Annotated in this window: 100 protein-coding genes and 2 riboswitches (1 of these 102 running past the window's edge); of the genes, 35 read left to right on the forward strand and 65 right to left on the reverse strand. The window is 33.9% G+C overall.

Annotated features, from left to right (window positions below; translation table 11 throughout):
* Positions 1 to 348: 348 nt before the first annotated feature.
* On the reverse strand, positions 349 to 1,584 hold the full coding sequence (locus C4S35_RS00005) for an ABC transporter permease (RefSeq protein WP_103998211.1): 1,236 nt from the start codon (positions 1,582 to 1,584) through the stop codon (positions 349 to 351).
* A 203-nt stretch (positions 1,585 to 1,787) separates the two neighbouring features.
* On the opposite strand from C4S35_RS00005, the gene C4S35_RS00010 reads away from it, so the two are divergent.
* Positions 1,788 to 2,963, forward strand: coding sequence for an exo-beta-N-acetylmuramidase NamZ family protein (locus C4S35_RS00010; RefSeq protein WP_103998757.1), 1,176 nt, complete (start codon positions 1,788 to 1,790; stop codon positions 2,961 to 2,963).
* An 87-nt stretch (positions 2,964 to 3,050) separates the two neighbouring features.
* Here C4S35_RS00010 and C4S35_RS00015 read toward each other — a convergent pair whose 3' ends face one another.
* Positions 3,051 to 3,545, reverse strand: coding sequence for a YkgJ family cysteine cluster protein (locus tag C4S35_RS00015; protein ID WP_103998212.1), 495 nt, complete (start codon positions 3,543 to 3,545; stop codon positions 3,051 to 3,053).
* Between the two features lie 92 nt (positions 3,546 to 3,637).
* Here C4S35_RS00015 and C4S35_RS00020 point away from each other — a divergent pair, with 92 nt between their 5' ends.
* Positions 3,638 to 4,345, forward strand: coding sequence for a class I SAM-dependent methyltransferase (locus C4S35_RS00020; protein ID WP_103998213.1), 708 nt, complete (start codon positions 3,638 to 3,640; stop codon positions 4,343 to 4,345).
* Positions 4,346 to 4,384: 39 nt separating this feature from the next.
* Positions 4,385 to 4,927 carry a YfiT family bacillithiol transferase gene (locus C4S35_RS00025; RefSeq protein ID WP_103998214.1) on the forward strand — a complete coding sequence of 181 codons (543 nt, stop codon included), beginning with the start codon at positions 4,385 to 4,387 and terminating at the stop codon, positions 4,925 to 4,927.
* 80 nt (positions 4,928 to 5,007) lie between these two features.
* Here C4S35_RS00025 and C4S35_RS00030 read toward each other — a convergent pair whose 3' ends face one another.
* From C4S35_RS00030 to C4S35_RS00080, 9 genes are all read right to left on the reverse strand, one after another.
* Positions 5,008 to 5,640 (reverse strand): 7-carboxy-7-deazaguanine synthase QueE, encoded by a 633-nt coding sequence (locus tag C4S35_RS00030; RefSeq protein ID WP_103998215.1) that lies wholly within the window; start codon positions 5,638 to 5,640, stop codon positions 5,008 to 5,010.
* Positions 5,641 to 5,926: 286 nt separating this feature from the next.
* Positions 5,927 to 7,594 (reverse strand): tetratricopeptide repeat protein, encoded by a 1,668-nt coding sequence (locus C4S35_RS00035; protein ID WP_103998758.1) that lies wholly within the window; start codon positions 7,592 to 7,594, stop codon positions 5,927 to 5,929.
* Between the two features lie 16 nt (positions 7,595 to 7,610).
* The gene (locus C4S35_RS00040) at positions 7,611 to 8,534 is read right to left on the reverse strand and encodes a PstS family phosphate ABC transporter substrate-binding protein (protein ID WP_103998216.1); all 924 of its coding nucleotides are present in this window, start codon (positions 8,532 to 8,534) and stop codon (positions 7,611 to 7,613) included.
* Positions 8,535 to 8,767: 233 nt separating this feature from the next.
* On the reverse strand, positions 8,768 to 9,562 hold the full coding sequence (locus C4S35_RS00050) for an energy transducer TonB (RefSeq protein WP_103998217.1): 795 nt from the start codon (positions 9,560 to 9,562) through the stop codon (positions 8,768 to 8,770).
* A 39-nt stretch (positions 9,563 to 9,601) separates the two neighbouring features.
* Positions 9,602 to 10,150 (reverse strand): ExbD/TolR family protein, encoded by a 549-nt coding sequence (locus tag C4S35_RS00055; protein ID WP_103998218.1) that lies wholly within the window; start codon positions 10,148 to 10,150, stop codon positions 9,602 to 9,604.
* Between the two features lie 15 nt (positions 10,151 to 10,165).
* On the reverse strand, positions 10,166 to 10,780 hold the full coding sequence (locus C4S35_RS00060; RefSeq protein WP_103998219.1) for an ExbD/TolR family protein: 615 nt from the start codon (positions 10,778 to 10,780) through the stop codon (positions 10,166 to 10,168).
* Between the two features lie 76 nt (positions 10,781 to 10,856).
* A complete protein-coding gene (locus tag C4S35_RS00065) occupies positions 10,857 to 11,675 on the reverse strand; it encodes a MotA/TolQ/ExbB proton channel family protein (RefSeq protein WP_103998220.1) in 819 nt (272 codons plus the stop codon).
* Positions 11,676 to 13,340: 1,665 nt separating this feature from the next.
* Positions 13,341 to 14,678: an FAD-dependent oxidoreductase gene (locus C4S35_RS00075; RefSeq protein ID WP_103998221.1), complete on the reverse strand. Its 1,338-nt coding sequence runs from the start codon at positions 14,676 to 14,678 to the stop codon at positions 13,341 to 13,343.
* Positions 14,679 to 14,917: 239 nt separating this feature from the next.
* Positions 14,918 to 17,302 (reverse strand): penicillin acylase family protein, encoded by a 2,385-nt coding sequence (locus C4S35_RS00080; protein ID WP_103998222.1) that lies wholly within the window; start codon positions 17,300 to 17,302, stop codon positions 14,918 to 14,920.
* Positions 17,303 to 17,471: 169 nt separating this feature from the next.
* On the opposite strand from C4S35_RS00080, the gene C4S35_RS00085 reads away from it, so the two are divergent.
* Positions 17,472 to 18,113, forward strand: a complete 642-nt coding sequence (locus C4S35_RS00085; RefSeq protein WP_103998223.1) for a flavin reductase family protein — start codon at positions 17,472 to 17,474, stop codon at positions 18,111 to 18,113.
* A gap of 3 nt (positions 18,114 to 18,116) precedes the next feature.
* Positions 18,117 to 19,649, forward strand: coding sequence for a cryptochrome/photolyase family protein (locus C4S35_RS00090; protein ID WP_103998224.1), 1,533 nt, complete (start codon positions 18,117 to 18,119; stop codon positions 19,647 to 19,649).
* Between the two features lie 80 nt (positions 19,650 to 19,729).
* Here the strand turns inward: C4S35_RS00090 and C4S35_RS00095 are convergent, their stop codons facing one another.
* Both C4S35_RS00095 and kynU read right to left on the reverse strand, forming a co-directional pair.
* Complete coding sequence (locus C4S35_RS00095; RefSeq protein WP_103998225.1) at positions 19,730 to 20,179, reverse strand: glycine zipper family protein; 450 nt, start codon at positions 20,177 to 20,179, stop codon at positions 19,730 to 19,732.
* Between the two features lie 100 nt (positions 20,180 to 20,279).
* A complete protein-coding gene (kynU, locus tag C4S35_RS00100; RefSeq protein WP_103998226.1) occupies positions 20,280 to 21,554 on the reverse strand; it encodes a kynureninase in 1,275 nt (424 codons plus the stop codon).
* Positions 21,555 to 21,741: 187 nt separating this feature from the next.
* Between kynU and C4S35_RS00105 the strand changes: the two genes are divergently transcribed.
* A complete protein-coding gene (locus C4S35_RS00105) occupies positions 21,742 to 22,476 on the forward strand; it encodes an SIMPL domain-containing protein (RefSeq protein ID WP_103998227.1) in 735 nt (244 codons plus the stop codon).
* Positions 22,477 to 22,729: 253 nt separating this feature from the next.
* Here C4S35_RS00105 and queA read toward each other — a convergent pair whose 3' ends face one another.
* From queA to C4S35_RS00185, 16 genes are all read right to left on the reverse strand, one after another.
* A complete protein-coding gene (queA, locus tag C4S35_RS00110) occupies positions 22,730 to 23,779 on the reverse strand; it encodes a tRNA preQ1(34) S-adenosylmethionine ribosyltransferase-isomerase QueA (RefSeq protein ID WP_103998228.1) in 1,050 nt (349 codons plus the stop codon).
* A 160-nt stretch (positions 23,780 to 23,939) separates the two neighbouring features.
* Positions 23,940 to 25,169: a 3-phosphoshikimate 1-carboxyvinyltransferase gene (aroA, locus tag C4S35_RS00115; RefSeq protein ID WP_103998229.1), complete on the reverse strand. Its 1,230-nt coding sequence runs from the start codon at positions 25,167 to 25,169 to the stop codon at positions 23,940 to 23,942.
* Between the two features lie 100 nt (positions 25,170 to 25,269).
* Positions 25,270 to 25,596: a nucleotide pyrophosphohydrolase gene (locus C4S35_RS00120; RefSeq protein WP_103998230.1), complete on the reverse strand. Its 327-nt coding sequence runs from the start codon at positions 25,594 to 25,596 to the stop codon at positions 25,270 to 25,272.
* The gene (locus C4S35_RS00125; RefSeq protein ID WP_103998231.1) at positions 25,593 to 26,591 is read right to left on the reverse strand and encodes a virulence RhuM family protein; all 999 of its coding nucleotides are present in this window, start codon (positions 26,589 to 26,591) and stop codon (positions 25,593 to 25,595) included. Before C4S35_RS00125 ends, C4S35_RS00120 begins: the two co-directional genes overlap by 4 nt.
* A gap of 2 nt (positions 26,592 to 26,593) precedes the next feature.
* Entirely contained in the window at positions 26,594 to 29,869 is a 3,276-nt protein-coding gene (locus tag C4S35_RS00130) for a type ISP restriction/modification enzyme (RefSeq protein WP_103998232.1), read from the reverse strand.
* Between the two features lie 65 nt (positions 29,870 to 29,934).
* Complete coding sequence (locus C4S35_RS00135) at positions 29,935 to 30,369, reverse strand: hypothetical protein (protein ID WP_103998233.1); 435 nt, start codon at positions 30,367 to 30,369, stop codon at positions 29,935 to 29,937.
* 1 nt (position 30,370) lies between these two features.
* Positions 30,371 to 30,964 carry a Panacea domain-containing protein gene (locus tag C4S35_RS00140; protein ID WP_103998234.1) on the reverse strand — a complete coding sequence of 198 codons (594 nt, stop codon included), beginning with the start codon at positions 30,962 to 30,964 and terminating at the stop codon, positions 30,371 to 30,373.
* Between the two features lie 125 nt (positions 30,965 to 31,089).
* Positions 31,090 to 31,542: a D-aminoacyl-tRNA deacylase gene (gene dtd / locus C4S35_RS00145; protein WP_103998235.1), complete on the reverse strand. Its 453-nt coding sequence runs from the start codon at positions 31,540 to 31,542 to the stop codon at positions 31,090 to 31,092.
* Between the two features lie 49 nt (positions 31,543 to 31,591).
* On the reverse strand, positions 31,592 to 31,951 hold the full coding sequence (locus C4S35_RS00150; RefSeq protein ID WP_091204209.1) for a four helix bundle protein: 360 nt from the start codon (positions 31,949 to 31,951) through the stop codon (positions 31,592 to 31,594).
* 30 nt (positions 31,952 to 31,981) lie between these two features.
* Positions 31,982 to 32,959, reverse strand: coding sequence for a ribosome small subunit-dependent GTPase A (rsgA, locus tag C4S35_RS00155; protein WP_103998236.1), 978 nt, complete (start codon positions 32,957 to 32,959; stop codon positions 31,982 to 31,984).
* Between the two features lie 153 nt (positions 32,960 to 33,112).
* Positions 33,113 to 33,763: a hypothetical protein gene (locus C4S35_RS00160; RefSeq protein ID WP_103998237.1), complete on the reverse strand. Its 651-nt coding sequence runs from the start codon at positions 33,761 to 33,763 to the stop codon at positions 33,113 to 33,115.
* A 92-nt stretch (positions 33,764 to 33,855) separates the two neighbouring features.
* Positions 33,856 to 34,938 (reverse strand): bifunctional 3-deoxy-7-phosphoheptulonate synthase/chorismate mutase type II, encoded by a 1,083-nt coding sequence (locus C4S35_RS00165; protein ID WP_103998238.1) that lies wholly within the window; start codon positions 34,936 to 34,938, stop codon positions 33,856 to 33,858.
* Between the two features lie 60 nt (positions 34,939 to 34,998).
* Positions 34,999 to 35,856 carry a prephenate dehydrogenase gene (locus tag C4S35_RS00170; RefSeq protein WP_103998239.1) on the reverse strand — a complete coding sequence of 286 codons (858 nt, stop codon included), beginning with the start codon at positions 35,854 to 35,856 and terminating at the stop codon, positions 34,999 to 35,001.
* A 138-nt stretch (positions 35,857 to 35,994) separates the two neighbouring features.
* Positions 35,995 to 37,143, reverse strand: coding sequence for a pyridoxal phosphate-dependent aminotransferase (locus C4S35_RS00175; protein WP_103998240.1), 1,149 nt, complete (start codon positions 37,141 to 37,143; stop codon positions 35,995 to 35,997).
* A complete protein-coding gene (locus tag C4S35_RS00180) occupies positions 37,140 to 37,967 on the reverse strand; it encodes a prephenate dehydratase (RefSeq protein ID WP_103998759.1) in 828 nt (275 codons plus the stop codon). The genes C4S35_RS00175 and C4S35_RS00180 overlap by 4 nt, the downstream gene beginning before the upstream one ends.
* A gap of 394 nt (positions 37,968 to 38,361) precedes the next feature.
* The gene (locus C4S35_RS00185) at positions 38,362 to 39,597 is read right to left on the reverse strand and encodes a dicarboxylate/amino acid:cation symporter (protein ID WP_103998241.1); all 1,236 of its coding nucleotides are present in this window, start codon (positions 39,595 to 39,597) and stop codon (positions 38,362 to 38,364) included.
* A 154-nt stretch (positions 39,598 to 39,751) separates the two neighbouring features.
* Here C4S35_RS00185 and gldA point away from each other — a divergent pair, with 154 nt between their 5' ends.
* Complete coding sequence (gene gldA, locus C4S35_RS00190; protein WP_103998242.1) at positions 39,752 to 40,651, forward strand: gliding motility-associated ABC transporter ATP-binding subunit GldA; 900 nt, start codon at positions 39,752 to 39,754, stop codon at positions 40,649 to 40,651.
* Between the two features lie 260 nt (positions 40,652 to 40,911).
* On the opposite strand, the gene metF is transcribed toward gldA, so the two are convergent.
* From metF to C4S35_RS00280, 19 genes are all read right to left on the reverse strand, one after another.
* A complete protein-coding gene (gene metF, locus C4S35_RS00195) occupies positions 40,912 to 41,868 on the reverse strand; it encodes a methylenetetrahydrofolate reductase [NAD(P)H] (RefSeq protein ID WP_103998243.1) in 957 nt (318 codons plus the stop codon).
* Positions 41,869 to 42,068: 200 nt separating this feature from the next.
* Entirely contained in the window at positions 42,069 to 45,170 is a 3,102-nt protein-coding gene (locus tag C4S35_RS00200; RefSeq protein ID WP_103998244.1) for a vitamin B12 dependent-methionine synthase activation domain-containing protein, read from the reverse strand.
* Positions 45,171 to 45,519: 349 nt separating this feature from the next.
* Complete coding sequence (locus tag C4S35_RS00205; protein ID WP_103998245.1) at positions 45,520 to 46,569, reverse strand: homocysteine S-methyltransferase family protein; 1,050 nt, start codon at positions 46,567 to 46,569, stop codon at positions 45,520 to 45,522.
* A gap of 260 nt (positions 46,570 to 46,829) precedes the next feature.
* Positions 46,830 to 46,949: riboswitch (SAM riboswitch) on the reverse strand.
* Positions 46,950 to 47,041: 92 nt separating this feature from the next.
* Positions 47,042 to 48,094, reverse strand: coding sequence for an NAD(P)/FAD-dependent oxidoreductase (locus C4S35_RS00210; protein ID WP_103998246.1), 1,053 nt, complete (start codon positions 48,092 to 48,094; stop codon positions 47,042 to 47,044).
* A 106-nt stretch (positions 48,095 to 48,200) separates the two neighbouring features.
* A complete protein-coding gene (locus C4S35_RS00215) occupies positions 48,201 to 48,782 on the reverse strand; it encodes a precorrin-2 dehydrogenase/sirohydrochlorin ferrochelatase family protein (protein WP_103998247.1) in 582 nt (193 codons plus the stop codon).
* A gap of 2 nt (positions 48,783 to 48,784) precedes the next feature.
* Entirely contained in the window at positions 48,785 to 49,558 is a 774-nt protein-coding gene (cobA, locus tag C4S35_RS00220; RefSeq protein WP_103998248.1) for a uroporphyrinogen-III C-methyltransferase, read from the reverse strand.
* Positions 49,551 to 51,641 carry a HEPN domain-containing protein gene (locus C4S35_RS00225; RefSeq protein ID WP_103998249.1) on the reverse strand — a complete coding sequence of 697 codons (2,091 nt, stop codon included), beginning with the start codon at positions 51,639 to 51,641 and terminating at the stop codon, positions 49,551 to 49,553. Before C4S35_RS00225 ends, cobA begins: the two co-directional genes overlap by 8 nt.
* 29 nt (positions 51,642 to 51,670) lie before the next feature.
* A complete protein-coding gene (locus tag C4S35_RS00230) occupies positions 51,671 to 52,915 on the reverse strand; it encodes a sulfate adenylyltransferase subunit 1 (protein WP_103998250.1) in 1,245 nt (414 codons plus the stop codon).
* A gap of 140 nt (positions 52,916 to 53,055) precedes the next feature.
* Positions 53,056 to 53,955: a sulfate adenylyltransferase subunit CysD gene (gene cysD / locus C4S35_RS00235; protein ID WP_103998251.1), complete on the reverse strand. Its 900-nt coding sequence runs from the start codon at positions 53,953 to 53,955 to the stop codon at positions 53,056 to 53,058.
* A gap of 74 nt (positions 53,956 to 54,029) precedes the next feature.
* Positions 54,030 to 54,731 carry a phosphoadenylyl-sulfate reductase gene (locus C4S35_RS00240; protein ID WP_103998252.1) on the reverse strand — a complete coding sequence of 234 codons (702 nt, stop codon included), beginning with the start codon at positions 54,729 to 54,731 and terminating at the stop codon, positions 54,030 to 54,032.
* Between the two features lie 15 nt (positions 54,732 to 54,746).
* Positions 54,747 to 55,649, reverse strand: a complete 903-nt coding sequence (locus tag C4S35_RS00245; protein WP_103998253.1) for a sulfite exporter TauE/SafE family protein — start codon at positions 55,647 to 55,649, stop codon at positions 54,747 to 54,749.
* A 108-nt stretch (positions 55,650 to 55,757) separates the two neighbouring features.
* On the reverse strand, positions 55,758 to 56,168 hold the full coding sequence (locus C4S35_RS00250) for an RrF2 family transcriptional regulator (RefSeq protein ID WP_103998254.1): 411 nt from the start codon (positions 56,166 to 56,168) through the stop codon (positions 55,758 to 55,760).
* A gap of 185 nt (positions 56,169 to 56,353) precedes the next feature.
* Positions 56,354 to 57,535: a trans-sulfuration enzyme family protein gene (locus C4S35_RS00255; protein WP_103998255.1), complete on the reverse strand. Its 1,182-nt coding sequence runs from the start codon at positions 57,533 to 57,535 to the stop codon at positions 56,354 to 56,356.
* An 83-nt stretch (positions 57,536 to 57,618) separates the two neighbouring features.
* Positions 57,619 to 58,068, reverse strand: coding sequence for an OsmC family protein (locus C4S35_RS00260; protein WP_103998256.1), 450 nt, complete (start codon positions 58,066 to 58,068; stop codon positions 57,619 to 57,621).
* Between the two features lie 116 nt (positions 58,069 to 58,184).
* Entirely contained in the window at positions 58,185 to 60,599 is a 2,415-nt protein-coding gene (gene thrA, locus C4S35_RS00265) for a bifunctional aspartate kinase/homoserine dehydrogenase I (protein WP_244175163.1), read from the reverse strand.
* A 15-nt stretch (positions 60,600 to 60,614) separates the two neighbouring features.
* Positions 60,615 to 61,583 (reverse strand): alpha/beta fold hydrolase, encoded by a 969-nt coding sequence (locus C4S35_RS15875; protein WP_244175164.1) that lies wholly within the window; start codon positions 61,581 to 61,583, stop codon positions 60,615 to 60,617.
* 79 nt (positions 61,584 to 61,662) lie between these two features.
* Positions 61,663 to 61,770, reverse strand: a riboswitch (SAM riboswitch).
* Positions 61,771 to 62,026: 256 nt separating this feature from the next.
* Positions 62,027 to 62,221, reverse strand: coding sequence for a hypothetical protein (locus tag C4S35_RS00270; RefSeq protein WP_103998257.1), 195 nt, complete (start codon positions 62,219 to 62,221; stop codon positions 62,027 to 62,029).
* Between the two features lie 217 nt (positions 62,222 to 62,438).
* Positions 62,439 to 62,729: a hypothetical protein gene (locus tag C4S35_RS00275; protein WP_103998258.1), complete on the reverse strand. Its 291-nt coding sequence runs from the start codon at positions 62,727 to 62,729 to the stop codon at positions 62,439 to 62,441.
* A 501-nt stretch (positions 62,730 to 63,230) separates the two neighbouring features.
* Positions 63,231 to 64,523 (reverse strand): O-acetylhomoserine aminocarboxypropyltransferase/cysteine synthase family protein, encoded by a 1,293-nt coding sequence (locus C4S35_RS00280; RefSeq protein WP_103998259.1) that lies wholly within the window; start codon positions 64,521 to 64,523, stop codon positions 63,231 to 63,233.
* Positions 64,524 to 65,247: 724 nt separating this feature from the next.
* Between C4S35_RS00280 and metK the strand changes: the two genes are divergently transcribed.
* Positions 65,248 to 66,498 (forward strand): methionine adenosyltransferase, encoded by a 1,251-nt coding sequence (metK, locus tag C4S35_RS00285; RefSeq protein ID WP_103998260.1) that lies wholly within the window; start codon positions 65,248 to 65,250, stop codon positions 66,496 to 66,498.
* A gap of 194 nt (positions 66,499 to 66,692) precedes the next feature.
* On the opposite strand, the gene C4S35_RS00290 is transcribed toward metK, so the two are convergent.
* Positions 66,693 to 69,395, reverse strand: coding sequence for a carboxypeptidase regulatory-like domain-containing protein (locus C4S35_RS00290; RefSeq protein WP_103998261.1), 2,703 nt, complete (start codon positions 69,393 to 69,395; stop codon positions 66,693 to 66,695).
* 59 nt (positions 69,396 to 69,454) lie between these two features.
* Complete coding sequence (locus tag C4S35_RS00295) at positions 69,455 to 70,345, reverse strand: GLPGLI family protein (RefSeq protein WP_103998262.1); 891 nt, start codon at positions 70,343 to 70,345, stop codon at positions 69,455 to 69,457.
* A 117-nt stretch (positions 70,346 to 70,462) separates the two neighbouring features.
* On the opposite strand from C4S35_RS00295, the gene C4S35_RS00300 reads away from it, so the two are divergent.
* Positions 70,463 to 71,254, forward strand: a complete 792-nt coding sequence (locus tag C4S35_RS00300; protein WP_103998263.1) for a hypothetical protein — start codon at positions 70,463 to 70,465, stop codon at positions 71,252 to 71,254.
* Entirely contained in the window at positions 71,254 to 71,868 is a 615-nt protein-coding gene (locus C4S35_RS00305; protein WP_103998264.1) for a deoxynucleoside kinase, read from the forward strand. Before C4S35_RS00300 ends, C4S35_RS00305 begins: the two co-directional genes overlap by 1 nt.
* 166 nt (positions 71,869 to 72,034) lie before the next feature.
* Here the strand turns inward: C4S35_RS00305 and C4S35_RS00310 are convergent, their stop codons facing one another.
* Entirely contained in the window at positions 72,035 to 72,292 is a 258-nt protein-coding gene (locus C4S35_RS00310; protein ID WP_208618852.1) for a hypothetical protein, read from the reverse strand.
* A 151-nt stretch (positions 72,293 to 72,443) separates the two neighbouring features.
* Positions 72,444 to 72,725, reverse strand: a complete 282-nt coding sequence (locus C4S35_RS00315) for a DNA methyltransferase (protein WP_208618853.1) — start codon at positions 72,723 to 72,725, stop codon at positions 72,444 to 72,446.
* A 293-nt stretch (positions 72,726 to 73,018) separates the two neighbouring features.
* On the opposite strand from C4S35_RS00315, the gene C4S35_RS00320 reads away from it, so the two are divergent.
* From C4S35_RS00320 to C4S35_RS00330, 3 genes are all read left to right on the forward strand, one after another.
* Positions 73,019 to 73,207, forward strand: coding sequence for an XRE family transcriptional regulator (locus C4S35_RS00320; RefSeq protein ID WP_103998265.1), 189 nt, complete (start codon positions 73,019 to 73,021; stop codon positions 73,205 to 73,207).
* Between the two features lie 64 nt (positions 73,208 to 73,271).
* Positions 73,272 to 73,568, forward strand: coding sequence for a type II toxin-antitoxin system HigB family toxin (locus C4S35_RS00325; protein ID WP_103998266.1), 297 nt, complete (start codon positions 73,272 to 73,274; stop codon positions 73,566 to 73,568).
* Positions 73,569 to 73,571: 3 nt separating this feature from the next.
* Positions 73,572 to 73,940 (forward strand): helix-turn-helix domain-containing protein, encoded by a 369-nt coding sequence (locus tag C4S35_RS00330; protein WP_103998267.1) that lies wholly within the window; start codon positions 73,572 to 73,574, stop codon positions 73,938 to 73,940.
* 66 nt (positions 73,941 to 74,006) lie between these two features.
* Here the strand turns inward: C4S35_RS00330 and C4S35_RS00335 are convergent, their stop codons facing one another.
* From C4S35_RS00335 to C4S35_RS00355, 5 genes are all read right to left on the reverse strand, one after another.
* On the reverse strand, positions 74,007 to 76,466 hold the full coding sequence (locus C4S35_RS00335; RefSeq protein WP_103998268.1) for a sodium-translocating pyrophosphatase: 2,460 nt from the start codon (positions 76,464 to 76,466) through the stop codon (positions 74,007 to 74,009).
* Between the two features lie 114 nt (positions 76,467 to 76,580).
* Positions 76,581 to 77,111: an inorganic diphosphatase gene (locus tag C4S35_RS00340; RefSeq protein ID WP_103998269.1), complete on the reverse strand. Its 531-nt coding sequence runs from the start codon at positions 77,109 to 77,111 to the stop codon at positions 76,581 to 76,583.
* A gap of 101 nt (positions 77,112 to 77,212) precedes the next feature.
* Positions 77,213 to 77,821: a DNA-3-methyladenine glycosylase family protein gene (locus C4S35_RS00345; protein ID WP_103998270.1), complete on the reverse strand. Its 609-nt coding sequence runs from the start codon at positions 77,819 to 77,821 to the stop codon at positions 77,213 to 77,215.
* A 133-nt stretch (positions 77,822 to 77,954) separates the two neighbouring features.
* Positions 77,955 to 80,441 carry a DUF5686 and carboxypeptidase-like regulatory domain-containing protein gene (locus C4S35_RS00350; protein WP_103998760.1) on the reverse strand — a complete coding sequence of 829 codons (2,487 nt, stop codon included), beginning with the start codon at positions 80,439 to 80,441 and terminating at the stop codon, positions 77,955 to 77,957.
* A gap of 131 nt (positions 80,442 to 80,572) precedes the next feature.
* The gene (locus C4S35_RS00355) at positions 80,573 to 81,553 is read right to left on the reverse strand and encodes a pyruvate dehydrogenase complex E1 component subunit beta (RefSeq protein ID WP_103998271.1); all 981 of its coding nucleotides are present in this window, start codon (positions 81,551 to 81,553) and stop codon (positions 80,573 to 80,575) included.
* A 481-nt stretch (positions 81,554 to 82,034) separates the two neighbouring features.
* Between C4S35_RS00355 and C4S35_RS00360 the strand changes: the two genes are divergently transcribed.
* From C4S35_RS00360 to C4S35_RS00375, 4 genes are all read left to right on the forward strand, one after another.
* A complete protein-coding gene (locus C4S35_RS00360) occupies positions 82,035 to 82,781 on the forward strand; it encodes an electron transfer flavoprotein subunit beta/FixA family protein (protein WP_103998272.1) in 747 nt (248 codons plus the stop codon).
* Between the two features lie 91 nt (positions 82,782 to 82,872).
* The gene (locus tag C4S35_RS00365; protein ID WP_103998273.1) at positions 82,873 to 83,838 is read left to right on the forward strand and encodes an electron transfer flavoprotein subunit alpha/FixB family protein; all 966 of its coding nucleotides are present in this window, start codon (positions 82,873 to 82,875) and stop codon (positions 83,836 to 83,838) included.
* Between the two features lie 129 nt (positions 83,839 to 83,967).
* A complete protein-coding gene (locus tag C4S35_RS00370; protein WP_103998274.1) occupies positions 83,968 to 84,597 on the forward strand; it encodes a bifunctional nuclease family protein in 630 nt (209 codons plus the stop codon).
* Positions 84,598 to 84,654: 57 nt separating this feature from the next.
* Positions 84,655 to 85,479 (forward strand): thymidylate synthase, encoded by an 825-nt coding sequence (locus tag C4S35_RS00375; RefSeq protein ID WP_103998275.1) that lies wholly within the window; start codon positions 84,655 to 84,657, stop codon positions 85,477 to 85,479.
* A 69-nt stretch (positions 85,480 to 85,548) separates the two neighbouring features.
* Here the strand turns inward: C4S35_RS00375 and C4S35_RS00380 are convergent, their stop codons facing one another.
* Positions 85,549 to 85,845: an isoamylase early set domain-containing protein gene (locus tag C4S35_RS00380; RefSeq protein WP_103998276.1), complete on the reverse strand. Its 297-nt coding sequence runs from the start codon at positions 85,843 to 85,845 to the stop codon at positions 85,549 to 85,551.
* Between the two features lie 236 nt (positions 85,846 to 86,081).
* Here C4S35_RS00380 and C4S35_RS00385 point away from each other — a divergent pair, with 236 nt between their 5' ends.
* The 4 genes from C4S35_RS00385 (at position 86,082) to porT (ending at position 88,938) form a co-directional block, all read left to right on the forward strand.
* Positions 86,082 to 86,414: a 2TM domain-containing protein gene (locus tag C4S35_RS00385; protein WP_103998277.1), complete on the forward strand. Its 333-nt coding sequence runs from the start codon at positions 86,082 to 86,084 to the stop codon at positions 86,412 to 86,414.
* Between the two features lie 12 nt (positions 86,415 to 86,426).
* Positions 86,427 to 86,909, forward strand: coding sequence for a dihydrofolate reductase (locus C4S35_RS00390; RefSeq protein WP_103998278.1), 483 nt, complete (start codon positions 86,427 to 86,429; stop codon positions 86,907 to 86,909).
* Between the two features lie 568 nt (positions 86,910 to 87,477).
* On the forward strand, positions 87,478 to 88,209 hold the full coding sequence (gene ubiE, locus C4S35_RS00400; RefSeq protein ID WP_103998279.1) for a bifunctional demethylmenaquinone methyltransferase/2-methoxy-6-polyprenyl-1,4-benzoquinol methylase UbiE: 732 nt from the start codon (positions 87,478 to 87,480) through the stop codon (positions 88,207 to 88,209).
* Between the two features lie 24 nt (positions 88,210 to 88,233).
* Positions 88,234 to 88,938: a type IX secretion/gliding motility protein PorT/SprT gene (gene porT / locus C4S35_RS00405; RefSeq protein WP_167386497.1), complete on the forward strand. Its 705-nt coding sequence runs from the start codon at positions 88,234 to 88,236 to the stop codon at positions 88,936 to 88,938.
* A 77-nt stretch (positions 88,939 to 89,015) separates the two neighbouring features.
* On the opposite strand, the gene C4S35_RS00410 is transcribed toward porT, so the two are convergent.
* A complete protein-coding gene (locus tag C4S35_RS00410) occupies positions 89,016 to 89,741 on the reverse strand; it encodes a TrmH family RNA methyltransferase (RefSeq protein ID WP_103998280.1) in 726 nt (241 codons plus the stop codon).
* A 36-nt stretch (positions 89,742 to 89,777) separates the two neighbouring features.
* Here C4S35_RS00410 and tamL point away from each other — a divergent pair, with 36 nt between their 5' ends.
* The 3 genes from tamL (at position 89,778) to accD (ending at position 94,432) form a co-directional block, all read left to right on the forward strand.
* Entirely contained in the window at positions 89,778 to 92,336 is a 2,559-nt protein-coding gene (gene tamL, locus C4S35_RS00415; RefSeq protein WP_103998281.1) for a translocation and assembly module lipoprotein TamL, read from the forward strand.
* Between the two features lie 58 nt (positions 92,337 to 92,394).
* The gene (gene fbaA / locus C4S35_RS00420; RefSeq protein ID WP_103998282.1) at positions 92,395 to 93,462 is read left to right on the forward strand and encodes a class II fructose-bisphosphate aldolase; all 1,068 of its coding nucleotides are present in this window, start codon (positions 92,395 to 92,397) and stop codon (positions 93,460 to 93,462) included.
* Between the two features lie 115 nt (positions 93,463 to 93,577).
* On the forward strand, positions 93,578 to 94,432 hold the full coding sequence (accD, locus tag C4S35_RS00425) for an acetyl-CoA carboxylase, carboxyltransferase subunit beta (RefSeq protein ID WP_103998283.1): 855 nt from the start codon (positions 93,578 to 93,580) through the stop codon (positions 94,430 to 94,432).
* A 122-nt stretch (positions 94,433 to 94,554) separates the two neighbouring features.
* On the opposite strand, the gene C4S35_RS00430 is transcribed toward accD, so the two are convergent.
* The gene (locus C4S35_RS00430; RefSeq protein ID WP_103998284.1) at positions 94,555 to 95,805 is read right to left on the reverse strand and encodes an ABC transporter permease; all 1,251 of its coding nucleotides are present in this window, start codon (positions 95,803 to 95,805) and stop codon (positions 94,555 to 94,557) included.
* A gap of 164 nt (positions 95,806 to 95,969) precedes the next feature.
* Between C4S35_RS00430 and purH the strand changes: the two genes are divergently transcribed.
* From purH to rodA, 6 genes are all read left to right on the forward strand, one after another.
* Positions 95,970 to 97,496, forward strand: coding sequence for a bifunctional phosphoribosylaminoimidazolecarboxamide formyltransferase/IMP cyclohydrolase (gene purH / locus C4S35_RS00435; protein WP_103998285.1), 1,527 nt, complete (start codon positions 95,970 to 95,972; stop codon positions 97,494 to 97,496).
* Between the two features lie 54 nt (positions 97,497 to 97,550).
* Positions 97,551 to 98,579: a rod shape-determining protein gene (locus C4S35_RS00440; RefSeq protein ID WP_073205523.1), complete on the forward strand. Its 1,029-nt coding sequence runs from the start codon at positions 97,551 to 97,553 to the stop codon at positions 98,577 to 98,579.
* Positions 98,580 to 98,663: 84 nt separating this feature from the next.
* Complete coding sequence (gene mreC, locus C4S35_RS00445) at positions 98,664 to 99,488, forward strand: rod shape-determining protein MreC (RefSeq protein WP_103998286.1); 825 nt, start codon at positions 98,664 to 98,666, stop codon at positions 99,486 to 99,488.
* Positions 99,481 to 99,987 carry a rod shape-determining protein MreD gene (locus tag C4S35_RS15880; RefSeq protein ID WP_103998287.1) on the forward strand — a complete coding sequence of 169 codons (507 nt, stop codon included), beginning with the start codon at positions 99,481 to 99,483 and terminating at the stop codon, positions 99,985 to 99,987. The genes mreC and C4S35_RS15880 overlap by 8 nt, the downstream gene beginning before the upstream one ends.
* Complete coding sequence (gene mrdA / locus C4S35_RS00455; protein ID WP_103998288.1) at positions 99,984 to 101,921, forward strand: penicillin-binding protein 2; 1,938 nt, start codon at positions 99,984 to 99,986, stop codon at positions 101,919 to 101,921. The genes C4S35_RS15880 and mrdA overlap by 4 nt, the downstream gene beginning before the upstream one ends.
* An 18-nt stretch (positions 101,922 to 101,939) precedes the next feature.
* Positions 101,940 to 103,175, forward strand: coding sequence for a rod shape-determining protein RodA (gene rodA, locus C4S35_RS00460; RefSeq protein WP_103998289.1), 1,236 nt, complete (start codon positions 101,940 to 101,942; stop codon positions 103,173 to 103,175).
* A 541-nt stretch (positions 103,176 to 103,716) separates the two neighbouring features.
* Here the strand turns inward: rodA and C4S35_RS00465 are convergent.
* The gene (locus tag C4S35_RS00465) at positions 103,717 to 105,990 is read right to left on the reverse strand and encodes a carboxy terminal-processing peptidase (protein WP_103998290.1); all 2,274 of its coding nucleotides are present in this window, start codon (positions 105,988 to 105,990) and stop codon (positions 103,717 to 103,719) included.
* A gap of 209 nt (positions 105,991 to 106,199) precedes the next feature.
* Between C4S35_RS00465 and surE the strand changes: the two genes are divergently transcribed.
* The 5 genes from surE (at position 106,200) to C4S35_RS00490 (ending at position 111,146) form a co-directional block, all read left to right on the forward strand.
* The gene (gene surE / locus C4S35_RS00470) at positions 106,200 to 106,982 is read left to right on the forward strand and encodes a 5'/3'-nucleotidase SurE (RefSeq protein ID WP_103998291.1); all 783 of its coding nucleotides are present in this window, start codon (positions 106,200 to 106,202) and stop codon (positions 106,980 to 106,982) included.
* Complete coding sequence (locus C4S35_RS00475; protein ID WP_103998292.1) at positions 106,975 to 107,247, forward strand: hypothetical protein; 273 nt, start codon at positions 106,975 to 106,977, stop codon at positions 107,245 to 107,247. Before surE ends, C4S35_RS00475 begins: the two co-directional genes overlap by 8 nt.
* A 104-nt stretch (positions 107,248 to 107,351) precedes the next feature.
* Complete coding sequence (gene lpxB, locus C4S35_RS00480) at positions 107,352 to 108,464, forward strand: lipid-A-disaccharide synthase (protein ID WP_103998293.1); 1,113 nt, start codon at positions 107,352 to 107,354, stop codon at positions 108,462 to 108,464.
* Between the two features lie 45 nt (positions 108,465 to 108,509).
* The gene (locus tag C4S35_RS00485) at positions 108,510 to 109,016 is read left to right on the forward strand and encodes a C40 family peptidase (RefSeq protein WP_103998763.1); all 507 of its coding nucleotides are present in this window, start codon (positions 108,510 to 108,512) and stop codon (positions 109,014 to 109,016) included.
* A 372-nt stretch (positions 109,017 to 109,388) separates the two neighbouring features.
* The gene (locus tag C4S35_RS00490; RefSeq protein ID WP_425269133.1) at positions 109,389 to 111,146 is read left to right on the forward strand and encodes a ComEC/Rec2 family competence protein; all 1,758 of its coding nucleotides are present in this window, start codon (positions 109,389 to 109,391) and stop codon (positions 111,144 to 111,146) included.
* Positions 111,147 to 111,149: 3 nt separating this feature from the next.
* Here the strand turns inward: C4S35_RS00490 and C4S35_RS00495 are convergent, their stop codons facing one another.
* The 4 genes from C4S35_RS00495 to C4S35_RS00510 all read right to left on the reverse strand — a co-directional run.
* Complete coding sequence (locus tag C4S35_RS00495) at positions 111,150 to 111,611, reverse strand: thioredoxin family protein (RefSeq protein WP_103998294.1); 462 nt, start codon at positions 111,609 to 111,611, stop codon at positions 111,150 to 111,152.
* 51 nt (positions 111,612 to 111,662) lie between these two features.
* Positions 111,663 to 113,174, reverse strand: coding sequence for a peptide MFS transporter (locus C4S35_RS00500; RefSeq protein ID WP_103998295.1), 1,512 nt, complete (start codon positions 113,172 to 113,174; stop codon positions 111,663 to 111,665).
* A gap of 74 nt (positions 113,175 to 113,248) precedes the next feature.
* Positions 113,249 to 114,940 (reverse strand): peptide MFS transporter, encoded by a 1,692-nt coding sequence (locus C4S35_RS00505; RefSeq protein ID WP_103998296.1) that lies wholly within the window; start codon positions 114,938 to 114,940, stop codon positions 113,249 to 113,251.
* A 45-nt stretch (positions 114,941 to 114,985) separates the two neighbouring features.
* On the reverse strand, positions 114,986 to 115,343 hold the final stretch of the coding sequence (locus C4S35_RS00510) for a S9 family peptidase (RefSeq protein WP_103998297.1). It continues 1,811 nt past the right edge of the window; 358 of the gene's 2,169 nt are visible here — the last part of the coding sequence; the start codon falls outside the window, past its right edge; it ends in the stop codon at positions 114,986 to 114,988.

Raw genomic sequence — 115,343 nt, forward strand, 5'->3', positions numbered from 1 at the left:
TATTTTACCCTCCCCGGCCCTCTCCTAAGGAAAGGGTGACAAAATGGATAGATTGATGCTAATCATTATACAATTGGTCGCAGAAAAATAATACTGTTAGTATACACTTCACTCCTATATAGGAGAACAAATTAATAGTGGGCATTAGGACTGTTCCTTAGTAGAAATCAAAAATTCGATGAAACGCCGCCCGCGTTAGGGATAGCAGCGGAAAGCCCACAAGAAAGTGAAGTGAAACGCAACTTTATGAGGACTTGTAACGAATAGCCCGACCGTTTATAAAAAAGAGGCTAATACCCTTATTGATAATAGCCTCTTTTTTATAAACGGGAACGCCCAAATGGTTCTCTAATCGAAACGAATGGCTTTTACCGGAGATATTTTGGTTATTATATACGAAGGAATTAGTAACACTAGGAAACAAACGGTGACCGTGAGTAAATTCAATAACATTATGTAGCCCAAATTGAGATATACTGGAGCTTGGTTTACATAGTAATTTTCGGGATTGAGTTTGATTAGTCCAAAATGTTGCTGGATTAACAACAACGATATCCCAATTAAATTCCCCCAAAACAATCCTCTTACTATAAGGTAAAAGGCGTTGTAGAGAAATATTTTTCGAACCGACCAATTATCAGCTCCTAACGCTTTTAATATTCCTATCATCTGGGTTCGCTCAAGAATAAGAACCAAAAGTGCCACTACCATGTTGATTGTTGCCACTACGATCATAACTACTAATATGATTATGATATTGAAATCGAATAATTGAAGCCACTCGAATATGTAACTGTATTTTTCGATTATGGTTTTTGTATCAAGTGTTGAAGCAGTTTGCTCATAAACCTGCTCGCCAATTGTTTTTATATTGTTGAAGTCATTCACAAAAACTTCGAATGCTCCTACTTCATTTGGATTCCATTTATTGATGCGTTGCAGATGTCGAATATCTCCTAATACATAAGTAGCATCGAATTCCTGAAAACCAGAGTTGAAAATTCCCGTGATTTTGAATCTTCGGATATTGGGTAATTTATTTTGACCTTCTTTGATGAAAAAAGTATTGAAGGAATCACCAACTTTTAAATTTAGTCTATTCGCCAAGAATTGAGAAATCAGCACTTCCTGATTTAGCTCTTTAGAAAAATCCGGTAGTCTACCCGAAATTAAATATTCTTTAATGTTACTCCACTGATAATCTTTGCCGACTCCCTTTAAAACAATTCCTTCAAAAGCTGTTTCGGTTCTTATAATACCAGCTTTTGTCGCGATGGCTTGAACATGACTTATTTCTGGAATCGAAGTGAACTTTGGATAAAAATCCTGTTTCTTGGAAATAGGCACCAGTGTCACTGCCGATTGATTGTTATCGTAATTCGAAATAATGATATGTCCATTGAAAGCAGAAACCTTCTCTCGAATTTTTTGTTGCAACCCAATTCCCGTTGCCACAGAAATAATCATCATGATCATACCAATAGCAATTGCCGAAATTGCAATTTTTATAATTGGCGCAGATATGCTACTTTTATAATCTTTAGCAGTGATGAGTCTTTTAGCGATGAAGTATTCTAAATTCAAGTTGATTCAATTTCTATTTTGTATTTGCTAAGCCAGTTTGCGTCGCTTGTGCCAAAAATACAGCTAAAACACGAATTACACTAATAGACATTAATTTTATTATGATTATCATTATGGCTCCATTTTTAAAAAATACATTTTCTACTTTATTTTTATTTACTACTCTAATCTCTTGTAGTGTCAAAAAAACAGAAGCACAAGAAATGAAAACGGACCGTTTAATAAAAACAACAGGTGTGTCCAAGAATACTATTAAAACTGGTGCCGATAATTATACTGCTTATCTTCCTTTATTAAAAAATAAAAAAATTGGAATTGTAACCCACCAAACTGGAATTGTAAATTATTTAGCTATAAATGCTGGGGGAAAACATTCTGAAGCTATAAAACCAAAAACTTTAAGTATTGTCGACTTTTTATTAGAAAAAGACATTACAATCAAGACCATTTTTGCTCCTGAACATGGTTTTCGTGGAACAGCAGATGCAGGCGAACATGTTGTTGACGGAAAAGATTCCAAAACTGGACTGCCAATTATTTCTCTTTATGGGGACAACAAAAAACCAAAACCAGAGCAATTAGCTGGCATTGATACCATGGTTTTTGACTTGCAAGATGTGGGTGCTCGCTTTTATACCTATATTTCCTCGTTACATTATATTATGGAGGCTTGCGCTGAAAACAATATCCAATTACTCATTCTTGATAGACCCAATCCCAATGGAAATATTACTGACGGACCAGTTCTAGAGGCAGCGTTTACGAGTTTTGTGGGCATGCACACAATTCCTTCGCTTCACGGAATGACTATTGGAGAATATGGAAAAATGATTAATGGTGAAAAATGGTTGAAAAACGGGGTTCAGTGCAAATTGACCGTTATTCCGTGTCTCAATTACAACCGAAAAATGGATTATAGTTTGCTAATAAAACCATCACCGAATCTTCCGAACGATCAAGCGGTGAATTTGTATGCTAGTTTGTGTCTTTTTGAAGGCACGAATGTCAGTGTGGGTCGCGGTACGGATAAACAATTTCAAATTTATGGCTCTCCTTATTTACCAAAAAGTGATTTTAGTTTTATTCCGAAACCAAATTTAGGCGCACAAAACCCAGTTTACAATGGAGTGATTTGTTATGGTGAAGATTTATCAACACATCCAAGAGTAAATCAATTGGAATTAAAATGGCTTATCAAAGCCTATAACACTACCAGTGACAAATCAAAATTCTTCAATGCTTTTTTTACAAAGTTAGCTGGAACAAAAAAACTGCAGCGACAAATCGAAAATGGAATTCCGGAAAAGGAAATCAGAGAAAGTTGGAAAAGGGGATTGCAAACATTTAAGAAAATGAGAGCGAAGTATTTGCTTTATTAATCCTCACCCCTCCCGAAGTCTCGGAACTCCGCAAAGGAAATGGAGACGAGACCGAAAATGTTTAATTTATTTTGATGAAAATCTTTTTTACAGTGGCAATTTCTTTTTCATTTCTTCTACAATATTGTAAGCGGCTGGGCAAATGGCAACATTTTTCAAAGTTAGATCTGTAATTTGTTGAAATTTCTTTCTATCCGTATGCGGAAATTCTCTACAAGCTTTCGGCCGAACATCATAAATCATACATGCATTTTCATTATCCAGAAAAGTACAAGGGACACTTTGCAAAACATAATCCCTGTCTTCATCAATTTGAAGATATTGCTCGATAAACTGTTGGGGTTTTTGTCGCAAATATTTGGAGACGCGCTCAATATCGGCATCGGTAAATAAAGGCCCTGTTGTTTTACAGCAATTAGCACATTTTAGGCAATCTGTTCTTTTGAATTCAGCATCATGTAAATCCTGCATTACATAGTCTAAATTTTTTGGCGTTTTCTTTTTCAGCTTATCGAAATACTTTTTGTTTTCGATATGCTTATCTTTGGCTTCTTTAGGAAGATTGTTTAAAATAGTGTTCATTCGTAGATTTGTCTATTCGGTTATTCGATAAAACATTTTGCGAAATTACTTAAAACAAATCAACAAATAACCAAATTAACATATCAACTCTAATGAAAGACCTTTTCGGCAAAGCCATACTTGATTATCAAACTAATAATGCTCCCGAAGATTTAATTACGGAGACTACCATTTCTGAAGAAGATGAAATGTCAGTTGCTTATTTATTTCGATCTTATGATGAAATGCCACAAATGGAAAAAAAAGCGTTGCAACTTGCCAAAGGTAAAATCTTAGATGTAGGTTGTGGCGCAGGTAGCCATAGTTTGTCTTTACAAAACGAAAAAAAATTAGCTGTTACTTCAATCGACATTTCTGCAAATGCAATCCAAGCATGCACACTTCGTGGATTAAAGAATGCAAAAGTTCAAGATGTGATGACTTTAGAAAATGAAAAGTATGATACAATATTACTTTTAATGAATGGAGCTGGAATGTGTGGTAAACTTAAAAACATCCCGAATTTTCTTTTAAAATTAAAATCATTATTAAATCCAGGTGGACAAATCCTATTAGACAGTTCTGATATAATTTATATGTTTGATGATGATGAAGACGGAGGAAAGTGGATTCCTTCAAAAAATGAATATTATGGCGAAATTGTTTTTAATATTTCCTACAAAGGCGAGAAAGAAAAACCATTCGATTGGATGTTCATTGATTATAATACTTTGCAAAATGCTGCTTTAGATAATGGATTTCAATGTGAATTAATTCTTGAAGGCGAACATTATGATTATTTAGCGAGGCTTTCGATTTAAAGAAAGAAAAAGCAAACAGGAGTAAAGACTAATAAAATTATGGAAAATTCAGCATTAGAAAAATTACGCTATCCCATTGGTAAGTTTATTGCACCCGAATTATATTCTGGCAATTATTTAGCAGAAAAAATAACTGAAATTGCAAGTTTTCCAAAGCGCTTGAAAAAAGAAGTCATTTATTTAACAGAGAAGCAACTCAACACTCCTTATCGTGAAGGTGGCTGGACCGTTCGTCAAGTGATTCATCATTGCGCCGATAGTCATATGAACTGCTTTATCAGAATAAAATGGGCTATGACCGAGGAAAAACCTATAATAAAATTCTATCATGAAGACCGTTGGGCAGAATTACATGATAATTTAACGATGCCTATTCAACCCACATTATCTTTTCTAGAAGGGTTGCATTATAGATTAGCCTATTTAATGAAAAGTTTAAATGAAGAAGATTTAGAAAAAACTTTCATTCATCCTGAATATAACAACGAATTTAAAATCAAGGAAATAATTGGACTTTATGCTTGGCATGGAAACCACCACTTAGCGCATATTATGGAATTAAAAAAACAAAAAAATTGGTAATTTAGTAAGATCAGTAATTTACTTTTTCTCTCTTTTATCAAAATACCCCAAACTATAATTACAGTTTGGGGTACTTATTATTAAGGAATATTTAGATATTTATGGGTTTGTAACGATACTCGCCATTTTGGGTTATTCATCACATAATCCACTATTAATGGAGTCATCTCTTCTTTTTTGCTCCATTCTGGCTGAAGAAATAAAATAGCATTGGGATTTACCTTCTCGGCTTGCTCTTCTGCAAAAACAAAGTCATGCTTATTGTAAATAATTACTTTCAACTCGTGTGCATTATCATAAACCGTTTCCGTAGGCAATTTATTTTTCTTTGGCGAAAGACAAATCCAATCCCAAGTTCCGGAAAGCGGATAGGCTCCGGAGGTTTCAATATGCACTTTTAAATTTTGATCTTTTAGTCTTTGAGTAAGCAAAGTCATATCCCACATTAAAGGTTCTCCACCGGTAATGACTACAGTATCTGCATATTTATTTGCATTAGCGACTATTAAATCAATACTTGTTGGTGGGTGTATTTCAGCATTCCAACTTTCTTTAACATCACACCAATGACAACCTACATCACATCCTCCAATTCTAATAAAGTATGCTGCGGTGCCTGTATGAAATCCTTCACCTTGAATAGTGTAGAATTCTTCCATCAACGGAAGCATTGCGCCTTTATTAACTTCTAATTGTATTTCTTTTGATAGCATTATTTTATTTTAAAGTGCAAAGATAGTTAATTGAAAAGGAGTTAATTTGAAATTTTGAAAATGCTTTTTGAAAATTTACAGACTTAATCGAAAGCCTTAATTACTATTTTCATTTTACTTTATGACTAATAATACCTTTGAAATAAAATCATCTCATTTCCATTACCAATAGAAAAAAAGTTGTCGCTAATAAAATAATAATCTTGAAATAATTCCAACTTTCTTCTCAAAAAAAAACCGATAGTTCAAATGGAACTACCGGTTTCTACAGATATGAAATATTTAATTATTTCAAAGTTTTCAATGCGTCTAAAGCATATTGATTAGCTGGGTCAATAGCTAAAGTTTTATTTAAATATTCTTTTGCTTTTACTTTATCTGTTTTAGAATAGATAACTGCAATATTATTGTAAGCTTCTATAAATTTAGTTTTCACTGCTGGCTTAGCTAATTCTTCAGCTCCCTTTTGTGTAGTCTTATCTATATAATCTTGGTATGCTTTAGTCATAACAACATCGTTTTCAAGCAATCTATTTGTTCTGGCTCTATACAAATAGGCTTCTTGATAGTCCGGAGATGCAGCAATTACGTTAGCAAAAGCAGCATCGGCTTTTTGTAGAGCAATAGGATCTGCTTTTATGTCTTTTCTGTTATTGTCATAATATAGCGATAAGCCATAATAAACATTATCGTCTAAATAATTTCTTGATTCTTTATTACTAGAACTAAGTTCAAAAATTGCAGCGGCTTCCTTGAATAATTTTTGAGTAAATAATTTTTTACCAACTTCATTCAAATCTTCTGCAGCTATAGGTAAGAGTTCGACACCTTTTTTAATGATAGCCAAACCTTCTTTGAAAGCAGCTGGATCAACCGATAGCCCATCAGCACTTGTCCCTTTTTTAATCTTCACTAAACCTAAAGTAATATAATCTTTAGCGATAATCTTGTTTGTTGGATTTGATATGAAATTTTCTAATGACGTTTTAGCTAAATCAACATTACCATTTTCGTAAGCCGCATAACCTAAATAACGTAAAATTCTTGGATTAACGTTATCCAATTTTTTCATTTTATTAGCCTCAATTTCAAGTGCTTTATAATCCCCTACAAGAATAAGAAAATCAGCATGACGCATGCGAGAAGTAATAGAATAATCTGTTAAACTCATGTATTTATCGTAAAAACCGATAGCAGTTTTCAAACTCTCAACAGATTTTGAAGGTTTGTTTCTCGCAATTTTATAATAGGTTTCAGCAAGTTCCCTGTAAACTGGACCATAATTAGGATTCAGAGCAATTACTTCATTAAATGCTTTAATGGCCTCATCATAAGATTTAGCGCCTTTTAACAAAACTCCTAACTGCATTTTAGCTCTTAACAACGTATTATCGGCTTGAAACGCATTTCTGTATGCAACATACGCATCATTCTGATTGTTATCACCAAAATAAGCATCTCCTAGCGCAAGCTGTACTTGTGCATCTGATGAATTATTAATTTTAGCACGATTCAAAATCGCAATGGCACTTTTATAGTCTGGCTTTACAGCATTTATATAAGCTTTACCAACATATACTAATTCCTCTACGTCCTTTTTGCTGATACCTTTTGTTCCTAATCCAAAATTAGCTTGAGCAGCAGCAACATTGTTATTATCTAAATCAATTTGTCCTAAACCAATATAATTCAGTTTTCCGTTATCGCTACCTGCAATTCCTTTTTGAAAATAGATTTTAGCAGAATCAGTAACGCTTTGATTAAGATAGATATTTCCCAAAAGAAACGAAGCTCTTCCATTACTTGGTTTAGCTTGAATAATCGATTTTAACATCGATTTTGCTTTCTCAAATTGTTCTGCGTCAATTGCTTTTTTTGCTTGATTTAAATCTTGAGCTTGACTCACGGTTACCGAAGCTACTAAAGCAACACTAAAAATTTTAAATTTATTCATCTTTGTTGTAGTTAATTTATTTTTTATCGTTTTCAATATTTTTCCTAATTGTGATATTCCTTCCAGGAATACGAACAGGAAGCAATCCAGATTTTAAAATTATTCTCTGCCCTATATCTCCTGCTACAAATGAAGCAAAGCCCATTCCTAATCCAGAATATCCCTGACAATTGATAATATACAAATCGCGTGCCAAAGGGTATTTTCTCTCTGCGATATTATTCTGAGTTGGAGCGAAAGCATTTTCATTATCCAGCCCTTTTACGTTTAATGTATTTACATTATCAACATATTTTTGCATATCAGGCATAGGTTGCGAAAGCCAATTAACCCCAACGATCCCGATCATCCCGTCGTTTTCAGAAACATATTTAATTACTTCGTCATTTGTTTTAAATGAAAAAACACCTTTTTTTGGTATTGCATTTATTCCTGCCAAAGAGTTCATATATCGAACGGTACTTGAATTTGGATTATCGAAAACTAATCCTTTGATAGAGGGAACAGTATTCCCTTGCATAAAACTGATTATATCCTTTAAAGCTACAATAGAATCATTATTTTTTTTACTTGCGATTAAAGCAACAGCGTCTGTAGCAAAAATCGTTATTTTAGGAACAATTTTTTTTTGTTCAAATACCTTTAATTCCTTTACTGTCAAATTCCTTGACAAGATAGCTATCGCCGACTTTTCTTTAAACAATGAATTAACAGTCTCTACTTCAGATTTAGAAATAAGTTTAATTTTAGCTTCATACTTATTTTCAAAAACTTCAACCTGATCTTCAATAACAGGGGTTAGCGTTTCATCAACATAAACAGTTGCTGAACCTTTAAGTATGGTTTCCTTGTTCTTTGAGCTTTTAGATTGGTTGCATGCGAAAAATAATATAATTGCTGCAAGAAAAACAAAATACGAAATTTTAGTGTAATTTTTCATAATCTAGTTGACATTATCATTAATAATCCGGAAGAATCTAATAGAAGCATACACTATAAGTAAAACCCCAAAAGCTATCCTATAATTTGGTTGAATCGCAAGAGGAAAATTCTTCATAAAGATAATAAATAAACCTAAAATTAGGTAAACCAGAAAAAACAAAATTCCTAAAACAAGAAGAAATCGCTCTTTAAGCGATTTCTTCTTAATATTATTTACTATGTTATTTAGCATTATTCTGCAGATTGAATAGTAATAGGAAGAGAATAAAGTACTCTAACTTTTTTACCATTTTGTTCACCAGGGTTCCATCTAGGACATTTGTTCAAAACACGAATAGCCTCTTTTCCTGTACCGTAACCAATATCTCTGATTACTTTGATATCAGTTAATGAACCATCTTTTTCAACTACAAATGTTACATAAACTTTTCCTTTCAAGCCCTCTTCTTCAGGGGTTTGGTAATTTTTACCTACATAAGAGTAAAATTTTTCCATACCGCCGGGAAACTCTGGTTTTACCTCGATACCAGCAGTATTATAAATTTGATTATCCTCTTCAACTACTGCTGCAGGACCTGTACCTACTGGTTCAACCGTCAATTCAGCATCTGGATCCCCTTTAATAGTTTCAGCACCTAATTTCTTGTCTTTTATTTCAACAATTTTTGGTGGCTCTTCCGTTACTTCATCTGCCTTAGCCACTACTGGCTTCACAAATTTTACTTGATCCACTTTCGGAGGAGGTGGTGGAGGCGGAGGAAGATCTTTTTTTATTTCTTCTTTCTTAGGCGGCAATTTTATTGCTGTGATTTTAGTATCTAATGCTACAGTATCATCTGAAGAATCAGGAAGAAGACTTACAATAAGTGGAGTACTAACTGCAAGAGCAAAAACAATTGCGCCAAGCACAAGAGCTTTAACCGTAGTCTTGTTGTTGGTTTTTCTAAGCTCATAAGCACCGTAGGCCTTATTACGACCCTCGAATACAATATCAAGCCATTGGTTTGTGAATATATCTAATTTCATTTTTCTTAGTTATTAGGTTATTGAGTAATAAGATAAATCTTATTTACCTTCTAACAATTTCTGTTCCTCAGGAGTAAAATCATTTACGATAGCATATGTTGGTACATCTACAATCGCCATTTCATCTAGAATATCAACTAAATTACGGTAATTTGATTTTTTACTTGGTTTGATAATCACAATCATCCCTTTATCTTTATTACCGGTATACTCTAGAACTGATTTTTTTCTTTTTTGTAATTCTTTACGAATCCCTTCTTTGCCATAAGAAATTTCTTTAGGACCAGCAATTGGTGTTGCTAATAAACCCATGTAATACGTCATTTTATTATTATCACCTAATAATACAGTCATAGTACGGTTCTCATCAACCTTGATTGGCTTGTCCTTATTTTTATCGTCTTCCTTATCTGGCAAACCCAAACTCATCGATTGCGGTTTAGACAACGTAGTAGTTAGCATGAAAAAAGTAATCAATAAGAAAGCTAAATCCACCATAGCAGTTAAATCTACTTTTGAGCCTGATTTTTTACTTCTTACCTTTCCACCTTTTTTGCCACCACCGTCGCCGGTATTTAATTCAGCCATTTTAGTGTATTTTTTTTAGTTTTTTTCTTTTGCTTTTAAACCAGTAACTAAAGAGAAGTTATTGATTTTTTGGTCCTGTAGAATATCCATAATTCTGAATATAGCTGGATACTCTTCTTTTGCATCACCTTTTATAGCAATCTGCAACTCTTTATCATCTACTTCAATATTCGCAATACGAGCATTGTAGATCCATTCTTTCAATTGATTATCAAGTGAGTCTTTAGGAATACCTGGCTGCAAACCTTCTTTACTTCTTTCTGCAGTTTTCATTCCAATCAATTGCTTAAGATTTGCAATCGGCACTCCAATCCCTTCCATTAATGCAAATTTTGAAGATTCGTCTTCTGTAAATGCAACACCATACTTTTGACCCATCAATTCAAGCGTTCTTTTACGAACCTCTCTACCTTTTAAATCAAAAAACACCTTGCCTTTTCCTATCGTTATCGTAGCCAAATCCGTTTCCGGGAGCTTTGTTTGAACTTGCGAAGCAGGAGTATCTACTGGCAATGCTTCCGGAATCTTAGCTGTAGCAGTCAAAATAAAGAAAGTCAGCAAAAGAAAAGCCACATCACACATAGCTGTCATATCAATAGACGCCGCTTTTTTGGACATTTTTATAGCCATTAATATATTTTTTAATATTTATAAGAAAATAGCTCTCATTACAAGATTGCTATTTTCTTATAAATTAAATTATTAATTATTTTTGAGTACTTCTGTAGTGTCTGTAAGTATTTACAATTGTATTACCAGCCTCATCAATAGAATAAGTCAAAGTATCAATTTTAGAAGTAAAAAAGTTGTAAGCAACAATAGCTAACGCTGAAGTAGATATACCTGTTGCAGTGTTGATCAATGCTTCAGAAATACCATTTGCAAGTGCAGCTTGATCTGGAGTTCCAGCAGAAGCCAAAGCACCAAACGCTTTAATCATCCCTGTAACTGTTCCTAACAAACCTGCAAGAGTTCCTAATGAAACTAAAGTAGAAAGAATAGTCATGTGTTTTTCCAACATTGGCATTTCTAATGAAGTAGCTTCTTCAATTTCTTTGTGAATAGTTTCTGCAGCAGCTTCGCTATCTAAACCTTCTTTTTTAACGTCTTGGTATTTCAACAAAGCAGATTTTATTGCATTTGCAACAGAACCTTTTTGTTTATCACATAATGAGATAGCACCATCGATATCTCCAGTAGTAATGTTATTTTGAACATTTTTCATGAACATATCTAAATTTCCTTTCCCAGCTGCTTTAGAAATTACTGCATAACGCTCAAAAGAAAATACAATAACCATTAATAAACATCCTAATAAAATAGGCACAATTGGACCACCTTTGTAAACCATTGCCAAGTAATTCCCTGGTATTGGGTGACCAGTATTAACGCCACCTTCGAAATTAGCACCATTACCCATTATAAAATTCCATACTATCCATCCAACAAAAACACATGCAACAATAATGATTCCTGAAATCATTCCTCCTCCTTTTGATCCGTTTTCTTTTTTAACGTTTGCCATTTTTTTTTAATTTTAATAGTTTTAAATAATAATCTTTAATAATAATAACTTGTAGTGGAGCAAATTTATATTTTTAGTTTAAATAAAAAAACTTTTTTTTATTTTATTACAATTAATTTTATTTCAATAAATACCCTGCCTTTCATTACTTTGCGTTTATATCAAAATATATAATAAATTTAAGCGTTTAACTTATATAAATATACTGTATTATGAAATATAGTGACAATCTGCTAATGTACAAGCAGAAGATAAATAAAATATTTTTTTTAACAATTCTTAACAAAAAAGCAATAAAGCAATAGTAATCACTAAAATTAAACTCATTTTAAAAAAAATAATACCTCTAAAATAATTTAAATTTTTTGAGAGGTTCGCTTATTTACTTATTCTAAGATCTTGATATAAAACTTTTTAAGTGTTCATGATTATGTTTATAAGTAGTTCAAAAATGTTTTCCTTATGAATTAACCTATTAATTCGGTAACTACACTCGTCTAAATGCTTCTGAATAGGCTCTTTATGAATTTAAGAAAAAGTATTTCTCCACCAAGATTTTACCTGATGAATTATAGTATGTAATTATTTTGAAGATGCTTTTTCACTCTTTATCTGTTTTTAATCAAACTTTTTTTTAATGGATTATAACTAGTCCATTTGTTTGTTTTTATTGTCGAAGATTTACAAATATTTTGCGTATTTCTTCATACGGATAATCTTCAAGTTGGTCAAAATAAGCTTTTTTGATTGCGCCAATATCATTTGTTTCAACGGCGATTATCAACTTTTTTTTGAATCATTGCTTCTTCCTTACTTAAGCTCTTCTGTACCACCAAAACAAGTTTATTAACAAAAACCAGACCAATTATTGGCTGTAAACCACTACTTGTCATACTGATTCTAACTTTTTTAATAAAATTAGTGCCTTAGTGCTACTGATTTTTTATCGTTTTGCTTTTTGTTTTTGTGGGGAAACCTTTTGTGGTTGCACGCATCTCAAAGACAATTATAGATGCTTTTCTCAAACCTAATCGAACTCTGTGAAAAATAGTATCTACAATCGGACATTCAATATGACGGCATGTGTTTCATTCTCTTGCGAAATTCTTTTTATAGATAGTGAATTTTGTGTCATTGCATTTTACACATGTAAACCCTTCTTTCCACTTTATTTCTGCTAAATATTCTAAACAATATAAATCTGTTTTGATCTTATCGGAAAATTATAAAATACGTTCTCCTGTGAATTTTTCCAAACCTAAAATTTCAAGTAATTGTCAGAACAGATTAAAAAAATTTATTAAATCATGAATAAAAAAGATGCTTCCATAAAAAAATTAATGAAGAGTACAATTCAAAAAGGGAAAGTATCATTTTAGACGGAGCTATACTTGATGGTGAAGCGTTAGCTGATACTCAAGTCAAAATACCTGTAAAAACAATTTAATATTGAAGGGGAAATCGTCATTGTTAAAACGGGTCAATTCATAAAAATTGAGAAAAATACCACTGTTCAATATTCGAATCCTTTTGAAGAACCTTGCACACATATTGCCAGTTGCAAACTGGCTTTCTATTTTACGAAAGTGCATCGCGAAGAAGATTAATTACAACAATCAAAATTCAACTTTATTGCTCTTGTTGTTGAATTTTGATTACTATTTTTTATTCTAAAAGAGATAAAATTTTATTTTCCACTTCTTTACTGTCCCAGATACTTTCTATGTTTTCCATTCTTACAACTTCTTCCATAATTGCGTTTTGATAATCTCCGATCGCCAAAGCCTCAGCATAAGGACGATCACTGAATGTCACTCTGCTGTAAAGCGGAATCCATTTTTCAGGATATTTATCAGAAAATGATTTTTCAATTTTCTTTTGCAACAAGAATTTCTCATCAGCTGTTTTAGAACTCATTTCCATAAAATTGCGATATGAAAGTTCCGCAATCGCATCAGCATTGGGTTTACGGGATTTTTCATATTCTGAAAAAATTGTTTTCCAATCATCGCCATATTTTTCAATCATTTCATAAAGTACCGAAATGTCTTCAAAACCAGCATTCATTCCTTGTCCGTAAAATGGTACAATAGCGTGACAGGCATCGCCAATTAAGGCAACTTTATCATGATAAGTCCAAGGAAAGCATTTCATGGTTACTAACGTGCTCGTTGGATTTTTGAAAAAATCTTCAGCTAATTTTGGAATAACATCAATCGTATCGGGTAAATTCTTTTCGAAAAACTCCTCGACCAATTTCCTGTCTGTCAAAAATGCAAAAGAGTTTTCTCCTTCAAAAGGCATAAACAAAGTACAGGTAAAACTGCCGTCTAAATTAGGCAGCGCAATCAGCATGTACTCGCCTCGTGGCCATATATGAAAGGAATTCTTGTCTAATTTATGAGAAGCATCAGCATTTGCAGGAATATTCAATTCCTTATAACCCATATTTAAAAATTCCTGTGAGTAATTAAACATATTCTGGCGTTGCATACGGTGACGTATTCTTGAAAAAGCACCGTCGGCACCAAAAACCATATCGTATTTTTTATCTTCCCATGCACCTCTTTCCGTTTCACCAATGTGCAAAGTCGCATCATCTAAAGTTACATCCCAAATTTTATGTTCAAAGAAGAATTCAGCACCCGCATTTTCAGCTAAATCTATCATTTTCCTATTCAAACTACCTCTCGAAATCGAATAAATAGATTCTCCTTCCTGACCGTAATTCTGAAAATTAAGTTTATCAACTAAATGTATGGCGCGTTTGTCCATAGGAATTGCAATAGTTCGAACATCATCTCCCACTCCAACGGCATCTAACGCTTTCCAACCACGGTTTGACATTGCCAAATTTATGGAACGACCCGAAAATTGAATTTGTCGAATATCTGGACTACGATCATAAATGTGAACAGTATGGCCCGCTTTACGGAGGTAAATAGCCAATAAGGAACCAACTAATCCGGAACCAACAATTGCTATTTTTTTAGGAGTTTGCATCAAGAAAAATGTAAGTGTAAGTTGGCAAAATTAAGTAATAATCAACAGAATCAGGCAATTTAACAGCTTTATTTGGGCGTGACCCTCCCAAAAAAGTCGGGTCGTGCTTTTCGTTGCAATCCACGCTAAAAAGCGTGGGATTTCCACTTCAATCCCTCACGCAAATCCTGCTATCAACTTAATCAGTTTCAATCAGAAAAGCTAAAAATCCGTATAATCACAGCTTTTATACCTATATATTATTTGGCCCTGAAAACTAATTTCGTCGAAGTCTTTACAATCTCCGCTTTATTCAGTTTCATTTTTCTAAACTTTCCGGCATTGTACAGAACAGACTGATCATTATAATGAGAACTCAACGGATTTCCGGATTGTCCTGTTGGCAAAATACTCCAACTGTTTTCTATATCCGAAAAATCAATAATTCTTCTCGTTGACGGACCTCCTTTTATCACGTATTTTGCATCATCGGTATAATCGAAATACTGATTATTGATCACTTCATTTGCACCCGCAACTTCAAAAGGACCCACATTAAAAATACGTCTTAACGCCGCCACCTTTCCCAATGGATGCTGATACTCCAAAACATGCACTCGATTCCATGTCCACGAAGAAACTGAATTTCCCAGTTGTTTCTCCAACGACATCATCGCTTCTTTAAAAGATTTCGAAACAATCTGGCTCCTTGTCTCTTTCACACTTTTACTCGAAATGTTATCCCACCAAAGTGAATTTTCATTCGCCATTTGTTTCGCCACTATTTGTTTCATGATATGCGTTCCTAAAAACTGCTTGAAATTAGCTACACCAAGTTCGTCTTCAAAGGTGTTTTTTAAATAAAAATAAATCCATTTATTGTAAATTGTCGGAGCCACATCATTCAGATTATTAGATCCTTTCCAAGATTTTAAAACAGTGATGGCTTCTTTTTCATTTTTAGAAAGCACATTGTAATCCACATTCGAAATTAAATTCTTCACTACTTCTGGTGTAACTATTGAAGTATTATCGAAAGTCATTTTGCTTACAGACTCTTTATCCCAATTGGATTTTGGGTCTAACAATTGTGTGATTCTTCTAGCTCTGTCTTCTGGCAGATAATAACCAGGATATAAAAATCCATCAATCGGTTCCGGCTGATTATTGGCAGAATATATATAATTCCAAGCTGGATTCTCCGCCGACGGATTTTTGGAGAAATCCAAATATTCAGTAATATCATCTTTACCGCTGGCGCCATCCAAAATAAAATTAGTGTTCACCCCTTCATTATGCTTGTATAATTTCCCAGTAGCCCACCAAGCGACGTTTCCTTTAGCATCGCCATACATCACATTCAATCCCGGCGCAGCTATCAAAGCCACTCCTTTGTGAAAATCATCTTTGCTTTTAGCATGTGACAGCATATAAACCGCATCAAGAATTTGAATTGGTTGTTGTGTATAAATCCAAGACATTGCAACCGGTTTATCTTTATTTAAACCGTCGATCATATCATTCATAACGGGTCCGTGTCGGCTCACTTTTAAATTCAAAACCACATTGGTAGAATCTTTTACTTTTATGATTTTTTTCCTAGTTTCGTAATTACTGAATCCACTTGGTGTTCTATATTTATTGGCATCATAAGGATTATTTTCTTCTTGATACAAATCGATATCATCATTTTCAAACATCGTTAAACCATACGCGTATTCTCTATTATGACCTAATAAAGGAAACGGTGTTCCCGCCAGATAACAACCGTACAACTCAAAATCTGGTGTTACGATATGGGCTTCATACCAAGTTCCTGGCTGTGAAAATCCAATATGGGGATCATTGGCAAAAATCACTTTGCCGTTTTTCGTCTTCTGTGGTGCAATTACCCAACTGTTACTTCCCACAAAAGGAGGAATTGGAGATTGGTCTAAAAGAGAAGCTACTGAATTAGCAATTGCGACATATTCCTGAGGTTGTTTTTTGGCATTTTTAATTCGGGTGGTATTAAATGAACCATCAATACCAAAATCCTTGAGATAATTCATTCCGTATTTATTTCGAATGTCAGTCAACAACGGATCCGATTTTTGAGCCATTGCAAAACTAAAAGACATATAACCAAAGATATTATAAACGTCTTTTATAGTAAAATTTTCTTTCTTAACGCCAACCAGACTGAACTCAATCGGAGTTTTCCCCTCGTTAATATATTGATTTATTCCATCCAAATATGCCATCGTCAATTGATAACTTGGACTATTTTTATCCAAAGCTGCGATTGCTTTTGCAGAAGCTTCTTCGATTCCGAGTCCCGCAAAAAACTTATCGTTTTTTAAAGCAACCGAACCAAATATTTCTGATAATCGTCCCGGAGCAATACGTCGCATCAATTCCATTTGCCACAATCGATCTTGCGCATGGACGTAACCCAACGCTTCCATTGCGTCTTTTGAGTTATTGGCATAAATATGAGGCACTCCAAATTCATCAAAATAAACCGTAGTTTCTTCCTGGATATTTTTCAATTGCACTTCGCCTTCGTATTTTGGTTTTAAATAAAAACCATAAACTACTAAAGCTATTGTTATAACGACTACTAACGAAAGTAAAACCAGAAGGACTTTTTTGAGTTTTTTCATGTTTAAATAAATTGGTAAACAAATATATATGATTTGTACGTTATTTTAAACAATTTATTTTTTGATTCCTTTTTGTCATAAAAAACGATTTTATATTAATATATTTATTTTGTTCCATTTATTTCGAAATTAATTAAACAAAAAGTATATTTGTTTTAAATTAAAAAACATGAAACACATCTCTAAAGATGCTATTTCTCAAATGGAGAAAGTAGAAAGACTGAATTTAATCAATTCTTGTACAGGATATAAATCGGCTAATCTTCTGGCTACAAAATCACTTAACGGAAAATCTAATGTAGCAATTTTTAGCAGTGTCACTCATTTAGGAAGTAATCCTGCATTGATTGGTTTTATAATGAGACCAACAACTGTTCCCAGAGATACTTACAAAAACATCAGAGAAACCGGTTATTTTACTGTAAATCATATTACAGTGAACATGATTGAAGATGCGCATCACACATCAGCTAATTATGAATTGGGAATTTCTGAGTTTGACAAAACAAATCTTGAAGAAGAATACAAACCTAATATTGATATCCCTTTCGTAAAAGGAAGTCCCGTTCAATTATATTGCAAATATGTGAATGAGTATTACATCAAGGAAAATGATACGATTCATGTGATTGCTTCTATCGAAAATTTGTTTTTTGAAGAAGAATTGGAACATCAAGATGGTTGGTTACAAATTGACCGAGGCAATGTTGTGGCATTGAATGGTCTTGATGGCTATTGTTTACCCAAATTAGTGGATCGTTTTCAATATGCCCGAAAAGAAATTCCCACTACTTCATTTTTTAAAAAATAGTAAATGCAAAAATTACGATTAATCCTTGGCGATCAATTAAATACAGAACATTCATGGTTTCAGGAATGTGAAAAAGACACGATTTATCTTCTGGCAGAAATGCGTCAGGAAACGGATTATGTTAAGCATCACATTCAAAAAGTTGTAGCGTTTTTTCTGTCGATGAGGAATTTTTACAAAGCTATAACAGCACAGGGACATCATGCCGTATATTTTCAAATTACCGATGGCGAAAATCCACAGGATTTAGAAAAAATAATTGCCCTTTGTGTCGAAAAATACAAAATCGAAAAATTCGAATACCAATTACCCGATGAATATCGACTTGACCAGCAATTAAAAACGATTTGTTCCAATCTAAAAATCGAATCAGAAGCTTTTGACTCGGAACATTTTTATACCACACGCCACGAATTATCCGATTTTTTTGAGGGAAAGAAGTTGTTACTGATGGAGAATTTTTATCGCAGCATGCGTAAAAAACATCATGTTTTAATGGATGGGTCAACTCCTGTAGGAAACCAATGGAATTTTGATGCTGATAATCGCAAAAAATACAAAGGGGAAGTTCCGATTCCGACGGAAAAAAATTTTCATACCAATGTTTCTGAAGTTATTGCCCAAATAAAAGAAGCCGGTATAGTCACTTTCGGAAACATTGATTCCCATAATTTTAGCTGGCCGACTTCCCGTGAGCAATCTTTAGAAGTTTTAGAGTATTTCTGTACTAATTTGCTGAAACATTTTGGTGATTATGAAGATGCAATGCATACCGATGAAAAATTCCTTTTTCATTCTCGTCTGTCTTTTGCTATGAACAGTAAAATGCTTTCACCACAAGAAGTAATCGAGACTGTTATTGCTTTTTATCATGCAAATGAAGCTGAAATAACACTCTCACAAGTAGAAGGATTTGTGCGGCAAATTCTGGGTTGGCGCGAATATATTAGAGGAATTTATTGGAAAGAAATGCCCAATTACGCCCAAATGAATGTCTTGGAAAACTCAAACAAGTTACCAGATTTTTTCTGGACCGGTAAAACCAAAATGAACTGCATGAGCCATGCAATCAATCAAAGTTTAGACGAAGCTTATGCACATCATATTCAGCGTCTTATGGTGATAGGAAATTTTACGCTATTGACACAAATTCATCCTGATGAAGTAGACGCTTGGTATCTTGGCGTCTATATAGATGCGATTGAATGGGTCGAAATGCCCAATACCCGCGGGATGTCACAATATGCTGATGGCGGAATTATAGCTACAAAACCGTATGTTTCCTCGGGAAGTTACATCAATAAAATGAGTAATAATTGTGCCAAATGTCATTATAATGTCAAAGAGAAATTTGGAGACAAAGGCTGTCCTTTCAATACGTTATACTGGAATTTTCTAGATGAGAAAAAAGAGTATTTCAAAGGAAACCAACGCATGGGAATGATGCTGAATTTATTAAAAAAAATAAATCCCGAAGAATTGTATAAAATCAAAGTAAAGGCAAACGAAATTATTCAAGATATGAATTCATATTAACCGCAAATACTGCGACAAATAAAAAGAGTGTTTAAATTCGATTTGAACTTAAACACTCTCTATTTATATAAAAACTTATTTTATTCTTTTTTGCTTCCGTCAATTATAGCACCTGTTCCGGCACCAACTCCCGCTCCTGCTAAACCACCAATTATTGCTCCTTGACCTTTTTTCTTACTGATAATCGCTCCTGTAACGGCTCCAACTCCAGCTCCAATTACAGCGCCTTTTGCAGCTCCGCTCCAACCTTTCTTCTTTGTGGTTGTTGTTGTGGTTGTATTAGCTGCCGCTTGATGGTTGACAACAACAACTTCTTTTTGAGTTTCTATCTTGGCATCTTCGACTCTAGCCATTTCAATTTGCATCGAATCAATAACTTTTTGCTTCTCAAATTCAGCAGTCATCGAATCCGCACTAACTTGTTTCATCGAATCAATACTAACTTGTTTTGCTTTTTGAATTTCCATTTTTCCTTGATTTTGACAAGAAATAATTACTAAAGACAGTACTGTTAAATATATTTTTTTCATGATTATAAAATTTAGAATTTCTAAGTCTACAAAGAAACAATGAAATCTTTAATTAATGCTTATGCTAATCAACTTATTTATTATGTAATTGCAGGAGGAACTAACCTACTATTCCCGCTTTTAAAATTTGACCAAAATTGTACATGTCTTCAAACGAACAATACAATGGAACCGGTGCCAATCTGATAACATTAGGTTCACGCCAATCTGTAATCACACCATTTTTCATTAAATAATCAAACAAACTACGCCCTTCTCCGTGAAGCAATACTGACAACTGTGAAGCTCTTTCTGATGGATTTGAAGGGGTAATAATCTCGAAACTACTATCCACTTCTTTGTCTATTTCATAAAGAATGAATTCTAAATAGGAAGTAATTAAATCTCTTTTTTGAATTAATGAGTCCATGCCAATTTCATCAAACATTTCTACCGATGCTAAATAAGGAGCTAGTGACAGCACTGGTAGGTTGCTTATTTGCCAACCATCAGCACCACGAATTGGATCAAAAGTCTGTTCCATTTTGAAACGGCGCTCTTTATTATGTCCCCACCAGCCAGCAAATCTTGGCAAATCTGAATTATTATGATGCTTTTCATGAATGAAACATCCTGAAGCATTTCCCGGTCCGGAATTCATGTATTTATAACTGCACCAAGCCGCAAAATCTACATTCCAATCGTGAAGTTCTAATTTAATGTTTCCTGCAGCGTGCGCTAAATCCCAGCCCACTTTTGCGCCAGCTTTATGGCCTGCGTCGGTAATGGTTTTCATGTCAAAAACCTGCCCGGTGTAATAATTCACACCACCAATTAAAACTAACGCCAGCTCATCCCCTATTTCATCAATTTTAGCCAAAACATCTTCTAATCGAATGTTGTGTTCGCCATCGCGACGCTTGATTTCCACAATCGCAGCTTCTGGTTTGTACCCATGAAAATGAACTTGGCTTTGAAACATATATTGATCTGAAGGAAAAGCTTTTTCCTCACAAATGATTTTATATCTGGTTGTTGTAGGTCGGTAAAAAGAAACCATCAATAAATGCAGATTTACTGTTAAAGTATTCATCACGGTAACTTCGCTGGGAAGCGCCCCCACTATTTTACTCAACGGATTAGCAAATCGTTCATGGTAATCCCACCATGGTTTTTCGCTGTAAAAATGGCCTTCAACGGCAAGATTCGCCCAGTCATTCATAACCTCATCTACGTATGCCTTAGTGCGTTTAGGTTGTAATCCTAATGAATTTCCAGTGAAGTAAATCACCTTTTTCCCGTTTACCTTTGGAAAAATAAATTCATTTTGGTATTTATTTAAATGATCTTGTGCATCAAGTTGTTTTGCAAATTCAAGAGTATTTTCGAAAGTCATTGTTTGGATTTTGTTTTGTAAAAGTAGTAAAAAAAGACAGATAGATAAAAGACTTTAGCATTTCAGACAGAAAGATAAAAGTTAAAAAAAAGTAGTTCGCGAACGAAAAATAATTCCGCGATGCTATACTGAATCCAAAACTAACTCGTTATTTGATTATATTTGATTGAATAAAAAAAATAAAGTTATGCTTAAAAACAATTTGAATGTTATTATTATTTCAGTAGCCGTTGTGATTTCAGCTTATTTATTTTCGAATGCTTTTCAGAATCGAAATAAAAGCAATGATACTGTAAGCGTGACTGGTTTAGGAAAAAAAGATTTTGTTTCTGATTTAATAGTTTGGAGCGGTTCTTTCTCTAAAAAAAGTATGACTTTGAAGGAAGCTTACGCGGCATTAGATACTGACAGAGAAAAAATAAAAAGTTATTTATCAGGCAAAGGAATTGCTCCGAATGAAATGGTCTTTTCGGCGGTGAATTTCAACAAAGATTTTCAAACTATTTTTAATGATAACGGCACGACAAAAGAACAAATTTTCACCGGATTTACGTTGACCCAAAGCGTGAGTATTCAATCTAAGGAAGTAAATAAGATTGAAGAAATTTCGAGACAATCCAGTGAATTGATTAATTCGGGTGTGGAATTTTATTCTAATCCACCTGAATATTATTACACCAAATTAGCCGAATTAAAAATAAAAATGATTGCTGAAGCTACAAAAGACGCTAGTATTAGAGCCAAAAGTATTGCTGAAAATGCGGATGCAAATCTTGGAAATCTAAAAAAATCAGACATGGGTGTTTTTCAAATAACAGGTCAAAACTCATCGGAAGATTTTTCTTATGGTGGTTCATTCAATACGCAGTCCAAAAATAAAACAGCAAACATTACTGTAAAACTGGTTTATCAAGTTAATTAGAATAATAAGTAATCGATACCGGCAACATTGCGTTAGGGATGGAAATGGAAAGCTTTTTTTACAAAAACAAATAGTAATACAGCAACGAGGAAGCGACCGGAGAAAGCTCCCGCAGTGCTAGTATTACTTTGTTTTTTAAAAAAACTTGCAATGTACAGCCCGAAAAACGCCATTACAATTATCCTATTTCATATTGCATAAAAAAAACTCGCCATTCCTGACGAGTTTTTTTTAATCTTATATAAATTGGCTATTAGATAATCAACATGGCATCACCATAAGAATAGAATTTGTATCCTTCTTTGATCGCTTCTGCATATGCTTTTTTCATTAAATCATGTCCACAAAATGCGGAAACCATCATTAATAAAGTTGATTTTGGTGTGTGAAAATTTGTAATCATACACGTAGCGATACTGAAATCGTGAGGAGGAAAAACAAATTTGTTTGTCCAGCCGTCAAAAGGATTCAATGTTCTTTGTGAGGAAACCGCACTTTCAGCTGCACGCATAGATGTAGTTCCCACGGCACAAATACGTTTCTTTTTAACTTTTGCATCATTAACGATATCACAAGCTTCCTGCGTTATTTTTAATTCCTCAGAATCCATTTTATGTTTCGATAAATCTTCAACCTCAACCGGATTAAAAGTTCCTAAACCTACGTGCAGTGTAACTTCGGCAAATTTTATTCCTTTAATCTCTAATTTTTTCAATAGATTTTTAGAAAAGTGCAAACCTGCTGTTGGCGCTGCTACTGCTCCTTCTTCTTTAGCATATATCGTTTGGTAACGTTCCGCATCTTCCGGAGTTACATCTCTTGAAATGTATTTTGGGATTGGAGTTTCTCCAAGTTCCGTCAATTTATTTCTAAATTCTTCATAAGAACCATCGTAAAGAAAACGCAATGTTCTACCACGAGAAGTAGTATTGTCAATTACTTCGGCAACTAATGAGTCATCATCCCCAAAATATAATTTATTTCCAATTCTGATTTTACGAGCCGGATCAACTAAAACATCCCAAAGTCTTTGCTCAGAGTTTAATTCTCTAAGTAAAAAAACTTCAATTCTTGCTCCTGTTTTTTCCTTATTTCCATACAAACGAGCTGGAAAAACCTTGGTATTATTCAGAATTAAAACATCTCCGTCATCAAAATAATCGATAACGTCTTTGAACATTTTATGCTCTATAGTTCCCTTCTTACGATCAATAACCATTAGACGAGCTTCGTCTCTGTTTTCAGCTGGATATTCGGCAAGAAGTTCTTTTGGTAAATCGAATTGAAAATGTGATAATTTCATTTAAAAAATTTATGAGTTATGACTTATAATTATGTCCTTCAACTTCTCTCAGGACAGCAAAATTCTAAATCGTTTGCAAATATACGATTGTGAGATAGGCGTTGTCAAGTGTTTTGCTGTTTATTTTCAAAAGCAGCTGATTCACTAGTCTTTACAACTCTTATTTTTCTGAAATTTCGAAACCTAGACTTTTTAAATCGTTCCAAAAATCTGGATATGATTTTGAAACAACTTCGGCATTTTCGATGATTATTGGCACTTTCAAAGCCAAAGGTGCAAATGCCATCGCCATTCGGTGATCGTTATAAGTAGCGATTGATACATTATGATTGATTTTGGTTGATGCCACAAGCGTCAAACTATCATTGGTCACGGCTATATTGGCTCCCAATTTTGTTAGTTCAATTCGTAGTGCTTCCAATCTGTCTGTTTCTTTAATTTTCAACGTATGAAGTCCTGTGAGATGACAGCCAATTCCTAATCCGAGGCAAGTAACAACAATAGTTTGCGCGATATCTGGCGTATTATTTAATTCTAAGTTTAAAGTTTTAGGTTTAAAGTCAGACTGTTTAACCAAAGTCATTTTGTTTCCTTCAAAATGTGTATCGACGCCCATTTGTTTGTAAATTTCAACTAAAGCAGAATCGCCTTGCAAACTGGTTTGGTTATAACTGGTCAATGAAATGGAAGCTTTCTCCGCTAAAGCAGTCAAGCTAAAAAAGTAAGAAGCAGAGCTCCAATCGGATTCTACGGTCATTACTTTCGATTCTACTTCCTGTTTTGGATAAACCGTAATTACATTTCCTTCAAAACTGGTTTTAATATCCAGATCATTCAATAATGCCAATGTCATATGGATATAAGGAACCGATGTGATTTCGCCAACCAAAGTGATTTCAATACCATTTTCCAGTTTTGGCGCAACTAATAATAAGGCCGATATGTATTGACTGCTTACATTTGCAGGAATAGACACTTTAGAGGCTGTGATTTTTTGTCCAATGATTCTAATAGGCGGATAACCAATTTCTTTCTCGTAAGAGATTTTCGCCCCCAACTGTTCCAAGGCTTCCACCAAAACTTTGATGGGGCGTTCCTGCATTCTTGGTGAACCTGTCAAAACCACTTCTCTACCTTCGTTTACCGCAAAATAAGCAGTTAGAAATCGCATTGCCGTTCCCGCATGATGAATATCTACTATTTCCTCTCTTCCTTCCAACGCTTTTTGCATCACTTCACTATCATCAGAGTTGGAAGTATTCGCTAAAGTGATATTTGGGAACAACGCTTGTAATAATAGCAAACGGTTGGTTTCGCTTTTTGAGCCGGTAATATTTAATTGTGAATTATCAATTGTGAATTGTGAATTCGTGCTTAATTTTAAATTCATGTAGCTAATTATGAGTTGTGAATTATGAATTATGAGTGGTATAATTCAAGTTCGCAATTTACTACTCCGCATTTATAATTCATAATTTATGGTTCACAATTTATTTGAGTTTTTCATTGTTTTTGTGACGGTCTTTGTCGCGAATAGATTTCAAATCCATCTTTTTATCGAAAACAGCTTGCAAATCGATTCCGGTTTGATTCGCCAGACACAACACCACAAAAACCACATCGGCTAATTCTTCTCCAAGATCTTTATTTTTATCAGATTCTTTCTCGGATTGCTCTCCATAACGACGGGCAATAATTCGGGCTACTTCCCCTACTTCTTCCGTAAGTTGTGCCATATTGGTCAATTCATTAAAGTAGCGAACGCCGTGTTCTTTGATCCAGGTGTCAACTTCTAGTTGGGAATTTTTTAAGTTCATTTTTTTAGTTTTTTTATTTCTTTATCAAAATCAGAAATTATTTTCTGTGTTTTATTAAAGGCTTCATAGGCAGCGATTGCTTTTTTATCAGCTTGTATTTTAGAAATTTTCCCTTTACCATCCAAAACCTTATAATCATTAAAGTTTAGAAATTTATTCACACTTGTTGCCAATTGACTCATCGTAAAAGTATTCTCCCGCTCTATCAATCCTTCTATGTAATCAAAGTAACCCGTTACGGTGCGCTCCAATTGTTTAATTTCTTTTTCTTGTAAATAATTTTTGGCAACTACCACATCCGATTTCAAAACCCTTCCACTTGGACTGTTTTTCCAAGTCGTTAATCCCATATTTTCCTTTTTGGCGTCGGCAGTTTTGGCTATTATTTCTGCAGCCGTGTTGCCTGTTATTGCAAAATGAAATTTATTTTGAACTGTTGCATAGAAATTTTTTGTGATATCTGCATTGCTGTCATAGTCAATACTGCACTCAGCAAAAATATCAGTTACTTGCTGGTAAATTCTTCTTTCACTTGTGCGAATCGAACGAACTCGTTGCAGTAATTCTTTAAAATAATCTTTACCAAAAATAGCCTGACCTTGTTTTAAACGATGGTCGTCTAACACGAAACCTTTTATAATGTACTCTTTTAAAGTCTGGGTTGCCCAAATCCTGAATTGTGTAGCTTTGGTAGAGTTTACTCTGTAACCAACAGAAATTATAGCATCTAAGTTGTAATATTCTAACTCCCTACTAACTTCTCTTGTTCCTTCAAGTTGAACTGTTCGGAAATTCCCAACAGTTGCATTTTTATCCAACTCATTTGTTCTAAAAATATTGGTTAAATGCTCACTAATAGTAGATTTTACAACACCAAACAACTCTGCAATTGCTTTTTGCGAAAGCCACACCGATTCGTTTTGAAGTAAAACATCAACACGTATTTCTCCGCTTGGTGCGGTGTATAAAATAAACTTTTTTACATTTTCTTCCATAACTACTCTATTGCTATTGTATCGATTGCTTTCATTAAGCGATCGGTTTCGGTCAAGGCAACTATGATTTTTTGATAATGGGCAATGTCGTCAAATTCCAGTTTGCGTTCCTTACGATCTTTGAGCCATTTTTGAGCTGGTTGATAACCGCCAATGTAGAAATTCCACGCTACTTCGGGAACATTTTCGAAATATTGGGTTTCGTTGATCCAAACCATTCCAACCCTGTCAGGGTTTTGAACCCCGATAGGGCTAATTTCAAATCTTGGTTTACTAACCACACAATCGCCGTCAATATTAAATTCTGTAATAAATTCTTCTACTGTTGCGCTTTCCAGCAAATGAGTTTCTCGTATTTGTGAACCTAATTCGACCAAATCCCAAAAGGTTTTGGTGTCTTTAGGAAATGGGATTTTAGGAAAATCTATTTTCAGAAATTCTTTGTATTTCTCTCGGTACGTGGGCGAATGCAAAACGGCGTAGATATAATCGAGAATATCGATCGGTGCAAATGTTTCTCTGAATTCAGGACGAACTTCGGGATTGTTTGCCATACAAACATTGCCTTCCAGTTCTTTTTCAGCAACAAAAGTCAATCCTAATAGTTTGGCGATTTGACTGATGATTTCTGCGTTAAAATTGGGGATTCTTTTTAAAATTCCGGTAGGTTCATTCAACCCTGTCAGGGATTGTTGTTGCCCATTGGTAGGTTCGTTCAACCCTGTCAGGGTTTCAAACCCTGACAGGGATTGTTGTTGTCCGTTCGTTTCGGGATAAAGATACAGTGGGAATAAAGGAGCGCTACCAAATTTTTTTGCAGTTCCTGTTAAATTACAATCTGTTGGATTCTTTGAAATATATACATGTTTAAATTCCCCTGTAAATTGTCGAGGTACTAATAATCCAATATTTGATTCCAACATATTTTTCATTATATCAAAAGCAGGACGTCTTTGTAATTTTATATCATAATAACTAAAACGATTATCAAATGGTCGATATGAAACTAATGAGATTTTATTTGTAAAGAAATTACTGTGATGAAATTTATCTAAAAACTTAAAACTTTCAGTGTTTGTAATTTCAAATTTAGTGACTGTGTTTTCTTTATTTTGGAAAGAATACGCAAGATGACTAGCAAGTTTATCTTTTGAACTATTGTAAAAAAATGCATCTTTACCAGTTTCAATTCCATTATTATATTTAATAAATAATTTATCTATTTTAAAGCCTAATTCATATTCATTCTCACCCTTAAAATTTTTGTTTGTAAAAAAGTAATTAGGTTCTGAATATTCTAATTTATTCCATTTTAATGATTTTAAAGAATTTTCATTTAAAAAAGTATATTTAAAATCCCGTTTCCCTTGTAAATCATAATGAAGCACTTTTCCTAGTTCATTTTTCTTTTTGCTTCCGGTTTTTATAAAAATGTTAATAGAAACCCCTTGCATTATATCAAAAACATTATTATCCGCCGAACCATCGAGACAAACTTCTTTTTTTTTGGCATCACCATGTAAATCGAGAATATAAATTTTATCAAAACTTTCTAATAAATTTTTACGCATTTGTCTATGTGTAATCCCATCAATAAAACTATTGTTTGATATGTAGGCTAAAATTCCGCTTCCATTTTTATCAACAAAATGCTGACCATATCTAATAAATTTGACATAATCGTCAGAAAGAGAATTATAACTTTTCTCTTTTAAATCTTTTTTATAATCAGCTGTTAAACTTTCTATCCATTTCCCTTTATTCGTACTACTTGAAGCATACGGAGGATTCCCCACGATACACATCACTGGCGTATCTCGTTTTATAAAATTGGCTTCATTGGCTTCGGAACTCAACCAATTGGCAAATAACGTTCCAGTGTCAGGATGACTTTCTTCTAAACTATTAGTCAAATATATTTTTAAACGTTGGTCATTAGTGGGTTTGAATCCGGTTTCCGTCAGTAACAAGTCCATTTGCAAATGCGCCATCGCATAACTCGCCATCAATAACTCAAAACCATTCAGTCGTGGCAGCAAATGGGTTTCTACATAATTGCTCCAAACGCCTTGTTGTCCTTTGAATTTTTTGTGAACGTGTTTGACTACTTCCGCCAGAAAAGTTCCGGTTCCCGTTGCCGGATCCAGAATTTGAACGCGATGCACTTCTTGATCTACTTTTTTACCTTGAAGGTCAATTTTTATTTTGGTCTTGCTGTTGTCGGCTAAACCTTGGGGCAAATCGAATTCCGTTTTCAAGATATCATCAACGGCACGAACGATAAAATTCACTACAGGTTTTGGTGTGTACCAAACGCCACGTGCTTTTCGTAATTTCGGATCGTATTCACTCAGGAACGTTTCATAAAAATGGATGATTGGATCTTCCATTTTAGTTGACTTTCCATAATTTTTCAGGATTTGTTCCACATTACATGCCAAGAAAATATCCACCAAAGAATCTACAATCCATTTGATACGGTCGTCAATATCAGGACCTGCGATATAACCAAATAATTTTCGTAGAAACGGATTTGATTTCGGGATTAATTCGGCTGCTTCTTGTCTGGAAAAAGTAGGTAACGTTGGATCGTGCAATCTCGCGGCAAACATACCGTATGCAATGGTTTGTGCGTAGACATCGGCAAAACCTTTGGGTGTAATATCATGAATCAGAATTTCTTTGAAAGCGTTCATTTGGTCTTTCAAAGTACTGTCTTCACTATTATTTTCGTCAGAAGTCAAAGCTTGTTCAATCACATCTGATAACAATCGGGCTTTTCCCGCCATCATTTCTGCCAGTTTCTTAGAACTTTTTATAGATTGACTGATGTGAACACAAAAATCTTTAATGAGGTTTGTAAAAGTCGCGAAATTAGCAGGCGAAGGAACAATAGTTCCATCTTGGATTTCTGCAATGGCGATCTTTGTTATAAAAACACCATCGATATAAAGATGAAAATCCAAGTAATCCGTAAAAATTAAATTATTTAACGAATTTTTATAGCGGTCAAATTGTTCTTTGTTTCCCGTTTTCTTTGCACCCGATAAATCTTTGTCGCCAATATCTTTCGCCTCAATAAACCCAATTGGAATATCTTTTTTAGTGATGATATAATCCGGAGCTCCACATTGTTGTCGTTTGGGTTCATTGGTTGCGGCAACATCCGTTACAATACTTTCAATGAGTTGCTTTAAATCACCACGATAGGTGTGTTCTGTTGCATTGCCTCTTTTATACGCGGAATTTATATTTTGAATGTATTGTTCTAAAGTCATCTCAATTGTATTTGAACAAATGTAAAGAATTGGAACCTAAAAAAACACCTTCAGTGAGGTGTTTCTTATAATAATTTCCGGTATTTACTTTTAATGTTTGGAGAGTTTTTTAAACAAGTAAGAACATCTTGATATTCTTGAATAGTTAGCCTTCCTATTAAACTATAATCCTTTGGTTTATAAATATAATCAATCGTTTCAATAGTTTTATCAGTTATCCAATACGCATACACAAAAGTATCAAATGGAAAACCAAAACCACATTCCGTAATTGCAACTTGATTTTCGAAAAAATAACATCCAAAATTTACCACTGGAAGGTTTATGCAACCGTGCTTTTTATTTTCAGGAACGGAGATGTTTTGCACAGAACTTGGTAAAGAAATTATCATTATACCATTTTCATCTCTTTTTAAAACTAGAAAATATTTAGGCTTGGCGGGGTCACCGTTTTCAAAATAATATTCTTCAAAATATAATAAATTCCTTTCTTCAAACATATTACTGCTTTAATGAAGATACAAAATTTAAAAATTCTTTGTGTTCATAGTAAAATTCCAACTTTGAAGGTTCATTCTTAATTAATTCGGTAAAATCAATTTTAAGATTAGTTGTTGGAATTTCTTCATTTAAAAGTAATTCTAAAACTCCGTTTTCTTTAGCAGTATTATACCATAATGAACTTTCACGATGTGTATAAGCTACTAAATCATTGCAATTTGCACCAGAAAACTCGTTGATAATTTCATCAATTAAAAAAATATCTGAATCAGAAAATTCATCATCATTAAAACATGCGTTTTTATCAAAAACAAAACCGTTTTTAATATTTGTCTTTTTTATGAAATTTTTGAGAAGAATTGGTTCTTCGGAAAATTCTACATATAGATTTTGACAAACAGGACCAAATTTCCAAACCTCGAAATCAAGGTTAAAAAAAGGCATACCACGTTTCTCGATGGATTTCTCTTCAATAATGTAAACTAATTTTAATAAACTAGTTTTAGGAAGAGACCCCATTTTATCTATCAAATAAATTAAAGCATTGCCTAATTTATCGATCTGATCGTGAGAATATTTATCGTTGATTGTCATAATTAAAATGATTAATTAATGTATTCATTTTCAGAAACATAAATTTTAATCGGAGTGCAAAGATAATGTGATTTATTTTGATAACTAAGTAAATATACAAATAATTCTTTTAACTCTACGGAAACCTACTCTCTGTTTTTACTGTCAATTACTATCGTTACAGGACCATCATTTAATAAAAGCACTTTCATATCCGCACCAAAAACGCCCGTTTGTACTTTTTTACCCAATTCTTTCTCTAACTGAAGTACAAAATTTTCATATAATGGGATGGCGATTTCTGGTTTTGAGGCTTTGATATACGAAGGACGATTGCCTTTTTTAGTAGCAGCATGCAAAGTAAATTGACTTACCACAATGATATCACCATCAACATCTTTAACAGATAAGTTCATCACGTCGTTTTCATCTCCAAAAATACGCAGATTAGCGATTTTTGAAGCTAACCAATTACTATCTTCTTGATTATCTAAATCTTCAATACCAGCTAAAACCAGTAATCCTTTCTGGATATCGGCTACGACTTTACTATCGATGGTTACGGAGGCGGAGGAAACTCTTTGGATTACTACTTTCAAAATAATTATAAATTATGAATGGTAAATTATGAATGGTGAATATTCATAATTATTTTTTTAAATTATTTTTGGTTGAAATAATTATGGAAGCTAGGATTTTATTAATCTCCATTATATCAGAATTTAGAGACTTAAATTGAGACTCACTTAAATATTCGGACTGAAACAATAATTCAATCCAATAATCACTCTCATTAGCCTCTTTTTGTGCAATAGCGAGTTTATGAATAAAATCTGACTTACTTTCTGCGTGTTCTGACTCTCTTACTAGTGCACCAATTGAAGTACCACTACGTAGTAATTGTTTACTTAAAACAAATTCCTTTTTTTCAATACTTAAAAATTGATATAATTTTACAATTCGTAAAGCAAAATCAAATGATTTTATTTTTATAATATTACTTGCCATAATTCATAATTCACCATTTACAATTCATAATTATTCCCTTGTTTTATCACTAATTATTCTATCTTCATTATGAATATCAGTACGGTAATTTTCATCATCACCTTCCAGAATTTTCAAGTAACTTCTGTAACGGGACCAAGCGATTTCATCTTTTTCCAAAGCGGCTTTAATGGCGCAATGCGGCTCGTCTTTATGCAAACAATTATTGAATTTACATTGCTCTTTCAATTTGAAAAATTCCGGAAAATAACCACTGATTTCGGCTGCATCCATGTCAACTATTCCAAAACCTTTGATACCTGGAGTATCAATAATTTTAGCATCAAAAGACAAATCATACATTTCAGCAAAAGTCGTCGTATGCTGACCTTGCTTGCTTGCTTCAGAAATAGTCTTTGTTTTTAAATGTAAAGAAGGTTCCATCGCATTTACCAAAGTTGATTTACCAACACCGGAATGTCCGGAGAACATGCTCACTTTACCAATCATCATTGCTTTTAACTCCTCAATTCCTTTCATTTCAGTCGAAGAAACGCGCAAACATTTGTATCCAATTTCCTGATACACATGTTGCATGTACAATTGTTCATCCAGCGTGGCATCATCAAAAGTGTCAATTTTATTAAAAACCAGTATCGTTTCAATTCCATACGCTTCGGCAGTAACCAGAAAGCGGTCAATAAAATTAAAAGTCGTTGGCGGATTATTAATGGTGACTAACAAGAAAACCCTGTCAATATTAGAGGCAATAATATGCATCTGATGGGATAAATTCACTGATTTCCGAACGATGTAATTCTTTCTGTCATGAATCTTATGAATGGTTCCCGTAACGGTATCGGATGATTCTTCGAGTTCATAATCCACAATGTCGCCCACAGCAATAGGATTGGTGCTTTTGATTCCTTTAATTCGGAATTTTCCTTTCATACGGCATTCGATAAAATCACCTTGTTCAGATTTTACGGTGTACCAACTTCCTGTAGATTTGTAAACTAGTCCTGTCATAATGCAAAGGTAAAATTTTGTTTTAAGTTTATCCCGACACTTCGAGATAAAATTTGTAGTATTTAAGATTACCTAAAAAACAAAAAACTCCAAAACTCTAAATTTAAAGCTTTGGAATTTCATTTTAGAAAATATTATTGGAAAGTAAATTCCTTATTTTTTAACTTGGTAAGGAAAATTACGTCCCACTTTTCGCATCATTCTTTCCATGACAGCATTAGCTGAACTCATCACATCTTCATTCATCTCTTTATAAAATCTCCAAAGCAAACCTCCATCTGTACCGTTATAAAGATTCATAGTCATTTCTCCACTGGCTACTTTTCCTGTTCCAAAACCAATTAAAAGCGTTTTTGCAAGTGCTAAACCCTCACTACTAGTTTTTTCATAAGCATAACCACATTTGATAACTGCATCAACTCCTAAAATTTTAGCAAGTGCATCCGGAGTCATTTCGTCAATTTTATCGTAAACTTCACTTTGTTTTAAAAGAACATTCGTTCTTTCAATATCCTGAACAGCAACCGTATAATCATCTGATTTTCTCAAAAGATAGGTATACATTCCAGATTGTAAGTTAGAACCTAATTTTCTTTCTTCATCTCTATTTGTTTGCGCATCAAAATTTTTAGGCAATCTTTTGTACGAAATAGATGCTTTAAAAGGCAATATTGCGACTGTTTTGTGTTCTGCTGCTAACTGAACTAATTTAGGGGATTCAAAAATTTGTTTTGAACCTTCAAATTGTGCTAGCATTAACGTTGTTGTAAACAAACAGGTAAGCAGTAAAATAATTTTTTTCATGATAACTAATTGGTTTTAGGTTACCGCAATACTACAAAAAAACCTACAAACAAATTGTAGGTTTTTATAAATAAATTATTTGCTTGAATCAATTACTTATTAAGCACTTTTTCTTGGTGACCAATACTTTCCTGGTGAATTGCTTTGAACATTTTTAGTACAAACTCTTCAGTCAATCCTTTTTTCTCTCCTTCAAGAATCATTTTCCCAAGGATTTCATTCCAACGTGTATTTTGAAGAATGGCAACGTTAGCGTCTTTTTTCACTTTACCAATTTCATCCGCAACTTTCATACGTTTTCCCAGCAAGTCTAATAAATTCTCATCCAAGATGTCGATATTCGTTCTCAATTTTGTCATTTTTTGAGTGAATTCTACTGATGCATCATTTACTTTTCTTACTTTCAAATCAATAAAAATTTGTTTCAAAGCATCTGGTGTCACTTGTTGTGCGGCATCACTCCAGGCATTGTCCGGATCATAATGTGTTTCGATAATCATACCGTCATAATTCAAATCCAAAGCTTCTTGTGTTACTTCAAGAATCATTTTACGATCTCCTGTAATATGAGATGGATCAATTATTAAAGGCAAATCAGGGAATTTATTTTGCAATTCGATAGGAATCTGCCATTCTGGAATATTTCTGTATTTTGTTTTTTCGTAAGTAGAAAAACCTCTGTGAATCACTCCTAATTTTTCAATTCCTGCATTGTACAAGCGCTCAACTCCACCCAACCATAAGGACAAATCTGGATTTACCGGATTCTTAACCAATACGATTTTTTTAGTTCCTGCTAATGCATCTGCAATTTCCTGCATTGCAAATGGATTTACAGTCGTTCTGGCACCAATCCACAATACATCGATATCATATTCCAAAGCTAATTTTACGTGAGCCGCATTTGCCACTTCAGTTCCCATCAGCAATCCGGTTTGTTCTTTAGCTTTTTTCAACCACTTCAACCCTATTTCTCCTACTCCTTCAAATCCTCCCGGACGCGTTCTAGGTTTCCAAATTCCTGCTCTAAAAACACTCACATCAGAATCTTTCAATTCATGTGCAATTTTTAATACTTGCTCTTCTGTTTCAGCACTGCAAGGTCCTGCGATCACAAATGGATGAGTCAAATTGAATTCATTCAACCAATTTCTCATTTCTTTCTTATTTTCCATCTTTTCTAATTTTATTTTTTTGTGTTGTTATTTTTACTGTAAACTGTGACTTAACACTGATTACTTTTTTACATTAATTCCGTTTAATATTTCTTTTATTTTATTGACACTTTGCATTTCATTGTAAATAGCATCGTAATCTTCCTTTTCTAATAATTCTTTAAATTTTGACAAATTCGAAATGTATTCCTCCAATGTTTTTACCACCTGTTTCCTGTTTTGTTTAAAAATAGGCGTCCACATCGCCGGGGAACTTTTGGCCAAACGAACGGTGCTTTCAAAACCGGAACCTGCCATATCAAAAATATCCTGTTCGTGTTTCTCTTTATCGATTACCGTTTTTCCAAGCATAAAGGCACTAATATGAGACAGATGCGACACATAAGCAATGTGTTTATCATGTGATTTTGGATCCATGTAGCGAATTCTCATTCCCAATGCCGTAAAAAGTTCCAACGCCTTTTCCTGTAACTTGAAAGTTGTTTTCTCCACCTCACAAATAATATTGGTTTTCCCTTGAAACAATCCTTTTATCGCCGCAGAAGGTCCTGAAAACTCCGTTCCTGCTATAGGATGCGTGGCTATAAAATTTCTCCTTTTGGCGTGATTGACAACCGCTTCGCAAATGGGCATTTTAGTAGAACCAACTTCAAAAACGATCGTAGTATCACCGATTACATCTAAAACTTTCGGTAAAACTAACAATGCAACATCAACAGGAACCGAAACAATCACAAAATCTGCATCCACTAAATCATCAAATGTAGCACCAGCATCAACAACTCCTAAAGCTATCGCTTCTGCCAAATGACTTTCGTTGTTGTCAATCCCGTAAATTTTGGCGTCCGGATGCAATGTTTTAATGTCCAATACCATCGAACCGCCTATCAAGCCTATTCCTATTACAAATACTTTCATTTCCTATTTTTTTGTAGCTAATCCTGCTATTCGTTTCAATCTTTTACTTTTAAAGAAAAAAGTAAAAGGATTTTCACTACTATCAGGGCTAGGACATCTCGTAATTCAGACGTTTATTTTTCCTAAAACAGCTGTTTTTTAAGCAAATCTGTCAATAGCTTCCTGTACTTTTTCTTCTTTTACACACAATGCAAATCGAATATAACCTTCACCATTACTTCCAAAAATAGTTCCCGGCGTAATAAAAATTGATTTGTCATATAAAATTTCGTCAATGAATTTTTCCGCTGATGCGATTCCGTCCGGCAATTTTGCCCAAACAAATAATCCTACGCCTTCTTTATAAACTTTACAACCCAATTTCTCTGCCAGTTGCTCGGTAAGAATTCGGCGTTTTTTATAAATCGCATTCATCGATTCAAACCAAGCCTTGTCACTTTTCAAAGCTTCAATTGCTCCTTTCTGAATCCCATAAAACATACCACTGTCCATGTTGCTTTTCACTTTTAGTACAGCATCAATACATGCTGCATTTCCTAAAACCATTCCAACTCTCCAGCCCGCCATATTAAACGTTTTACTCAAAGAATTTAATTCTAAAGCCACGTCTTTTGCGCCTTCCACTTGCAACAAACTCATCGGATTATCGTTCAAAACAAAACTATACGGATTGTCATTTACCAACAAAATATTATGCTTTTTAACGAAAGCCACCAATTTTTCAAAAAGCTCTAAACTTCCTCTTGCTCCTGTTGGCATGTGCGGATAACCAATCCACATGATTTTTACTTTCGATAAATCTAATTTCTCTAACGCTTCAAAATCAGGCTCCCAGTTGTTCCCCGCTTTTAAATCATAATAAACTGGAACAGCTCCCACAAGATTAGTCACCGAAGTATACGTTGGATAACCCGGATTAGGAATTAATACCTGATCTCCTTCATTCAAGAAGGCTAATGAAATATGCATAATTCCTTCTTTGGAACCCATTAAAGGTAAAATTTCATTAGCTGGGTTCAACGCTACTTGATAGTTGTTCTGATAAAAATCAGCCATTCCCTGTCGCAATTCCGGCAACCCCTGATAACTCTGGTATTGATGTGCATTTTCATCTTGCATTGCCAAAACCATTGCATCAATAACCGCTTGTGACGGCTGTAAATCCGGACTTCCAATTCCCATATTAATAATTGGTTTACCCTCAGAAGCCAGTTGTCTTACTTCTCTTAGTTTTGAGGAGAAATAGTATTCTTCAATTATATCGAGACGTTTAGCGGTTGTAATCATGGTTTTGTATTTTTATATTCACCTAAAACTTTAAAGTATTCTGCCATAATAGTCAATAATGCTTTTGCCTTTGCATAATCTTCATATTTTTCGAAAGTAACATCCACAAAAAAGGAATATTTCCAAGGTGTTTCTATTTTTGGCAACGATTGTATCTTGGTTAAATTAAGTTTACAGTCACTCATTACATTCAGAACTGCTGCTAAACTTCCACGCTTATGATCCAATTCAAATTTAATGGATGCTCTGTTTATTTCATTTTTAGAAACAAAATTATCAGCTTTATTAATGATAACAAATCGTGTCATATTATTATTAATCGTCTGAATTTCTGGAGCCAAAATTACTAAATCATACATTTCAGAAGCTGTTTTGCTCGCAATTGCCGCGATGCCTTTTAACTGATTTTGATGAATTCTTCTTGCCGTTTCAGCAGTGTCTTTGTCTTCGACTAATTTTATATTTGGATATTTTTTTAGAAATTCCATACATTGCAACAATGCCATCGGATGCGAATGTACTTCCAGAATATCTTCTATTTTTTGGCCTTTTAAAGCCATAAAATTTTGATGAATATCTAAATAATGTTCCCCAATTATGTGAAGATTATTTTTATCAATTAAAGCGTAATTCGGGATTATTGGTCCCGCAATAGAATTTTCTATCGCCATAACTGCCTGATCTGATTTGCCTGACATTAGACTATCAATCAATTCCTCAAAAGACAAACATTCATCTACCTCAACATTTTGATAGTAATATTCCTGAGCAACTTGATGATGAAAAGAGCCTTTTATACCCTGTATTGCAATTTTTGCATTCATATTCCAAACTTTTAAGCAAAAAAAAATCCCGATTTTCATCGGGATTGTATATTTATAGTATCAATTTAATTTTATAATCAAATAACCATATAACAATCCCTTTCTACTTTCCAGAAGAAATAATAAGAGTTGCTAAAATAAAATCGGTTACTCAACATGATAATGTTTTTTTTTGCATTAACTACTCTGCGAATGTATTAATAATTTCCAGCTAACCCAAAAAAAAAGGAGATTTTATTAAACAAAAAGGAGATTCGCTAAAAAACTGGTTATTAATTATATAATGTTTAAAAAAAAGACTTTTAAAATCCTTTTTGGTTAGTCCTCATTTCAGACTTTAGAGAAACAAAACATTATTTTTAACAATCCATCTTAAAAATTAAGCTATTAATTTTTAAGTAAGCCATCTTTTCCCTTCCGCAATTCGGGTAATCAACATCGATGAAACGACATCTCCATTGGCATTCAATAAAGTAGCCATTGGATCCACTAAAGTCCCCACAATCATAGCTGCCGGTAATGCTTGCTCCATTGGGAAACCATAAATTGTAATAGCCAAAATCTCTCCTATGTAACCCCCATTTGGAATTCCACCTTCAACCACCGAAACGATTACTGTAATGCCTAACGCTAACAATAAAGTGTGAGGATCCGTAAAATCCTTGCCAAACATGGCGAAAATAACCGCGATCTTTATAATTGACGACATACTCGAACCGTCTTTATGCAAAGGCGCTCCTAATGGTATTGCAATATTGCGAATGTGTGCCGGTATATTCATTTTCTCCGCTGCTTTTAAATTTGCTGGAATTGTCGCAATGCTGCTACAGGTCCCCAAAGCTGTTAATGACGGTGTAATATTATTTTTCCAAAACAATGTAAATCCTAATTTTCCTCCAGCGATAAAAGCGTACAAACTAAAAAATACAATAAAGTAAAAAGCACAAACCGCATAATAAAGTCCTAATGGTTTTGCATAAGCCCCGAATAATTGCGGTCCAAATATCCCTACCTGATAAGCAAAGTACGCCCCTAATCCTATTGGAGCGGTTTTCATTATCAAATGCAGCAATTGTTTCATTACTTCGTTTCCTGAATTTAGAAAATCCCTAAAACTGGCTCCTTTTTCCCCTGACCGCAAACTGGCAAACCCTATTAAAAAAGAAAATATAATTAAAGCTAACATGCTTTTTCGAGAAAGCAATTCATAAAAATCACCCGCTGTAAGCAATTGGGTAATTTGTGATCCTGCATTACCGCTTTGAATACTTTCTAATGGTATTTTTGAAATGATGATATCTTGGTGAATCGGAAAAAGCAGCACTCCAATAATCATTAATATTGCCGAAATAAGTACGGTACTTAAAAACACCCCAATGACAATTGCAAACAATTTTCCCAGTTTCTCCGTTTTTTCTAAATTGGCAATCGAAGATGCAATCGTAAAAAATATCAACGGGATAATTGCGGTAAACAGTAAATTTAAGAATATATCACCTAATGGTTTGATGATTTCTACACCTTTTCCAAAAACTAATCCTAATATACTTCCGGCTATAATTCCGCATAATAACCATATAATACCACTGTATGTTTTAAACAAACTTGATTTCCCGCCTTGTTGATCCATGTTTTTTAATTTTCTATAAATATATAAATCTAAATGAGAAACACTCCCACCATTATTAAACTTAAAAGCGCTGAAAATACCGTTTTAGATATCTTGCATTGAAAATTAATAAATCAAAGATTATTCTGTTTACTTTTGCAACAAATAAAATTCCATGTCAATAGAAGTAAATAATATATCAAAAAGTTATGGTGCCCAAAAAGCACTAGATAACATTTCGTTTTCTATAAAAAAAGGAGAAATCGTTGGTTTTTTGGGTCCAAATGGAGCAGGAAAATCAACTTTAATGAAAATATTGACCACATACATTAATGCCGATGAAGGTTCTGCAATGGTAAATGGGCATGATGTAAATACCAACCAAAAGGCAGTACAACTTTCTATTGGTTATTTGCCGGAGCACAATCCGCTCTATTTGGATTTGTATGTGAGAGAATATTTGGCTTTTAATGCTGATGTCTATAAAGTAGCTAAATCCCGTATTGAAGAAGTAATTCAATTGACCGGCTTACGCACCGAAAGTCATAAAAAATTGGGGCAATTATCCAAAGGATATCGTCAGCGCGTAGGTCTTGCCAACGCTTTATTGCACAATCCCGATGTTTTGATTTTGGATGAACCAACAACCGGATTAGACCCAAACCAATTGATTGAAATACGCAACGTAATTAAAAATGCAGGTAAGGACAAAACCGTTTTCCTTTCCACACATATTATGCAGGAAGTGGAAGCCATTTGCGACCGCGTGATTATCATCAATAACGGTAAAATTGTTACCGATAAAAAACTAGACAACTTAATCTCTGCCGACAAAGAACAGATTATCGAAGTAGAATTTGATTATAAAATTGAAGAACAAGCCATTGCTAAAATTGAAAATCTTGTTTCTTATAAAAATACCCATGATATGATTTGGGAATTGACTTTCAAAGCAGACAAAGACATGCGCCCCGCCGTTTTTGATTTTGCCAATGCCAATGGTTTAAAAACGCTGCAACTGAATCAGAAAAATAAAAATTTAGAGGCTGTTTTTAGAGAGATTACGAAAAAATAGTAATCAGTGTTCAGCCGCAGTTTGCAGATGAAAAATACTAGCCATTTATAATATTTATACCGTTTGATTTGTCATTCCGATGAAGGAGAAATCTACACAATAAATTTCTTCCTTCGCCCGAATGACAAATTTACGAGAATTTGGAATGGAAAAAGATTTTGATAACCATAAAATCCCTAGCCCAGATAGCAGTGAAAATCCTTTTCTTATCTCGTTTTTTGAGACAAGAAAAGATTGTAACGAATAGCTGGAAAAAGCTCCTAAAAAACCTTACTCGCTATTTGACGAATATTTTCTGATTTCCCCATAGAATAATAATGCAACACGGGAACGCCGGCCGCTTTCAATTCTAATGATTGTTGAATCGCCCATTCGATTCCTACTTGTCTGATGTCAGCATTGTTTTTGCATTGATCAACTGCATGAATTAAATCTTCAGGCAAATCAATTCTGAAAATTTGGGGCAATACTTGCAGGTGTTTTTGAACCGCGATTGGCTTAATTCCGGGAATAATAGGTACGGTAATGCCCATTTCTCTGGCTTTCGCAACAAACTCAAAGTATTTTGCATTGTCAAAAAACATTTGTGTCACCACATAATCCGCACCAGCATCTACCTTTTCTTTCAGCCTTTTTAAATCTGAAATTAAAGATGGAGATTCCAAATGCTTTTCCGGATAACCCGCAACTCCAATACAAAAATTGGCTTTATTATCAACATCCATTACATCGTGTAAATATTTTCCACAATTCAATTGGTTGATTTGTTTCACCAAATCAACGGCAAAATCATTTCCTCCTTGTTTCGGAATAAAATATTGCTCGTCTTTCATCGCATCTCCGCGCAAGGCCATCACATTATCAATTCCTAAATAATGACAATCAACCAATAAATACTCTGTTTCTTCTTTGGTAAAACCACCGCAAAGCACATGAGGAACAGTATCTACGTTATATTTATGCTTTATGGAAGCACAAATTCCAAGTGTTCCAGGACGCATTCTAGTCAGTTTCTTATCTAATAAACCGTTGCCTTTATCTACATAAATATACTCCTCGCGAGAAGTAGTAACGTCTATAAATGGCGGTTTGAACTCCATCAATGGATCAATATTATCGTATAATTCCTGAATGCTTTTGCCTTTTTGAGGCGGAATGATTTCAAAGGAGAATAAGGTATTTCCTTTGGCACCTTCTATATGTTGTGTTACTTTCATAGCCCCCTAGCCCCCGAAGGGGGAATTAAAGTCGTGCCTATAAAACACAGCGCAACTTGGTTAATAATTATATAATTTTTCAAGATTTTTTTATGTTATGTTGACAAAACAATTGAATTTATTGAATGTTAAGTGACTAATTTTTCCCAGCCCCAATTTTATTTACAAAGATTGGAGTTCCCCCTTTGGGGGTTAGGGGGCTAGTCCGCTATATTCGGGTTCAACCATTTCATGGCCACTTCGGTTGAAACGCTTCTTCGTTTCGCATAATCAATGACTTGGTCTTCTTTTATTTTTCCGAGTCCAAAATATTTACTTTGCGGATTTCCAAAATAATACCCAGAAACCGATGAAGCCGGCCACATTGCCATACTTTCAGTCAAGGTCACTCCTATTTCTTTTTCTACATTCAGTAATTTCCAAATCGTTGGTTTTTCTAAATGGTCGGGACAAGCGGGATATCCTGGAGCCGGACGAATGCCTTTGTAATCTTCAGCAATCATAGCCTCAGTACTTAAAGCTTCATCAGATGAATAGCCCCAAATTTCTTTTCGGATTTTTTCGTGCAAATATTCCGCAAAAGCTTCCGCAAAACGATCAGCCAATGCTTTGACCATTATCGAATTGTAATCGTCTAAATCTCTTTCGAATTCAGCCGCCCACTCATCAACACCAAAACCGGTCGTGACACAAAATGCGCCCATATAATCCGTTTTTCCGCTATCTTTCGGGGCAATAAAATCCGACAAGGCAATGTTTGGAGCACCTTTTGTTTTTTGTGATTGTTGACGCAACGTCAAGAAGAGCCCCCTAACCCCCAAAGGGGGAACTCCCACCTTTGTTGATAATTCTTTGCCAATACTCTCGATTGTTTCAAATAAATTATTCAAAACTTGCTGATTTTTATACCTAAAAACTTTAAAACCCTTTGATTCTAACCAAATAGTTCTCTCTTTATCGTGTTCAATTTGTTCGGGTGAGTTATGAACAGAGCCATCTAATTCAATAACTAACTTTTTTTCTAAACACACAAAATCAACAATATATTCCCCTATTATATGTTGTCTTCTAAATTTAAACCCTTCAATCCCTTTGTTGGACAAAACATTCCATAGCATTTTTTCTGCCTCTGTTGGTTTGTTTCTCATCTCTTTAGCCCGTTCTTTTAAAACATCATACAAAATAGGACTTGCTGTTTCCCATGTCTGTTTTTCTATTATCGGAGTAGCTCCCCCTTCGGGGGCGGGGGGGGCTTCATACAACTCAATGTCATCATCGTTCACTTGATTGGCAGGGAAAATTCCATAAATTCCTTTGGCTGTCAGTTTCTTTTCTTTCAAAATAACGTCCAACATTTCTTTGGCATCCGCAAAAACAGAAGTAGCTTGTTCACCAACAACATTATCCGTTAAAATAGCCGGATATTTCCCGAACAATTCCCATGTTCTAAAAAACGGCGTCCAGTCAATATAAGGAACCAACACATCCAGATCAACTTCGATAGTTTGTTCTCCAATTACATTTGGTTTTACAGGAGTAAAATTCTCCCAATCCAACTGCAATTTATTTTTACGGGCTTGTTCAATAGTCAAGAAGTTTTTGTCGCGCGAACGATTCAAAAAGGTCTCTCTAAAAGCGTCATAATCAGCCCTGATGTCGCTTGCATATATCTTTCTATCCTTGTTTAATAAATTTCCGGCAACCGTTACGGCTCTCGAAGCATCATTTACATGAATAACCGTTTCTCTATATTGTGGTGCAATTTTCACGGCAGTGTGCGCTCGTGAAGTAGTTGCTCCACCAATCATTACAGGAATTTTTATGTTTTTTTTGTCTAATTCCTTGGCCAAATAAACCATTTCGTCCAGTGACGGCGTAATTAATCCGCTTAATCCAATAATATCAACATTATGCTCTATGGCTGCTGCAATAATTTTCTCCGGCGCAACCATCACCCCTAAATCGATGATTTCATAATTGTTACAGGCTAAAACAACCGAAACAATATTTTTTCCAATATCATGCACATCTCCTTTTACAGTCGCCATTAATATACGACCTGCAAAACTGGAGACTCCATCTTTTTCCGCTTCAATAAATGGCAGCAAATAAGCCACCGCTTTTTTCATTACTCGAGCTGATTTTACCACTTGCGGTAAAAACATTTTACCCGAACCAAATAAATCCCCAACGACATTCATTCCCGTCATCAAGTTAATTTCGATAACTTCAATAGGTTTTGTCGCTGCCAATCGGGCTTCTTCCACATCAATTTCTATAAATTCATCTACTCCTTTTACTAGCGAATGTGTCAATCGTTCTTGGATGGTACCTGAACGCCATTCCTGTACCACTTTTTCATTATTCTTTACATCCCCTTTTACATTTTCGGCAAAGTCCAACAATCTTTCGGTGGCATCATCACGTCTGTTTAAAATTACATCTTCAACACGTTCCAAAAGTTCCTTTGGAATTTCATCGTAAATAGAAAGCATCTCCGGATTTACGATTCCCATCGTCATTCCGTTTTGAATAGCGTGGTACAAAAAAACCGAGTGCATCGCTTCCCGAACCGTGTCATTTCCTCTAAACGAGAACGAAACATTACTTACACCACCACTTATGTGTGCATGAGGAAGATTTTCTCGAACCCATTTGGTTCCTCTAAAGAAATCCAAGGCGTTCTCGCGGTGTTCTTCCATTCCTGTTGCCACAGGAAATATATTCAAATCGAAAATAATATCCTGCGGAGGAAAACCAACTTTATTCACCAAAATATCATACGAACGTTGGCAAATTTCTACCCGGCGTTCGTAATTATCAGCTTGTCCCGTTTCGTCAAAAGCCATAATAATTGCCGCAGCACCGTAGCGCTTAATCAATTTAGCGTGATGAATAAATTGTTCTTCGCCTTCTTTCAAGGAAATCGAATTTACCACACTCTTTCCTTGCACTACTTTTAGACCCGCTTCGATAATATCCCATTTCGAGCTATCAATCATGATTGGAACTCTCGAAATATCCGGTTCAGCAGCGATCAAATTCAGGAATTTTGTCATGGCATATTCGCCATCAAGCATTCCTTCATCCATATTAATATCGATGATTTGCGCGCCACCTTCCACTTGCTCTTTGGCAATGCTTAATGCTTCTTCGTATTTTTCTTCCTTGATTAATCGAAGGAATTTTCTAGAACCTGTTACATTCGTTCGCTCGCCAATATTCACAAAAACGCTTTCCGGCGTAATGATTAAAGGCTCTAATCCCGATAATACAAGGTTTCTTCTAGTTTCTTGTGCCATTTTTTATTGTTTTTGATCCTGAAAGGTTTTAAAAACCGTATCGGAATAACTTATTCTTTTTATAATTTGGGCGTGACCCAAAAGGGTCGGGCTATTCGTTGCAAGTCATCGACTAATTCCGCTTCGCTTCATTTGTCTGTGGGCTTTTCACTGCTATCCCTCACGCAGTTTTGTACTTTCGACGTCATTGCGAGGAACGAAGTAATCTCATCCAGTAAATCCTTCAACGTCATCCTCCTTTTTGTCATTCCGCTCGCGATAACTGAGGTTGAACTACTGTAACATCCCGCAATCATCTATTTTAAAACATACCTAAAAGGTTTGAAAAAAAACCTTACAGGAAATTTAATTACATGGTCGCCGTTGACACTCTAGGCTTATACTCCTTTGCGATATCAGCAATCAACTTGATATGTTCTGGCGTTGTTCCGCAACAACCGCCTATAATATTGACTAAATTATCATCTAAATATTCTTTGATGAAGGCTTGCATCTGTTCGGGCGTTTCATCGTACTCTCCAAAAGCGTTTGGCAGTCCTGCATTAGGATGCGCCGAAACATTGAAGGAAGTGTTTTGCGCCAAAGTTTGTAAATACGGTTTCAACAAATCAGCTCCTAAAGCACAATTAAATCCTACGCTCAACAATGGAATATGTGAAACCGAAACTAAGAAAGCTTCTACGGTTTGACCTGAGAGTGTTCGTCCTGATGCATCGGTAATTGTTCCGGAAACCATGATAGGAATATTGATATTGCGTTCGTCTTTGACTTCTTCAATAGCGAAAAGTGCCGCTTTGGCATTTAAAGTGTCGAAAATGGTTTCCACCAATAATAAATCACTTCCTCCGTCAATCAACGCTTCCACTTGTTGTTTGTAAGCAATACGTAAATCATCAAAAGTTACTGCTCTGTAACCCGGATCATTTACATCTGGTGACATACTTGCCGTTCTGTTTGTAGGTCCAATTGAACCGGCTACAAAACGAGGTTTATCTGGATTTTTGGCTGTAAATTCATCGGCTACTTCACGGGCAATTCGTGCCGATTCGTAATTGAGTTCATAAACAATATCTTCGAGATGGTAATCTGCCATTCCGATGGTGGTTCCAGAAAAAGTATTGGTTTCAACGATATCTGCTCCCGCTTCAAAATAGGCGGCGTGAACCGCTTTGATGGCTTGTGGTTGCGTAAGTGACAATAAATCGTTGTTTCCTTTTAAAGAATGTGGAAAATCTTTAAAACGTTCTCCACGGAAATCTTCTTCAGAGAAATTGTAACGTTGCAACATGGTTCCCATAGCTCCATCGAGTATGAGTATGTTTTTTTTAATGGCATCATGGATAAGCCCCCTAGCCCCCGAAGGGGGAACTCCTAAACTATCTTTTAAAATCTTTGACATAACTTTTGTTTCTTGTAAATCGCGATATGTATCGACATTTATTTGATTAATAATTACAAAAATTCACTATATGAGCTTTTTAGCCCCGATTGAAGCGATATCCTTTTTTTCTGGTGTTCAGAAAAAAAGATATAGCGGAAAGCGGGAACGGTACTGGCAAAAAAACGCCAATTGTTCGCTCCTGATACTTAAAATAATTCAGCAGGCTAAAAATATATGTTGTCAAGAAAAGGTTTGAGAAATACTGGGTGAGTATTCGTGTGTTATCTATCTTTGATACTGAAACTGGTTCCGTATAAAGTAGAATGTAGCACCTTCTTTAAAGATAAAGGGTTGCTAAGGTTTCATCGGGTCTTTCCCTCCGCCTTTCGTGATAACTTTCAATAAATATAGGAACAGTGCAAAGTAAAGACAAAGCGCTAATACTTGCAAGTATTAGCGCTATATTTTTTAACTACTTTGTATTAAGTTGTTAAACTATGGCTTTCACCACAGCTTTTGGAGCCTCTTTACGAGTTCCGTCAAATCCGTCAACACCAGAAACTGTAGTATATTTCAATACATATTTCTTACCCGGATTGATGATTTGGTAGGCTGCCTGACACATCATAGTTGCTTCGTGGAATCCACAAAGAATCAATTTTAGTTTTCCTGGATAGGTATTTACATCACCAATGGCAAAAATTCCGGGAATATTCGTTTGGTAATCCAAAGCATTATTTACTTTGATGGCATTTTTTTCAATGTCTAATCCCCAGTCTCCGATAGGACCTAACTTTGGAGTTAATCCAAAAAGCGGAATAAAATAATCCGTTTCGATAGTACGGTGTGCGCCGTTTTCTTCTACTACGACACCTTCTAAATGTTCAGCACCCTTTAAGCCAACAACTTCTCCTGGTGTGATCATTTTTATTTTACCGGAATTTTTCAATTCCTGTACTTTTTCTACGGAATCCAATGCACCTCTAAATTCATTTCTGCGGTGAATCAAAGTCACTTCGGAAGCAATATTCGACAAGAAAATACTCCAGTCTAAAGCCGAGTCACCACCACCTGAAATCACCACTCTTTTGTCTCTAAATTTTTCCGGGTTTTTAATGAAATACTTGATTCCTTTATCTTCGTAAAATTCGATGTCTTCGATCAATGGTTTTCTGGGTTCAAAACTTCCTAATCCACCAGCAATCGCAACAACTGGAGCATGGAATTTTTTTCCTTTATTTGAGGTTACAATGAAACTCCCGTCTTCTTGTTTTTCAATCGTTTCTGCACGTTCTCCAAGCGTGAAACCTGGTTCGAACTGCTTGATTTGTTCCATTAAATTATCTACCAAATCCCCTGCTAATACTTCTGGAAATCCCGGAATATCATAAATAGGTTTTTTAGGATATAATTCTGAAAGCTGTCCGCCCGCTTGTGGCAAGGCATCTAAAATATGGCATTTTAATTTCAATAATCCTGCTTCAAAAACGGCAAACAAACCAGTTGGTCCGGCTCCTATTATAAGTATGTCTGTTTTAATCATTTTTTTTTCTTTATGTAATGTAATTGTAATAAACTATTTACTGCAAATTAACGATTGATTTTTACAACTTAAAATGATAAATATCATTCGTTATAATGCGATGCTTTTATTCTTTGTTTTTTAACGCCTCAGTGATTTCATTCATTTTTTGTACTTTTTCTTCGAAATTCCCTTTAAGCGTCTTGCGATATTCATTGAGGTTTTCAACCATTGTATTAATATCGTCCGGAATTATTTCTTCAAAAAACTCCCGTAATCTTTTGGCTGTTGTCGGCGATTTTCCGTTGGTTGAAATTGCGATTTTTACATTTCCTTTGGTTACAATTCCGCCCAAATAATAATCACATAATGGCGGTGTATCGGCAATATTGCAAATTAAATATCTTTTTCGACACAAGTCGAATACTCGTTTATTGACTTTCAAATCATCGGTGCAAGCAATTACCATGTGTCGTTTGCGAAGCATCCAGCGATTAAACTTTTTATAAGTCAATTTTACCGAAGGATGTTTTGCGGCTAGGCTTTCCAATTCTGGAAGAAACTTTGGTGCCACCACCTCAACATTGGCATTTGGACTGGACTTCAACATGAAAGATAATTTTTCTAAACCAACATTTCCTCCACCTACAATAAGTACATTAAGGTTGTGTAGTTTTAAAAAAACAGGATATAGTTCGTTTCTTTCCAATGTTATTGTATTTCTTTTGCTGTAAATTCTTCGTAAAATCCTTTTAATTTATTGCTTTCTTTAACTACTTCTCCAATGACAATAATCGCAGGATTACTTAATTTATTCTCCGCCACAACTTGTTGAATTGTGTTAATTGTTCCAACACCAATTTTCTCCTGAATCGTAGTTCCCTTTTGTATAATTGCAACGGGGGTTTCTCCTTTTTTTTCTTTTTGGAATAATGACACAATTTGTGCTAATTTACTCATTCCCATCAAGATCACAACTGTGGCCGATGATTGCGCTGCTAACGCCACATCATTTGACAATTTCCTATCAGAAGTTGTACCTGTAATTACCCAAAAACTTTCGGAAACACCTCTTTTGGTCAACGAAATACCTTGATATGCAGGAACGGCAATCGACGATGAAATTCCAGGCACTACAAATGTAGGTATCCCAAAACTTTCTACAAAGTCTATTTCCTCACTGCCACGACCAAAAATAAATGGATCGCCACCTTTTAACCGAACCACATGTCCGTAGGTAAGCGCATTATCTACAATCAATTGGTTGATTTGGTCTTGCGTATATTCATGACAACCTTTACGTTTGCCTACAAATATTTTAACTGCTTTTTTAGGTGCATAACTTAAAATTTCTTCGTTTGCCAAGGCATCATACAAAACGACATTGGCCTCAGCCAGTGCCTTTGCACCTTTGATTGTCAACAGATCCGGATCACCTGGACCCGCACCCACTAGCGTAACTGTTGGTTGTATATTTTTAAGCATCGGCTAAATCTTTTGCTCTATATTTCTCTATTGTATCAAAAAACGCAACGCCTTGTTGGATGTATTTTTGTGCAAATTCTGCCGAAGGCTCATTCGATTTGATTTGATAAACCAAATCTTTGAAGCTTGAGTCCAATTCGATTTTTTTGCTTTCGATAAAAACCGTATCAAATAAATCGATAATTCCAGCGTGGTGATTTGTTTTTTCGTTTTCAGCCAATAATATTGCTTTAGCTCCATTTACAAAACCTGCGTACGCCAAGTAAATCGCATCTGCCCATTTTTTATCTTCGAAAGCTTCTTGTGCGAAAGTCATTTTATCTTTGGCTTCTAATATTAAAGTAGCCACCAAATCAATAACAACGCCGGCGCATTCTCCTACTCCAACTGCTTTTACGTAGTTATCAGCATTTCCCCAATCTACAAAATCAGCCTCGGTGAGGTTTGTTATATCAGCTAATGGTTTCAAAAATTCGTAAAAATATTTCTCCCCTTTGGCGTCGTAATAATTCAAGAACGATTGTCCGTTTCCGTTTGCTTCAAAATCATTTAAAATATAACGCAGCGCATCAGGTCCTCTTCTGCTTGGAATTTTGATTACTTTATCCGAAAATCTTCCGTTTCCGTTTCCTAAATTCCCTCCACCTAATAAAACCTGAAGAGCCGGAGCTACCAACTTTCCTGCATTAATGGACATTCCCTGGAAACCTATTTCGGACATATTATGCTGTCCGCAAGCATTCATACAACCACTAATTTTTATGGCGATTTGTTGATTGTTGCTGTATTGTGGGTATTCCGTTTTTAAGACTCTTTCTAATTCATCTGCAATACCAGTGCTACTTGCGATACCTAAATTACACGTATCGGTACCCGGACAAGCCGTGATGTCTCCGATAGTTTCATAGCCTAATGTAACAAAATCCAATTTGGCTAATTCCTGGTAAAAGAACGCTAGATTTTCTTCTTTAATATTACGTAAAATGATGTTTTGTCGCAATGAAAAACGCAATTCATTCGCTCCGTAATTTTTAATCAAATCAGCTAACAATCTTGCTTTGTCTGTATAAAAATCCCCTAAAAGTACTTTGATACCAATAGCTACGTATCCTGTTTGTTTTTGTACAATCACATTTGATTTTTTCCAAGCTTTAAAAGCTACAACATCATCAATTGTCACTGCTGGCACAGCCAATAAAGGTTCTGTAATTGGACCTTCAAAAGCGGTAGTGTCAATCTCGTAAGAATGGAAAGGCAATGCTTTTTTCTCTTCACCAACCAAACGTAAAAACTCCTCACGGCCCAAGTCTTTAATTAAAAATTTCATACGTGCTTTCAAACGTTTTGTTCTTTCTCCAAATCGGTCAAAAACCCTGATTATCCCTTCGGCAGTTGGAATAATTTGATTAACCGGTACAAATTCCGAAAGCAATTCAGCATGACTTGGTTGAGAACCTAAACCACCGGCAAACATTATTTTGAACCCTTTTTCGCCATTTACAATTTTTGGAATAAATCCTAAATCGTGCAAATAACTCAAAGCAGTGTCTTTATCAGAGGAGGAGAATGATATTTTGAATTTACGTCCCATTTCCTGACAAATTGGGTTACGCAATAAATACTGGAATACAGCGTGTGCATAAGGGGAAACATCAAAAGGCTCATCTACATCTACACCCGCTAATTCACTTGCTGTGATATTACGCACTGTGTTTCCACAAGCTTCTCTCAGCGTGATATCATCTTTGGCCAGCTCAGACCAAAGCTCAGGCGTTCTGTCTAAACTCACGTAGTGAATTTGAATATCCTGACGCGTGGTAATGTGCAAACGTCCAGTCGAATATTTATCGGATACTTCAGTAATACGCTTCAATTGTTCGCTAGTCACTTTTCCGTATGGCAATTTAATACGAATCATTTGCACGCCTTCTTGGCGTTGACCATAAATACCACGTGCCAAACGAAGACTGCGAAAACGCTCATCGTCAATTTGTCCACTTCGGAAGGAATGAATTTTTTTCTCTAAATCGATAATCTCTCTTTGGACAATCGGATCTTCTATTTCAGTTCTAAAACTTTGCATCTTTATTATATTTTAAGCAACAGCTAAGTTTAGTTTATAAAACCAACTCCTGCAGTTGTATTGGTTGCGGCATCTATCAAAATAAAAGCACCGTTTGACTTGTTGTCGTTGTATGCATCAAAATATATAGCCTTACTCAACTTAATATTCACTTCTCCTATTTCATTAATGGCTAACTGAGTTGCCGGAGTTGAACCCGAGTAATCTGTTGCAATTACATTTTTTATACTTTCAATTTTTGCCAAAACTCGATTCGTGTTGTGCTGTATAAAATATTTTGTTCCTGGAACTAACTTTTTGCTGTCCATCCAACAAATTGTAGTGTTAATATCTTTCTCAATTCTTGGAAGCTCACCTGATTTTACAATCATATCTCCTCTAGTCACATTAATATCATTTTCTAATTCAATAGTAACAGAAGATCCTACCGTCGCCTCGTTAAACTGTTTATCGAAAAAGTGAATATTCGTTACTGTAGATTCAGTCAAAGATGGAAGAACAGTTACCGCATCACCTACTTTAATATTGTCTCCATACAATTTTCCGGCGTATCCTCTAAAATCATGATATTCTTCCGTTTTTGGGCGAATTACTGTTTGAACAGGGAAACGCGCTTGTCCTTTTTCGTACACATCTTTTGGCTCTAACGCTTCTAAATGTTCCAAAACTGTTTGCCCATCATACCAAGGCATGTTTTCTGATTTGTTAACGACATTTCCACCATTGATAGCACTCAACGGAATGTAACTAACTGTTTGTTCTTTAAAAGTACTTTTTGCATTTAAAGCTTGAAAATCAGCTTTAATTTTATTGTATACTTCTTCCGAATAGTCCACCAAATCCATTTTGTTTACCGCAACAATCACTTCTTTTACTCGCAATAAATTATTGATAAAAAAGTGTCTGTACGTTTGTTCAATAACGCCTTTACGGGCATCAATTAATATGATCGAAACCTGTGAAGTCGAAGCGCCGGTAACCATATTACGCGTATATTCAACGTGACCCGGTGTATCGGCAATAATGTAACTTTTTTTGGCAGTCGAAAAATAAATATGCGCAACATCAATTGTAATTCCTTGTTCTCTCTCAGCAACCAAACCATCGGTAGCCAATGAAAAATCTAAATAATCGTATCCTTTTTGCTTGCTGCTTTTTTCTATTGCTTCAATCTTATCCGTAGTCAACGATTTTGTATCGTACAATAATCTTCCGATTAAGGTACTTTTTCCGTCATCTACACTTCCTGCCGTTGCTATTTTTAAAACTTCCATTCCTTGTTTTTTATTTGAAGTCTAAAAGTTTAAGGTTTTGAAAACACCTTATGTAAACTTCTAAATTTGATTTTTTTATTTTAAATTTTGAATTTTAAATGTCTTGGAACAATTCATAATTTATAATTCATAATTGTTTCCTAAAAGTACCCTTGTTGTTTTCTTTTTTCCATTGCTGCTTCCGAACGTTTATCATCAATTCTGGCTCCTCTTTCAGAAATAGTGGAAGATCTAATTTCACCAACCACTTCCTGAATCGTTGCAGCAAAAGAATCAACGGCTGCGGTACAACTCATATCTCCAACAGTTCTAAAACGAACAATTCTTTCTTCAATTTCCTCATCTTCTTCTTGGTAAACAAATGGAGAATGGGACCATATCATACCGTCTCTCAAGAATACCTTACGTTTGTGTGAAAAGTAAATCGATGGAATTTCGATTTCCTCTTCTTCGATGTAACTCCAAACATCTAGCTCTGTCCAATTTGAAATTGGGAATACGCGTACGTTTTGACCGTTTTCAATTTTTCCATTCAAAATATCAAACAATTCCGGACGTTGGTTTTTTTCATCCCATTGACCAAAATCATCACGAACAGAGAAAATACGCTCCTTTGCCCGTGCTTTTTCTTCATCACGACGCGCTCCACCTATACAAGCATCAAATTTAAATTCTTCGATAGCATCCAAAAGTGTAGTCGTTTGCAAACTATTTCTGCTCGAGTATTTCCCTGATTCTTCTACTACTTTTCCGTCGTCAATGGCATCCTGCACATTACGAACAATTAATTCCAAACCTAATTCAGCAACTAGTTTATCTCTAAAAGCAATAGTTTCCGGAAAGTTATGTCCCGTATCTACATGCAACAATGGAAAAGGAATTTTTGCAGGAAAAAATGCTTTCTGCGCTAAACGTACCAATGTAATGGAATCTTTCCCTCCAGAAAAAAGTAAAACCGGCTTGTCAAATTGAGAAATAACTTCTCTAAATATGTATATCGCTTCGCTTTCTAAAGCGTTTGTTTTTAATATTGAACTCATTTTTTTTATTTAAAAATTTAAATGATTGAAAAATTTAAAGATTCCAACAATCATTTATAATTTATAATTCATAATTACTTTTGGTGCAAACCACACTCTTTATGACTGGATTCCCACCACCATCTGCCTGCTCGAATATCTTCATCAGCAGTAATAGCTCTGGTACATGGAGCACATCCTATACTTACAAATCCTTGTTTGTGCAATGCATTTTGTGGCACATTATTGTCATCAATATATTTTTGAACTTCGGCTAAAGTCCATTTTAGTAATGGATTGAATTTGATAATATTAAAATGGGCATCGTATTCAAATGCTGCCAAATCATTTCTGTTTTCTGATTGTTCCGCACGTAAACCGGTAATCCAAATTTCATTTCCTTTTAATGCCTTCGTCAACGGAACCACTTTTCGAATAAAACAACATTCTTTTCTATTCTCCACCGATTCGTAGAAACTGTTTGGACCTTTATGGTTTAACAACTCTTCTACCGCAATTGTTTCTGGAAAATAAGTTTTTATATTTATCTTATACTTTTTCAATGTCTTATGAAAAACATCATACGTTTGTTGAAATAATCTTCCTGTATCCAATGTAAAAATGGTAATTGGCACATTATTTTTTGCAATTAAAGCTGTGATCACTTGATCTTCCTGACCAAAAGAAGTAGAAAAAACAACTTTATTTTGATATTGATCGGCTAAATAAGTAAGTGTTTCCTCGATGGAAAAATTCTTTGTTTTATCTAATAAAGCTTGTGCTATTTCTGTACTCATAATTCTATTTCTCTTTTATAACAATTTTGATAATGTTCTTAAACTTAAAATTATAATTAAGACACCCACCAAAATCATCATTGGTTTTCTTTTGATTTTATTAACTAATAAAGCAGCAATTGGCGCAGCAATAACACCTCCTAAAATCAAACCTATAATAACCTGCCAACCTTGAATTCCTCCAAAAATCATGAACGTTATTCCACTAGCGAAAGAAACGGCAAATTCTGCTGCATTCACCGAACCTATAGTATATCTTGGATTTCTTCCGTTACCAAGTAAAGTTGACGTAACGATTGGTCCCCAGCCACCACCGCCCACTGAATCCATAAATCCTCCAAAAGAAGCCAGAATATTTAATCGCTTTGTTTTCTTTTTAATGACGTTTTTTTGCATCGCTTTTTTGATAATTATAACTGCCAAAGCAATCATGTACACTGCAATAAAAGGCTTTATCGCATCACCGTCGATCACATCCGACAATAAATAAGCACCAGCTATAGAACCTAAAACACCTGGTATTAGCAAGTGTCTAACTAATTTTTTATTGATATTCCCAAATTTATGATGAGAAATAGCAGATGCGCCTGTTGTAAACATTTCAGCAACGTGAACTCCCGTACTACTGATTACAGGAGGAATTCCGTAAGCCAATAAGAAAGAAGTAGATGTTGCTCCGTAACCCATCCCCAAAGTACCATCAACTAATTGCGCAAAAACACCAATACAGAAAAAGATCAAAAATTCTTGATTAAAACCACCTAAAAAACCATCCCAAGAAAACTCTGCGTGATGATTATAAACCAATACCGTTATTAAACCAATTAATAAACTAGCAGGTATTATAACCCACAAACGCTCTTTAAAAGTCGTTTCTGGTTTTATTACTGCACTATTTTCTTTTAAAACTTTATTCATGTTTTCTTCAATTCAATTAAATTAATCTATTACCCCATCGGAATAGTAGATTATTGTGCAAAAGTAAAACTTTTAACTTAAATACAAAATTTATTTTGTGATTATTCTTTAAAATGCAATGTCGGCCAAGGTATTACTCTCTAAAATTTTCAGAGTATTATCACGAACTTCGATCATTAGTTTCCGAACCGCACAAGTAGCTTCATCGGTACAATCTACACATTTTTCATAAAAATTATGACTGGCACAAGGTAATAGTGCAATAGGTCCTTCAAGAATGCGGTAGACATGAGCCATGTTTATGTCTTTGGGAGCTTTTATCAAATAATAGCCTCCGCCTTTTCCTTTTTTGGCCCCTAAAAAACCGGAATGACGCAGTAACAATAAAATACTTTCTAAAAACTTGATCGAAATATTCTCGCTCTTGGCTATCTCCGCTATTTGCACAGGAGAATTATCTTTCTGGCGAGCCAAAAAAGTCAAAGCCTTTATTCCGTATTTTGTTTTTTTAGACAGCATTTAATAGATTTTTGATTGTAGATTAACGATTGCTGATTTTTAATTTCAAAGCAATCTGAAACATACCTTTCTTATAACAACAAAAATATACTTTTTGAATGAAGAAAAATGAATGTAGGTTAACGATTGTTGTTGGATTGAAAATCTGCTCCAGAAACTTCGGGACAAAGAACGATAATCTACATTCAAAAATCTTTATAAAGCGCTTGCTCCAAATCGGCAATTACATCTTTTACGGTTTCCAATCCTACTGAAACACGCACTAAACCATCGGTAATACTGACTGCCAAACGTTCTTCAACAGATAATTTACTGTGTGTTGTTGATGCCGGATGTGTAACAATTGTTCTGGTATCCCCCAAATTTGGTGATAAAGAGCATAATTTTAATTTATCCAAAAAATTTCTGCCGGCTTCAAGACCGCCTTTTATTTCAAAAGCGACAATGTTTCCACCCAACTTCATTTGCTTTTGAGCAATTTCGTATTGTGGATGCGATTTCAAAAACGGGTATTTCACACGATTCACGTTCGGATGCTGCTCTAAAAACTCCGCTACTTTTAAAGCATTTTCACAATGTCTGTCTAAACGAATCGCCAAGGTTTCTAAACTTTTTGATAACACCCAAGCGTTAAACGGCGATAAAGAAGGCCCAGTAAGTCGAGAAAATAAATAGATTTTTTGAATCAATTCAGCATCACCAACTGTTATTCCTCCCAACACTCTACCTTGACCGTCCATTAGCTTTGTAGCGGAATGTACCACTAAGTGCGCGCCCCATTTTATCGGTTGCTGCAAATAAGGTGTTGCAAAACAATTGTCAATTACCAAAATCAAATTATGTTTTTTGGCAATCGTTCCTAAAAGTTCTAAATCGATAATATCAACAGCCGGATTGGTAGGTGATTCAGCAAAAAGAATTTTTGTATTTGGTGTGATGAAACTTTCAATCGTTTCCGGCTTATTAATATCAAAATAGGAGGTTTCAATATTCCATTTTGGAAAATAATTGATAAATAAGGAATGTGTCGCTCCAAAGACACTACTAGAAGAAACAATATGATCTCCAGATTTCAATAAAGCTGCCAAGGTTGAGTACACTGCTGCCATTCCGGATGCGAAGGCAAAACCAGCGGAAGCGCCTTCCATTTTGCACACTTTATCAACAAATTCGTTCGTGTTTGGGTTGCTGTAACGGCTATAAATATTCCTGTCTTTCTCTTCGGCAAAAGAAGCACGCATATCTTCGGCATCCTCAAATACAAAACTAGAAGTTAAGTACAAAGGAACCGAATGCTCTAAATATTGCGTTCTTTCTAATTGGGTACGGATGGCTGAGGTTTCAAAACCAAAATTATCATTTTCCATAAATAAGCCCCCTAACCCCCGAAGGGGGAATTGTATTGGGGTCGATTTGTTTGTTACTAAATTTAATATTTATCCTACAGCTATTAGTTGCTAGTTCCCCCTTCGGGGGTTAGGGGGCTTCCATTCAAAACTACTTTGTAATGTATGGTTGCTGTTGGCTCTAATGTTTTAGAAACTGAACAGTATTTTTCGAAAGAAAGTTGGGCCGCTCTCGCTGCTTTTTCTTCATTGATAGGTCCTTCCAAAAAGAATACTACAGTAATATCCTTGAATGGTTTCGCTTCTCCTACTTGCACCCGTTCTCCTTCGACCTCAGCTTTGAAAGAAGTGATTTCCTGACGCTGTTTTTTCAAAATCGAAATCATATCAATGGCGCTGCAACCCGCAACACCCATCAATACTAATTCCATTGGACTTGGACCTTTATCGTCTCCGCCAAATTCTGGTCGGCTATCTACGTTTACTATATGCCCACGGTCGTTTTTTAATTCAAAGTGGAAATTGTCGTTTACTCTGTTTAGTGTTATTTTCATGTTTATGTTTTTTTAACGCTGAGGACACGGATTTTCAAACGCGAATTCAACGGATTTATTTATTTTTATCCGAGTAGTAGTTCTCGAACGCTGGAACTGATCACTGACCACTTTAATTATCCTTTATCCGATAATCTCAAAATATCTCCAAATACTCCTCTCGCCGTTACTGCTGATCCTGCTCCTGCCCCTTGAATCACGATTGGTCTGTCACCATACGATTCTGTGTAAATTTCGAAGAAAGAGTCTGAACCTTTCAATCCTCCTAAAGCCGTATCAGATGGCACAGAAACTAGTTTAACTTCAAGATTCCCTTTGTCATTTTGTAAATCTCCAGACAATTCACCTATGTATCTCAAAACGTGATTTGGTTTTTGGTCGGCTTTTATTTTAGCATAAATTGGATCAAATTCCTTCAATTTGGTTAAGAACTCAGATGCGCTTCCTTCTCTTAAATGATCTGGAATTAAATTCTGAATTTCAATTTCTTCGAATTCATTTTGCAAATCCAATTCTCTTGCTAAAATCAATAATTTTCGACCTACGTCGTTTCCACATAAATCCTCTCGAGGATCTGGCTCTGTATATCCATTGTCAATTGCCTCTTGTAATACTTGACTAAACGGAAGATCATTAGCAGAGAAATTATTAAATAAATAACTTAATGTACCTGAAAAAACGCCTTTTATTTTGGTGATATTTTCACCAGAAAGATGCAGTAATTTTATGGTATCAATCAAAGGTAATCCTGCGCCAACATTCGTTTCGTAAAGGTAACTCTTTTGATTATCTGCCAATACTTTTCGCAATGCTTTATAAAAATTATAACTTAACGTATTGGCTACTTTATTGGATGAAATTAAATCAAAACTATTTTCAGCCAATTTTACATAATTTTCAACAAAGGCAGCACTTGCCGTGTTATCAATTGCAATTAAATTTTCGAGATGATGTTCATTTGCAAAGGCAATAACATCATCAATCGTATAACAGAAACCGTTATTTTGTATTTCGTTTTTCCAGTTTGGCGTCACTCCGTTTTTGTTTAACAGCACATTTTTTGAATTGGCGATAGCAAAAACATTCAATTTAATATCCTTTCTTTTTTCGATAGCTGCGGCTGATTCCAGTATTTGATTAATCAAAGTTCCACCCACCAGGCCATGTCCGAAAATAGCGATATTAATTTTCTTTGAAACTCCAAAAATTTCCCCGTGAATCACATTTAAGGCTTTGTTTAATTGTGATTTTTTAACTACTAAACTTACATTTTTACCCGTTACGGTATTATTGAAAAGAATAGGAACAATCTTGTTTTTAATTAAAGCGGTATATGGCTTGTGAAAAGTGCTTAAATCCTGCCCGATTATAGAAATCACCGAAACATTATCTGTAACTGAAATTTTATTGACGTCTTTAGAATAGAAATCATTTTCGAATTCTTTTTCTAGTTCTATCATTGCTTTTGTAGCTTGATCCGCAGCAACCACAAGACCTATTCCTCTTTCTGACGAACCTTGTGAAATAATACTAACGCTAATATCATTATCTCCCATTACTCTAAAAATACGAGCATCTACACCTGTTTTTCCTAACAAACCTCTTCCTTCTAAGTTTACTAATGACACATTCTCCAAGACTGAAAGCGTTTTAATCCCTTCCTTATTTGAATTTGAAGTAATTAAAGTTCCTTTGTTTTCGTGATTAAATGTGTTCAAAATTCGAAGGGGAATATTTTTTTCCAATAAAGGAATTATGGTTTTGGCATGAAGTATCGTTGTTCCAAAATTAGCTAGCTCATTCGCTTCATTAAATGTCAAATGGTCAATTTTTTTGGCATCCAAGACTAAATCAGGATTTGCCGTGTATATCCCATCAACATGCGTATAATTCTGAAGTTCCTTTGCATTTAGGTAATTAGCAATCAAAGAAGCAGTATAATTACTACCGTTTCTTCCTAAAGTAGTGGTGTCATTTTTACTGTTTGACCCAATAAAACCAGTCACAATATTGACTGTGTCCCCATTATTTTGTTTGAAATAATTGATTACGTTTTTCTTCGAAAGTTGTTCCAAAGGTTGTGCGTCTCCAAATTTTGAATCCGTTTTGATCAATTCTCTTGAATCAGTAAAACGAGCATTTATTCCGTTTTTGATTAAAATGGCCGTCAGTAATTTTGCGGAAAGCAATTCTCCCTTAGACAGCACTAAATCTTTAATTTTATTGCTGTAATCTCCAATCAAACTCACACCTTCAAAGAGTTTTTCTAAGACTTCAAATTCTTCCGTCAAATCTACAGCATCATATTCGGCTTGTTGGTACTTTTTAAAATCTTCAAAAAGCGGTTTATAATTTCCATTTTGGGATGCCGTTCCTAAAATATTTTCTAAGTCATCAGTAGCATTTCCACGTGCAGATACCACGATAGCAATTTCCTCTCCTTGATTTACTTTATCAGTAATAATAGCAACCACCTTATTTAATCCCTCACCATTCGATAAAGACTTACCTCCAAATTTTAATATTTTCATCTTTTTATATTGTCTTTATGCTTGAAAAATAGCGCCAAGCAAATTGTCTAATTGTTTGTATTCAATCAAAAAAGCATCGTGACCATGGATGGAAACGATTTCCTGATAAGAAACATTGTTTTTATATTTTTTTAATTCTTGATACGTTGCTTTATTTTCATTTGCAGTAAAAAACAGATCTGAATTGATTGCTATTATATGAATATCAGCATCAATTTTTGAAACTATTTCTTCGAATGACCCAACATTTCTGGTGATATCTATCGTTTTGAGCAATTGGTTCATCATTTTGTAAGAGGAAAGTTGAAACCGTTTTTGCAATTTCGTTCCGTGATGACTCAACCAACTTTCCACATTAAAAATACCCAATTCTTCGTTTGTAGTTCGCTGGAATTTTTCTTTCAATGATTCCGGGGTACGGTAGCACAGCATGGCATGAATCCTTGCGTCTTCAATAGGTTTTCGAGAATTATTTAGGATTTGCTCTTGCAAATAACAATTGGCTATCAACCAATCCGTTGATTTCCAGTCCGTTGCAATAGGAATCAAATGCTTTGTAATCTTAGGTTCTAAAGCGGCTATTTCCCATGCGATTCCTCCTCCTACAGAACCTCCAATAATAGCATATAGCTGTTTTATTTCAAGAAATTTAATTCCTCGAATAAACAATTTCGCAATATCTCTGGCATTAAAATCTAAGTAGTTTTCTATTATAGTCTCATCATAGCCATTGCCGGGCACATTAAAAGATACTACTGTATATTTATTGGAATCAATTGTTTTATTAGCGCCGATTAAATCGTTCCACCAACCCTTTTCCCCAATAACTTGAGAATTTCCTGTTAACGCGTGATTTACTAAAACGATTGGTGCAGTGTTTAATGCAGGTCCAAAAACTTCAAAACTTAAGTTTAAAACAGCATAAAATACGCCACTTTCAGTGGTGAAATTTTGTAAAGTAATATGGGTTGGTTTATTTTCCAATTTCAAATCTTTTATGATTTTTGATTTGTGTCTGGAAATATTAGAAAGAAAAAACTAGGGTAAACCAGTTAAATTGTTGTTGTTATCTTTCCGCGTTTGGCGCGGTAGAATGCAGCACCTTCTTCGATAAATCGAAGGGTTGCTAAGGCTTCATTGGGTCTAATCCCTCGTCCTTTCTTTATAACATTTCAGTACGTGTGTGAACTTAAAGGAACAAATTAACTACAAATTTTTTAAACAAACAAATTTTTCAACGAATTGATTTTTATTTTTTTAAAAAAAACATCGTTTCTAAACACAAAAAAGCATCCATCTAATTGAATGGTGCTTTTAAGATTTTGGATGAAATTCTAAATTTAAGAAAGTCGTTTTTTACCATATAAAACAATGAATTTTAAAAAAGTTTTTTTGATTATTTCTACTTCGCTAAAGTTTGTTTTAAATTATATAAAAAGAATCTCATTTTCTTGAGAATACATTAAAGCCAATAATGAATTAGACCCTTTTTCACCAAAACTACCTGTAGTTTTTACTTCAAACCTAGGGTGAATTAATTCATTTTCCGGTTTACTCTCTTTTGTTTTTTTTGCCCTGAATTTGAAATCCGGCATTGGCGAAATTCTCTTTGTTTCTCTCATGATAATTATTGTTTTAGTTGTTTGTTTTAGTATTAATCAAATTTATAAAACATCAGTTAAAAGAACTGATATTGGCTACAAGCAATTTCATTGCCAATATTAAATTAATTCAAAAAAATAAATTCTATTTAAGGTTTATGCTGTTGATCAAAGTGAAACATTCCTTTCCTAAAATCATTATTCTAAGTTTTGATTCTTTTAGCTTTTAAAAGTAAGCTTAAACTGTGTTCATGTTAATTTTAATCACTCTTTTGACTTGCTTTTTGGTTAAGCATTTCTTGTCATATCCTTTAATGATTCGCTCTTTTAAATCTTCCCACTTTGCTCTCATATAAGGATATAATGACAACGAGATCTCGTCCCCATTTTGCGAATTCTTATAATGCTTTTTATATTCCTTTACATAATTATCATAATCGTCCAGATATTTATCCCATTTGTTACTATGGATTTTGCCTCTTCTTTTCATTGTATTTTCTGATACAAAAACGTTTTCGATTGCTTTCATGATTAAATTATTTTAATTAAAAATTATTTTAACAATAAATAGTTGGCAATACCAATTCTCTAGCACGCTATGACAATCTGAAAATATGGTGTCTTCGTGCAGGTTGTAATTATTTCCTTTTAGCCTTTAAAAAAATCAATCTTGAAAAATATTTATTTTTAGATTGATTTTTTTAGTGTTTAACAAATTTAATACAATAAAGGGCTTATACTAAAACATATCCGACCAACTAACACTATATCAGGTATAAGGCGTTTTTTTGAGGTTATATTTCAGAAAAAAGTCATAAAAAGAGAAAAGCTCAAGTCTAAGAAATAATACAAAAGCAATTGCTTCACACTATCATCGTGATTCAATTACATCGTACGTAACAAAAAGATTTAAAAATTTGATTTAAAAGGTAACAAATTCTACTATGCAGTTTTGTTTTCTATTTTTAAAAAAACTGCCTTTGGCCTAACCAATAAACCAAAGACAGTGTAACCGCCAAAAAACAAACTTTTATACCAATTGTAATTTTTTTATAGTTTCAAAAACGGTTTTCAAATCTCCTTTCAAATCTTCAATATCTTCTAAACCAACTGACAGTCGGATTAAGTCTTTGGAAACTCCTGTTGCAATTTGTTCCTCATCAGATAATTGTTGATGTGTCGTGCTTGCAGGATGTATAATCAGTGATTTGGTGTCACCAATATTCGCCAGAAGAGAAAATAGTTTGGTTTCGTCTGCCACCTTTTTGGCAGCTTCAAATCCTCCTTTTAGCCCAAAAGTGACTACTCCACTTTGCCCTCTTGGCAAATATTCCTGACCTAAAAGATAATATTTACTCGATTTCAATCCCGGATAATTTACCCATGCCACTTCTTCGTGACTTTCTAACCATTGCGCCAGAGCCAAAGCATTATCGCTGTGTCTTTGAATTCGAATAGGTAATGTTTCTAATCCTTGAATAATCTGGAACGCATTGAACGGGCTCAAAGCAGCGCCATAATCTCGCAAACCTTCAATGCGAGCTTTAGCAATGAAAGCTGCATTTCCAAGTGCTTCGTGATACACTAATCCGTGATAACCGGCGGAAGGTTCTGTGAATTCCGGGAATTTCCCATTACTCCAATCGAAATTTCCTGCATCAATAATAACACCTCCCAGAGAAGTTCCGTTACCTGTTATGTATTTCGTCAACGAGTGAATGACAATATCGGCTCCGTATTGAATAGGATTTAATAAATAAGGAGACGCAACGGTATTATCCACGATAAAAGGCACTTTAGATGCTTTGGCCTCAGCCGAAATAACTTTCAAATCCAATACGTCTAATTTTGGGTTTCCCAAAGATTCTACAAAAAATGCTCTGGTATTTTCTTGCACAGCATTTTTGAAATTAACCGGATTGGATGGATCTACAAATGTGGTGGTAATTCCCAACCTTGGCAACGTAACTTTTAATAAATTATACGTTCCTCCATACAAACTGTTAGAAGCCACAATATGATCGCCCGCTTTAAGTAATACCAATAATGTTGTGGCAATTGCGGCAGTTCCTGATGCTGTAACTACCGCTCCAATCCCTCCCTCTAAAGTTGCTAAACGTTGTTCTAGAATATCATTCGTTGGATTGTTTAATCTGGTGTAAATAAATCCGGGTTCAGCCAGACCAAAAAGGTTTGCTGCATGTTCCGAGTTATTGAAAACATAGGAACTGGTTTGATAAATTGGAACAGCTCTGGTTCCTGCGTTTTTTGTTACGTCGTGTCCCGCATGTAGTGCGTTTGTTGCAAATTTTTGTGTGCTCATGATGTTTAGATTTAAATATTAGTATTATTTATTTTGTTATTAATTTCAGATTCTGATATTTTTTATTTTTTTAATTTACTTAGTTTTTTTAGATTAGCGAGCAAAAAAAAGTCGTTTTAGATGACTTGTCAAAAGAATAGCAGATTGGGATGCAATACGCACCCTAAGCACACCATCATAATATTTGCATTTATAGATTTGACAAAATTGAATTTATGGCTCGTTTTTTCTAAAAATGTTAAATAGAAATCAACATAAAATAAAAAAACCCCTGCGCTTGGCAGAGGTCTTAATTATATATTTTAAAAATTTAAAACTATACAAAAGTGCACTCTGCGGAAGCTTCCGGCATTATGCAACACATATTTATAGCAACTAATTTCATTTTTTCTTGTTTGATGAGACAAATTTGCAAACTATTTTTGGATCTACCAAAGAAAACCCAATTTATTTTACAAACTCTATCGGGCAACTAGGATATGTTAAATTATTTTTATTTAAATTAAAAAAAAGACCAGATTAATTTGCAATTCAAAATGGTTTCATACATTTGCACTCGAATACAAGAGGAAAAATTTGAACTGATTGCAACCTCTTCATAATGAAACGAATTCATTATGGATGCTGAAAAATTTTCAGTAGAAAAAATGCTAAAGCAGACACTCTCCTTTAGTATTATTTCCAGCAATTATTTTCCTCCCTTAATTTTAAATTTATATTTATTATGGCATATTTATTTACGTCAGAATCTGTGAGTGAAGGACACCCAGACAAAATTGCAGATCAAATTTCAGACGCATTAATTGATAATTTTTTAGCATTTGACTCCGAATCAAAAGTAGCTTGTGAAACTTTAGTTACAACTGGACAAGTAATTCTTGCTGGTGAGGTTAAATCAAATACTTATTTAGATGTACAACAAATCGCTCGTGACGTAATCAAGAAAATTGGTTACACTAAAAGCGAATATATGTTTGAAGCTAATTCTTGTGGAATCCTTTCCGCTATTCATGAACAATCTGCTGATATCAATCAAGGTGTTGACAGAAAAAACCCGGAAGAGCAAGGTGCTGGAGATCAAGGAATGATGTTTGGTTATGCAACTAACGAAACAGATAATTACATGCCATTGGCACTTGATTTATCTCATAAATTATTGCAAGAATTAGCTATTTTAAGACGTGAAAACAATGAAATCACTTATTTACGTCCTGATGCAAAATCACAAGTAACTTTAGAATATAGTGATGACAATAAGCCAACTCGTATTGAGGCTATTGTAATATCTACTCAACACGATGATTTTGACGAAGAAGCTATTATGCTTGCAAAAATCAAAAAAGATATTGTTGAAATTTTGATTCCAAGGATTATTGCAAAAAACCCAACGCACGCTCATTTATTCAATAATGCAATTCAGTACCATATCAATCCTACAGGGAAATTCGTAATTGGAGGACCGCACGGAGATACTGGACTTACAGGAAGAAAAATTATTGTGGACACTTACGGCGGAAAAGGTGCTCACGGTGGTGGTGCATTCTCTGGAAAAGATCCGAGTAAAGTAGATAGAAGTGCGGCTTATGCTACACGTCATATCGCTAAAAACCTAGTTGCTGCTGGTGTTGCTGAAGAAATTTTAGTACAAGTCTCTTATGCAATCGGTGTTGCAAAACCAATGGGTATTTTTATCGACACTTACGGAACATCAAAAGTAAACTTAACTAATGGTGAAATTGCCAAAAAAGTAGAAGCTATATTTGATATGCGTCCTTACTTTATTGAGCAACGTTTGAAACTAAGAAACCCTATTTACAGCGAAACTGCAGCTTACGGCCACATGGGACGTACACCAGAAATAGTTACTAAAACTTTCTCTGCTCCAGGTGGAAACGAAAAGACAGTTACTGTTGAATTGTTTACTTGGGAAAAATTAGATTTTGTTGACCAAGTGAAAACGGCTTTTGGATTGTAATAATTTAAAGCATTTATATAGAACCGTAATTCATTTGGATTGCGGTTTTTTTTAGCCCTGATGGCAATGGAAATCCTTTCCTGAAAAAGATTCCTTTTTTCTTATAAAAAAAGAGCGACCAACGGAAGCTCCTTTATTTATTTAGAAAAATAATCTTTTTCAGGAAAGATTGCAATGCACAGCGGGATTAGCTCCTATAAATTATACTTTAAAGAAAAAATTACATAGCGCGGTTGTACCGTATATTGAGATGTTCTGGTGGAGAATTGAGAGAAACTATCATCATTTAATGAGGTTGTATTCAATAAATTGGTTCCACTGACTTTGTATTCCAGCTTACTTCCTTTCTTTTGATAAATCAAACTTGCGCTCAAGAAATCATATTTATTATTGACTGTTTTAGCGTTGTTGTAATAATGGTACAACTCATATTCAGTTACGAATGAAAAACTTGTCAGGAAGAAATAATCTAATCTGGCAAAGGGTTTCTCTGTGTAAAAAGTAGAATTGTTGTAATCATTTTTGACCAAATTATATCCAAGTTCCAAATTGGGCCTATTTTTATAATTCGTTGCGGCTTTCACCGTATAACTTTGTGTAAAACTTTCATTTGTTGACAAAATATTGTTTTGAATGTTGTTGAATTTTGACCAATTCAAATTGGCGCCCAAAGAGGCTTTGTAATTCTTCAAGAAAGAACGCCCATACGAACCATTTCCTGAAAGGGTTTCATCGGCAAAATCAGAATTGAAAGGCGATGACGTTTGATTTACTCCGTTGAATATTGCTCGTGTTTTTATTGCGTCAACTCTTTTAGAATAGCTGGCAAAAGCAGTAATATTTTCGAAATTAAACATGTTGTATTTAAAGTAACGCAAAGAATGTACTTGCGCAGTTGCATTTCCTAAAAACCTATTTCCTTTTGTCAAGCTGTTGTAATTGGACAAAACATAACCTTCGGCCAATTGATTTATATCGGTAAAATTATTCGTGTACGAAAAATTATAAGTTAAATTTTCTGCTTTTTTAATTTGATAAATTGCTAAAAAGTCTGGCAATGCTTTGAAGAAACTTTGGATATTACTGGTTTCTAATTGCTCATTTGCCATAGTATAGGAATGCAGACTTATTCCTGGAGTAAACGTGAATTTACCGGTCAATATCTTGTAATGCATGCCCAAGAACGTATCGTTAAAATTATAATTTACATCATTAGTATTCGCCGCATTATCCAAGTTATTGACTGTTCCATTATCTAAAACTTGAAAAATACTGGAGTTAAAATTTTGATTTGAATATGTATTTCCTAATGTTACATTGATATTACTTTTGGGCGTAAGCATGTAATAATAATCCAACTTAGCGTCGAGTTTATTGGTTTTTACAAAACGATTTTGATTACTATCATTTCTGTTTTGACCAGACGTATAACCGGATAAGCTAAAAGGTTGCGATCTTAAATTAGCGTTGTAAAAAGGATCTTCTTCTTGGTGTAAATGTTGCATTTCGAAAGCAAAAATATTTTTATCGCTTTGCGTATAATACAAGCTCAGGTTTTGATTGACTGAAATAGGTTCTTGTTTCTTTACCGTGTTGATGTTTTCCGTATTGGAATTATTGCTGACAATAGATTCTCTTAACAGTGAATTATCCTCGTCTTGTTTGGACAATTTAGCCAATATATCGTAGTCAAATTGAAACTTTGCGCTAGGCTTATAACTGGAACTTAATTTGAATAATCCCAAGTTACTTTTTTGATGAGCTACTTCCTGACGGTTTTCTGTTGATTGAATTTGGGAGGAATTAGGCTGTAAAATATTCGTTTGCGACTTGGTTTCTAAATCTGTTAAGGAAGAAGAAATAATTCCAAAACCACTTAAACTCCAAGCTTTATTCACATTATAAGAGAAATTTGTAGCTCCAAATTGGGTTTCAATATCTTTAGCGCGATTATTCCTTACAAGTGAAATTCCTAAATCATTCGAAGAAACATTAAAACTCGATCCTCCTTTTTGCATCATGCCTCTAAAACCTCCCGTAAATTTAAAATAATCCTGAACAGTCAATGGAAGTTCACCTATGTTATTAAAGTTTGAGATTAAATTTATGCTGTATTTTGGACTGTAATAAAACAATTTTGGGTTGATTAAATAGCGGCTTTCTTCATGCGCTACTCCTATTCCTGCGGTCATATCTCCAAACCAGAAATTTTTCTTTCCTGATTTTAGTTTAATATTCATAGCCACATTATCCTGATTGTTCTCCACTCCTTTTAGTATCGAATTCTCGTTGTAGTTGCGTAAAACTTGAATTTTATCGATGGCATCCGCAGGAATGTTTTTGACACCCAGCTTTGTATCTCCATCAAAAAAATCTTTCCCTTCCACCATTAGTTTGGTGACTTTTTTACCTTCAACCTCAACTTCACCATCAGCATTTACCTCAACGCCTGGCAATTTTTTCAATAAGTCTTCCAGTTTACGTTCCGTCCCGGACTTGAAAGAATCGCCATTGAAAACTATTGTATCTCCTTTTATAGACACTGGCATTTCACGAACGATTTCTACACCGTCCAATTCAATTCCGCCCTCTTCAAGAGCAATATTTTTACTGCTATTTTCATTAGTTGTTACAATTGCAAGCTCTTTATTTTGCATTCCCAAATAGCTTACTTTTAAGACATACGAAGTATTTGGTTTTAAATTAAGAATAAATTTCCCCTTATCATTTGTAATGGCGTAGGAATCCATCGTTTTTGTAACTTGATTCACAGCCATCACATTGGCCATTTCCAGACCAACAGTTTTGGAATCAGTTATGAGACCTTCTAATTTTATGGATTGTGAGAAAGAAATTGTTGTAATAAAAAATAAGGCTAGTACTATTGATTTTTTCATTTAAGAATAAGGAATGAAATCTTTGTAATTAATTTTAAAACTGAAATAGTGATTTTAAACTACCCGCCAATTCTCATGTGCATTCCGCCATTACCTCCACGCCCTTGGTTCATTTCTCTAAATTCTTCAATTTTTTTAATTACCGTTTCATCAAATTCCTTTTGAGAAATCACTTTTCCGTTTGTTGGTGCTTTTATATCTGCTTTTACTTTTGAGTTCAAAACTACTTTTGAGCAGAGAATAACTGTTTTACCATCATTTACTTCTAATATCAAACCAGGTAAACCCCAATAGTTTTCTGGGCCCTGATTCACTGGGATTTCTGGAGTATACCAAGCTGTAATTATAACTTCTTTAGGCATATCCATCTCATCCATGAAGCTCGTTTTCTTAGCAGCATCAGCAGGTTTTACTGTTGCAGTTTCTTCTTTTTTTGGTCTTAAATTTCTAAAATCTGTTTTACTTGCATGGCGTACCGCGGTCGCTTTGAAACAATTATACCCACCTATAACTCTGGTTTCAGATTCCATCTTCCATTTCAAATTAGGTAATGAATCTTTTACTAAAAATTCTTTTCCCATAAAATCTTTATCAACAGTGTACGATTTATCTTTTACATTTTTGTAAAAAGTTCCACCGCCTCCTGTCATAGAAGCCAACATTCGCATCCCACCACTTCCTTGACCTGGAGCTTCTAATTTTTCTTCTTCTTTATATATAGATGCTGATTTATCAAAGTTAAGAATGAATGTTTTTTCAAACATTTTTTTCATTCTTTCCTCTATTATTTTCTGCATATCTGGCGTCATATCTTTGTTTCCTTGCATTCGCGTCTTAAAATCAGATGTACTTGTTTTTGATTCATAAATCGCCATACCTTGAAATTCTTGCGCATAAAGCCCCAGAGATGAAGCTATCGCAAATACTAAAACGAAGATTATTTTATACATGATTATTAATTTTTTTATTGATAAGACTATGAGTTCCTGTTTATGTTACAATTAGACTATTAAATTAACAGTTAGACTTTTATAATTGTATACGGTTTAATCGTAATTTAGCATTCTATGAAAAAAGGTATAATTCTGTTTTTTATCACATTCTTTTCTGTTGCTTATGGACAAAACCAAAAACTGACTGCTACAAAAATTGCCTTCACTTCATTGGATTGCGATCATTTTTTGGAATATGATCAATTTGGTTTCTATTACTACATTAAAAATAATGTTTTATTTAAAACCAAAGAAAAAGAGTCCTTTGAGTACAAAAATATTTCTTTAGGCAAAATCACAAAAATTGATTTGCTAAATCCCCTTACTATTGTTTTATTTTACGAGAACTTCAATACCGTTATTTTGCTGGATAATCAATTGAATGAAATTCAAAAGATTAACTTTTCTGAGAATGAAATTCCGATAATGGCTGGTGCAATCGGGTTAGCTTCGCAAAATCAGTTATGGATTTATAATAATCTAACGCAACAAATTGGTCTTTTTGATTTTTTAAAAAAAGAACATAAGACGGTCTCCATCTCTTTTGTAAAAAATATAAAAAAGTATCAAACTGATTTCAATACCTTCTATTGGATTGACGAGGAAAATAATTGGTACACTTGTGATCTGTTTGGAAAAATAATCTTAAAAGAAAAAATACCTCCTTTTGATTCTATAGAAATAATAAACGAAAATAAATACCTCTATAACAAGGACAATATTCTGATTTATAACGATACAAAAAAAGATTTAAAATTTGAAATTGAAATTCCAGAAAAAACGTTTAAAAAATTCAGTTACAAAGACCAAATTTTATCTATTTTTACATCAAAGGGAATTACAAATTATAAAATCACAATACCGTAATGCACATAGCAGTAGCAGGAAACATTGGCTCAGGAAAAACAACTTTGACGCGTTTATTATCAAAACATTTCAAATGGGAACCTCATTTTGAAGACGTAGTAGACAACCCTTACCTGGATGATTTTTACCATCAAATGGAACGTTGGTCATTTAATTTACAGATTTATTTCTTAAACAGTCGTTTTCGTCAAGTGATGCAAATTCGCGAAAGCGGTAAAAAAATTATTCAGGACAGAACTATTTACGAAGATGCTCATATTTTTGCACCTAATCTCTATTCGATGGGTTTGATGACGAATCGTGATTTTCAGAATTATACTTCTCTTTTCGAATTAATGGAATCTACGGTTAAAGCTCCCGATTTGTTGATTTATTTAAGAAGTTCAATTCCTAATTTAGTGGGGCAGATTCACAAACGAGGACGTGAATATGAAAACTCGATTTCTATAGATTATTTAAGTCGTCTAAACGAACGTTATGAAGCATGGATTCATACTTATAGCAAAGGAAAATTATTAATTATTGATGTCGACAACATTAATTTTGTTGATAACCCCGAAGATTTGGGAAACATTATTAATAGAATTGACGCCGAGTTACATGGCTTGTTTTAAAATAAAAATAATACATCCAATTAAAAATGCCTCATGTAAGTGAGGCATTTTTTGGTTATTTTTAAATCTCTAAAACATCTTTTAATGATTTTTTGAAGTCATCTACATCTGCTTAATCAAACTTATTGCTTTCTCTAAATTATAAGCGCCATCAATAGCATTTTTGTCAAAAATCATCATATAACCTCACATAAGATTTGCCCAACCTCAACGTAGAAGCACTATCCGAATTATCTCTTTCTAAACCTTTGGTTTCTACAACTATACCTATACGTGTTTTTGTAATTAAAACAAAATCCGGATAATGATTCGATTTATAACCATTCAAAGCAAAACCCTTACCTCTTCCCAAATTACGGTGCCAAAAAGCAATGTTTTCAAAACTGGAAATTTCTAAAATAAATTGTTGTTCCAATCCATTCATATCACCATTGTTTAGTTCTTCCGTCTAAAATAGTTCCTACTTGAAATACGATATCATAATTTAATCCTGATCTGTCCGCTATACTTACATCGTTTAAATTTCTTACCTGATAAGAATCGCGAGACTCAAAATATTCATCCTTATACACATATTATTTAACTGTTTTTTCTGGTAATACTAAATTATTAAGTTTAAAATTATTTTTGTTTTTTGCATCGGAATAAATATATTCTTGACTTATTGATACATATTTTGGATCGTTTTGACTTTCAGTAGCTTTTTTCCAAATGAAATTTGCAACAAAATTACCTCCACCAAAAATCTCATTCATCATCAATTTCAAATTGGCTTGTTCATTGTCATCAATCGAAATAAAAATAGCTCCATCTTTATCCAATAATTTATGAAGTAATTTTAGTCTTGGATACATCATACACAGCTATTTGTCGTGTCTTGTTAAATCTTCACTTTCTTTGCCCACAAATTTCCCTAACCATTTTTTAATATTAGGCGAATTCACATTGTCATTATACACTCAACTTTCATTTCCTGTATTGTATGGCGGGTCTGTGTAAATTCAAATTACTTAGCCTAAATATATAATTTTAGGATAAAACTCTGAATAATAAAATCGATTATTTTCTTTTTGATGGTTTTATTTGTTTTATGCAAACACAGCTAGACAACATAAATTAAACCCTAACCCAAAGAATCTATATTCTTTTTATGGAAAAATATAAAGGGAATAAACTTCAGTTTACAAAAAAAGTAGGTTGTGATGAAAAAACAATCCGCTTAATTTTTGATAAAAATCAAGGTATGACAATGAATTTATTTTTTAAAATTGCTTGTGCTCTTAAAATAGAACCTTATGAGTTACTCAAAGATTTAAAAATCACTAAAAAAAAATTTTAAAGTATAAATCATTATTTTTCCCAAATAGGGAATTTTAGAGTATCTTTGGCAGAGAAAATAACGTATGAGAATAATTGCTAAAAGAACCTTACAAAATTTTTGGGAGCAAAATCCAAACTCAAAACAGCAATTATTGTCTTGGTATCAGGTCATTGACAAAAATACATTTAAGAATTCGAATGCTATAAAATCAATTTTCGGCTCAGCTGATTTTATTGGAAATAATAAAGTTGTATTTAATATTTGTGGTAACCATTATCGATTAATCGTAAAAATTAATTATGTAACACAAATTGTCTATATTTTATTTATGGGAACTCATCCTGAATATGACAACTTGAAAGACATTAAAAACTTATAAAAAATGGAAATCAATCCTATAAAAACAGAAAAAGATTATGATTTAGCTTTAGAAAGAATAAACATTCTTTTTGATGCTAAACCAAATACAAAAGAAGGGGATGAATTAGATATCCTAGTCACTCTTGTAGAAAAATATGAACAAATACACTATCCTATTCCTGAGCCAGACCCCATTGAAGCGATTAAGTTCATGATGCAACAAAACGGACTTACAGATGCTGATTTAGGAGTCATTTTAAATAGTCGTTCTAGAGTAACTGAAATTTTTAAACGTAGAAGAGCTCTAACTATTAAACAAATTAGAGTTTTAACAGAAACACTTTATATTCCAGCTTCAACTTTAATACAAGAATATGCATTAGAACAATAATTTTATAATTTCAAACAAAAATGCCCCGCAATTGCGAGGCATTTTTAACTTATAATAATTAGCTGATTATTTCAAAGAATCAATCTTAGTTTGAACTTCTTCATCTGTTCCTTCAAAATTTTGAAAAGTAACTTTTCCGTTAATATTTGTTTGAATAGTAGCTTTTACTTTTCCATCAACATTTGTTTTTTCGATCGTAACTTCTTTTGAAACCATTTCAGTTGCTGCTCCGGAAGCATTCATAAATTTACACGTTTTACTGGTACATCCTTTAGCAAGACACTCTTCTTTAGACATTGAAGTACACATTTCAGAAACAGCACAACAAGAAGCTTTATTAGCCAATGTATGACTGCCGCTACCTAAAATTGGTGCAATTACCAACCCAATCAAACACGTCAATTTTATCAAAATATTCATCGATGGCCCAGAAGTATCTTTGAACGGATCTCCAACAGTATCACCCGTTACGGCCGCTTTGTGAGCATCAGAACCTTTATAGGTCATTTCTCCATTTATCAGAACTCCTGCTTCAAAAGATTTCTTGGCGTTGTCCCAAGCACCTCCTGCATTGTTTTGGAAAACAGCCCAAAGTACTCCAGAAACAGTAACTCCTGCCATATAGCCTCCTAACATTTCTGCAATTAATTGGTTATTATCCGCGTACACTAATTTACCAAGCAAAACAATCGCAATAGGAAAACCAATAGTCAAAATTCCCGGCAACATCATTTCACGTAAAGCTGCTTTGGTAGAAATATCAACACATTTTGCATATTCCGGTTTTCCGGTTCCTTCCATAATTCCTGGAATCTCTTTGAACTGGCGGCGTACTTCATAAACCATGTCCATGGCTGCTTTTCCAACAGAATTCATCGCTAAAGCCGAGAAAACAACGGGTATCATTCCACCAACGAAAAGCATCGCTAGAACTGGTGCTTTGAAAATATTTATTCCGTCAATTCCTGTAAAGGTTACATATGCAGCGAATAAAGCAAGTGAAGTTAATGCCGCTGAAGCAATAGCAAAACCTTTTCCTGTTGCAGCAGTTGTATTTCCGACTGAATCCAAAATATCGGTTCTGGTACGTACTTCTTTTGGTAATTCACTCATCTCCGCAATTCCACCAGCATTATCAGATATTGGTCCGAAAGCATCGATTGCTAATTGCATCGCAGTTGTCGCCATCATTGCCGAAGCCGCTAATGCCACACCATAAAATCCTGCAAAGGCATACGATGTCCAAATTGCTGCAGCAAATAATAAAACTGTTGGAAAGGTGGAAATCATTCCAGTTGCTAAACCCGCAATTACGTTAGTTCCTGCGCCAGTACTTGATTTTTGAACAATCGCCATAACCGGTTTTGTTCCTAATCCCGTGTAGTATTCCGTAACTGATGAAATGACTGCCCCAACGGTTAATCCAACAAGAGTCGCATAAAAAACTCTCATCGACGAAATATCTTGAATTCCTTCTCCGAAGAAATTCATTTTCATCGTTTCAGGCAACATATATTTTACTAAAAAGTAACACGCTACAGCAGTTAATATAATAGAAACCCAGTTTCCAATATTTAACGCTTTTTGAACCTGCGCTTCTTTTGCATTTTCATCAGTAATTTTTACTAACATCATTCCGATGATAGAAAATAAAATTCCGAAACCAGCAATTGCCATTGGTAATAATATAGGTCCAATTCCACCGAAAACATCTTTGATATTCCCACCCATATCTTTAATCACATAATTTCCAAGAACCATGGCGGCCAAAACTGTCGCTACATAAGAACCAAATAAATCAGCTCCCATTCCGGCAACATCGCCCACATTATCTCCTACGTTATCTGCAATAGTAGCTGGATTACGAGGATCATCTTCTGGAATTCCTGCTTCAACTTTACCTACTAAATCAGCACCAACATCGGCAGCTTTTGTATAAATGCCACCTCCAACACGAGCAAACAATGCAATTGATTCCGCTCCAAGAGAAAATCCAGCTAATGTTTCCAACACTTTGGTCATATCTTCTGATGAAGTCCAAACGCCACCCATAAAGTAATTATAGAAGAAAATAAAGAAACTTGTCAAACCCAATACGGCTAAACCGGCAACGCCCAATCCCATAACTGTTCCGCCACCAAACGAAACTTTCAATGCTTGAGGTAAACTTGTGCGGGCTGCTTGCGTAGTCCTAACATTAGTTTTCGTTGCTATTTTCATCCCCATATTCCCGGCGAAAGCAGAGAAAAATGCTCCAAAAATAAAAGCAACAACTATTAATATATTGGTAGTGTGAAATAAATAAGACATTCCAGCAAGAACAACACTTGCACCCACTACGAAGAACGCCAACAATCTGTATTCAGCATTAAGGAAAGCTAGTGCCCCTTCATAAATATAATCTGAAATCTCTTTCATTTTACCGTCTCCGGCATCTTGTTTTAAAACCCATTTTCTTTTACCGAGCATAAATGCCAACCCAATAAATGCCATAACTATTGGCAAGTAAATCATTATTGTATTCATAATTTTGGTTTAGTTTTTGGTTATTTTTAATAATGTAACGAAACGAATTTAAACAAAAAAAACAATACTCTTAACGGAGTATTGCTTTTTTTTTGCGAAAATTATGTGAGAAAATTATTTAATGCTAAATAATCCTTCTGGTTTGTTTTCAATATCATCAAAACGTTTTGTACATTCTTTGATAATGGCATACGCTTCATTCACATCACCCCAACCACCTACATCTACTGTTTTGTTTTCAAGATCTTTATATACTTGAAAGAAATGTTCGATTTCTTTTAATAAATGCGGATTCATATCAGACAAATCTTTTAATGAATTCCATATTGGATCAGAAACTGGTACACAAATTACTTTTTCGTCTGGTCCTTTATCGTCTGCCATATGAAAAACACCGATTGGTTTTACTTCCATTACGCATCCAGGAAAAGTTGGTTCATTTACTAATACTAGAACATCCAAAGGATCTCCGTCTAAAGCTAATGTTTCAGGAATAAATCCGTAATCAGCAGGATACATCATGGATGAAAAAAGCATTCTGTCAAAACGCATTCTTTTTATTTCGAAATCATATTCGTATTTATTTCTACTTCCTCTTGGTATTTCGATTAGAACATCGAAAGTTGTTAATTTGTCTGCAGTCATTTTATTTTTTTCTTTTCTATAATTATGGGTGCAAAAATAAGTAAACTATACGTTTTTACAATGAAAAATCCATGTTATCTCTGTAATAAATTTTCATAAAATTAATATTGGTATACTACAGTTCTGTTTCTTTTGTTCAAATAATAATGCCATAAAAGAAATGTGGCGAAAGAACGATATGGACTCCATTGCACAGCGTGAACTTCCATCGCGTTTTTTTCGTGAATATCTAGTAATTCTTTTATGGTATTTATTACGGCAATATCTCCAAGCGGAAGTAAATCTGGGGCTTGCAGACAAAACATCAAATAAATATCTATGGTCCAGTTTCCTATTCCTTTTATTTTAATGAGCTCTTGTCGTACTTGATCCGTTGTTTTGGATGGCAAGCTTTCTAAATCTATATCTTTGTTTAGTATTGCATTTGACAACGCTTTGATATAAGATGTTTTTTGACGGCTTACGCCAAGGGTTCTAAATTCTTCATCTGATAAACCAAGCAGAATACTGGGTTCAAAGATTTTTATCTTTTCTCTTAATTTTAAAAAAGTGGCTTTGGCGGAATCTATCGAGACTTGCTGTTCCAATATTAATAACACTAAAGTCTCAAAACCTTGTGGCCTTTTTGGAATTGTTGGAAGTCCGTATTTTTCTATTATGAGTTTGAAAATGGTATCTTTTTCAGAAAGATATTCGATTGCTTGTTGCATAATCTGATTTTTTTAGCCCAGATGGGAACGGCATCCTTTTTATCTCGTTTTCCAAATGAGATAAAAAGATACAGTGTACAGCTGGATTAGCTTCAAATAAAAATAGTAGGATTAAATCTGAAACAAGTTCTCATTAAAAATAGAATCCGAACGATCCCTTTACAGAAAAACGATTGGTATCGGGAGTATTCAAATAACTGCCTCTCCATGCGAAATCAATACGCAAAAATTTGAAAATATTCCCAATGCCTGCTTGGTATTCCCAATAGACTTTGTCAGGTGCACTATACGTTAACCCCGAAGCATTAATCCCTCTATTCGCATCTGATATAGTTCCATAAACTCCTTTTACTCCAATAATTTCTCTCCAATTGAGTTTTCTCATAAAAGGGATTCTGGAAAAAAATCTCCCCTGAAAATTATGATTCCACTGCAACGTAGTATATTGATCCGATATAAACTCATAATAATTGAGGTTGCTAAAGGTACTTTCGTTCGAAAAGAAGGTTTGATTCCCCGGAATAACACTCATCAATCCCAAAGGAATTGTACCGAAGGTTTTCCCAACTTCAAGAATTATATTTGAGCGGCCTAAAGGCCCTATGATTATAGGTTGTTTATAATACAATTGAATTTTTTCGTATTTAAAATCACTATTCATCAATCCTTTAAATCCATGACTGTAATTCACAGAAACCTCACTGTAAGGACTGTCTACGAGATCTCTTTCTACGGCAAACCCAATGGTTTTTCTTTGCGGTGTAAAACCTACCCGAAAATTAAATTCCGATTGTTTTACATCGCTTTTAGTTATTGTCTTGGCTGCATCTGTGTAGTAATCTAACCTAAATGTCGGCGAAGCAGATTCTAAAGTTCGATAAGAAAATCCCGCTTGAAAAGTTAAGTTTTTAACCGGTTCAATTTCTAAACCGAATGTACTTAAATTGATATTAGTCAGCTTACCATTATTCCCCGAAGCAAAAATCGTTGACGAAGCATTACTTCGACCCAAGACATCGGTTGAAGCGGTTAAACTCGAGCCTATTTGTTCCACATCACGCCTATTCCCTCCAGATAAAATAAGTCGATTTTTCTTATCGACCATCCACTTTCCTGAAAATCCGTACTTAAATTTATCATCCTTAAATCCATACGCAGTATAGCCTTGCAATCTCCATGTATCCGCTGTGCCAAAATAAGTTCTTGCTCCGGTCCGCAGTCGAAGACCTTCTACTTCATTGTATCCAAATGTCGAAAAAATAGGACCATAATCGATATGACCAAATTGGACATAACCACTGGCAAGCACCATTACTGAACTTGATATTTGTTTGAATTTTTTAACGCTCTTCAAAGTATCAAGCATTTTATAAACGCCTAACTCATCTTTGCTCAAATTTTCGAAACGGTTTTCTTGCCAAAATTCATCTGATTTATCGTAAACCGCTTTATCCATATAATTAACCTCATCCTTATAAAATGAAAGTGGTTTCTCTTTATTGAATTCATGGTTTCTATAGAAAGAGGTCCTCTTTCCGTACAATCCTTTTGATTTTTCTTTTTTGTTTAAAGCAAAATCAGACATCATGTAATCGCGGGTCAATAAAAAAACCGAATCATTTACAACATCAAATTCCTGCTCTAAATAAATATCTTTTACCCAGTTAATATTAGCGCTTTTTGTAACCGCCATGTTGATTTTTTTAATAGCAAATGTGGAATCATTTACATAAAAATCACCTTTGAAAGTAAGTTCATTTTTACGTCGAGGATAAAACACTATATGATAACACCATTTTTTATCAACAAACGAACTGTCTCTTAACACATAATTATAAACATCAATTCCGGTAGTAGACAATGGACTGGTAAAGCTTTTGTCAAAAAAAGTAAGGTGGTTTTCATAGATATTATAATCCGAATACAAATCTTTGACAAAAGTCAAAATTTGCTGATTGCCTTCAAAACCAGAAGTTTTACTAGCTTTCATTTTCTCTTTTACCTTTTTCAATTTAGTATCTCCATACACATCATACAAAGATTCATTGATGAAAATAGGCAAATAAGTTTTCCCGGTAATTCTGGAAGTATCTACTTGATCAAAAATAAATTCCATGCCTTTGAAAAGCTTACTTTTCATAAAAGCACTGTCAATAGTATTCATATCAAACTCAACCTTCTCATATTTTTCCATTTGGTATTGAGCAAATAAATTCAATCCATTTTTACGCTTGTGCTCCCAAATTTTTCTAAGGATATCAAGTGCCGGATTATTTTTCTTAGAAGTTTTTCCTGAAAAAATCACTACTTCTTTGAGACTTTCAGCTTCATTCAACTGAATTTTAAAATTATAATTTACCGGTTTATCCAAAGTAATCTCTTTTTCTGAAAATCCTACTGAAGACACTACAATTGTGGCATATGTTTTTTGGGATTCAATGTAAAAACGACCATCTTCATTAGTGACAATTCCTTCATTTGAATCTTTGAAAACGACATTCGCAAAAGGAATAGGCTGACCTGATTTGTCGATAACAATGCCACTCACTTTTGTTTGAGCAAAAATGTTATTCGCAAATGCGAATAAAAAAAGCAGACTGAATAATAAAATTTTTTTCATAGTTGTAAAAAAAAACTTCATCAAATATACAATTGATGAAGTTTCAAATATAGGTATTTAGGAATCTAGATTATCTGAAATTAAGTCCATTGACTGTTAAAATTCATTTAAAAATCAAATTCTTAAAAAATTTATTTTTTATACAATACTTTTTTTACCGCTTTTATAACATCACCAGAATTAGGCAGCCATTCTTTCAGTAAAACTGGAGAATAAGGTGCTGGCGTATCCGCCGTGGTGATTCGTTGAATAGGCGCATCCAGAAAATCAAAAGCACGTTCTTGAACTAAATAAGTAATCTCAGAAGAAACACTTGCAAATGGCCAAGCTTCCTCAAGAATTACCAATCTATTTGTTTTTCTTACTGAAGTCAAAATTGTTTCGAAATCCAAAGGACGAACCGTTCTTAAATCGATAATTTCACATGAAATCCCTTCTTTTGCCAATTCATCAGCAGCGATGAACGCTTCTTTAATAATTTTTCCAAAGGATACAATCGTAACATCAGTCCCAACACGTTTTACATCCGCAACACCAATTGGGATTGTATATTCACCATCCGGCACTTCCCCTTTATCACCATACATTTGTTCTGATTCCATAAAAATAACAGGATCATTATCACGAATAGCTGATTTCAAAAGTCCTTTTGCATCATAAACATTAGAAGGAACCACAACTTTAAGTCCCGGAGTATTTGCAAACCAGTTTTCTAAAGCTTGTGAGTGTGTTGCTCCTAATTGCCCTGCCGAAGCAGTTGGACCACGAAAAACGATAGGCACGTTAAATTGTCCACCTGTCATCTGACGCATTTTAGCAGCGTTATTTATAATTTGATCAATTCCCACTAAACAGAAATTGAAGGTCATATATTCTACAATTGGTCTACACCCATTCATTGCTGATCCTACCGCAATACCTGTGAATCCAAGTTCTGCGATTGGAGTATCAATAACTCTTTTTTCGCCAAATTCAGCAAGCATTCCTTTAGACGCTTTGTAAGCTCCATTATATTCAGCAACTTCTTCACCCATTAAGTATATGGACTCATCGCGACGCATTTCTTCACTCATCGCTTCGCAAATGGCCTCTCTAAATTGTATCGTTCTCATAGTTGTATCGTGTATGTGTGTAATTTTTAGAAAAGCAAAAATAAATATTTAAAACCACTTAAATGCATAAATTACTTTAAAATAATCAGGAGCTATTTCCGGCTAACCGCTATATCTTCTTGCAGTCTAGTTCTAAAAAACCAGACTGCAAGAAGGATGCCGCTTTTATCCGGGCTACGAAATCGATGTAATTACGAACTTTTTTTTCTTCATAAAATTTTCCACGTTTTAAAACAGAAAAGGAATGCTTTGATTTCTGATTTATTTATTTTCAAAAGAGCCATTATTATCCTGAATTCTAAAAAAAAACAACTACGCTAATTTTCAACAAAAGCTATCTTTCCTAGCGAAACAACCAAATCTGCCTAAATAATTTCCGAAATCGTAATAGTTATGAAAAAAATATTATGCATGCATAGTATTTATTCGAATTAAAATTTTAAATTTGTAAAAGAAATTAAGAATAATTAAATATATACTTATGAAAATATTAGTTTGCATCAGTCACGTTCCTGATACTACTTCAAAAATTAACTTTATCAATGGCGACTCAGAATTTGATACTAATGGAGTACAATTTGTGATTAACCCAAATGATGAATTTGGTTTAACACGAGCGATCTGGTTCCAAGAACAACAAGGAGCAACGGTTACAGTTGTCAATGTTGGAGGTCCGGAAACAGAACCAACTTTAAGAAAAGCATTAGCAATAGGCGCAAACGAAGCAATTCGTGTAAACGCAAATCCTACTGACGGATTTTATGTTGCCAAACAACTTGCTGAAGTAATCAAAAATGGAGGATACGATGTTATTATCGCTGGAAAAGAATCTTTGGATTATAATGGTGGAATGGTTCCTGGAATGATTGCTGGTATTTTAGGCTATAATTTCTTGAATTCTTGCACATCGCTAACGGTTGATGGTACTAATGTAAAAGCAGTTCGTGAAATTGATGGCGGAAAAGAAACTGTTGCTACTACTTTACCTTTAATTATTGGTGGACAAAAAGGATTAGTTGAAGAGAAAGATTTGCGTATTCCTAACATGAGAGGAATTATGACTGCTCGAACTAAAGCATTGACTATTCTTGAGCCTGTTGATGCTCCAACATCAACTAAAGCAATGAAATTTGAAAAACCAGCTCCAAGATCGGCGGTGAAATTAATTTCTGCGGACAATTTAGACGAATTAATCAATTTATTACACAACGAAGCGAAAGTAATCTAACTGTCATAAAGTAGAATGTCGAAAGTCAAAAGGACAGAAATTTCCCCTTATGACTTTAAACTTTAAAACTTTAGGACTAAAACAAAAAATTATGTCAATATTAATATATGCAGAATACGCTGAAGGAAAATTCAAAAAAGTAGCTTTCGAATTGGCTTCTTATGCTAAAAAAGTAGCAGAATCATTAGGAACAACTGTAACGGCAGTGACTGTAAATGCAGGAGATGTTTCGGAATTATCAAAATACGGAGTAGACAAAGTATTAAAAGTAAATAACGATAAATTATCAGGTTTTACTGCAAAAGCGTATGCTGATGTAATCAAACAAGCCGCTCAAAAAGAAAATATCAAATTAATTTTACTTTCCTCAACTACGGACAGTATTTACCTTTCCTCACTTGTTGCAGTAGCTTTAGAAGCTGGTTATGCTTCAAATGTTGTTGGTTTACCAGTTTCAACCTCTCCTTTTCAAGTAAAAAGAAATGCTTTTTCAAACAAAGCTTTTAATATTACTGAAATCGACACTGACGTAAAAGTTCTAGGACTTGCCAAAAACTCGTACGGAATTGTTGAAACTGCATCTACATTAACCGAAGAAGATTTCAACCCAACTATTGGAGACAATGATTTTGGTGTAAAAGTTGAATCAGTAGAGAAAGTTTCGGGAAAAGTATCCATCGCTGATGCTGACATAGTTGTATCTGCTGGTCGCGGATTAAAAGGACCTGAAAACTGGGCTATGATTGAAGAATTAGCTTCTGTACTTGGTGCTGCCACTGCTTGTTCAAAACCAGTTTCGGATTTAGGCTGGAGACCTCATGGAGAACACGTAGGACAAACTGGAAAACCGGTTGCCACAAATTTATATATTGCCATTGGAATATCTGGTGCAATTCAACACATTGCCGGAATCAACTCTTCTAAAGTAAAAGTAGTAATCAACAGTGACCCGGAAGCTCCTTTCTTCAAAGTTGCCGATTATGGAATAGTTGGCGATGCATTTGAAATTGTACCAAAATTAATTGAGAAATTCAAAGCATTCAAAGCACATAACTAGTCTCTTTAATAAATCATTTAAATTGCTATCTAAAAAATAAGATATTTGTATCTTTGCTTTTAGATAGCATTTTTTTTGCACCCTATTTATTATTAAAAAAGTACACGGTACTTTCCCATTACAAGAATTATGAGCTTAGTTAAATTATCCATAAAAGGAATTTCATATAGTCAAACTCAAAACGGAGCGTACGCTTTAATTTTGAATGAAGTTGATGGCGAAAGAAAATTACCGATTGTCATAGGTGCTTTTGAAGCACAATCTATTGCTATTGCTTTAGAAAAAGAAATAAAACCACCACGTCCTTTGACGCATGATTTATTCAAAAATTTTGCTGAACGTTTTGATATCACTGTAAAACAAGTCATAATCCATAAGCTAGTAGATGGTGTTTTTTATTCTAGTATCATTTGCGAAAGAGATAAAATTGAGGAGATCATAGATGCTCGTACTTCTGATGCCATTGCATTGGCACTGCGATTCAATGCTCCTATTTTCACGTACAAGAACATTCTGGACAAAGCTGGTATTTATTTAAAAGCAAACCCTTCTGACACTAATAAAGATTCCCAAGAAATAGATGATGTACTTTCTAATCCGGACACTTTTGGAAGAGAGGAAGAAAGCAATCAATCCGGCAATACCTATTCCAAGCATAGTTTACAGGAATTGAATGAATTACTCGACCAAGCGGTAACGCACGAAGATTACGAAAAAGCAGCAAAAATCAGAGATGAAATCTCAAAAAGAGAATCGTAGTTCATTTAATTAATTACTATCCGTTGATTAAACCATAATCGATTATCCCCCAGTAAAATGAAGCAATATTTAGATTTAGTGCAACACGTTATGGAAAACGGTTGTCAAAAAGGAGATCGAACAGGAACAGGAACAAAAAGTGTTTTTGGTTACCAAATGCGATTTGATTTAAGTGAAGGTTTCCCGATGGTTACTACAAAAAAACTACATCTTAAATCTATTATCTTCGAATTGCTTTGGTTCTTAAAAGGAGATACAAATATTAAGTACCTGCAAGAAAACGGAGTGAAAATATGGGATGCATGGGCTGATGCTAATGGGGATTTAGGGCCAGTTTACGGACATCAATGGCGCAACTGGAACAGTGAAGAAATAGATCAAATCACGGAACTAATTACAGAACTTAAGACCAATCCGAATAGCAGAAGAATGCTTGTTTCGGCCTGGAATCCTTCCGTACTTCCTGACACAACAAAATCATTTGACGAAAATGTAGCCAACAATAAAGCAGCTTTGCCTCCATGTCATGCTTTCTTTCAGTTTTATGTTTCTGATGGAAAATTATCCTGCCAATTATACCAACGAAGTGCCGATATTTTCTTGGGAGTTCCCTTTAATATTGCTTCCTATGCATTGCTGACTATGATGATTGCACAAGTTTGTGATCTGGAACTTGGAGAATTTATTCACACTTTTGGTGACGCACATATTTACAACAATCATTTTGAACAACTCGAATTACAATTGTCACGAGAGCCAAAATCATTACCGAAAATGATTTTGAATCCAGAAATAAAAAATATTTTCGAATTTGATTTTGAAGATTTTACTCTTGAAGGCTATGAGCCTCATCCAATTATAAAAGGAAGCGTTGCTGTTTAAATCAGACTGAATCCTTCTCCTTCAATTAAAAATAAAAAAATCCGCTTCATGGCGGATTTTCACATTTGATTAGATAGATAAAACACTATTTTCTGCCCCAGCAAAATCATTCCATTTGAAAGAATCTGCATCTGGTTCATTTATGAATTGACCATCTATAACATATTTAAACTCATAAGATGCATCTTTATTCAAGTCGAAAGTAGCTTTGAAAGTTCCGTTTTTTAATTTACTTAAAGCTCCTTCTGCTAAATTCCAACTATTAAAATCACCAACTACTGATGCTGATGCTGCTTGCTTTGCTTCTACCGAAAATGTAACTTTACATACCGGTTTTGTTTTTACAAATTGTTTCTTTATCGACATAACTATTTCATTTTTAGATTTATGAGACAAAGAAAACGAATTCAGTTGGACTTTCAAAAAACCATCTTACGATTTAATGAAATGAGTTAAAGAATGTTAATTTTTAAATAATTTGCCAATTTATTTAATTTAAATTTTGATATCCAAAACAAGAAAACGTTTTCTTGCTAAATTATAGACAACCAAAATATTACCTTTCCAAAATAAATTTTATCTTTATAAAATAAAAACGAATTATGGAAAAAGAACTACACGAACAATATGAATATGCTCGAAAAAGAATAAAACAAAAAAAAGGGCTTTATTTTCATTCTGTTTTATTCCTTTTAGGAAGTTTGTTTTTGTTTATTGCCCATAAATTTCTTAACATTGGTATAGAAACAAATTGGTGTATTTGGGTAATCACAGTATGGTTTTTCCTTTTTATTCTGCATTTTATAAAAGTATACATAACCGATCGTTTTATGAATAAAGATTGGGAAAGAGAACAAATAGACAGACTGGTTGCCTTACAGCAAAAAAAAATCACCCAGTTAGAATCGCAGATAAATGAAGAATCCGCTACATAAAATTTTAAAAAAATGATAGTAATGATTGCGGCTGTAGCCGAAAATAATGCACTTGGAAAAAATAATGAATTAGTTTGGCATCTTCCAAATGATTTTAAAAGATTTAAAACACTAACGTCTGGACACTATATAATAATGGGAAGAAAAACATTCGAAAGTTTTCCAAAACCTTTACCTAATAGAACCCATGTAGTTATATCCAGACAGAAAGATTACAAGCCAGAAGGTTGTGTGGTCGTTGACAGTATGGAAAAAGCAATAAAAATATGTCCTGAAAACGAAACCTCTTATATTATAGGCGGAGGAGAAATCTATTATTTGGGATTACCTTTTACGGATAAAATTGAAATTACACGAGTGCATGAATCTTTTGATGCAGATGCGTTTTTTCCGGAGATAAATCTTGAAGAATGGAAAAAGACAACTTCAGAATTCAATAAGAAAGATGAAAAGCATCTTTACGATTACAGTTACGACACTTATATAAGAAAATAAAAAACATCCCATTACGGGATGTTTTTTTTTACAATGATAAGAGAAATGACCTAATCTTGAAACAGTATTTGATAACATAAAATAAAAATTACAAATATTAAAAATACTCCAGAAATGAAGATTATAACATTTGATGTTTTTTGAGAATACATCTCAAAAAAGCCTTTAACACCAAATACCACGAAGGTACTAAAGACAAAGAAAACTAAAATTTCCAAAAACAAATTTAATCCTAAGAACGTATTTTGCGCTTTAAACATAGTACCATTTTGTAAAATCGTACTTTCAACACAGCTTACAAGAACAAATGAGATTGTTAGCGCAAGAAAAAACCACTTTGTTTGGGTCATTAAATCTCTCTTAATCATTGATTCAAGCATTTAAAACTAGAAAGTAAAATTCAACATTAAAAACCATCCTTGCAATACCCACTTTTAGTGATATTTCATTTTTTTTTAAATAATTATGAGACTCTTTTTCTAACCATTTTGAACAAAATCGAATTCAATTTTAGAAACCCATTTTTAGTTCGTTTCGTTTGTATTACATTTGTATAAATAAAAATAAAATGTCAAAAAACATTACACCATATAAAAATTCGACCCTAGGAAAAAAAGAGCAAGTTGCACAAATGTTTGATACCATATCCGGAAATTATGATAACCTTAATCGCGTCATTTCTTTTGGAATCGACATAAAGTGGCGTAAAAAAGTTTTACAAATAGTTGCCAAATCTAATCCTAAAACAATTTTGGATATTGCGACCGGAACCGGAGATCTGGCAATTTTAATGGCGCAGACAAATGCTGACACGATTATTGGCTTAGATATTTCCGGTGGAATGCTGGAAGTAGGTAAAAAAAAGATTGCCGCTAAAAATCTTTCTGGAACTATCGAAATGATTTTGGGGGATTCAGAAAACATGCCTTTTGAAGACAATTATTTTGATGCCATTACAGTTGCTTTTGGTGTAAGAAATTTTGAAACTTTAGAAAAAGGATTAGCTGAAATACTGAGAGTTTTAAAACCAAATGGTGTATTTGTAATTTTAGAAACTTCTGTACCAGAAAAAACACCTTACAAACAAGGGTATAATTTTTACAGCAAAAACATACTTCCTCTGATAGGTAAATTATTTTCAAAAGACAATGTGGCTTATGGCTATTTATCAGAATCCTCAGCTGCATTTCCTTACGGAGAAGTATTAAACAATATTTTGAGAAAAACTGGGTTTATAGATGTGATAGCAATGCCACAAACATTTGGCGTGGCTACCATTTACTCCGCTTCAAAAAAATAATACTGAAGATCATTTAGAATAAACATGAAAAAGATAGTTTGCTTAATTTTGTTTGCTTTAACACTAAGTGCATCAGCACAGTTTACTAAAAATATGTTCAGTAAGGACCCAATTACTAATTTGGAAAATTTTCAGAATAGTAAAGTCTATTATGGATTTTATATGGGTTTCAATTCTTATGATTTCAAAATAGATTATAAAAACGCTGGCCCCGATATTCAAATAAAAACATCCACAGGTTTTAATGTGGGGATTGTTGGAGATCTAAAACTTCATGAATATATCAACTTGCGGTTTGAGCCAGGATTATACTACACAACAAGAGAATTAATGTATCCAAATTTTGCGACTGAATCTGATGCTTTAAGACAGGTAAACAGCACTTACATTCACTTGCCTTTGTTGTTAAAATTCTCTTCTTTAAGAACAGGGAATATTCGCCCTTATATATTAGGAGGACTTTCCGCTACTTTAAATTTGTCTGGCAATTCTAAATCTATAGATGATAATTTACAGCAGCGTTTCCGCGTAAAACCTTGGACGACAAATTACGAGATGGGTTTTGGAATTGATTTATTCTGCCCTTATTTTATATTTTCTCCTTCTATCCGCGGTGTTTTTGGACTTAAAGATGAATTGATTCGAGATAACGACCCTAACAGCCCATGGACCAGTAATATTGAATCCATAAAAACCAGAGCTGTTTTTATCAACTTTACTTTTCACTAAATAGAGTTACAAAGTTCAGTCAGAGTGTTCAGTTCCCTAGGTAAAATGCTCTCGAAGCTTCGTAATGAAAACAAATACTATTCCCTGCGAAATTCACTCAAAACAATAGCGGTAGCAGTGGCTACATTTAAACTTTCTGTTTTTTGGATGTTTCCAAAACGAGGAATCGTTAATCTGTTTTGAATTAATTTCTCCAATTCTGCTGAAATTCCGTTGGCTTCATTTCCCATGACAATAATTCCTTCCTGTGGCAAAACAGATTTATAAATATTTTTCCCATCCATAAATGTTCCAAAAATTGGTAATTTAGTTTCCTTTATAAAAACATTTAAATCTACATAATTCACATTTACTCTGGCGATGGAGCCCATTGTGGCCTGCACCACTTTTGGATTATAAATATCAACCGTTTCTTTAGAGCACAACAACTGATTGATCCCATACCAGTCACACAATCGCAATATCGTTCCTAAATTTCCCGGATCCCGAACGGAATCAAGGGCGACAATCAATCCAGATTCAATCCTGTTTTTCTCAACCGGTATCTTAAAAACTGCCAAACAGGTGTTTGGAGTTGACAATGCACTTATTTTTTTTAAATCATTATCCTCAATACGTGTTTTTTTTTCTTTCGAAACTTCTTCAAAATCGTCTTGAGTCGAATACAAATGCTCCAGCTCAAAATTGGACTGCAATAATTCTTGAATTACTTTTACACCTTCGGCAAAAAATAATTTATTAATGTTTCGATATTTTTTTTGCTGTAAACTCGTTATAAGTTTTATTTGGTTTTTACTAACCATAAAATAATGTACTTTTGAATTAAATATTTATAACAATTGAAGAAGATTTCCACAAAAATAACAGCATTTATTCTAATAGCAATATTTATTTGCGCATGTAATGCTGTAAAAAGAGTTCCTGAGGGAAAATTACTCCTTACAAAAAACGAAATTAAGGTAAATGATAAGTCCACAAAGGAAGAAATTGTTTTTAATCAATTGTACCAAAAACCAAATACTACATTTCTAGGTTATCGTCTACGATTAAATTTATATAACTTAGCCAACCTAAATCCAGACTCTACTTATCAGGCTAAATTTACCAACAATCCAGGAAAATATGAAAGAAAATCCAAATGGCTGTCGGCAAAACAAGTAGATAGACTTGGTCAGTCTTTTTGGTACCATGGAATTCATGATTTTTTAAAAAAAACAGGAGAACCACCCGTAATTATTGAGAAATCTAAAATTGATAAATCGATTATACGATTAAAATATTATTATTTTAATACTGGTTATTTCAATGTAAAAGCGAATTATACTGTAGACACTTTAAGTATTAAAAAAGCCAAAACAAAATACACTATAATAACAGGTGAACCTTATTCTTTGGACACTATAAAAACAACTATTTTAACTCCTGTTTTAGACTCTTTGTACGAATCGATTAGACAGAATAGTTTAATAAAATCCGGCAATCAATACAAAACACTAGATTTTGAGAATGAAAAAAACCGCATCACGACTCATTTTAGAAATAACGGAGTATATTTCTTCCAACCTAACTATGTGACTTTTGATATCGATACAATCAAAAAAGTGAACAAGGCGAATATAAATCTTACCATAAATAATTATTCTTATCAAGAACAGGATTCAAGTAGAACGGAACCTTTTAAAATTTATAAAATAAGTGATGTGAATATTTATACCGATTATTCTCCCACAAAGAAATTAAACATAACCGACAGCACTACTTATAAAAATTTTAATTTATACAGCCAAAACAAATTAAAATACAAACCACGTGCAATCACTAATGCAATCTTTATCACTAAAGGAAGTTTATTTGCAGATAACAAAACGGTTTTAACCACACGTTACCTGAATAACCTCAAAATTTTTAATTACCCAACGATTCAATATGAAGTTGATTCAAGAGACACTACTGCACAATCTTTAATCGCCAAAATCTATTTATCTCCTCGAAAAAAATACAGTTTTGGTACTAATTTAGACTTAACACATTCTAACATACAAGACGTAGGTATTGGATTAAGTGTTTCAGAAACAATCAGAAATGTTTTTAATGGAGCAGAAACTTTAGAAATCGGTGCCAGAGGAAATATTGGTTCCTCAAAAGATTTAGCGAACCCAAAGAATAATTTCTTTAATGTTTCAGAATATGGACTTGATTTAAAACTGAATATTCCAAGAATTTTCATGCCTTTTAGCACCGAAAAAATTATTCCTAAAAGCATGATTCCTTCAACATCAGCCAATGCAGGTTTTGCAAAACAAAAAAACATTGGTTTGGATAAGGAAAATTTTACGGGCGCATTATCGTATAATTGGACACCTATAAAAAATAATTCAGCTCGTTTTGATTTATTCAACGTCCAATTTGTAAGAAATCTAAATCCACAAAATTACTTCAAGGTTTATGGATCTTCGTATAAAGCGTTAAACGAAATTGGAAAAACATACAGTAACAACAATACTTATTTCGACACTGATGGAAATTTAAAAATTGAAGACGGAACCAGTAGTTTCACCAATGATGTCTTAACTGGAAGCGGCAGTTTTACAAAACCAATAGGAAATACAGATTTTGAAAGCGTAAAAAGCATCGAAGAACGAAGAGTGCGACTTACAGAAAATGATTTCATTCTTGCCACTAGTTTTACATTTATAAAAACAACAAAAAAGGATTTATTGGATAATAATTTTCATCTTTTTAGAACCAAAATTGAATCCGCAGGATCCCTTTTATCATTAGTTGCTAAAGGATTGAATAGCCCAGTAAATCTAAAGGGCAATCACGAAATATTCAATTTAGAATATTCAGAATACATAAAAACAGAATTCGATTACATTAAACATTGGGATTTAACCAAAGAAAAAGTATTTGCAGTTCGAACATTTTTTGGTATTGCAATTCCTTTTGGAAATTCAGACAATGTTCCCTTTTCAAGAAGTTATTTTTCTGGAGGATCTAATGACAACAGAGCTTGGCAACCCTACGCCTTAGGACCGGGAAGCAGTGGCGCTACTGATGATTTCAACGAAGCAAATATGAAAATTGCAATAAGCGGCGAATTTAGATTCAAACTTTTAGGCAGTTTAAAAGGAGCTCTTTTTGCTGATGCAGGAAACATTTGGAATGTACTGGATAACGTTGTCGATGAAAAATCAACTTTTACAGGTTTTGGAGATTTAAAAGACATTGCTTTAGGCACAGGTTTTGGGGTAAGATATGACTTAAGTTTTTTTGTAATCCGGTTCGATTTAGGATTTAAGACCTATAATCCTGCGAATGAAAGCGGCAAAAAATGGTTTAAAGAATACAATTTTGGACACTCTGTTTTAAATTTTGGAATAAATTACCCATTCTAATTCTATTAATTCTTATTTTTGCAAACTAAAAACTAAAAAAATAATTAAAAAAATTACCATGGCACACAACATAAAACCAGGCGTAGCTACAGGAGATCAAGTACAAGAAATCTTCAATTACGCAAAAGAAAAAGGATTTGCATTACCAGCTGTAAATGTTACGGGATCAAATACTATCAATGGCGTTCTTGAAACTGCAGCAAAATTAAATGCTCCGGTTATTATTCAATTTTCTAATGGAGGAGCTCTATTTAATGCAGGAAAAGGACTTTCTAATGTTAATGAAAAAGCTGCAATCGCGGGTGGAATAGCCGGTGCATTACACATTCATACTTTGGCGGAAGCTTACGGAGCAACCGTAATACTTCATACAGACCATTGTGCGAAAAAATTATTACCTTGGATTGATGGCTTATTAGATGCTTCAGAAAAACATTTTGCTGAAACAGGAAAACCATTATTCTCTTCGCATATGATTGATTTATCTGAAGAGCCAATCGAAGAAAACATTGAAATTTGCAAAGGATACTTAGCGAGAATGAGCAAAATGGGAATGACATTGGAAATCGAACTTGGAATCACAGGTGGAGAAGAAGATGGTGTTGACAACTCTGACGTAGACAGCTCAAAATTATATACACAACCAGAAGAAGTTGCTTACGCATACGAAGAACTTTCAAAAGTAAGTCCAAGATTTACAATTGCTGCAGCTTTTGGAAACGTACACGGCGTTTACAAACCAGGAAACGTAAAACTGACTCCGAAAATCTTAAAAAATTCTCAAGATTTTGTTCAAAATAAATTCAAAACAGGACCAAATCCAGTAGACTTCGTTTTTCATGGTGGTTCAGGTTCTACTCTTGAAGAAATCAGAGAAGGTATTAGCTACGGTGTAATAAAAATGAATATCGATACTGATTTGCAATTTGCATTTACGGAAGGTATTCGTGATTATATGGTGAAAAATATTGATTATTTGAAAACTCAAATTGGTAACTCAGAAGGTGCTGATGTTCCAAACAAAAAATACTACGATCCAAGAAAATGGTTACGTGAAAGCGAAATCACTTTCAATACAAGACTTGAGCAAGCATTTGCTGACTTGAACAATGTGAATACATTATAAAAATAGTGATCAGTTTTCAGTTGTTAGTGTTCAGTTCTCAAATGCTGATAATTGAATACTAAAGCTGATTACAAAATCCGGAATACTTGATTACTGAACACTGAATACTAAAGAAATGGCTTGGTTTAAAAGAAAAGAAAAAGGAATTACGACTCCGACTGAAGACAAAATGGACATTCCAAAAGGTCTTTGGTACAAATCTCCGACTGGAAAAATTATTGATGCTGATGAATTGGCTCGCAACTTATTTGTAAGTCCGGAAGATGGTTTTCATGTTAGAATTGGAAGTTCAGCCTATTTTCAAATTTTATTTGACAACAATGAGTTTGTCGAATTAGATAAAAACATGACTTCTAAAGATCCTTTGCATTTTGTTGATACAAAAAAATATGCAGATCGATTGAAAGATGTAATGGAAAAAACCAACCTTAAGGATGCAGTGCGTACTGGAGTTGGAAAATCAAAAGGAAAAGAATTAGTTATTTGCTGTATGGATTTCGCCTTTATTGGTGGTTCAATGGGAGCTGTAGTAGGTGAGAAAATCGCAAGAGGAATTGATCATGCTATAAAAAACCAATTGCCATTTGTGATGATTTCAAAATCAGGTGGAGCAAGAATGATGGAAGCTGCATATTCATTGATGCAATTAGTTAAAACATCTGTGAAACTAGCGCAACTTGCCGAAGCTAAATTACCATATATTTCGTTGTGTACGGATCCAACTACAGGTGGAACAACTGCTTCTTATGCCATGTTAGGAGATATAAATATTTCTGAACCGGGTGCTTTAATCGGATTTGCCGGACCTAGAGTTGTGCGTGACACAACTGGCAAAGATTTACCGGAAGGCTTTCAGACTGCAGAGTTCCTTTTGGAACACGGTTTTTTAGACTTTATAACGCCAAGAAAAGAATTGAAAGACAAAATTAATTTGTATATCGATTTAATTCAAAATAACGAAATTAGATAAATTTAAATCCCGAGATAATCGGGATTTTTTTTGCTTAAAAAGCATAAAGAAAAACGGATCTCAATTATTTTGAGAGCCGTTTTTCTATGAAGTTTAGTATTTTCTTTATCCGATAACAAGTCCTACATCCCGGTTCTAATTGCCTCAACAGGATCCAATTTAGAAGCTGCAATAGCAGGAAGAATTCCAGAAATCAATCCAATTAGTGCGGCAAGGCCAGTTCCTAAAAGAACATTACCTATTCCTAAAACGAATTCAAAATCCACCACTTTTGTTAAAACTACTGAAATAATCCAAACCAACAAAAGTCCTATAATCCCACCAATTACGGAAAGTATAATGGCTTCGAATAAAAACTGAAACAGAATGAATCTATTTTTTGCCCCTAATGACTTCTGAATTCCTATTAAATTGGTACGCTCTTTCACGGAAACAAACATAATATTAGCAATCCCAAAACCTCCAACAAGTAGTGAAAATCCGCTGATAATCCATCCTACAACATTCATTTGGCCTAAAATATTATCAATAAAGTCCGTGAAACCTGAAAATACATTAATAAAAAAATTATCAATTTCTCCCGATTTTAACCCTCTGTAACTCCTTAATTTTTGAGATATTTCGCCTTTATAAGCTTCCATATCAATGCCTTTTTCAGGTTTTAAAATAATTACATTAGTTGATGTAGTATTACTGTCCCCATACAATTGACGTAAAAAATTAACAGGAATAAAAACAGTAGTGTCATTACTATCTCCAAATAAGCCGGCTCCTTCTTTTTTCAAAACACCTATTACCGTAAATCTTTTCCCGTACAAACGCACATTTTTACCGATAGGATCAAAATTCTCAAATAATTGTTTTGCAATTTCATCTCCTAAAACTATTACGGTAGCGCCAGAGTTAGCTTCTGATTCGTTATAAAATCTTCCTTTTTCAAACTCAAGCCCTTGAATGTCAATAAATTCGTGCGAAACCGGTACAACATTAACATCACTTACAGTTTTAGAATCATATTTTATAGATTCTCGTTTTGTGAATATTTGATATCCCATTTGCGCCGTATTTGTCATAGCGCCCTTCATATAGGTATATTCATCATACTCAACATTGGGGAACTGTTCTCTTTTCCATTGCGGAATATCAGATGGTCCGAAAGAAAATTTCATTAAATAAATAGTGTTCTTATCTAAGCTGCTTAAATCTTTTGTAATCTTTCTATCCAAAGAATCTACGGCTGCCAGTACCGCTATAATAGAAAAAATACCAATGGTAACCCCCAACAAAGAAAGTAAAGTCCTTAATTTGTTGTTTCGTAAAGCATTCATTGCAAAACTAAAACTCTCTTTTAATAACCGAAGATAGACTAACATAAAAACTTTTTTGCGTTAAGGTAAAATTCAACAAATTTTATTCAAAAAATTAATAAAACCCTACTACCAAGTTAGTATGATTATTTAAGATAATGTTACGAATCTTCAATGAAATTTATAATCAAAAAAAAACTATTTTTGCACTTTATAATTATAACTATACAATGAACACTACTAAAAAAATTCAATCTGCATTAATTTCCGTGTTTTCAAAAGAAGGTCTTGAGCCTATCGTAAGAAAACTGCATTCTCAAAATGTGATACTCTACTCTACAGGTGGAACAGAGGATTTTATAAAAAACTTGGATATTCCTGTAATACCAGTTGAAGACGTAACTTCTTACCCTTCTATTCTTGGTGGCAGAGTAAAAACATTACACCCAAAAGTTTTTGGAGGTATTTTAAATCGTCAAGACAACGAGAGTGATGTACAGCAGATGGACGAATTTAATATTCCTCAAATTGATTTAGTTATTGTTGATTTATATCCTTTTGAAAAAACAGTTGCATCAGGAGCCAGCGAAGCTGATATTATTGAGAAAATAGATATTGGTGGTATTTCGCTGATTCGTGCCGCTGCAAAAAATTTCAAAGACACTGTAATTATAGCTTCTGTTGATCAATATGGTTTACTTTTAGATTTGATTACTGATCAAGATGGAGCAACAAAACTTGAGGACAGAAAATTATTAGCTACAAAAGCATTTCATGTTTCATCTCATTATGACACTGCCATCTTCAATTATTTCAATACGGACGAAACTATTTACAAACAAAGTATTGCTAATGGACAAGTATTGAGATACGGAGAAAACCCACATCAAAAAGGATTTTTCTTTGGTGATTTTGATGCAATGTTTAAAAAAGTTCATGGAAAAGAATTGTCTTACAACAACTTATTAGATGTAGATGCTGCAGTAAATTTGATTAACGAATTCAAAAATGACGGACCTACGTTTGCCATATTAAAACATAATAATGCATGTGGACTTGCTACAAGAAGCACCATAAGCGAAGCATATGAGGTAGCATTGGCTTGCGATCCAACTTCAGCATTTGGAGGTGTTTTAATTTCTAACACAAAAATAGATATTAAAACGGCAACAGAAATAAATAAATTATTTTGTGAAGTAGTTATAGCCCCAGAATATGATACTGAGGCCATTGCAATCTTACAAGAAAAGAAAAATAGAATTATATTAGTTCAAAATGAGGTAGTTTTACCACAAAAGCAAGTTCGTTCTTGCCTTAACGGAATTTTAGTTCAAGAAAGAAACAATATTACAGACAATAAAGGAGACTTAAGAACCGTTACTGTTACAGCACCTTCAGAACAGGAAGTTCTAGATTTAATTTTTGCTTCTAAAATTTGTAAAAACACAAAATCAAATACGATTGTTTTTGCAAAAAACGGTACACTTATAGCTTCTGGCACTGGACAAACATCAAGAGTTGATGCCTTATTACAAGCCATAGAAAAAGCAAATAATTTCCATTTTGACTTACATGGAGCTGTCATGGCAAGTGACGCTTTCTTTCCTTTCCCCGACTGTGTGGCAATTGCAAAAGAAGCAGGTATTACTGCAGTGATTCAGCCTGGTGGATCAATAAAAGACGAATTAAGCATCAATTATTGTAATGAAAATAAACTTGCAATGGTATTTACTGGAACGCGTCATTTTAAACATTAATTTGTTTAACTTTGCCCGTCTCAAATTTATAACTTTTTAACCCCTAAAAAACTTATGGGATTTTTTGATTTCATGACCGAGGATATCGCAATAGATCTTGGTACCGCAAACACTTTAATCATACATAATGATAAAGTCGTAATTGACAGCCCTTCAATAGTAGCTCGTGATAGAGTATCGGGCAAAATCATTGCTGTGGGTAAAGAAGCAAGTATGATGCAGGGTAAAACACATGAAAACATTAAGACGATTAGACCTTTAAAAGATGGTGTAATCGCTGATTTTGATGCTTCTGAAAAAATGATAAGCTTATTTATTAAAAGTATACCGGCATTGAAGAAACGAATGTTTACACCCGCATTAAGAATGGTTGTTTGTATTCCTTCCGGCATCACTGAAGTAGAAATGAGAGCGGTAAAAGAATCGTGTGAAAGAGTTAATGGTAAAGAAGTTTATTTGATACATGAACCTATGGCAGCAGCAATAGGTATTGGAATCGACATCATGCAACCAAAAGGAAACATGATCGTAGACATAGGTGGTGGAACCACTGAAATTGCAGTTATAGCATTAGGTGGTATAGTTTGTGACAAATCAGTAAAAATTGCTGGTGATGTATTTACAAATGATATCGTATATTATATGCGTACTCAACACAACCTTTTTGTTGGAGAGACTACCGCTGAAAAAATAAAAATCCAAATTGGTGCCGCTATCGAAGATTTAGAAACTCCTCCAGAAGACATGTCTGTTCAAGGTAGAGATTTATTAACGGGTAAACCAAAACAAGTTGAAGTTTCATACCGAGAAATTGCTAAAGCATTAGACAAATCAATTCAAAGGATTGAGGATGCCGTAATGGAAACTTTATCTCAAACACCTCCCGAATTAGCAGCAGATATCTACAATACCGGAATCTATCTCGCCGGCGGAGGATCAATGTTAAGGGGTCTTGATAAGAGAATTTCGCAAAAAACAGATTTACCGGTTTATATTGCTGAAGATCCATTGAGAGCCGTAGTTAGAGGAACAGGTATGGCACTAAAAAATATTACGAAATTTAAAAGTATCCTTATAAAATAACAAAATCCAATTTTCAAATTCCAATTTATAAATCTATATTTTGGAATTTGGGGTTTGATTTTTTAAAAATTTTAACTTAAAAAAATGCAGCAAATATTTAATTTTATTTTTAAAAACAGTAATCGTATACTGTTTTTGCTGCTTTTGGGTATTTCGTTAACGCTAACTATTCAATCTCATTCTTTTCACAGAAGTAAAATTATTAGTTCTGCTAACTTTTTGAGCGGAGGTGTTTATGAAAAAGTGAATAACATCAATGAGTACTTAAATTTAAAAACTCAAAATGATGCGCTTGCTGTTGAAAACGCAAAATTAAAAAGTCTTTTATTTAATAAAAAAGACACTACTGCAATAAAGAAATTAGACAGTTTAAAAGGAGTAAAACCATCGGATATAGTAGTTTCTAAAGTAATTCATAATTCTTATAATTCGCATGAAAACTATTTAACCTTAAATTCAGGTGAACTTGAGGGTGTAAAACCAGATATGGGAGTCATCAATGATTTAGGTATCATAGGTATTGTTGATAACACCTCTCCACGATATTCTACTGTGGTGAGTATTTTAAATATAAAATCACAAATAAACGCAAAAATTAAAAAATCAAATCATTTTGGTTCTTTGATCTGGGATGGAAAAAGCACTGGCTTCGTGCAATTAATAGATGTTCCCAGATTAGCTTCAATTAGAAAAGGAGACACTATTGTAACTGGTGGACAATCAGTTATTTTTCCCGAAAATATAGGAATAGGTACAATAGCTAATATATATACGGATAATAAAACCCATTATTACATCATAAATGTCAAACTCTTTAATGACATGACAAATTTAGGTCATGTGTATATCATAAAAAGTAAAGATCGCGAAGAGCTTATTAATTTAGAAAAAAAAGAGAAAAATGAATAGCACTTTGTTAGTCAATATTTTTCGATTCGTTCTGTTATTGGCAGTCCAAATAATTATTTTCAATAATATGAACTTTTTGGGTTATATCAGTCCATTTCCGTATTTACTTTTCATAATATTATATCCTGTAAATGGAAATAAATCTGGTTTATTGATAGCCAGTTTCTTACTTGGACTTATCATGGATATGTTTTCTAATTCTGGTGGCATACACACAACTGCGTGTTTAGTTCTAGCTTATTTTAGGCCCTTTATTTTTAAATTTTCTTTCGGTTTGAGTTATGAATATCAAACCGTTAAATTAAATGATGTTTTGACTCCAGAACGATTCTCTTTCATATTACTTTCTGTTGTGATTCATCATTTCACCTTGTTTATTTTAGAAGCTTTTCAGTTTAGCTTTATTTTAGACATTTTACTGAGAACACTATTAAGCACCGTGTTTACTTTACTAATTTGCATCACAATAATCTACCTTATTAAGCCAAACAAAAGATGAGAAAAGTATTGCTGCCTTCTTTAATCATTGTTGCAGCGCTATTGCTTGTGATACGAATATTTTATTTGCAATTTGTTGATGATTCCTTCAAACTAAAATCAGACAATAATGCCATCAAAATAAAATATGACTATCCAGAAAGAGGTTATATTTATGATCGAAATGGAAAATTATTAGTTGCCAATCAGGCATCTTATGACATCATGGTTATTCCAAGAGATGTTGAAAACATGGATACTTTAGAGTTTTGTCAACTACTTGATATTACAAAAGAAGATTTCCTGAAACGAATGGCGAAAGCCAAAATATATAGTCCAAGATTACCCTCCGTATTTTTGCCCCAATTAAATAAAAGTGAATTTGCCGCATTTCAAGAAAAAATTCGAAAATTCCAAGGTTTTTATTTTCAAAAACGTTCTTTAAGAGACTATGAAGTAGACTACGGAGCTAATGTTTTCGGATTCATAACACAAGTTAACGAGAAACTCGTTGCTAAAAACCCTTACTATAATAGTGGTGATTTAATAGGAAGACAAGGCGTTGAAGAAAGTTACGAAGATATTTTACGCGGAATAAAAGGAGTGAAATATTTTCAAAAAGACAAATACAACAGAGAAATTGGTTCGTATAAAGAAGGAAGATATGACACTATCGCTGTTCAGGGGGAAGACATAAATCTTACTATTGATTCCGAGCTTCAAAAGTACGGTGAACAATTAATGATAAATAAAAGAGGGGGAATCGTTGCTATAGAACCTAAAACAGGCGAAATATTGGCACTTGTTACCGCACCTTCCTACGACCCGTCAATATTAGTAGGGAGACAAAGATCAAAAAACTATACCGTTTTATACCATGACTCAATTGCAAAGCCACTTTACGACAGAGGACTATTAGCTGAATACCCTCCAGGTTCACCGTTTAAAATTCTAACCGGACTCGTTGCGCTTCAAGAAGGTGTTATAAATGAGCATACGACTTTTATGTGTCACCACGGCTTTAGTTATGCCAGAGGCCGATTTATGAAATGTCATGGTTTTGGACCGCATCAATTACATAACGGAATCTACAATTCTTGTAACACGTATTTCGCAAGCGCGTATATGCTAACCATAAATAAATATGCAAAACCAGCTTATGCAGTTGATGTATGGAGTAATCACATAAAAAGTTTTGGACTAGGGCAATTTATGGGATATGATTTACCAACTGGAAAAAAAGGAAATATTCCAGATTCAAAAACATACAAAAAAATCTATCCTAATGGTGGATGGCGCAGTACGACAATCGTATCAAATGCCATCGGACAAGGGGAAGTTTTAATGACACCTATACAACTTGCTAATATGATGGCAACAGTTGCTAATGAAGGTTATTATTACACACCTCACATCATCAAAAGAATTGAAGGTCATAAAATCGATAAAAAATTCACTACTAAACATGTTACCACGATAGATAAAAAGTATTATAAACCCATGATAAGCGGTTTATTTGATGTGTACAATCTAGGAACAGCAAGTTCCCTTCGAGTGGAAGGGATCGATATTTGTGGTAAAACCGGAACAGCAGAAAACTTTGCGAAAATAAATGGCAAAAGAGAACAACTAAAAGATCATTCCATTTTTGTCGCTTTTGCACCAAAAGACAATCCAAAAATAGCTATCGCCATTTTAGTTGAAAATGGTGGTTTTGGTGCAACAATAGCTGGGCCTATTGCCAGTTTAATGATTGAAAAATTCTTAAGAAAAAAAATCACAAGAACTGATTTAGAAACTCGCATTCTTAATACAAGTTTACAAGGACAATACGCTAAATTAGGAGGACTTTCAGATATTATAAAATTACAGTTAAGAGTTGAAGATTCAATTAAAAATAAAAAAACAGCAGTTCCAGTCCCAGTTATAAAAGTGGATACAACTCAACAGAATTAATACGATTATATACCTTCGATGAAAAACCAAAGTATAAAGAACAATCTTGATTGGACCTGCGTAATTATATACATTGCGCTTGTGATCATGGGGTGGTTAAACATTTACTCTTCCTCTTTATCATCTATGGAGGGCACTTCTGAAAAACAGCTCATATTTATTGTATTAACCATACCATTAATATTTATAATACTGTCTGTAGATGGCAAATTTTACGAAAAGTACGCGAGTATCATTTTCGGAATCTCTTTATTATCACTCGCTGGTTTGTTTGTTTTTGGTAAGACAATTGCAGGACAACGCTGTTGGTATGGTTTTGGAAGTTTTACACTTCAGCCTTCTGAATTTGCTAAAGCCGCTACCGCCTTAGCACTAGCCAAATATCTAAGTGATTCTCAAATTAATTTAAAAGAAGTCAACAGGCAGATTCAGGCATTAGCCATTGTCTTTTTACCAGTCATGCTTATATTGCCACAACCTGACCCCGGAAGTGCCTTAATATATAGCATATTCATTATCGTACTATATCGTGAAGGTCTTCCATCATGGTACGTTTGGACTGGCTTCATTACTATTTTATTGTTTGTTCTAACACTGGTACTGCAACCACAATATGTTATCCTAATTGCTTTATTAGTACTAATAATTGTCCATTTCAAATCGAGATTAGGGGATCGAAATCTACTATTAAGCAGCATACTTTTTGTTTTAATGTCAGGCTTTGTTCTATCTGTAAATTATGTTTTTGAACATGTATTTAAACAGCATCATCGCGATCGTTTTAATATTTTATTAGGTAAAAGTGTAGACTTAAAAGGGATTGGCTATAATACCAATCAGTCTGAAATTGCAATAGGATCTGGCGGATGGTTTGGAAAAGGTTTTTTAGAAGGAACACAAACTAAGGGAGGATTTGTACCAGAACAACATACCGATTATATTTTTACAACAGTAGGTGAAGAGTGGGGATTTGTAGGTTCACTTGTAGTCATTGGCCTTTTTGCTGGCTTATTTCTGCGAATAATATACCTTGCGGAAAGACAAAAAACCAAATTTAGCCGAGTCTATGGCTACTGTGTAGCTGGAATTCTATTCATTCATTTCTTTGTTAACATTGCAATGGTCGTAGGTATATTCCCAACGATAGGTGTCCCACTTCCTTTCTTTTCTTATGGAGGATCTGGGCTTTGGGGATTCACTATCTTATTATTTATCTTTATAAAAATGGACGCTAATAAAGTAAATGAATGGTAAACGAAATAAGTATCAGGAGCTAAATCCTGCTATTCATTTCAAGTTTTTAGTCTCATTATAGTTTTTATTTATTTTTTCAACAGCTTCCTTTGGTCGCTTTGAAAAAATAGAAAAACTAGTAACTGTGCCTTCAAAAGCTTTCCATTTCTATCAGGGCTAATTAAAACTCCTATTTTTATAACTACTATTTTTTACCAATTGATTTTTTAAATTTTCTTTTAATCTAAAAAAAAATCTACCGTCTGTGAGAACACCGGAAGCACTAGTCAAATAATCACATTAATTCCATCGTAATACCAATAACAAACCCTTTGCGATTTCTATTACGAAAAACTAAATTAAGAATCGTTATTGAAATAGGAACAAAATTTTATTTTTCATTTTTACTAGCAAAATTTAAACTAAACTATCTTTGTAATAACACCTTAACATTCCGTTAGAATTAAAATCTTCCATACTACTAAAAACGCCACAAAAAAAAATAGATTTTTTTGTGGCGTTTTAATTCCTTTATTCATTATTAAACTACCACCATATCAAATTATGACTTTGCCAGTTTATCCTTTTTTAGTTTAGATGGGATAGCCTTTTTTACAACACTTTTTGATTGCAAATCATCCAAAACATTTAATGCTTCTTCCACATAAATATCTTTTGCTAAAGCTTCATGCCATCTGTTTCTTTTCTCTTTCAAAACTGCGTCCTTATTAACCTCGTCAACTTCATATGGCAAGGAAGCAAACTTAAGCGTGTTTTTATAATCTGAAAGTGGCTTATACTTTTTAGCTTTTTCTTCAATTGCATTTTGCGCAATTTTAAATTTTTCAAGATTCAAACTATAGGTATTATCTGTACTTCTACTATCAATCCATTTTGCATTTTCTTCGATCAATTGAAATTGGGAGCTTTGTGCAATTCTTTTTTTACTATTAACAATAGCCTGATTAAAATTTGCATTTTTTTCCCAAACGGAATAAGCAGCCGGATCAATTTTGTCCCATGGCATAGCATTGTCTACGTCACGTTCACCCATTTTTAAATAAGCATATCTATCAGGCATAACAATATCACTGCTTACGCCTTCAAGTTGTGTTGAACCACCATTAATTCTGTAGAATTTTTGAGTTGTTGTCTTAATGGCACCTAAATCTCCAACGTCACTGTTGCGCACAAAAGTATTCAAATCATACACATTTTGCACCGTTCCTTTACCATACGTTTGTTTGCTGCCAATAATAATTCCTCTTTTATAATCTTGAATTGCAGCTGCCAAAATCTCAGACGCCGAAGCTGAAAAACTATTAACCATAATTACTAGTGGCCCGTCCCATTCAATTTTTTTGTCTCTGTCATATAAGACTTCTTTCTTCTTTCCTGCTGATTTAATTTGCACTATTGGACCTTGTTCAATAAATAATCCGGCAATATCAACAACTGTTGATAATGATCCACCTCCATCATCACGAACATCTAACACAATTCCGTTTACTCCGGCTGCTTTTAAACGTTCCACTTCTTTAGCAATATCTTTCCCGGCATCTCTTCCATCTTTATTTTCAAAATCAATATAAAACTTTGGCAAGTAAATAACGCCGTATTTTAATCCGTTTTTATTAACAACGCTAGATTTAGCAAAGGTCTCTTCAATTTCTACAACATCTCTAATAATAGAAATAACTTTAATAGTTCCGTCTACTTTTTTCACTGTAAGGCGTACTTCCGTCCCTTTAGGTCCTTTTATTTTCTTAACAACATCATCAAGACGCATCCCAACTACATCAACTGCCTCCTCATCTCCTTGAGCAACTTTCATTACTAAATCTCCCGCCTCTAATTGTTTACCTCTCCAAGCAGGCCCACCAGAAATAAGTTCAGAAATTTCAGTGAAATCATTTTTCTTTTGAAGACGTGCTCCGATTCCTTCTAATTTCCCGCTGATAGTTTGATCAAAATGCTCTTTTTCTTCAGGTGCAAAATAATTAGTATGAGGATCAAAACGAGCTGTGATAGAGTTAATATATACAGAGAACCAATCATTTCTATCTAAATCTTTAATAAATCCAAAATATTCATCAAGTGATTTTCCAGTACTTTCTCTGGTTTCTTTCTCTAACTGTTCAAAAGTTTTTGGCTTAGCATTATCTGATACCACAGTGCTTTTACCTTTTTTCAGATTAATATTATTGTCTTTTAACTTCTCTTCTTGTCCTGCAACATTTGCAGTATCCTTAGCCTCAACAATCCCATTCTTTTTATTTTCTTGAATTTTTAAACGATCTGTTATTGAGGAAAGAGTAGATAATTTTATTTGCTTACGCCATCTTACCGTAAGTTCCTTACTATCCTTTGCGTACGGTGCTTTCTCATAGTCTGTATTAAAACGCTCATCAACATTATAATCAAAAGGCTGACTCAAAATGTTTTTATAGATTTTTTTACTTTCCTCCATTCTTTGCATTAAACGATCGTAAGTAAGATTGAAAAAAGTCAAGTCTTTATTTAATAATTGATCATCTAATTGAGTTTCATATTTGGAAAACTCATCAATATCTGATTGCAAGAAAAATCGTTTAGAAGGGTCTAGCGCTTGTATGTAATCTTTATAAATTCCTTTAGAAAAAGTATCATCTATAGTTGCAGGATTGTAATGTCCTTTTTGAATTACAAAAGTCAATAGCTCTAAAAGCAATTTATCTTTATCGGGGTCAGTATCTTTTGTTGCATTAATTTTGAATGCAAATAGCGAGATCGAAAGACACGCAACAACAAGAAGTATTTTATAATTTCTTTTCATATAGTCAGTAATAGTATTCATCAATTTTTAGTCTAAATTACGGTAAAAACTATGCCAACGTTAACTAGCGCTGCATAATTTTTTGTTAAAGATATAAAATTTGTTTTTTTATTTTAAGTTTAAGAAATCAAGTTATTAAATTTTATATTCTTTGTTTACAAAATTCGGTTCTGTGTGACTACATTTGTTTTTTAAATATTTAATTAGAAATTCTTTCTTGAAAAAATAAAATGACAAAACACTCCAAACCTTTAATATTAGTTACAAATGACGATGGCATTTCTGCTCCGGGACTTAGAGCTTTAATAGCTGTTATGTCCGAAATAGGGGAAGTAATTGTTGTCGCGCCCGACGCACCACAAAGCGCCACCGGTCATGGAATTACCATAAACGACACGCTATATTTAAATAAAATTTCAAAAGACGGTGATCTGATCACTGAATATAGTTGCTCCGGCACTCCTGTAGATTGTGTCAAATTTGCAGTCAGTGAAATTCTGAAAAGAAAACCTGATTTGTGTGTATCGGGCGTTAATCACGGTTCTAATTCTTCTATAAATGTAATATATTCTGGGACTATGAGCGCCGCTGTTGAAGCTGGCATAGAAGGAATTCAAGCTATTGGATTTTCATTATTAGATTTTGATTGGAATGCAAATTTTGAAGACATAAAGCCATTTATCAAAAAAATAACATTGGAAGTTCTTGAAAACAAACTGCCCGAAGGAGTTGTTTTGAATGTAAATTTTCCAAAATTGAAAGAAAAAGATATCCAAGGAATCAAAATTTGTCGCCAAGCTAAAGCTATTTGGATGGAAAAATTCGACAAGCGTAAAACACCGCACGGCAGAGACTATTATTGGCTTACAGGTGAATTTGTAAACCAAGATCATGGCGAAGACACAGATGAATGGGCATTGAAAAACGGATATATATCAGTTGTTCCAGTGCAGTTTGATATGACAGCACATCACGCAACACAACAACTTAACACTTGGAATTGGAATGAATAAAATAGATTTGTTGACTGGATTTATAATTGGTCTTTTAGCGTCCCTGCTAGGATGCTTCATTTTCATCACTTTTTTTACTGATTACACCTTTTTAGGCGGCATACAACTTATGAAATTTGAAGGAAAACTAGGTAAAATAATTACCCTTGGATCCATTCTTGATTTGGTAGCATTTGCAATTTTACTCAAATTAAATAAAGAACTAATGGCACGCGGAGTCATTTTGGCAGTCCTATTTTTAGCGCTTCTTTCTTTGTTTGTTTAGAAAAAAAAATAATTGATACCTTTGTTTCATTAGATAGCATTCTAAAATAATTCTGATTTGAGATTCATTTCGACACGTAAAGGACTCCAAACACAACATAAAATATGAAATACTACATCATAGCTGGAGAGGCTTCAGGCGATTTACATGGTTCCAATTTGATGAAAGCACTTTACATAGAAGATCCCAATGCTGACATTCGGTTTTGGGGTGGCGATTTGATGCGAAATGTTGGCGGCACTTTAGTAAAACATTACCGAGAATTAGCTTTTATGGGCTTTGTTGAAGTCATTTTTAATTTAAAAACTATTTTGAATAATATCAAAATATGTAAAAAAGACATTACTGGCTTTCAGCCCGATGTAATTATTTTCATAGATTATCCTGGTTTCAATTTGCGTATTGCAAAATGGTCGAAAGAATGCGGTTTCAAAAATCATTACTATATTTCTCCGCAAATTTGGGCTTGGAAAGAAAATCGAATTACCGAAATCAAACGTGACATAGATAAAATGTATGTCATTTTACCTTTCGAAAAAAGTTTTTACGAAGACAAGCATCATTTTCCTGTTGAGTTTGTAGGCCATCCATTGATTGACGCGATTCACAACCAAAAGCCAATTGATGCATCTGTTTTTAGAAAGGAAAATAAATTAAACGAAAAACCTATCATTGCTATTTTACCAGGTAGCCGACAACAGGAAATCACAAAAATGTTATCTGTGATGCTTAGCGTAGTCAATGATTTTCCGGATTATCAATTTGTGATTGCTGGCGCTCCAAGTCACGAATATTCATTTTATGAAAGTTTCATTTCAAATGAAAATATAAAATTTATATCGAACAAAACCTATGATTTGCTGCAAAATGCTACTGCCGCTCTAGTTACTTCAGGTACGGCGACATTAGAAACGGCACTTTTTAAAGTTCCTGAAGTTGTATGTTACAAGGGCAGCTGGGCTTCTTACCAAATTGCAAAACGAATAGTTACACTTAAATATATTTCTTTAGTCAATTTGATCATGGATAAAGAAGTGGTAACAGAATTAATTCAAGAAGACTGCTCAACGAAACGCATTCGAACGGAATTAAAAAAGATACTGGAATACAATTACCGAAGTACTATTTTGCAAGAATATGAGTTATTAGAAGAGAAACTTGGCGGAATTGGAGCAAGTACCAAAACAGCAAAATTGATTGTTGCTGATTTGCAGTAATTTTAGTTGTTTCTTAATTCTTTAAATTTACAAAAATCAAATCTTTTGAGACAGGCACTATATACTTTTTTACTACTACTCTTTTTTACTGCTTGTAAACCAACAGCTGCAATTATTACTTCCAAAAAAGAGAATCCCACCAAATCAGAAAAGAGAAAAACAAGTCATTTGATTGAACAATTAATCGATACCGCCACTGAAAATATCGGCATTAAATATAAAAACGCGGGTACAACAAAAGCTGGCTTTGATTGCTCGGGGCTAATGTATAATATCTTTAATTCCTATAACATAACTCTTCCCCACTCTTCTTATGAACAATCAAAATTAGGGATGATTTTAAATCGAAACCGAGAAGAAGCTAAAAAAGGAGATTTAATTTTTTTTAAAACCAATAGTAAATCTAAAATCAATCATGTAGGAATAGTTATTGAGGTTAATGATGACGAAATAAAATTTATACATGCTTCTACTTCAAAAGGAGTAATTATTTCCTCAACAAAAGAATCGTACTATCAAAGAACATTTGCTCAGCTAAATAGAATTTTGTAAAAAAGTACTAATCTACTTTCATAAATTAAAGTTTACAATTAATTTAAAAAAACGCAAGGTTATTTCTTACTAAAAATATTGTACTTTAGAAACATGAAAGTGCTGCAATTTCCTTTAGCGAGAATAACATTTGGTTTTGTTCTAGGCATAATTGCTGCCTTTTACTTAAACCCCACGGCAAGCATAGCCTTTATTTTGCTATTGATTTCTTTTATAGCTTTTGGGATTACTTATTTTTTATCAAGAAAAAATGCTATTCCTCCTTTATTTTTTGGCTTAGTCACTTGTTTTCTTTCTTTTTTTATTGGCACAACAACTTAAATCACACATAATGACTTTTTCCAAAAAAGTAATTATATACATTATAGCTCCATTTTTGAAAAACCACATTTGCTTTCCGTCACGCTGCGAGAGAAATTAAAAAGTTCGAATTCTAATGATCGATATATTGCCATTGTAAACCATATAGACCAATTAGAAAGTACGGGTAGAGTAATCCTTAATGTTCGAAAAGACAGTTTACAACATGTGTTTGAGATAGGCAATATTTTACAAATTAAAACTACTTTACAGAAAAATAGTCCTCCAAATAATCCCGACCAGTTTGATTACAGCAAATATCTTGAAAACAAACAAATCTTTGCACAATTATATGCTGACACTGACGAAATTCGCATCAACACTGAAATAGAAAAGAACATTTGGTACTATACCTCCAAATTAAGATCTACAATCATTCGTAATTTAGAGAAAAGCGACTTTCATAAAACAGAATTAAATGTTGCCATTGCTCTAATTCTGGGACAACAACAAGATATTTCTCCTGAAATTATTCGGGATTATCAATACGCGGGCGCCGTACATATATTGTCAGTTTCAGGATTACATATTGGGTTTATATTACTTTTTGTAACTTTTATTCTCAAACCTCTACCCAACACAAAACGAGGTTCTCTCTTCAAGTTGATAATTATCCTATCCTCATTGTTCCTCTTTGGCATAATTGCAGGACTGGCACCATCGGTAGTGCGTTCTGTCACCATGTTTTCGTTCGTCGCAATAGGAAATCATTTACGAAGAAGCGTAAACATTTATCACACGTTACTCGTTTCCATACTAATTATATTGCTTTTCGAACCCTCATTCTTATTTGATGTTGGATTTCAATTAAGTTATATTGCTCTGTTTTTTATCATTTGGTTGCAACCACTTTTAGCATCTGTATGGTTACCAAAAAATAAGATTACCAAATATATTTGGGATATTCTGACTGTTTCCTTTGCCGCTCAAATCGGCACCTTACCTTTAAGCATTTATTACTTCCATCAATTTCCGGGATTGTTCTTTGTCACTAATTTAGTCATTATCCCACTGCTCAGCATTATAATGGTTTTAGGCGTTGTGGTTATGGTTTTGGCCGCATTTGGCTATGTTCCTTTTGTATTTGCCAAACCTTTGGAATGGAGTATCTATTATTTGAATAAGATAATTAATTCAATCGCGTCTTTGGAACAATTCATAATTCATAATATCTCCTTTAATTATTCCCTTTTAATCACTAGTTACTTGTTGATTATTGCAGCAGTAATTTGGTTTAAGAAACCAAATTTTAGTAAATTTATTTTCCTACTGATTACCATTGTCATTTTACAAACATCATTTTTGCAAAATCGATATAACATTCAAAACCAGCAAGAATGGGTCGTATTCAATTTGAAAAAAAACACATTAATTACGGAGCGAAATGGCAATGATGTCAGTATGTACGCAAACGACAGTATTTTAAAAATCTCCAGAAAAAACAGCACTCTAAACTCTTATTTAGTCGGTAATTTTAGTATTTTGAAAACAAAAAAAAGACTTCAAAATATTGCCTTTTTCAAAGGGAATAAAATTATGATTATTGATAGTTTTGGTATTTATCCAAAAAATATAAAGCCTGACATTTTAATGCTTACCCAATCTCCAAAAATAAATCTCGAACGACTTTTTCAAACGGTATCTCCTAAAATAGTTGTCGCTGATGCATCCAACTACAAAACGATTCAGAAGCTTTGGAAAGCAACTTGTGCTAAACAAAAAATCCCTTTTCACGCAACTGGTAAAAAGGGATTCTATAAATTGAATTAAGTATTATTTCTTTTTCAGTATACCGTTTGCGACTTCAAGCCAAGCGGCTGGACCTCCAGCGACATATCCTGTAGTTCCTAACCCTTCAAAATTGACTTTTCCGTCTTTATTAGTTCCATTTGCAAAGCAAATTGTTGGAAAACCTTGTATCGAAAAAGCCTGTTGCAATTCATTATTTTGGGCTTTTATTTCAGGGTTTTGCGCTGTTCTTCTTGGATAATCTAACTCCACCAAAATTACATTTGCTTTTGCCCATTTTTCAAACTCTGGTGTTTTCAACACCTCTTTCTGCAACCGTATACACCAACCACACCAGTCGCTGCCTGTAAAAAACATTAATAAAGGTTTTTTCTCTTTATTTCCAATGGCAATTGCTTCCTTAACATTAGTGTGCCATTTTAGTTCTTGTGCCTGCATGACGAAACATCCAAAAACCAACATCGTAAGTAAAAGTATCTTTTTCATAAATTTTAATTTAAAATTTTAAAATCAAAAACAATGCCTAAAATTAGTAATTTATTTTACTTCTTGCATTAATTTTTTTACGAAAGGTGAAATAACAATTAAAAGAATCCCCGCGATTAAAGCATAAATAGCCAATTGCTTGTATCCATCGGCATAAACAATTAATTTTTCAAGATTAGTTGAATTTTCAGAAGCTCCGGCAATATTCGCCCCTAATAATCCAGCAAAATACTGTCCATATGCACTTGCAAGAAACCACATTCCCATCATTACGGCTTGCACTTTTTGAGGCGATAATTTTGTCATAGCGGACATTCCAATTGGCGATAAACACAACTCTCCAAAAGTGATAACAAACCAACCAAAAGTGAACAAATCCAGTGAGGTAACACCATTTGCGTTAGCAAAGAATTTTGTGTAATAAAAAACATAAAAACCACCTGCAAGAAACAAAAAGCCCAATCCAAATTTTACCACTGTATTCGGCTCAATTTTTCGTTTACTCATCCACAACCACACTAATCCAACAAGAGCAGCAAAAGCAATTACAAAGAATGAATTAGCCGAATTATTTACACCGTTAGGATCTAATGGCACACCTAAAACCGTTTTACTTAAATTACTCTCTGCAAAAAGACTTAATGAACCCCCGCTTTGTTCGAAAAATGCCCAAAAAACAATAGAAAACAAAACAAACACTAGTGCAGCAAGCAATTTTTTATTCTCGGAAGCAGAAAAATTTCTCATTTCAAAAAGTAAATACAATAAAGAACAAGGGCCAATTATGTACATAAATATATCAGTATAGCCCGAATTAGAAACTAATAAAATTATAACCGGAATAATGGCAAGTGAACCAAGGTAAGTACCGTATTCATAAACTTTCCTTCTAGAATTTTCCAGACTTAACAAAGGTGAAATTCCAATGTCTCCTAAGCTTTTTTGAGTTTGGACAAAAGTCAATAAACTTATGACCATAACAATTGCAGCAAAACCAAAAGCAACGTTCCATCTTAAATGTTCGGGGACAATAGCAGACAACATGGACCCATTAGCCACAGCAATACACAAATAACCGCCAATCAGAGCGCCAAGATTTACTCCCATATAGAAAAAAGAAAAACCGGCGTCTCTTCTATTATCATCGTCTTTATACAAACGTCCCACCATAGTAGAAATATTTGGTTTAAAAAAACCAGTCCCTATAATAGTAAAACTAATTCCGATAAAGAAAAATTGATGAGGATCTAATGCCAAAATAATACTTCCGGCAATCATTAAAATCCCTCCCCAAAATAATGATTTTCTAAAACCCAAAATTTTATCAGCAAACATCCCTCCAATAAAAGTAAAAGCATAAACAAAAGCTTGAGTAGCGCCATACTGCAAATTAGCATTTACAGCATTCATATTTAATTGGTTCACCATAAAAATAACCAACATTCCTCGCATACCGTAAAAACTGAAACGTTCCCACATTTCACTAAAAAATAAATACCACAATTGCTTTGGGTACTTGCCTTTGAAATTTTGTATTTCTTCTATTGTTACATTTTGAGCCATTTGCGAAGTATTTAAAAAAACAAACCTACAAGAATTCTTGTAGGTTTGAAAGATATTATTTTATTTTTTTAGTATTATCGAACACCATGCATCATTTTTTTCAAAACTGGTGTCAATGCAAATAATATTACTGCTGCAAGTCCTGTTAAGACCACAAAAACCATAAAAAATTCGAAAAGATTATGAATTTCAAATCCTGCAAAAATAGGATTTGATGCATCTATTTGATTGGTTGTTAGAATTTGTAATTGCTCCGCTGTTGGAGTAACTGTCTTATCTAAAATAGGTTGTAATTCAATCCCTAATTCTTTTGCTTTAATAAATTTATCTCCCGTTGCAGGAATAATTGAACCTAAAGTTCCTGCTAACGCGTATCCTGCTGCATTGGATAAAAAGAAAACCCCGAATAAAAGAGAAGAAAAACGTTTTGGAGATAATTTCCCTACCAATGACAATCCAATTGGCGACAAACATAATTCAGCAAAAGTCTGAATTAGGTACATTAAAATTAACCATTTGATACCTAAAAGTCCGCTGTTTCCTAAATCTTTCACATTGTAAGCCAGGATAAAATAACTCAAAGCGATTAACCCTAAACCGATAGCTTGTTTTACGGGCGAAATTGGTTCTTTTCCAGAAGCTCTCAATTTATCCCAAAGAATACTGAAAGGAAGTGCAAACGAGAATACGAAAAGACCGTTAAAAATTTGAACCATCGACGGTGGCATATTCCATCCAAAGAAATTTCTGTCGGTTTGGTTATCCGCGATAAAAGTCAATGAAGATCCCGCTTGTTCAAAAGCTGCCCAGAAGAAAATAATAAAAAAGGCAACGATATAAATTACGAAAATTCTGTCTCTTTCTATTTTAGTCAGCGAAGTATCTGATATAATTAATCCTGCCAAGGTCAAACCACTTGCATAGATAATTGGATAAATTACTGTTTTAATGAAATTTTCACCTCCCAATAAATATCTAAAAGCAAAAAACAAAGCAACAAATGCAATTACTGCCATTACTAAAGATTTTGCAGAGAACACCGCTTTTTGCGCTTCTCCTTCTTCAAAATCTGATGCTTCATTTTTAGATGGCAATCCTCCTAAAGGTTTTCCTTCTGGTGTTATCACGTATTTATTTTTCAAGAAATAAAACACTAACGTCCCTATTAACATAGCAATAGAAGCAGCAAGAAATCCCCATTTAAAAGCATGAATATCTCTAATTCCGTTTGCGTCCTTAATATCCCCTATTAATGGGCAAATTAATTGTCCTAGAAAAGCCCCTAAATTTATACCCATGTAGAAAATGGTAAAAGCAGTGTCCAGTTTACTTTTTTCTTGTTTTGGATACAAACTTCCCACCATGCTTGAAATATTTGGTTTAAAAAAACCGTTCCCAAAAATGATAATCCCTAAAGCCGACCACATTAATGTAGTGGCAAGACTTAAGTTTGTACCAAAAATACTAGCACTGGTGAACAATAATAACTGTCCAATAGCCATCATTAAACCTCCAAGTAAAATACAATTTCTATTTCCAAAAAAACGATCGGCAACGAATCCTCCTAACATTGGTGTCAAATAACAAAGTCCTAAGAAACCTCCATAAATAATAGAAGCATCTGCCTCTTTCATCATTAATGAATTGATAAGGAACAGCGTTAAAATTGCCCGCATTCCATAGAAGTTGAAGCGCTCCCACATTTCTGTTCCAAACAATACCCAAAGTCCTTTTGGATGTGCTGTTTTTACTTGAGTTTCTACCATATTGTCGTTTTTTTGTTTTTAAATTGGTTAGTATTTGATTTTGAATTATAAATTTTCTTTGATAAAATTAGTCATTTTAGTATACAGTTGGATTCTGGTTTTACCGCCATAAATTCCGTGGTTTTTATCAGGATAGATTTGAGAATCAAATTGTTTATTGGCCTGAATCATTGCTTCCATCATTTGCATAGAATTTTGAACATGCACATTATCGTCTCCTGAACCGTGTATCAATAAAAACTTTCCTTTAAGTTTTTCTACATGATTTATTGGAGAATTCTCATCATAACCACTAGCATTTTCTTGTGGTGTTTGCATGTATCTTTCTGTGTAAATACTGTCATAAAATCTCCAATTCGTTACCGGAGCAACCGCAATGGCCATTTTAAAAACATCATTCCCT

The organism is Flavobacterium urumqiense, assembly GCF_900108015.1.
GTDB lineage: Bacteria > Bacteroidota > Bacteroidia > Flavobacteriales > Flavobacteriaceae > Flavobacterium > Flavobacterium urumqiense.

Excerpts from the sequence above, each read along its gene's own strand:
- C4S35_RS00010 (WP_103998757.1), top strand. The coding sequence starts at position 1,788 with ATGAAAACGGACCGTTTAATAAAAACAACAGGTGTGTCCAAGAATACT.
- C4S35_RS00015 (WP_103998212.1), bottom strand. The coding sequence starts at position 3,545 with ATGAACACTATTTTAAACAATCTTCCTAAAGAAGCCAAAGATAAGCAT.
- C4S35_RS00020 (WP_103998213.1), top strand. The coding sequence starts at position 3,638 with ATGAAAGACCTTTTCGGCAAAGCCATACTTGATTATCAAACTAATAAT.
- C4S35_RS00025 (WP_103998214.1), top strand. The coding sequence starts at position 4,385 with ATGGAAAATTCAGCATTAGAAAAATTACGCTATCCCATTGGTAAGTTT.
- C4S35_RS00030 (WP_103998215.1), bottom strand. The coding sequence starts at position 5,640 with ATGCTATCAAAAGAAATACAATTAGAAGTTAATAAAGGCGCAATGCTT.
- C4S35_RS00035 (WP_103998758.1), bottom strand. The coding sequence starts at position 7,594 with ATGAATAAATTTAAAATTTTTAGTGTTGCTTTAGTAGCTTCGGTAACC.
- C4S35_RS00040 (WP_103998216.1), bottom strand. The coding sequence starts at position 8,534 with ATGAAAAATTACACTAAAATTTCGTATTTTGTTTTTCTTGCAGCAATT.
- C4S35_RS00050 (WP_103998217.1), bottom strand. The coding sequence starts at position 9,562 with ATGAAATTAGATATATTCACAAACCAATGGCTTGATATTGTATTCGAG.
- C4S35_RS00055 (WP_103998218.1), bottom strand. The coding sequence starts at position 10,150 with ATGGCTGAATTAAATACCGGCGACGGTGGTGGCAAAAAAGGTGGAAAG.
- C4S35_RS00060 (WP_103998219.1), bottom strand. The coding sequence starts at position 10,780 with ATGGCTATAAAAATGTCCAAAAAAGCGGCGTCTATTGATATGACAGCT.
- C4S35_RS00065 (WP_103998220.1), bottom strand. The coding sequence starts at position 11,675 with ATGGCAAACGTTAAAAAAGAAAACGGATCAAAAGGAGGAGGAATGATT.
- C4S35_RS00075 (WP_103998221.1), bottom strand. The coding sequence starts at position 14,678 with ATGCAAACTCCTAAAAAAATAGCAATTGTTGGTTCCGGATTAGTTGGT.
- C4S35_RS00080 (WP_103998222.1), bottom strand. The coding sequence starts at position 17,302 with ATGAAAAAACTCAAAAAAGTCCTTCTGGTTTTACTTTCGTTAGTAGTC.
- C4S35_RS00085 (WP_103998223.1), top strand. The coding sequence starts at position 17,472 with ATGAAACACATCTCTAAAGATGCTATTTCTCAAATGGAGAAAGTAGAA.
- C4S35_RS00090 (WP_103998224.1), top strand. The coding sequence starts at position 18,117 with ATGCAAAAATTACGATTAATCCTTGGCGATCAATTAAATACAGAACAT.
- C4S35_RS00095 (WP_103998225.1), bottom strand. The coding sequence starts at position 20,179 with ATGAAAAAAATATATTTAACAGTACTGTCTTTAGTAATTATTTCTTGT.
- kynU (WP_103998226.1), bottom strand. The coding sequence starts at position 21,554 with ATGACTTTCGAAAATACTCTTGAATTTGCAAAACAACTTGATGCACAA.
- C4S35_RS00105 (WP_103998227.1), top strand. The coding sequence starts at position 21,742 with ATGCTTAAAAACAATTTGAATGTTATTATTATTTCAGTAGCCGTTGTG.
- queA (WP_103998228.1), bottom strand. The coding sequence starts at position 23,779 with ATGAAATTATCACATTTTCAATTCGATTTACCAAAAGAACTTCTTGCC.
- aroA (WP_103998229.1), bottom strand. The coding sequence starts at position 25,169 with ATGAATTTAAAATTAAGCACGAATTCACAATTCACAATTGATAATTCA.
- C4S35_RS00120 (WP_103998230.1), bottom strand. The coding sequence starts at position 25,596 with ATGAACTTAAAAAATTCCCAACTAGAAGTTGACACCTGGATCAAAGAA.
- C4S35_RS00125 (WP_103998231.1), bottom strand. The coding sequence starts at position 26,591 with ATGGAAGAAAATGTAAAAAAGTTTATTTTATACACCGCACCAAGCGGA.
- C4S35_RS00130 (WP_103998232.1), bottom strand. The coding sequence starts at position 29,869 with ATGACTTTAGAACAATACATTCAAAATATAAATTCCGCGTATAAAAGA.
- C4S35_RS00135 (WP_103998233.1), bottom strand. The coding sequence starts at position 30,369 with ATGTTTGAAGAAAGGAATTTATTATATTTTGAAGAATATTATTTTGAA.
- C4S35_RS00140 (WP_103998234.1), bottom strand. The coding sequence starts at position 30,964 with ATGACAATCAACGATAAATATTCTCACGATCAGATCGATAAATTAGGC.
- C4S35_RS00150 (WP_091204209.1), bottom strand. The coding sequence starts at position 31,951 with ATGGCAAGTAATATTATAAAAATAAAATCATTTGATTTTGCTTTACGA.
- rsgA (WP_103998236.1), bottom strand. The coding sequence starts at position 32,959 with ATGACAGGACTAGTTTACAAATCTACAGGAAGTTGGTACACCGTAAAA.
- C4S35_RS00160 (WP_103998237.1), bottom strand. The coding sequence starts at position 33,763 with ATGAAAAAAATTATTTTACTGCTTACCTGTTTGTTTACAACAACGTTA.
- C4S35_RS00165 (WP_103998238.1), bottom strand. The coding sequence starts at position 34,938 with ATGGAAAATAAGAAAGAAATGAGAAATTGGTTGAATGAATTCAATTTG.
- C4S35_RS00170 (WP_103998239.1), bottom strand. The coding sequence starts at position 35,856 with ATGAAAGTATTTGTAATAGGAATAGGCTTGATAGGCGGTTCGATGGTA.
- C4S35_RS00175 (WP_103998240.1), bottom strand. The coding sequence starts at position 37,143 with ATGATTACAACCGCTAAACGTCTCGATATAATTGAAGAATACTATTTC.
- C4S35_RS00180 (WP_103998759.1), bottom strand. The coding sequence starts at position 37,967 with ATGAATGCAAAAATTGCAATACAGGGTATAAAAGGCTCTTTTCATCAT.
- C4S35_RS00185 (WP_103998241.1), bottom strand. The coding sequence starts at position 39,597 with ATGGATCAACAAGGCGGGAAATCAAGTTTGTTTAAAACATACAGTGGT.
- gldA (WP_103998242.1), top strand. The coding sequence starts at position 39,752 with ATGTCAATAGAAGTAAATAATATATCAAAAAGTTATGGTGCCCAAAAA.
- metF (WP_103998243.1), bottom strand. The coding sequence starts at position 41,868 with ATGAAAGTAACACAACATATAGAAGGTGCCAAAGGAAATACCTTATTC.
- C4S35_RS00200 (WP_103998244.1), bottom strand. The coding sequence starts at position 45,170 with ATGGCACAAGAAACTAGAAGAAACCTTGTATTATCGGGATTAGAGCCT.
- C4S35_RS00205 (WP_103998245.1), bottom strand. The coding sequence starts at position 46,569 with ATGTCAAAGATTTTAAAAGATAGTTTAGGAGTTCCCCCTTCGGGGGCT.
- C4S35_RS00210 (WP_103998246.1), bottom strand. The coding sequence starts at position 48,094 with ATGATTAAAACAGACATACTTATAATAGGAGCCGGACCAACTGGTTTG.
- cobA (WP_103998248.1), bottom strand. The coding sequence starts at position 49,558 with ATGCTTAAAAATATACAACCAACAGTTACGCTAGTGGGTGCGGGTCCA.
- C4S35_RS00225 (WP_103998249.1), bottom strand. The coding sequence starts at position 51,641 with ATGCAAAGTTTTAGAACTGAAATAGAAGATCCGATTGTCCAAAGAGAG.
- C4S35_RS00230 (WP_103998250.1), bottom strand. The coding sequence starts at position 52,915 with ATGGAAGTTTTAAAAATAGCAACGGCAGGAAGTGTAGATGACGGAAAA.
- cysD (WP_103998251.1), bottom strand. The coding sequence starts at position 53,955 with ATGAGTTCAATATTAAAAACAAACGCTTTAGAAAGCGAAGCGATATAC.
- C4S35_RS00240 (WP_103998252.1), bottom strand. The coding sequence starts at position 54,731 with ATGAGTACAGAAATAGCACAAGCTTTATTAGATAAAACAAAGAATTTT.
- C4S35_RS00245 (WP_103998253.1), bottom strand. The coding sequence starts at position 55,649 with ATGAATAAAGTTTTAAAAGAAAATAGTGCAGTAATAAAACCAGAAACG.
- C4S35_RS00250 (WP_103998254.1), bottom strand. The coding sequence starts at position 56,168 with ATGCTGTCTAAAAAAACAAAATACGGAATAAAGGCTTTGACTTTTTTG.
- C4S35_RS00255 (WP_103998255.1), bottom strand. The coding sequence starts at position 57,535 with ATGGAAAATGATAATTTTGGTTTTGAAACCTCAGCCATCCGTACCCAA.
- C4S35_RS00260 (WP_103998256.1), bottom strand. The coding sequence starts at position 58,068 with ATGAAAATAACACTAAACAGAGTAAACGACAATTTCCACTTTGAATTA.
- thrA (WP_244175163.1), bottom strand. The coding sequence starts at position 60,599 with ATGAAAATATTAAAATTTGGAGGTAAGTCTTTATCGAATGGTGAGGGA.
- C4S35_RS00270 (WP_103998257.1), bottom strand. The coding sequence starts at position 62,221 with ATGAGAGAAACAAAGAGAATTTCGCCAATGCCGGATTTCAAATTCAGG.
- C4S35_RS00275 (WP_103998258.1), bottom strand. The coding sequence starts at position 62,729 with ATGAAAGCAATCGAAAACGTTTTTGTATCAGAAAATACAATGAAAAGA.
- C4S35_RS00280 (WP_103998259.1), bottom strand. The coding sequence starts at position 64,523 with ATGAGCACACAAAAATTTGCAACAAACGCACTACATGCGGGACACGAC.
- metK (WP_103998260.1), top strand. The coding sequence starts at position 65,248 with ATGGCATATTTATTTACGTCAGAATCTGTGAGTGAAGGACACCCAGAC.
- C4S35_RS00290 (WP_103998261.1), bottom strand. The coding sequence starts at position 69,395 with ATGAAAAAATCAATAGTACTAGCCTTATTTTTTATTACAACAATTTCT.
- C4S35_RS00295 (WP_103998262.1), bottom strand. The coding sequence starts at position 70,345 with ATGTATAAAATAATCTTCGTTTTAGTATTTGCGATAGCTTCATCTCTG.
- C4S35_RS00300 (WP_103998263.1), top strand. The coding sequence starts at position 70,463 with ATGAAAAAAGGTATAATTCTGTTTTTTATCACATTCTTTTCTGTTGCT.
- C4S35_RS00305 (WP_103998264.1), top strand. The coding sequence starts at position 71,254 with ATGCACATAGCAGTAGCAGGAAACATTGGCTCAGGAAAAACAACTTTG.
- C4S35_RS00310 (WP_208618852.1), bottom strand. The coding sequence starts at position 72,292 with ATGAATGGATTGGAACAACAATTTATTTTAGAAATTTCCAGTTTTGAA.
- C4S35_RS00315 (WP_208618853.1), bottom strand. The coding sequence starts at position 72,725 with ATGATGTATCCAAGACTAAAATTACTTCATAAATTATTGGATAAAGAT.
- C4S35_RS00320 (WP_103998265.1), top strand. The coding sequence starts at position 73,019 with ATGGAAAAATATAAAGGGAATAAACTTCAGTTTACAAAAAAAGTAGGT.
- C4S35_RS00325 (WP_103998266.1), top strand. The coding sequence starts at position 73,272 with ATGAGAATAATTGCTAAAAGAACCTTACAAAATTTTTGGGAGCAAAAT.
- C4S35_RS00330 (WP_103998267.1), top strand. The coding sequence starts at position 73,572 with ATGGAAATCAATCCTATAAAAACAGAAAAAGATTATGATTTAGCTTTA.
- C4S35_RS00335 (WP_103998268.1), bottom strand. The coding sequence starts at position 76,466 with ATGAATACAATAATGATTTACTTGCCAATAGTTATGGCATTTATTGGG.
- C4S35_RS00340 (WP_103998269.1), bottom strand. The coding sequence starts at position 77,111 with ATGACTGCAGACAAATTAACAACTTTCGATGTTCTAATCGAAATACCA.
- C4S35_RS00345 (WP_103998270.1), bottom strand. The coding sequence starts at position 77,821 with ATGCAACAAGCAATCGAATATCTTTCTGAAAAAGATACCATTTTCAAA.
- C4S35_RS00350 (WP_103998760.1), bottom strand. The coding sequence starts at position 80,441 with ATGAAAAAAATTTTATTATTCAGTCTGCTTTTTTTATTCGCATTTGCG.
- C4S35_RS00355 (WP_103998271.1), bottom strand. The coding sequence starts at position 81,553 with ATGAGAACGATACAATTTAGAGAGGCCATTTGCGAAGCGATGAGTGAA.
- C4S35_RS00360 (WP_103998272.1), top strand. The coding sequence starts at position 82,035 with ATGAAAATATTAGTTTGCATCAGTCACGTTCCTGATACTACTTCAAAA.
- C4S35_RS00365 (WP_103998273.1), top strand. The coding sequence starts at position 82,873 with ATGTCAATATTAATATATGCAGAATACGCTGAAGGAAAATTCAAAAAA.
- C4S35_RS00370 (WP_103998274.1), top strand. The coding sequence starts at position 83,968 with ATGAGCTTAGTTAAATTATCCATAAAAGGAATTTCATATAGTCAAACT.
- C4S35_RS00375 (WP_103998275.1), top strand. The coding sequence starts at position 84,655 with ATGAAGCAATATTTAGATTTAGTGCAACACGTTATGGAAAACGGTTGT.
- C4S35_RS00380 (WP_103998276.1), bottom strand. The coding sequence starts at position 85,845 with ATGTCGATAAAGAAACAATTTGTAAAAACAAAACCGGTATGTAAAGTT.
- C4S35_RS00385 (WP_103998277.1), top strand. The coding sequence starts at position 86,082 with ATGGAAAAAGAACTACACGAACAATATGAATATGCTCGAAAAAGAATA.
- C4S35_RS00390 (WP_103998278.1), top strand. The coding sequence starts at position 86,427 with ATGATAGTAATGATTGCGGCTGTAGCCGAAAATAATGCACTTGGAAAA.
- ubiE (WP_103998279.1), top strand. The coding sequence starts at position 87,478 with ATGTCAAAAAACATTACACCATATAAAAATTCGACCCTAGGAAAAAAA.
- porT (WP_167386497.1), top strand. The coding sequence starts at position 88,234 with ATGAAAAAGATAGTTTGCTTAATTTTGTTTGCTTTAACACTAAGTGCA.
- C4S35_RS00410 (WP_103998280.1), bottom strand. The coding sequence starts at position 89,741 with ATGGTTAGTAAAAACCAAATAAAACTTATAACGAGTTTACAGCAAAAA.
- fbaA (WP_103998282.1), top strand. The coding sequence starts at position 92,395 with ATGGCACACAACATAAAACCAGGCGTAGCTACAGGAGATCAAGTACAA.
- accD (WP_103998283.1), top strand. The coding sequence starts at position 93,578 with ATGGCTTGGTTTAAAAGAAAAGAAAAAGGAATTACGACTCCGACTGAA.
- C4S35_RS00430 (WP_103998284.1), bottom strand. The coding sequence starts at position 95,805 with ATGTTAGTCTATCTTCGGTTATTAAAAGAGAGTTTTAGTTTTGCAATG.
- purH (WP_103998285.1), top strand. The coding sequence starts at position 95,970 with ATGAACACTACTAAAAAAATTCAATCTGCATTAATTTCCGTGTTTTCA.
- C4S35_RS00440 (WP_073205523.1), top strand. The coding sequence starts at position 97,551 with ATGGGATTTTTTGATTTCATGACCGAGGATATCGCAATAGATCTTGGT.
- mreC (WP_103998286.1), top strand. The coding sequence starts at position 98,664 with ATGCAGCAAATATTTAATTTTATTTTTAAAAACAGTAATCGTATACTG.
- C4S35_RS15880 (WP_103998287.1), top strand. The coding sequence starts at position 99,481 with ATGAATAGCACTTTGTTAGTCAATATTTTTCGATTCGTTCTGTTATTG.
- mrdA (WP_103998288.1), top strand. The coding sequence starts at position 99,984 with ATGAGAAAAGTATTGCTGCCTTCTTTAATCATTGTTGCAGCGCTATTG.
- rodA (WP_103998289.1), top strand. The coding sequence starts at position 101,940 with ATGAAAAACCAAAGTATAAAGAACAATCTTGATTGGACCTGCGTAATT.
- C4S35_RS00465 (WP_103998290.1), bottom strand. The coding sequence starts at position 105,990 with ATGAATACTATTACTGACTATATGAAAAGAAATTATAAAATACTTCTT.
- surE (WP_103998291.1), top strand. The coding sequence starts at position 106,200 with ATGACAAAACACTCCAAACCTTTAATATTAGTTACAAATGACGATGGC.
- C4S35_RS00475 (WP_103998292.1), top strand. The coding sequence starts at position 106,975 with ATGAATAAAATAGATTTGTTGACTGGATTTATAATTGGTCTTTTAGCG.
- lpxB (WP_103998293.1), top strand. The coding sequence starts at position 107,352 with ATGAAATACTACATCATAGCTGGAGAGGCTTCAGGCGATTTACATGGT.
- C4S35_RS00495 (WP_103998294.1), bottom strand. The coding sequence starts at position 111,611 with ATGAAAAAGATACTTTTACTTACGATGTTGGTTTTTGGATGTTTCGTC.
- C4S35_RS00500 (WP_103998295.1), bottom strand. The coding sequence starts at position 113,174 with ATGGCTCAAAATGTAACAATAGAAGAAATACAAAATTTCAAAGGCAAG.
- C4S35_RS00505 (WP_103998296.1), bottom strand. The coding sequence starts at position 114,940 with ATGGTAGAAACTCAAGTAAAAACAGCACATCCAAAAGGACTTTGGGTA.